Here is a 115,343-nt window from a genome sequence, read left to right as displayed (position 1 = left end):
AGCGATTCCCCTTTTGTTGCCCAATGCTTGTTTTAGCGCTTCTCCAAGAGCAAGTGCGGTATCTTCAATGGTATGATGATCATCGATATGCAGATCGCCGTCTACCGTAACTTTCATTTTGAAACCGCCGTGAGTAGCGATTTGATCCAACATATGATCAAAGAACCCCAAACCGGTTTTAATTTCGTTCATGCCTTGTTCGTCCAGCCAGACTTCCACCCGAATATCGGTTTCTTTAGTGGTGCGGGTTACGGCGGCATGGCGCGGCTTAAATCCCGGTTTGCGAATGCGTTTTGCCAAGATTTTTTCAACGATTAAATCCCAATTCAGATTTTCGGGGTGATATTGAAGCCCTGTAATACCTAAATTATCCGCTAATTGCATATCGGTAGAGCGATCACCGATCACATAGCTGTGTTTCGGATCAAAGAGTCCTTTATTGATATATTTTTTTAGCAAGCCTAGTTTCGGTTTACGACAACTACAATTATCTTCCGGACGGTGCGGACAAATTAAAACATCATCAAATTCAATCCCTTGTGAGCAGAACAGATCCATCATCGAATTATGCGGCAGATCAAAATCAGATTGCGGCAGGGAATCCGTACCCAAACCGTCTTGATTACTGACCATCACAAAACGAAAGCCTTTATCGCGTAATTTCAGCAGAGCGGGAATGACATTCGGCTCAAACTTCAGCTTTTCCAGCGTATCAATTTGAAAATCGGTTTTCGGCTCATCAATTAACGTGCCGTCACGGTCGATAAACAGAATTTTTTGCGGGGTCATCATCTATTCTCCATTTTTTTAATTGCGTCAATGACTTGACGGTTTTCATCGGCTGTGCCGATTGTAATCCGCACACAATTCGCCAAGCCCAAGGCCTTATTTTGATCTCTCAAGATAATACCCTGATCCCAGAGGGTTTTAAATACTTTTGCGCTGTTTGGGAATTTGACCAACAGATAGTTGGCTTCGCTATTGAAAATATGCTCCACTTGCGGGAGGGATTGCAATTGTTCGAGTAGCCAAGTGCGGTTTGTCAGTACATCGTCAACCCGCTGTTGCATTTGTCGTAGACCGGTCGGCGCAAGCGCTTGCGCCGCCAAATCGGAAACCGGTACGGGAATCGGATAAGGGGCGATAACTTTTTGCAAGACGCCGATCAGTTCAGGGTTGGCTAAGGTGAAGCCGCAACGCAATCCGGCTAAGGCAAAGGCTTTCGATAGAGTGCGGATAATCGCTAAGTGCGGGTAGTTAACCAGTTCGTTAACCATTGTGGCTTGCGGGCAAAATTCGATATAGGCTTCGTCGACCACCACAATCGCACGATTTTTTGTCATTTCCAATAATTGCATCAGATCCGCACGATTAAGCAGCGTGCCGGTCGGGTTGTTCGGGCTACAGACAAAAATGACTTTAACGTTTGCCAGATTCGCTTCAATTTCAGTCAGATTAAGTTGAAAATCCGTGGTTAACGGCACGGTTTTAATCGCAATATCGCACGTTTCGGCACTGACGGCATACATGCCGTAGGTCGGCGGGCAGTATAAAATCGCATCGTCGATTTCGCAAAAGGCACGGATTAACAACTCGATCCCTTCATCGCCGCCGCGAGTAACCAGCACATTATCGGCGTTGACACCGGCATATTTGGCATAGGCGTTAATTACATTTTCCGGTTGTGCTTCAGGATAACGGTTAAAAGTGCGGTTGATTAAATTCAAATCGGGCGAGGTTGCATATTCGTTGGCATTTAACCAAACATCGCCTTTGCCGCCCAAACGACGAGCCGATTGATAGGGCGTCAGCGCTTGAATATTTTTGCGTGAGAGTTGTGAAATGCTCATTTTATGTCCTTTAATATATTTTCCGGTGTTGTTTTAAACACGGCTGACATTTGAAGTTGTGTTAACCAAACGGTTTCCTGTTCAAACGAAACTTGTAAGGCAATATTGCCATCTTCACGGGTATAAATTTCAATTTGATTTTCCAGTCTCATCTTCTAAAAGCACAGCCGCACTTTCAGCATGATCCTAATTTCGCCAAGCGAATACTGACCGCTTGTTTATGGGCGTCCAGCTGTTCCGCACTTGCCATTAATTCCACGGTTTTTGCCAGATCTTTAAAGCCTTGCGGTGTCAGCTCCTGCACCGTCATTCGCTTACTGAAATCGGCTAAGCCTAAACTGGAATAAGTGCGGGTGTAGCCGTAAGTCGGCAGCACGTGGTTGGTGCCGCTGGCGTAATCGCCCATACTTTCAGGGGAATAAGCGCCCAAGAAAATTGAGCCGGCGTTATCCAAGTGCGGTAATAATTCACGGGCGTTTTCCACTTGCACCACCAAATGCTCAGGGGCATATTCATTGCTGATTGCTATACATTGCTGCAAATCTTGAGCAATAAAGGTGCGGCTGTGGGCAAGGGCTTTGCGTGCGGTTTCGGCGCGAGGTAAGGCGGTTAATTGACGCTCAATCGCAAGTGCGGTTTCCGCCGCCAGCTTTTCACTCGGCGTAACCAAAATCACTTGACTGTCGGCACCATGTTCCGCCTGTGAAAGTAAATCACTGGCGACAAAATCGGGATCGGCAAATTCATCTGCCAGCACCAGTACTTCGGAAGGTCCGGCGGGCATATCAATCGCCGCACCGTGAGTCAGTTGGCTGACTTGACGCTTGGCTTCGGTCACAAACGCATTGCCCGGCCCGAAAATTTTATCGACTTTGGTCACACTTTCTGTGCCGATCGCCATTGCCGCCACCGCTTGCGCACCGCCGACGGCATAGATGGTTTCTATCCCGCAGAGATTGGCGGTATAAAGGATTTCATCGGCAATCGGCGGCGGCGAACACAGTATCACTTTTTTACAACCGGCGATTTTCGCCGGAATTGCCAACATTAATACGGTTGAAAAGAGCGGGGCGCTGCCGCCCGGAATATATAAACCGACACGGTTAATCGGACGGGTCACAACCTGACAACGCACGCCGGTTTGCGTTTCTAAATCTACTGCTTGCGGTTTTTGTGCTTGGTGGAAAGCGGCGATGTTGCGTTTGGCGTTTTGGATTGCTTGTTTCAATTCTGCGGGAATGCGTGTTGTTGCTTGTTCGATTTGCTGTTTTGATACAGTCAGACTGTCGAGTTTGACGCGATCAAATTTTTCACTTAAGGCAAACAGTGCAGTATCGCCGTCGGTTGTAACCGAGTCTAAAATGGCTTCGACCGCACGTTTAATATCGCCGGAGGCAGAAACGGCAGGACGGGTCAGCGCTTGCTGTTTTTGTTCATCGCTCAAATTGTTCCAAATTAAGGTCTTCATTGTTATCCCTTTTGCTTGTCTGTCATTCACTATCAAGTGCGGTTTTAGCCCATCATTTTCTCAATCGGCAATACCAGAATCGAGCTGGCGCCGACTTCTTTCAGTTGTTCCATGGTTTCCCAGAACAAATTTTCCTGACTGACCACGTGCATGGCAACTTTGCTGTCATCATGCGCCAACGGCAGGATCGTCGGGTGCTCTACGCCGGGTAAAAGTGCGGTCACCTCTTCCAATTTATCTTTCGGGGCGTGCAGCATGATATATTTGCTTTCACTGGCTTGTTGAACGCCTTGGATACGCGTGAGAAGTTTATCCACTAACGCTTGTTTTTCCGAATCGAGTTCGGCGGCACGTTGAATCAGGCAAGCTTTGGATTGATAGATGATTTCGACTTCCCGCAAACCGTTGGCTTCCAGCGTGGCGCCGGAGGAAACCAAATCACAAATCGCACTTGCCAGTCCGGCGGTGGGGGCGACTTCAACCGAACCGGTCAGCAGACAGTTTTTGAACGGCACGCCCTCTTCCTGCATATAACGTTTTAACAGATTCGGGTAAGAGGTGGCGATGCGTGCGTCTTGCAGATCCTGCACGCTGCTGTAAGGCATATCGCGCGGCACGGCAAGGGAAAGACGGCAACCGCCGAATTCAAGGCGTTTCAGCATTTTGTACTGCACATCTTCGCCGGCAGACAAACGCCCTAATTCCTCTTCTTCCAACACGTTTTCGCCGATAATCCCCAAATCGACCACCCCGTCAAATACCAGTCCGGGAATATCGTCGTCACGCACCCGCAAAATGTCAATCGGCATATTTTCGGAATAGGCAATCAGGCGCTGTTCGTTCCAATTGATTTTCACTCCGCATTGTTTCAGCAATTGTTGTGATTCTTTGCTTAAACGACCTGATTTTTGCATGGCGATGCGTAAACGTTTTTTATTCAACATAGAAACACCTCATTATTTCAAATTTAAAACCGTATATAAAAATAAACCCCTCGAAAGTATCCTTCCGAGGGGTCGTCATTGTTTTACCGTACTTGACTCGGAAGAGGCCTATCTTCCAAGCAACACCAAACGCCTGAAAGAAGAATCAGGGATGATGGTGATGAGCGGTACGGATTATTTTCATTTTTTGTCAATTCCTATCAAGCAGATGTGGTTAACATACTGAATCTGTTTTTATTATGCAAGTATTATTTGCAAAAATTATCGTTTGTTTGCAGCGGTGTTGAAAAAGTGTAGGGTGAGTTGAATCACCCAGCCGATAGAAAATGCAAACAGTAACGTGGCGAGGCCGAGCGTGCCGCCGAGCAGAAAGCCGATAATCGCAACCGCACTTTCCATTGCCGTGCGCACCACGCCGACCTTTAATTTAAAACGTTGGCACAAGCCGACCATCAGTCCGTCGCGCGGGCCGGATCCCATATGACAGGTCAAATAAAAAGCGGATCCGACGCCCATCAGCAAAATTCCGATCAGTGCGTAAACAAAACGACCAAGTGCGGTTTCAGGCGTCTGCATGACGGCGGCACAAAGCCCGAGGGCGATGGCAATCAAAATAATATTTAACAGCGTACCCAAGCCGATTTTCAGCCGTAACGGCAGCCACGCCAACATCACTGCACAACTGACGATAAACGAGGCGACGCCCACGCTGACGCCGGTTTGGAGTGCGATGCCTTGCGATAAAATGGTCCAAGGCGCCGACCCAAGATTGGAAACCAGCAAAAATCCTTCCCCAAGTCCGACCAACAGTAATGACAGACACAACGGCACGAAGCTGTGGAATTTGACTTCCCACAGCCGACTGGCGCTCCATTCGGTTTTCGGCAAAACCGCATATTGTTTTTGCATGGTTTTTGTGGTTCTCGCTAATGCTGTCGTGTTGGCAAAATTGTATAGCAATATGAGGAAATCCGGAAAATAACTTTTTTGTCTTAATTATGCTTATTGTGTCGAAACGGAGACGGAAGGACGAAAAAAGTATTTTAGCGGGCTGTGTTGTCGTTTTCCGCTTCGTTATCTGCCTATCTAAAATACAAGGATAATTTCAAAAATAAAGGAGACGGCGTTATGTATAAAGTGCGGTTTATATTTTGATATAAACCGCATTTTGTGTATCGGATCACATCTTTTTATTTTTTCCACTCTGAATTTGTTATATCGCTCACAGAATGAATAACGGCTTATTTATTTTATGAAATTAAATTTGATAATCAAACAAAAGTTGGAAAATAAACAGGTGTTGGTTATGAGCCGAGAGCAACAAATTTTAGAATTGTTACGCAAAGATCCTTTAATTCCCCAACAACAGATTGCCGATATTTTAGGATTAAGCCGCTCCAGTGTGGCCGGTTATATTATGAATTTAATGCGGAAAGGGCAGATTCGAGGCAAAGGCTATATTTTATCTCCTCAACAACGTGTTGTGACGATCGGCGGAACTAATATGGATATTGCCGGTTATTCTTTGAATAATATCGTATTTTCCGATTCGAACTTGGGTAAAATAAAATGTACCCCCGGTGGGGTAGGGCGGAATATTGCGCAAAATATTGCGATGTTAGGCAAAGAATCGCATTTGATTTCCGTGGTAGGCGACGATCTTTATGGTGAAACCGTCTTGGAGCGAACCAAATTGGCCGGCACTTATGTTGATCGTTGTTATAAATTACATCATGAAGCAACATCGACTTACCTTTCATTACTGGATAATCATGGTGAAATGGTTGTTGCTATTAATGATATGGCGATTTTAAATCATCTAACACCGGCTTTGTTATCTTCACGCCTCGATTTTATTCAGCATTCGAATGTGATTGTATTGGATTGTAATTTAAGCGAGAAAACGTTGGCATGGATCTTGAGTAATAACAATGGTATTCCGATATTTGTTGATCCGGTATCGACCTTTAAGGCGATGAAAATTAAGCACTGGCTTTCACATATTCACACGCTAAAACCTAATCGTTTGGAAGCCGAAGCGCTGAGTGGGCTGGAAATTAAGACCGATGACGATGTGTTGAAGGCGGCGTCTTGGTTTCATGCACAGGGGCTCACCCGTTTAGTACTGAGCATGGGCGTGAAAGGCGTGTATTTTAGCGAGAAAAACGGGGTTTCAGGTTGGGCGGAACCCTTAAAAGTGAACATTATTAATGTCACCGGTGCCGGCGATGCGATGATGGCCGGTTTAGCGTGTTGTTGGCTGGAAAATATGACATTTGCCGACAGTATCCGTTACGCACAAGGCTGTTCCGCCATGGCGTTATCTTCTGAATTGACTAACAATCCCAACCTGTCTGACGATAGTGTTAAAAAACTTTTAGAGGTTCAATTATGAATAAATATCTTGATGTTTCGCCGGAAGTCGCACAAGCGTTAGCGAATAATATCCCTGTCGTGGCACTGGAATCGACCATTATTTCGCACGGTATGCCCTATCCGCAGAATGTTGAAACCGCATTGGAAGTTGAAAAAGTGATTCGTGACAATGGTTCGGTTCCGGCAACGATTGCCATTATACGGGGGAAATTAAAAGCGGGGCTGTCGCGAGAGGAAATTGAATTGCTTGGAAAAGAGGGGCATTCCGTGCAAAAAGTCAGCCGCAGAGATTTGCCGTTTGTCATTGCCGGCAAAAAAAATGGGGCGACAACGGTCGCGGCAACCATGATCATCGCGGCTATGGCAGGGATTAGGGTATTTGCAACGGGCGGTATCGGCGGCGTTCACCGAGGCGCGGAACATACCTTTGATATTTCGGCGGATTTACAAGAATTGGCGCATACGGACGTTGCGGTTGTTTGCGCCGGGGCAAAATCCATTTTGGATTTGGGGCTTACCACGGAATATTTAGAAACTTTTGGGATACCGTTAATCGGTTATCAAACCGATAGATTGCCGGCTTTTTATACGCAAAGCAGTGCTTTTGATGTCGGTATTCGGTTGGATTCGGCAGAATCTATTGCCGAAGCCATGACGGCAAAATGGGCGGTAGGCTTAAAGGGCGGTTTGGTGATTGCCAATCCTATTCCGGTGCAATTTGCCATGGCGGAAGAGAAAATTAATGCGGCGATTGAACAAGCCGTTGAGGAATCGGTGCGGCAAGGTATTGTTGGCAAAGAGAGTACGCCGTTTTTGTTGGCGCGTGTCGCAGAATTGACGGGAGGAGAAAGTCTCAATTCCAATATTAATCTGGTGTTTAATAATGCGAAATTAGCCGCAAAAATTGCCGTATATTACCATCAAATTTGTTGATGAGTCGGGAAGGTGTGAGGTAATGGCTTGAGCTGTCGTCAATAGCGTGTTCATCTGTTCAGTGAGGTTTCTATGAGTTCTTTTCTCAGTATTGTCGGTATTGTTGTTTTATTGTTGATTGCGTTTTTATTATCGAGTAACCGCCGTGCCATTCGTTACCGCACAGTCTTGGGCGCTTTGAGTATGCAAATCGGAATCGGTGCATTAATTCTTTATGTACCGGCAGGCAGAGACGCTTTATTGGCAATGTCGAACGGCGTGCAGCAGGTTATTGATTATGGAAATAATGGGATAGCATTTCTATTCGGCGGTTTGGTCAGTGATAAAATGTTCGAGGTTTTTGATGGCGGCGGTTTTATTTTTGTCTTGAGAGTATTGCCGGTCATTGTCTTTTTTGCCTCGCTTATCTCGGTGCTTTATTATATCGGTATCATGCAGTGGATCATTAAAATTATCGGCGGATTCTTACAGATTGCGTTAAAAACCTCCAAAACGGAATCGATGTCGGCGGCGGCCAATATTTTCGTCGGTCAAACGGAAGCCCCTTTGGTGGTTAAGCCCTATATTGCCAAGATGATACAGTCTGAATTATTTGCGATTATGTGCGGCGGTTTGGCTTCGATAGCCGGTTCTGCTTTAGCCGGCTATGCGGCAATGGGAGTGCCGGTTCCGTATTTGATTGCCGCCTCATTTATGGCTGCCCCCGGCGGGCTGTTATTTGCCAAAATGTTAGTGCCTCAGACTGAAAAGCCGAATGATGATATTGATCACAATACTGCCGAAGACAAACCGGTGAATATATTGGATGCCGCTGCGGCAGGGGCTTCATCCGGTATGCAGTTGGCAATGAATGTCGGGGCTATGTTGTTGGCTTTTGTTGCGCTGATTGCATTATTGAACGGATTAATCGGCGGAATTGGCGTTTGGTTCGGTCAACCGGAATTGAGTTTACAAATGATCTTAGGACGGGTGTTCCAGCCGTTGGCTTATCTGCTTGGCATTCCTTGGAGTGAGGCGCAAGTTGCCGGCGCCATGATTGGGCAGAAGTTAGTGATTAATGAGCAAGTTGCCGGCGCCATGATTGGGCAGAAGTTAGTGATTAATGAGTTTGTTGCCTATTTGGATTTCAGCCGTTATTTAGGTGAAAATCCACCGATGATATTGAGCGATAAGACCAAGGCGATCATTACTTTTGCACTGTGCGGTTTTGCCAATTTAGGTTCGATTGCGATCCTGATCGGCGGTATCGGCACGTTGGCGCCAAACCGTAGGGCGGATATCGCCCGCATGGGCATTAAGGCGGTAATTGCAGGATCACTCTCCAATTTAATGAGTGCGACCATCGCCGGTTTGTTTATCGGCTTGACGGGTGTCGCATTAGTCGGCTAGTTATAGTATTTTAGAACAGAATTTTTATGGATTGAACCAAGGAGCATGCATGTTGGCAACATTACAGGATATTTTGGATACGGTGAAAGCGGAAAATTTAACCTATCAACAAAAATTGATGACGTTGGGGAATATTGCCGAACGCTTGATTGATCCCAGAGAGCTGCTCGGCTACAGCGAAGAAGAGTGGGCTTATCTTGAGAATCAAATGATTTGCGATTTGAATGAAGGATATGCAATCTATCGGCCGCGTTATATTTTGCCGGACTATTCGGTATATCTCGCCAACGGATGTCGGTTTCTGGATTTGCCTGTGCCGACAACACTGGATGAGGTGTTGGACGGGCTGTTGATTATTTATTCCCATGTTCCTTCGATCACCACATTCCCGGTCTATATCGGGCGGTTGGACAGTCTGCTGGAACCGTTTATGACCAACGAGGCGGAGGATTACGTCAAAATCAAACGCTTCTTAAATCATATTGATAAAACCGTACCAGATTCATTTTGCCATGCCAATGTCGGCCCTTATGAAACCACCGCCGGCAAACTGATTTTACAGGCGGTGATTGAATTGGAAAACACCACGCCGAACATGACGATTCGCTATGACAAACAGAAAACATCACGCCGATTTGCCGAATTGGCGGCAAAAGCCTGTTTGCTGGTGTCGAAGCCGTCTTTTGCCAATGATGCTTATTATACCGCCGACTTAGGTGAAGAATACGGCATTGCAAGTTGCTACAATGCACTGCCGGAGTGCGGCGGCGCTTATACCTTGACCCGTTTACGGCTGGGGACGATTGCCAGAGCGTGTACGTCGGTGGACGAAATGGTTGAACATTTATTACCGAAAGTCGCCAAACTGGCGCTGTCGACCATGGATAAAAGGCATAAATTCATCGTAGAACAGAGCCACTTTTTCAAGTCCAGTTTTCTGGCACAGGAAGGCTTTATCAAACAAACCAATTTCAGCGGTATGTTTGCGATAGTCGGGTTGGCTGATGCAACTAATCACCTGTTGCAACAAGAGGGATTGACGGAAACCTTTGGGCAGAGTGCGCGCGGCGAAGAGATAGCTACGGCGATTATGGAAAAACTGCAAGCGATTAACAATGAACATCACGGCATATATGCACAGAGAACGAGCGGGCGTTATTTATTGCACGCTCAAGTCGGTGCGAGTAATCACGAGGAAGATAAGGGCAATACGCCGGCGCACCGTATCAAAGTCGGTCAGGAACCGACTTTGTTGGCACACTTAAAACAGTCGGCGCCGTATCACCAATATTTCCCGTCCGGAACCGGCGATTTGTTTGCATTTGATCAAACGTATACCGATCACTTGGATGCCGTTGTCGATATTATCGACGGTGCTTTTGCTTTGGGTTACCGCTATATCACGACTTATCTGAAAAATACCGATTTGATTCGGGTGACAGGCTATCTGGTCAAGAAAAGCGAGGTAGAGCGTTTTCGCAAAGGTGAAGCCGTACTGCGTGATACAACCTGGTTCGGCTCGGGAACAGACGAGTGCGCACAAGTGTTCGATCGCCAATTGCGCGATACGGACGATGTTAATGCCGCATAAGCATCTGTACAAAAATGAAAAGTGCGGTATTCAAACCGCACTTTGCAATCTGTTTGTGCCGTTGCACCGAATTATTCCGTTTTCCAATGTGGAAGGTGCGGGGAATCGCATCAGTCTCTTTTTGCAGGGCTGCAAGCTGAATTGCTTGTATTGCCATAATCCGGAAACCATTCCCCGTTATACCGCCGAAAGCAAAGCGGTCAGTTTGCAATATCTGTACGAACAGATACAGGCGTCAATGCCGTTTATTCGCGGGATTACCGTGTCGGGCGGGGAACCGACAATTCATCACCGTAAATTAGTACCGTTATTTCACGCCGTGCATGATTTAGGCTTGAGCTGTTATTTGGATTCGAGCGGTTTTTTTGAATTCGACGCCATGCGGAGTCTGATTGGCGTGACCGACAAATTTTTATTTGATCTGAAAGGCAGCGGATTGGGCTTACAGAGCTTGTGTTTTGATCGAAAAAACCAACAGGGTATCGTGCCGGATAACCTGCTCGGCGAACAGCGAATCAAGCCCGCCAACTTAGCGCGTAATATGGAGAATTTACGTCGTTTACTGCCGCTGGGTAAAATTGAAGAAGTCCGTCTGGTTGTGGTGAACGGATTTTTTGATGCTTATGAATTGGTGGAAAACGTAGCGGTATTGCTGAAGCCTTATCCGGACGTGGTGTTAAAGCTGATTCGGGTTCACAGCAAAGGCTGCCGTGATCCGCAAGGTATTGCAAGATTGACCCCGAAGGTCGAAGCGATGGCACATTTGGCAGAGCATGCGGCAAAGTGCGGTATAGAAAGGGTGGTTACGGTTTATTGAGCTTCAAACGAATATTTTTTGTTCATTCGAGCCGACGCATTTTCTAAAAAGTTGATTTTGATCGCATTATGAATAATCTTTTCAGCTTTTTTTGAAAAAAGAGGTATAGTGAGCAAAATCAAAAAACTATCAACATAAACATACGTTTTTATCGATAGTGAGTTTGATGTTTTGGTAGCAAAAATTTTAAAAATTATTTTATGTTTTCGAGGTTAATATGGACTCATTAATGAGTGTTTTGGGAATCATTGCGCTGTTGGCAATTGCATTTCTGTTATCGAATAATCGCAAAGCGATTAATTTGCGTACCGTATTGGGTGCGTTGGCCCTTCAGATTGGTATCGGCGCCCTGATTCTTTATGTCGAAGCCGGTCAAAAAGTCCTGTTGTCGGCTGCGGAAGGCGTGCAGCGGGTTATTGATTACGGCAAGGAAGGCACGGCTTTCCTGTTCGGCGGCTTGGTCAGCGATAAAATGTTCGAAGTCTTTGGCGGCGGCGGTTTTGTTTTTGCCTTGCACGTATTGCCGGCGATTGTTTTCTTTGCCTCTTTGATTTCGGTTCTGTATTACATCGGCGTGATGCAGTGGGTGATTAAAATTATCGGCGGCTTTTTGCAATTGGTATTGAAAACCTCGAAAACCGAATCGATGTCGGCGGCGGCCAATATTTTTGTCGGTCAAACCGAAGCGCCGTTGATTGTTAAGCCTTATATCGCCCGTATGACCGAGTCGGAGCTGTTTGCGATTATGTGCGGCGGCTTGGCGTCGGTTGCCGGTTCGGTTATGATTGGTTATGCGCAAATGGGCGTGCCGTTGCCGTATCTGATAGCCGCTTCTTTCATGGCTGCACCGGGCGGTTTATTGTTTGCTAAGATTTTGATTCCGCAAACCGAAAATCCGCATGACGATATCGACCGTGACGGTTTGGACGAAAAACCGGCCAATGTGTTGGATGCCGCAGCGGCAGGCGCCTCTTCCGGTTTGCAATTGGCGCTGAATGTCGGGGCGATGTTATTGGCATTCGTGGCATTGATTGCCTTACTGAACGGGATTATCGGCGGTATCGGCGGCTGGTTCGGCAATCCGGATCTGACGCTGCAAATGTTGCTCGGCTATGTATTCCAACCGTTGGCTTTCATTATCGGTGTACCGTGGAGTGAAGCGAATATTGCCGGTTCGATGATCGGGCAAAAACTGGTGATTAACGAATTTGTGGCCTATTTGGATTTCGTACAATATCTCGGGGCGGATTCACCGGTGGCATTAAGTGAAAAAACCAAAGCGATCATCACCTTTGCGCTGTGCGGCTTTGCCAATTTCAGTTCGATTGCCATCTTAATCGGCGGCTTGGGCACGATGGCGCCAAATCGCCGTTCCGACGTGTCTCGTTTGGGAATTAAAGCGGTTATTGCCGGTTCCTTGTCCAATTTGATGAGTGCTTGTATCGCAGGCTTGTTTATCGGCTTGACCGGGATCGCATTGGTCGGCTAATCATCAATAATAACATAACGCTAAACACCACGCTTGACGTGGTGTTTGTCATTATCGAATAGCATAAAAAACGGAGTAAATATGACAACATTCGATGACTTGAACAAGACTGCCGAACTGGCGCTTGGTTTAATGGATTTAACCAGTTTGAATGAAAATGATACCGATGAGGTGATTACCGCACTTTGCCGACAGGCGAAAACCGATTTTGGGGCGCCTGCGGCGGTTTGTGTGTATCCGCGCTTTATCCCGATTGCACGCAAGACCCTGAAAGCGTTAGGTTTGGAGCAAGTGAAAATTGCCACGGTCACCAATTTTCCGCACGGCAATGATGATATTGAGATTGCCGTTGCTGAAACCAGGGCGGCGATCGCTTACGGTGCCGATGAAGTGGATGTGGTGTTTCCGTACCGCACTTTGCTGAAAGGGAATGAAAAGTGCGGTTTCGATCTGGTCGGCGCCTGTAAAAAAGTCTGTGCGGAAAACGGCGTCTTACTGAAAGTGATTATTGAAAGCGGCGAGCTGCAAACGGCGGAGCTGATTCGCAAAGCTTCTGAAATTGCCATCAATGCCGGCGCAGATTTTATCAAAACGTCAACCGGCAAAGTCAGCGTTAATGCCACGCCGCAAGCGGCAAAAATCATGTTGCAGACCATTGCCGATCTGAATGTGCGGCAGCATGTCGGCTTTAAAGCGGCGGGCGGTGTGCGCACGGCGGCGGACGCACGCGATTATTTGCAGTTGGCGGCGGATATTTTAGGCGAACAGTGGATTAACCCGACACATTTCCGTTTCGGCGCTTCGGGATTATTAACCGATTTATTGGGAACTTTGGGGGCTGAAACCCAGTCTAATTCAGCAACTGTATATTAATAATAAGGACAAAAAACCATGAAACGTGCATTTATTTTAATGATGGATTCCTTTGGCATCGGCGCAGCGGCAGATGCCGATAAATTCGGTGATGTCGGATCCGATACTTTAGGGCATATTGCCGAACAGTGTGCGGCGGGCAAAGCGGACAATGAACACCGCAGCGGGGCGCTAAAACTGCCTAACCTGACCAAACTGGGGTTGGCAATGGCGGCGAAAGAATCGACGGGGCGTGTGCCGGCAGGCATGGACGCCGAAGCCGACATTATCGGCGGTTATGCTTTTGCCAAAGAGATTTCGTCCGGTAAAGACACCCCGTCGGGTCATTGGGAGATTGCCGGTGTGCCGGTATTGTTCGATTGGGGGTATTTTAAGGATCATCAGAATAGCTTTCCGCAAGCGTTGCTGGATCGTATCGTGGAAAAAAGCGGTATTCCGGGCTATTTAGGCAATTGCCACTCCTCCGGCACGGTCATTCTGGACGAATTGGGCGAAGAGCACATGAAAACCGGCAAACCGATTTTTTATACTTCTGCCGATTCGGTCTTTCAAATTGCCTGTCATGAAGAAACCTACGGGCTGGAAAAATTGTACGAGCTGTGCCATATCGTACGTGAAGAGCTGGAAGGCTATAATATCGGGCGTGTGATTGCGAGACCGTTTGTCGGCGAGAAAGCCGGTGAATTTAAACGCACCGGCAACCGTCATGATTATTCGATTGAGCCGCCTTCAGCCACGGTGTTGCAAAAACTGGTGGACGAAAAGCAAGGCGAGGTCGTTTCTATCGGCAAAATTGCCGATATTTATGCACACACCGGCATTACCGGCAAAGTGAAAGCGACCGGTTTGGAAGAGATTTACGACAAAACCATCGCCGAAATTCAAGCGGCGGGGGACAACACTATTGTATTCCCGAATTTTGTCAACTTTGATTCCGATTACGGCCATCGCCGAGATGTGGCGGGCTATGCCCAAGCGCTGGAATATTTTGATTCCCGCTTGCCGGAAGTGTTGAAGCTGGTGCAGGAAGGGGATTTGTTGATCATCACCGCCGATCACGGCTGCGATCCGACTTGGACAGGCACCGATCATACCCGTGAACATGTTCCGGTATTGTTGTACGGCAGTGATGTACCGAAAGGTTTCTTGGGCAAACGTGAAACCTTTGCCGATATCGGACAGACTCTTGCCAATTATTTCGGCGTGTCGGCGATGGATTACGGCACGACGATAATTGATTTTCAAAAAAACTAATTTCACACTAATTTATTGAAACGAGGATATTTATTATGGCCACACCACATATCAATGCCGCTGACGGCGCATTTGCCGATGTTGTTTTAATGCCGGGCGATCCGCTGCGTGCCAAATACATTGCGGAAACTTTTTTACAAGATGCACAAGAAGTAACCAATGTGCGTAATATGCTGGGTTATACCGGCACGTATAAAGGGCGTAAAATTTCGATTATGGGGCACGGCATGGGCATTCCGTCCTGCTCGATTTATGCTAAAGAACTGATCACCGAATACGGCGTGAAGAAAATCATTCGTGTCGGCTCTTGCGGCGCAGTACGTCACGATGTGAAAATCCGCGACGTGGTGATCGGCTTGGGGGCGTGTACTGATTCCAAAGTCAACCGTATCCGTTTTAAAGATAATGATTTTGCCGCCATTGCGGATTATTCCATGGTTGCCGCCGCAGTTGAAGCGGCGAAACAAAAAGGCGTAAACGTGCAGGTCGGCAACCTGTTCTCCGCCGATTTGTTCTACACGCCTGATGTGGAAATGTTTGATTATATGGAGAAATACGGCATTTTGGGCGTAGAAATGGAGGCCGCCGGTATTTACGGCGTTGCGGCGGAATTCGGTGCTAAAGCGCTGACGATCTGCACCGTTTCCGATCATATCCGCACTCACGAGCAAACCAGCGCCGAAGAACGTCAATTGACGTTTAACGAAATGATTGAAATTGCATTGGAATCGGTACTGATTGGCGACCAAGCCTAAAGTGCGGTTTGGAATTGCAGTAACTTATTGAAGCATTAGTTTATTTCAAAATAGGGGGCGGATTTGATATCCGCCCCTACTTTTGTTATTTATATTTCGTGATGTCGAGTTTATTCACAATCAGGCAGCCTTTGGGTTGCCTTTTGTTTTTATCTGCTGTCGGACAGGCAAAGTGCGGTTAACCGACGAGAGAAACATTTTCTAACCGCGCGTGAATCAGGTAGAATAACCGCACTTTGATTGGCTTTGGAAAGAAAAATGAACTTTATCGGAAAAATTATCGGTTTTATTCTCGGCTACCGTTTCGGTGGTTTTTGGGGCGCGATTTTCGGCACGGTGCTGGGGCATTTTGCCGATAAAAAAATCTACGAAATGGGCAGCGTAAGCTCCTCGTTTTTTAGTAGAAGCCTGACCAGACAGCAGCTTTTTCTGCAAACGACCTTTGCGGTGATGGGGCATTTAAGCAAAGCAAAAGGGCGGGTGACAGAAGAAGATATTCAACTGGCGCAGGGCTTTATGAGCCGTTTGAACTTAGACGCCAATGCTCGTCGTATGGCGCAAGAGGCATTTAATCGCGGCAAGCAGGCGGATTTTCCGATTCGTCAGGTGATTCGTGAATTTCGTTTCGGCTGTGGCCGCCGTCCTGATTTGCTGCGGATGTTTCTGGATATTCAAATCCAGACCGCGCTTGCCGATAACCATTTGGAGCAGAGTGAAAAGCAATTATTAGGTGTGATCGCACAAGAGCTGGGGCTGTCGCAAATGCAGTTTGAGCAGATGATGGCGATGATTTATGCCTCGCAGCAGTTTGCTGCCGGCGGGCAATATCAACAGGGCGATTATCAACAAGGCGGCTATCAGCAGCAAGATAACGGTTATCAAAGCGGGCGGTCTTACCGCACTTCTCATGGCGATAATCTGCAAGCGGCATATCAAGTGTTGGGCGTGAGCGCCACCGATGAACAGATTGTCGTGAAACGGGCATACCGCAAGCTGATGAACGAATATCATCCGGATAAACTGGTGGCGAAAGGCTTACCGCCGGAGATGATGGAAATGGCAAAAGAGAAAGCGCAAAAAATTCAGGCGGCATATGACATGATTTGCAAAAGTAAAGGCTGGAAATGATGTCGCAACGACAATGGTTCCCGCCTTTTTTGGCGTTATGCATTGCGGCGGTTGCGCTTTGGTCGGGTATCGAACCCTATTCCAGAGCGGTTTGGTATGCGGAAGTTACGCCTATTTTTATCGTATTTTTTGCGTTGATTTTCACTTATCGCCGCTTTCAATTCAGCCATTGGGCTTATATTTTAATGAGTTTGTGGCTGATTCTGCATTTAATCGGTGCGCATTATACGTTTGAATTGGTGCCGTTCGAATGGGCGAACCGCTGGCTTAGCGGCTGGTTGGGTGAAGAGCGCAACCATTTTGATCGGGCGGCGCATTTTATTATCGGTTTCTACAGCTTTCCGATGGCGGAGTGGCTGCTGCGCCGAAAATTGTGCGGGCCGGTGTTGGCGGGGTTTTTCTCCCTGTTTTTCATTATGAGCATTGCTGCCGGCTATGAGCTGATTGAGTGGCAATATGCGGTGATCGCCGGCGGTGATGACGGCATTGCCTTTTTGGGATCGCAGGGCGATGAATGGGACGCGCAAAAAGACATTCTGGCCGATACGCTCGGGGCGTTGACCGCACTTGCCTTGTTTTATCTGGTACGTACGGATAAAACGTTTTCATGACCCGTGTGATTCTCGCCCCTATGCAGGGCGTACTGGATCCGTTGCTGCGTCATTTACTGACGCAAGTGAATGATTACGATTTATGTATATCAGAATTCGTGCGGGTGGTGGATCAACTGTTGCCGAAAAAAGCGTTCTACCGCCTTTGTCCGGAGCTCAACCAACACGGTTATACCGCCGGCGGCACGCCGGTGCGGGTGCAGTTATTGGGGCAGTTTCCCGACTGGCTGGCGGAAAATGCACAAAGAGCGGTCGAGTTGGGATCGCACGGTGTTGATCTGAATTGTGGTTGCCCGTCAAAAACGGTAAACAACAGTCAAGGCGGCGCTTCATTACTAAAACAGCCGGAGCTGATTTATCAAGCGACCAAGGCGATTCGTGCCGCCGTTGATAAAAAACAGATTGTCAGTGTTAAAGTGCGGTTAGGTTGGGACAGTGATGCCGCAGCCTTCGAAATTGCCGATGCGGTGCAGCAAGGCGGTGCCGATGAAATCACTATTCACGGGCGTACCAAAACCGACGGTTATCGTGCCGAACGAATTAACTGGGCGAAAATCGGTGAAATTCGGCAACGGTTAACCATTCCGGTGATCGCCAACGGTGAAATCTGGAATTGGCAGGACGGGCAGGATTGCCTGTCGGTAACCGGCTGTAAGGCGGTGATGATCGCACGCGGCGCATTGAATATTCCCAATCTCAGCCGAGTGGTGAAATATAACGCACCCAAATTGGCATGGGCTGAGGCGTTGCAATTGCTGTATCAATATGTAAATCTGGAAAAACAGGACGACAGCGGCTTTTATCATGCAGCACGAATTAAACAGTGGCTGCGTTATTTAGAGAAAGAATATGTCGAGGCAAAACAACTGTTTGAGTTGATTAAAACCGAACATGGTTATGCCGGCTTGAAAGCTGAGGTCGAACGCCAAACCGCACTTTACCAAACACTAAAGGACTCATGTTGAAATACGATTGGATTTTTTTTGATGCCGACGAAACCCTGTTTTCGTTTGACGCATTCAGTGGTTTACGCCGAATGTTCGCTCAATACGGTGTGGATTTCGAACCACACCATTTTGAGCAATACCGCGCCCTGACCAAACCGTTGTGGGAGGCTTATCACCACGGCAAAATCAGTGCCGATGAGCTGCAAACCACCCGTTTTAATCAATGGGCGAAGCAATTGAGCCGTGATCCGCGCGAGCTCAACCATGCCTACTTGATCGCAATGGCGGATGTATGCCGGCCGCTGGACGGTGTAGAGCAGATGTTGGGCGAGCTGGCGGGGCAAGTGCGGTTTGGGATTATCACCAACGGTTTCACCGCATTACAGGATTTACGCTTGCAGCGCACCGGTTTGAAACCGCACTTTGAGTTTGTGGTGATTTCGGAAAATATCGGCTTGCCGAAACCGCATTCCGGCATTTTTGAACACGCCCTGAGCTTAGCGGGTGCGGAGAAAAGTGCAGTGCTGATGGTGGGCGATACGTTGGAAACCGATATTCTGGGCGGACAAAACAGCGGGCTGGATACCTGCTGGCTCAGCCACGGCAAGGAAAATACTACCGCTATCCAACCGACCTACCGGATTGCCTCTATGGACAAACTCGCGCCATTGGTGCGCGCATAGGCAGGCGACGATGACTCGAATTAATGTTGTGCCGCCGCAGGAATTGTGTGATCAGCATCTGCTGGCTGAACACCGCGAACTGACCCGAATTCCGAATGCGATCGTTAAGGGGAAATACAGCCTTGACGGCCAACCGCTTGATTATAAATTGGGTACGGGGCATGTGAAATTTTTCATGAATAAACTGACGTTTCTGCATGACCGTTATCAGGCATTACATCAAGAATGTTTGGCGCGCGGCTTTAAGGTCAACAACCGTTGGCCACAGAATTTACCGTCGGATTCGTCGTTATGGCTGGATTATCAGCCGACAGAAACCGCACTTTGGCTAAACCGTGAACGGATTGCCGAGCGAATGCCGCTGAAAGCCCGTTTTACTGCGGCAGCAATGGAGAAATACGAATGAAACAAGTGGTAATCGCATCGACTAACCCGGTCAAAATCAATGCCGTCAAGGCGGCCTTGGCGCAAATTTTCGCCGATGACGCGTTTGAATTTATCGGCGCAAAATCCGAATCGGGCGTTTCTGATCAGCCGATGAGCATGGCGGAAACAAAGTGCGGTGCGGTGAATCGTATCCGCTATTGCCGACAGCATTACCCTGCGGCGGATTTTTATGTTGCGATTGAGGCCGGAGTCGAACGCTTTGATTATGGGGCGGCAACTTGCGCCTATATCGTCATCAGCGATAACGTGCGGTTGTCAGTCGGACGCAGCGCAGAATTGCCGATTCCGTTGCATATTTTTGAACAGCTGAGTCCGAACATCGAGCTGGGGACGGTTTTGGATAAGCTGTTTCAAACCGAAAACATCAAACAGAAAGGCGGCGCAATGAGTTTGCTGACACATGGCAATGCCAGCCGACAAGGCGTTTATCAACAAGCGGTTATTCTGGCAATGGCGCCGTTTTTGCAGCCAGATCTGTTTTTATAATTCCCCGGATTGGCGGTTTAAACGATATATTGCGCTAATATGATAAATTATTAGCGATTTTAGGCAAAATATCTGTATAATGAAACCGCTTATACTCTTTGTCAGCGTGCGGCTATCAAAAATGATCTGTTCAAATTATCTGAAAACCATTTTTATCCCTATTACCCAAATTCAACACCCCGACGCAGATTATTTTTGCTAGTCGCAAATAAAGAGATAAGCTTATTTTTTATCACTTATTGAAAAGGAAAAACCTGTGACACCGATTGTTAAACAATTTAAATACGGTCAACATACCGTAACATTGGAAACCGGCGCGATGGCGCGTCAGGCGAGCGCCGCCGTGATGGCAAGCATGGACGACACCGCCGTTTTTGTGACCGTTGTAGCGAAAAAAGAGGTCAAAGAAGGGCAGGATTTCTTCCCGTTGACCGTGAACTATCAAGAACGGACTTATGCCGCCGGTCGTATTCCGGGCGGATTTTTCCGCCGTGAAGGCCGTCCGTCCGAAGGAGAAACACTAATCGCACGCTTAATCGACCGTCCGATTCGTCCGTTGTTCCCGGAAGGTTTCTATAATGAAATCCAAATCGTTGCTACGGTGGTTTCCGTTAATCCGCAAATCAGCCCGGATATCGTGGCGATGATCGGGGCGTCAGCCGCACTTTCCTTGTCCGGTGTGCCGTTTAACGGCCCAATCGGTTCGGCGCGGGTCGGCTTTATCAACGAGCAATTCGTATTGAATCCGACCATGGCGGAACAAAAACACAGCCGTTTGGATCTGGTGGTGGCCGGTACCGATAAAGCCGTATTGATGGTAGAATCGGAAGCGGACATTTTAACCGAAGAACAAATGTTGGCTGCGGTGGTGTTCGGTCATGAGCAGCAACAAGTTGTCGTTGAAAACATTAAGGAATTTGTCAAGGAAGCCGGTAAGCCGCGCTGGAACTGGCAGGCGCCGGCGGTCAATACCGCACTTGTCGATCAAGTAAAAGCGTTGGCGGAAAGCCGTTTGGGCGAAGCTTATCGCATTACTGAAAAACAAGCACGTTATGCGCAGGTTGACAGTATTAAAGCGGAAGTCATTGCTGCCTTATTGGCGGCAAATACCGATGAAAACGTGAATGAAAACACCCTTGCCGATATTTTGGGCGCACTGGAAAGCGATGTGGTGCGCAGCCGTATTCTGGCGGGCGAACCGCGTATTGACGGTCGTAGCGTTGATACCGTCCGTGCTTTGGACATTTGCACCGGCGTACTGCCGCGCACGCACGGTTCGGCGATTTTCACCCGTGGTGAAACTCAGGCGTTGGCGGTTGCCACGTTGGGTACGGAGCGTGATGCACAAATTATTGACGATATCACCGGTGAAAGAACCGACCACTTCCTGTTCCATTATAATTTCCCTCCGTATTCAGTCGGCGAAACCGGTATGATCGGTTCGCCGAAGCGCCGTGAAATCGGTCACGGCCGTTTGGCAAAACGCGGTGTGATGGCGGTGATGCCGACTATCGAAGAGTTCCCGTATGTAGTGCGCGTGGTGTCTGAAATTACCGAATCCAACGGCTCTTCTTCAATGGCTTCCGTTTGCGGTGCTTCTTTGGCACTGATGGACGCCGGTGTGCCGATTAAATCTGCGGTTGCCGGGATTGCGATGGGGTTGGTGAAATCCGATGAGAAATTCGTGGTGTTGTCCGATATTCTGGGTGATGAAGATCACTTGGGTGATATGGACTTTAAAGTTGCCGGTACCCGTGAAGGCGTAACCGCTCTGCAAATGGATATTAAAATCGAAGGCATTACCGCAGAGATTATGCAAATCGCCCTGAACCAAGCCAAAGGTGCCAGAATGCATATTTTGGGCGTTATGGAACAGGCAATTTCTGCCCCGCGCGGCGAGATTTCCGATTTTGCACCGCGTATCTATACCATGAAAATCGATCCGAAGAAAATTAAAGACGTGATCGGAAAAGGCGGCGCAGTGATTCGCTCTCTGACTGAAGAAACCGGTACTTCGATTGATATTGCCGACGACGGCACGGTGAAAATCGCAGCGACCGATAATTTGGCGGCAAAAGCGGTCATGGCACGTATCGAAGACATCGTCGCCGATGTGGAAGTGAATCGTGTTTATCAAGGTAAAGTGACGCGTATTGCCGACTTCGGTGCTTTTGTTGCGATTGTCGGTAACAAAGAAGGCTTGGTGCACATTTCTCAAATTGCGGAAGAGCGGGTGGAGAAAGTGACCGATTACTTGCAAGTCGGCCAAGAAGTGGCGGTGAAAGTGGTTGAAATCGATCGTCAAGGCCGTATTCGTTTAACCATGCGTGATATTGCAAACGGTCAAACCGTTGAAGAAATCACTGTCGAGCAAAACGACGAGCAATAAAATGTTTCGGCTGCCGTGCGATTAGCATCGGCAGTCCGAATTTTTATCCGGGGGCATAAAATGAAGATTGCCGAGAAATTCGTTGATTACACAAAATCGTTTTGTGTGCTGGCGTGTTTACTTGTTGCAGCCGGCTGTTCTATGCGTCCGACCATTCCGTTGATGTCCGATAATCATGTTGCGCTGGCCGAACAAAATCCGTTGCTTCATTTTGATCAGGAAGTGATGATTGCCCGTTTGGGGCAAGTGTTGTTGGTTGGTAATCTGGACAAAAACGAACGGGCCTCTTTACACTTTGAGCGTGGTGTATTGTATGACAGTTTAGGCTTATGGGGATTAGCCCGTTATGATTTTACCCAAGCCTTGATGCTTCAACCGAAATTAGCGCCGATTTATAACTATTTGGGACTTTATCTCTTGCTGGACGGTGATTACGACGGATCGTTAGATGCGTTTAATGCGGTTCTGCATTTGGATTCGAATTACGAATACGCTTATTTGAATCGGGGCTTGAATTTCTATTATGTCGGCCGTTATGGGTTGGCCGAGCGTGATTTTTTAACATTCTATCAGGCGGATCCGAGCGATCCGTACCGCACTTTGTGGCTGTATCTGAATGAATTGAAATATAAACCGCACGAAGCAAAACAAAATTTGGCGGAGCGTGCTAAAGGGTTGTCCAACGAGTTTTGGGGAACCAATATTGTTCACTACTATTTGGGCGAATTGTCATATGACGATTTGAAACAGAAAATCGATGATTTTTCCGTGCCGTATGCGCCCCAATATGCTGAAATTTTAACAGAAACCTATTTTTATCTAGCAAAACAACAACTCAATCTGGGGAAGGTTGACGAAGCAACCGCTTTGTTTAAGTTGGCTATGGCCAATCAAGTATTTAACTTTGTTGAGTATCGTTTTGCCCTGTTTGAACTCTCGCGTTTACGCTTGAATGAGAGTCAGACATTACCGGTTGTATTTGATACGAACTAAGTTGGTTATCGTCTTGATTGGGATTGCTTGATGACGGCTTGCAGGCTTGCAAACCGCACTTCATATATCACTTCGCGCAAGGCGCATTATTCTATCACGCAACAATTTATGATTTATCAGCGGCCTTATTTTGAGTCCGCCTTCTACTATTGAGTAAAAAATGACTGAAACAACTTTAACATTCAACGAGTTGGGATTGCCTGAATCCCTGATTTCCGCCGTTACCGCAATGGGATTTGTCACACCGTCGCCGATTCAGCAAATCTGTATTCCGCATTTGCTGAACGGCCGTGATGTCTTGGGCATGGCTCAGACCGGAAGCGGCAAAACCGCAGCATTCTCGTTGCCGTTACTGGCGAAAATCGATGCTGACGTGCGTACGCCGCAAATGCTGGTGATGGCGCCGACCCGTGAATTGGCGATTCAAGTTGCCGATGCTTGCGAGCAATTCAGCAAAAATATCAAAGGAATGCATATCGTCACCCTTTACGGCGGACAGCGTTATGACATTCAATTACGTGCATTGCGCCAAGGTTCGCAAGTGGTTGTGGGCACGCCGGGGCGTATTTTGGATCATATCCGCCGCGGAACCTTGAATTTATCCGAACTGCGTTTTATGGTGTTAGACGAAGCCGATGAAATGCTGCGCATGGGCTTCATCGATGATGTCGAAGAGGTAATGAGCAAATTGCCGGAACAGCATCAGACCGCACTTTTCTCCGCTACTATGCCTGAGCCGATTCGCCGTATTACACGCCGTTTTATGAAAGATCCGCAAGAGGTGAAAATTCAGGCGACCCAACAAAATTTGCCGGATATTACTCAGAGCTGTTGGTATGTTAACGGTGTGCGTAAAAACGAAGCATTGCTGCGTTTCCTCGAAGTGGAAGAGTTTGATGCGGCTATTATTTTTGTGCGTACCAAAACGGCAACGCTGGATTTGGCGGACTTACTGGAAAAACACGGTCATAGTGCTGCGGCATTAAACGGTGATATGACCCAGCAATTGCGTGAACAAACACTGGATCGCCTGCGTAACAACCGTTTGGATATTTTAATTGCCACTGATGTTGCCGCTCGTGGTCTGGATGTAGAACGTATCAGCTTGGTGATTAACTATGATATTCCGCTGGACGCCGAATCTTATGTGCACCGTATCGGACGTACCGGTCGTGCGGGACGTGCAGGTCGTGCGTTACTGTTTGTCGAATCTCGCGAGAGACGTTTGTTGCGTAACGTAGAACATTTGATCAAGAAACAGATTGATGAAGTGCAATTGCCGAACCACAAAACGCTGGAAACCAGCCGCCGCGAGAAATTTAAGCAAAAAATTTCGGCACAGTTGGAACATCATGATTTGGAAAAATACCGCAGTTTGCTGGAAGATATGTTTACCGCTGATCAGGATCATGAAGATCTGGCCGCCGCAATGATGATGTTGCTGCAAGGCAAACAAAAACTGATTTTACCGCCGGATCCGATCATTAAACCACGCCGTGAACGGGAACGTCAGGAGAATCCGCGTTCTGCCGATAGACGCGGCGGCCGTTTTGAACGTGAAGAGCGCTCTCGCTCGGGACGTGAGCAAATGCCGATGGATTTATATCGTATCGAAGTCGGACGTGCGGACGGCGTGGAAGTGAAACATATCGTCGGGGCAATCGCCAATGAAGGGGATATCGACAGTCGTTATATCGGACACATCAAGTTACATGATGATTATTCTACAATCGAATTGCCGAAGGAGATGCCGAAAGAGCTGTTGCAACATTTCGGGAAAACCCGTGTTCTGAACAAGCCGATGCAAATGCGTTTTGTGGAAGAAGTGAAAGGCGACAGCGGTTTTGGCGGACGTGGTGAGCGCAAAGGCGGCTTTGGTCGCAGTACGCGTAATACCCGTGAAGGCGGTCGTTCGGAATTCCGCCCGGCACGTTCCGATCGCAGCGGAAAACCAAGCTTTGAACGTAAACCGCGTCGTAGCGGACGTCGTGAAGGATAGTAATTTAAATAACAGTGTTTTGCTTTTTTTGATTTTATCCGGACAGGAAAAATATTGTCCGGATAAAAAATTAAAACCGGAAAGTTAAAAGTACTGCTATATTCATAACCTCATCAATTTTTTATCTGCACCCTAAAATCGGATCCATCATTCCGTTTATTAAGGTGCGGATTTTTTATTTTTAATGCCATTCAAATATTCTCTGCTTGTGCCTAAAATCATTCCTATAACATGTGAGGGATGGCGAGTTTTCCTAGTGTGAACCGCACTTTATTTTAATGCGATCTTTATGGAGATAAATGGGAAAAAGTTATTATTAATAAAGTTGATGATGTATAATTAAGGCATGAATTATTTCGAGTATATTTTAGTTATTATAATTGCTATATTTAATATCAACTTTGATGTTGTGTTAAGACAAAGTGTTTTTTAAAGTGACAAAATTAATTTTGAAAATATTAAAATTCATTTGAGTATTACCTGGAGAAATTAATATGCGCAAGCCTATTAAGTATTACGCCCACTCAGGAAAGCGTGAAGACCACTGTGACTGGCAAACCCTGCGCAGCCATGCCCGTAATGTGGGTGAGCTGGCGGCAGGGTTTGCCGTTTTTTTCGGTGCGCAAGAAATGGCGCGTTATACCGGGCAATTGCATGATGTGGGTAAATATGCGCCTGAGTTCAACGCCCGTCTGCATGGCGGTAAAAAGGTTGACCATGCCACAGCAGGGGCAAAAATTGCATTTGAAAAATACCCGTACATCGGCAAACTGATGGCATTTTGCATTGCCGGTCATCATGCAGGTTTGGCAAACGGCGATGGTGAAGGCGACAACCGCCGCACCTTAAAGCAGCGTTTGGATTTGCAATTTAATCAACACATTCCACAGCTTGATAAGGTTTGGCAACAAGAAATTATCTTGCCTGAAAATTTACCTGAACCCAATCTAAAAGCCGATCAACATCAACCGTTGTTCTCGTTTGCCTTCTTCACTCGTATGTTGTATTCCTGTTTGGTGGACGCTGATTTTCTTGATACCGAAGCCTTTTACGCAAAGCTTGAGAACAAGCCTGTTTTACGGGGTGATTCGCCTGATTTAAACGCTTTGCAACCACAGTTCAATCAGTTTATTACATCTTTCAGACGACGGATTGCCACAGCACCCAACAACACTCCGGAGCAACAACGCAATGCCGCGCTTAACCGCCTGCGCAGCGACATTCTCGACCATGCCGTTGCACAAGCCGAGCAGCCAAAAGGCTTGTTCACCCTTACCGTGCCGACAGGCGGCGGCAAAACGTTCACCTCAATGGCATTTGCTCTAGAGCATGCCAAACAGCACGGCATGCGGCGGGTGATTTATGTGATACCGTTTACCAGCATCATCGAGCAAAACGCTGCCGAGTTTCGCAAAGCCTTTGGCGATTTGGGCGAAAGTGCGGTGCTTGAACACCACAGCAGCTTTGATGATGCCAAACTGCAAGACGAACACAGCAAAGACAAGCTGCGGTTGGCTTCAGAGAATTGGGACAAGCCGATTGTGGTTACCACCGCGGTGCAGTTTTTCGAATCGCTGTTTGCCGACCGCTCATCACGTTGCCGTAAGTTACACAACATCACCGGCAGTGTGATTATCCTTGATGAAGCGCAAATGTTGCCGCTGCATTTGTTGTTGCCGATTATGCAGGCGATTAAAGAGCTGGCGCAGAATTATCATTGCTCCGTGGTGATGTGTACCGCCACCCAACCCGCGGTGCAGAGCGAACACGGCTTTTATCGCGGTTTTGACAACGTGCGCGAACTCGCCCCCAATCCGACCGCACTTTTTGCCCAATTACGCCGCACCACCGTGCAGCATATCGGCTTGCAAACCGATGTCGACCTGCAAGCCAAGCTCGCCGAACACCCGCAAATCCTCATTATCGTCAACAACCGCCGTCACGCCCGCAGCCTGTATGACAACGCCAAATCACTAGAAGGCGTGTTTCATCTCACCACCTTGATGTGTGCCAAACACCGCAGCCAAACGCTGGACGCAATCCGATGCCGTCTGAAAAGCGGCAAGCCTTGTCGTGTAATCGCCACTTCCTTAATTGAAGCAGGTGTGGACGTGGATTTTCCCTTGGTGATGCGTGCTGAAGCCGGGCTCGACAGCATTGCCCAAGCCGCAGGACGTTGCAATCGGGAGAGCAAGAGGCCGTCTGAAAGCAGTTTTGTTTGGGTATTCCAGCCTGAAGCAGAGTGGAAAGCCCCTGCCGAATTGGGCTTGCTCGCAGGGGCAATGCGCGGGGTGGTGCGCCAATACACCGATGATTTGCTCTCCACAGCAGCAATCAGTGCCTATTTCAAAGAAGTTTACACCCAAAAAGGCAGCGAGCTCGACCATAAAAAGATTTTAGCCGACCATCAAGATGCAGGGCAAAGCATGGATTTCCCCTTCCAAACCATCGCCCCAAAATTCCGCATGATCGAAGCCCATATGCAGCCGCTGATTATCCCGTTTGATAACGAAGCCGAAGCCCTGATTAACCGCCTGCACCACGCCGACCAAATCGGTGGCATCTTGCGCAAACTGCAACCTTACACCGTGCAAATTCCCGAAAATGCTTTGACAGCACTCTATAAAGCAGGGCAGATAGAAGCAGTGAATGAGCCGAAATTCGGCAAGCAGTTTTACAGCCTGATTGGGTTGGATTTGTATGATGAGGTGGCGGGGTTGAGTTGGGATAATCCTGATTTTATTGCCTCTGAACAATCTGTATTTTAAAAGAGATTTATTTTTACGGGCTATGCTTGTAATGTGGTGGATAGTATCTAAGGTTAAGTATTGTCCAACAGGAGGGTAATGTGCTTTATTAAATTTAATAGTTATTGTAAATATAGTTTACATAGGTTAAATAATTTAAGTTATTAATCGTGTTGAAACGTAAGCGTGATTGTATTGTTTAGCCCAGGCATCTCTAGGTTTCAGTATACAACTAATTCTTCCTTTCATACTAAATTGAAGTTAAAAAGTTGACCTTTGATTGGAAAGGGTATAGATTACTATTTAATTTAGTAAGTAAGGTAAATTGTTGGGAGTGAGTTATGTCAAAAAATCAACATGTTGTTCCCCATCCTGAAGGATGGGCAGTAAAAGGGGACGGGAATGCAAAAGCAACAGCGGTGTATTCAACGCAAGAAAAGGCGATTAGCCGTGCGGAAGAAATAGCACGAAATCAGAAATCTGATACGAAGGTGCATGGTCTGGATGGCAGAATTCGGGCGGGTAATAGTTATGGTAACGATCCGCATCCTCCAAAAGATAAAAAGTAGTTTGTTGAGAACATTATTACTAGCTTGATAGAGTCGGAGCAAAACAACTTACATATCCATAAAGTGTGTACTACGGCTTAGCTTAAGTTTGGTGTTAAGTCGTTAGTTTGGTGTTAAGTCGTTTGGCTGTCTATGCTGAAATAATGAATTGATTGAAGGTGTTTTTCCTTGTTGTATTCCCTCAGTTGCCTTGTGCGGCTGTGTGTTGAAATAATTTTGTATGGTTTGCAGTAAAAAGAACGTCCTTCTTGTGAGGACGTGTGTTAGTCATAAAGTATAAGTGGATAAACGTATAATAATGAAGGAGAATGCATGAATAAAGTGCGTCTACACATCTGGGGCGAACACGCCTGCTTTACCCGTCCTGAAATGAAGGTGGAGCGGGTGTCTTATGATGTGATTACGCCGTCCGCGGCGCGCGGGGTGTTGGCGGCGGTGCATTGGAAGCCGGCGATTCGTTGGGTGGTGGATAAGATTTATGTATTGAAGCCGATTCGGTTTGAGTCGGTGCGGCGTAATGAATTGGGCAGTAAGATTTCTGCCGGCAAAGTCAGCGGGGCGATGAGACGTAAAAGCGTGCAGGATTTGTACACCGTGATTGATGATGATCGCCAGCAACGGGCGGCGACGGTGTTGAAGGAGGTGGCGTATGTGATTGAAGCGCATATTGTGATGACACCGAAAGCGGGTGAGGGCGACAATATTACCAAGCATATCGAGATGTTTAAACGCCGCGCGGGTAAGGGACAGTGTTTTCAGCAGCCGTGTATGGGCGTGCGTGAATTTCCGGCGCATTTTGCCTTGCTTGACGATCACGATCCGCTGCCTGAATCTTGCCTGCCTGAAAGCGAGCTAAACCGTGATTTGGGCTGGATGTTGCACGATATTGATTTTGACGGGGATAATTTGCCCCGTTTTTTTCGTGCGCAAATGCAGGGTGGTGCGATTGACGTGCCGCCGTTTTATGCTGAAGAGGTGAAGGTATGATTTTAGCTTCTCTTGTCCGTTATTGCAGGCGTTTGGCGGAGCAGACTGATGAAATGGGCAACCCTAAAGTACCGCCCTATGGCTTTAGCGAGCAGAAAATCAGTTGGGTATTGGTGCTGAATTCAGACGGCATATTGGTCGATGTGGTGCCGAATTTTACTGCCGATAAAAAACCGCAACCTAAGCTGATGAACGTACCGCGTCCTGAAAAACGCACCTCCGGCGTGAAATCGAATTTTTTATGGGACAAAACCGCTTATGCCTTAGGTGTAGAAGCAAATAAAGACAAGGCAAGCGCCAAAGACCGGCCGATGATGCCGTCTGAAAAAACCTTTCTGGCGTTTCAGCAGTTTCATTTGGATATTTTAAAAGACAGCGAAGACACGGGACTTTTGGCGTTGCGTAAGTTTTTAGAACAGTGGCAACCTAAGCAATTTTCCGAGCACCCACGCTGCTTATCTGAAATGCTGGATGCCAATGTGGTATTTGCCCTTGATATGCCCTCTAACTTGATTCACAAACGACCGGCAGCCCAAAGCTTGTGGACAGGTCGTCTGAAAAACGATGAAGCTGAGCAGGGTTTGTGTTTGATTAGTGGTGAGGCAGCACCGATTGCCCGTTTGCACCCCGCGATTAAAGGCGTGGTTGGCGGGCAGAGTTCGGGCGGTTCGATTATTTCGTTTAATCAAAAATCGTTTGCTTCGTTTGGCAAAGAGCAGGGGGCGAATGCGCCGGTGTCGGAAGCGGCCGCCTTTGCCTACACCACCGCACTTAATTATCTGCTTCGGCGTGAAAACGGGCATTGCCTCAACATCGGTGATGCCAGCACGGTATTTTGGGCGGAAGCTGATGGTGCAAAAAATACGAAAAGTGCGGTAGCGGCAGAGGGCTTTTTTGCCGCCTTGCTCAAACCGCCAACAGACGAGCAGGAAAGTCGGAAGCTGTTCAACGTGCTGGAACAAATCGCCAAAGGGCGGCCCATGCAGGAAGTCGCCCCCGATTTGTCGCCCGATACCCGTTTTTATGTGTTGGGTTTATCGCCCAATGCGGCACGGATTTCAGTGCGATTTTGGCTGGATACCCGCTTTGGGCAGTTAGCGGAAAATATAGCGCAACACTGGCAGGATTTGGCATTAGAGCCTTGTGCATGGAGAACACCGCCGTCAATGTTCGGGCTTTTACTTGAAACAGCAATTAAGTTTAAAAATAATGAAGGTCGTTATGAAAAGCCAAAAGCAGAGACCATTTCTCCCATATTGGCGGGCGAAATGGCAAGAGCGGTTATCAGCGGCTCGCCGTATCCGCTCAGCCTGTTAACGCAACTGATTACCCGCATTCGGGCAGACGGTGATGTCAACGGTTTGCGAGTGGCGCTCATCAAAGCTGTTTTACAGCGACGTTATCGTAAGGGTTTGATTAAGGAGGAAGTTCCAATGGCATTAAATCAAGAAAGCCAACATACGGCTTATTTGCTTGGCAGGTTGTTTGCAGTGTTAGAACGCATTCAGTTGCAGGCATTGGGCGATGTTAACGCCGGCATTGGCGACCGTTATTACGGTTCGGCATCGGCGGTGCCGTTTTCGGTGTTTCCGCGTTTGCTGGCGGGGGCAAAACACCATTTATCACGACTGCGTAAAGACAAAGCAGGCATGGCGGTAAATTTGGAAAAAGACTTGGGCGAAATCATCGGCAAACTGCCTGAGACCTATCCCCGTCATTTTAATATTGACGAGCAAGGGCGGTTTTCGATTGGTTACTACCAGCAAAAACAGCATTACTTCACCAAAAAATCCGCAGAATCTCAAGGAGAATAAAAATGTCTATTCAAAACCGTTATGAATTTGTGTTCTTTTTTGATGTTACCAACGGCAACCCCAACGGCGACCCCGACGCAGGCAATATGCCCCGCCTCGATCCCGAATCGAGCAAAGGCTTGGTGACCGATGTCTGCTTAAAACGCAAAATCCGCAACTTTATCGAAATGAGCGAAGAAAACACCGCAGGCTATGAAATTTACGTCAAAGAAAAAAGCGTATTAAACCTGCAAAACAAACGGGCTTATGAAGCCTTGGGCGTTGAGTCCGTAGCCAAAAAATTACCCGGAGACGAAGCCAAAGCCCGTGAAATCACCGCCTGGATGTGCAAAAATTTCTTTGATGTGCGTACATTCGGTGCGGTGATGACCACCGAAGTCAACAGCGGCCAAGTGCGCGGCCCCGTGCAACTGGCGTTTGCCCAATCCATCGACCCGATTGTGCCGCTTGAAATTTCCATTACCCGCATGGCTGTTACCAACGAAAAAGACCTCGAAAAAGAGCGTACCATGGGGCGCAAATACATCGTACCTTATGCGCTTTATCGTGTGCACGGCTTTATCTCTGCCAAACTGGCTGAAAAAACCGGCTTTAGCGACGACGATTTGCAAAAACTGTGGCAGGCACTCACGCTGATGTTCGAACACGACCGCTCCGCCGCCCGTGGTGAAATGGCTGCGCGCAAACTCATTGTATTCAAACACGATACCGCACTTGGTAGCCAGCCTGCCCACAAGCTGTTTGAGGCGGTCAAAGTCGAACGCGTACACGGCGAGAGCGGCACACCTGCCGCGGCTTACAGCGATTATCAAATCAGCGTGGTTTCAGACGGCCTCAATGGCGTGAGTGTAGAAGAGTTATTGTAACCATGCGCCCAATCCCGCTTTCCGCTCTACAGCATTACGCCTTTTGTCCGCGCCAATGTGCGCTGATACACAATGAGCAGGCGTGGGCGGAGAATTTTTTGACCGCGCAGGGCAGGGTGTTGCATGAGCGGGTGGACGGCGGTGAGCCTGAAACCCGCAAAGGTGTGCGGTTTGAGCGTAGCGTGCATGCATCGGTGGAAAAGCTTGGCATCAGCGGCATTCTCGATATGGTTGAACATGAGCTGAATACAGGCCGTCTGAAACCGATTGAGTACAAACGCGGCAAACCTAAGGCGGATAATTGGGACAAAATCCAACTCTGCGCTCAAGCCCTGTGTTTGGAAGAAATGAGCGGGCAGGCGGTGAGTGAAGGAGCGTTGTGGTATGGGCAAACCCGCCACCGTGAAGCGGTGGTTTTTTCAGACGGCCTTAGAGCCGAAACGTTGGCGGTCATCTCCAAAGTGCGGTTACTGCTGGAAAGCGGCGCAACGCCGCCACCTGTTTATGGCAAGCATTGCAAGGCGTGTTCACTGCTGGAGATTTGCCAACCGCAGGTGATGGGGAAGGATCGATCGGTGGGGTATGTGAAGGGGTTGTTTGAATAAGCGTTAGCCATCACTGTTGTTGAATTAACCTATCAATATGGTTTGGCATTTTATGACAGTCGATAAAACAGCGATAAAAGTGCGGTTAAAATTAAGGGATTTTTACCATGCGCAAACTGCAAAACACGCTCTACATCACCACGCAAGGCAGTTATCTGCACAAAAAGCGTGAAACGTTGGTGATTGAGCAGGAGCGGAAAAAAGTAGCACAGCTTCCCGTGCACGCCATCGGGCATATTTTTTGTTTTGGCAATGTGCTGGTGTCGCCGTTTTTGATGGGGTTTTGCGGGGAGAATAACGTTAATCTGGCGTTTTTTACCGAAAACGGCCGTTATCTTGGGCGGCTGCAAGGGCGGCAGAGTGGCAATGTGTTGCTGCGGCGTGCGCAATACCGCACTTCTGAAAACCGGCCTGTAGCGATTGCGCGTCATATTATCGCCGCCAAAATCCAATCCGGTAAACGCGTGTTGCAGCGCCGGCAGCGCAATCATGGCGAACATCCTGAGGTTCAGACGGCCATTCGTGCGCTGAATTTTAGTGTGCAGCAATTGCAGCGGGCGGATTCGCTCGACTTGATTCGCGGCATTGAAGGCGATGCGGCGGCACGTTATTTCGGCGTGTTTCAGCATCTGCTGACGGAGAAGTGCGGTTTTGTGTTTGACGGCCGCAACCGCCGTCCACCACGCGACCCCGTGAATGCCCTGCTGTCATTTCTCTATAGTGTACTCGGCAAAGACATCAGCGGCGCCTTGCAAAGCGTGGGCTTGGATCCGCAAGTCGGCTTTTTGCACGCCGACCGTCCCGGGCGCGACAGCTTGGCACAGGATATTTTGGAAGAATTCCGCGCGTGGTGGGTGGATAGATTGGTGCTGAGCCTGATTAACCGCGGGCAAATCAAGCCGCAGGATTTTACGATTGAAGCCGGCGGCGCAGTCAATATCAAGCCCGACGCGCGTAAATTGTTGTTTCAAAGTTTGCAGGCGAAAAAGCAGGAAAAAATTATCCATCCATTCTTGCAAGAAGAGGTGGAAATCGGGCTGCTACCTTATATTCAGGCGATGCTGCTGGCACGGCATTTGCGCGGCGATTTGGCTGAATATCCGCCGTTTTTGATGAGGTGAACATGAGATCTTATACTGATGGCTCTGAATTAAATCTTGCTATTCAGGCGGCATTGCAGAAATATTTGAAGGAATTTGCCAATATTCCCGAAGCAATGAAAGATTATCGTGCAATAGAGGGTGACAAAACGCCGTCTGAACATTTGAGCTATCAATTAGGTTGGGTGAATTTGTTGTTACAATGGGAGCAAGGCGAACAAGCCGGTAATGTTGTGCATACGCCAATGCAAGGATATCAATGGAACAACTTGGGTGATTTATATCAGTATTTTTATGCAGCGTACGGCCAATATACATTGTTTGAACAGCAACAAATGTTGAAAAAATCGGTGGCTGAAATAGGGATTTGGGTGGTCGGTTTGAATAACGAAGAGTTATTTCAGCCGGAGCAGCGGCAATGGGCAAGTAATCGGGCAAAATGGCCATTATGGAAATGGGTACATATCAATACCGTTGCGCCGTTCACCAATTTCCGCGGCAAAATTCGCAAGTGGAAAAAAATAGCGCTGGCGGGGGGCTAACATCGTGTTAATGCTGATTACCTACGATATTTCACTCGAAGACAGCGAAGGACAAGCCCGCTTGCGAAAAGTCGCCAAACACTGCCTCGACTACGGCGTGCGCGTGCAATATTCGGTGTTTGAATGCGACGTTGCCCCCGACCAATGGGTGAAGCTGAAAGCCAAATTACTGGAAACTTACCAACCAGAAACCGACAGTTTGCGGTTTTATCACTTGGGCAGCAAGTGGCGGCGTAAAGTAGAACATCACGGCGCCAAAGCCGCTGTAGATATCTTTAAAGACACCTTGATTGTATAGCGCGCTAATCTGTAGTACTCATCAAAACACAGGAAGGTTAGCGATGTTTGATTTCTTTAACAATTTGAAATAAATCGTTGCTTGAATGTGCTATAGTAACGACGAAGTGCTTTCTGCCGGAACCGTTAGCGAAACAGGGGCAAATAGGCCTTGTGGACTAAGGGTTTGGGAGGAGGCACCAGCCGCCTGCGGGCGGCTGAGTGTTGAAACCGAGAGCTACCCCCCATTTTGACCGGTGGTAAAAAATGCCAGCCGCCTGCGGGCGGCTGAGTGTTGAAACCGTTGTTGCTCGTAAGCCATACGGGGCACAGCAACCAGCCGCCTGCGGGCGGCTGAGTGTTGAAACGTAGCGTTAAATCAGATCAAGGCGAGCGTCTCGCCCCAGCCGCCTGCGGGCGGCTGAGTGTTGAAACTAGGTTATCATCTTTTAGGTAAAAGCGAGCATTTACCAGCCGCCTGCGGGCGGCTGAGTGTTGAAACTACGATTTTCAACGAAATCGTCCCCGAAAAATCGCCCAGCCGCCTGCGGGCGGCTGAGTGTTGAAACGTTAATTCTGCTGCTTGAGTTGCATCAAAAGGTAACCAGCCGCCTGCGGGCGGCTGAGTGTTGAAACTTTTAACGTGTTGGAACTTTGCCGAAGAAGTGGAACCAGCCGCCTGCGGGCGGCTGAGTGTTGAAACTGATTAAGGAGCAATGAGATGGACTATCTGTTAGCCAGCCGCCTGCGGGCGGCTGAGTGTTGAAACGTAACGTCATCATAGGCGATACCATAGGTACTTGCCAGCCGCCTGCGGGCGGCTGAGTGTTGAAACTCGTTGCACCAACGCTCACGCTTAGGGTAGAAATTCCAGCCGCCTGCGGGCGGCTGAGTGTTGAAACCTGCATCACATTGCGCAGTCGCAACAGCTTACTGTCCAGCCGCCTGCGGGCGGCTGAGTGTTGAAACATGTCCGACAGTGCAACATACTTGGTTGGGTCTGGCCAGCCGCCTGCGGGCGGCTGAGTGTTGAAACAATTAATCGGAATAAAGCGTTTTTTGTTACCTCAACCAGCCGCCTGCGGGCGGCTGAGTGTTGAAACAATTAAATCATTGTAAACGAGCTTATATCATTGAGCCGATCCAAATGCGGGAGCGTGTGTTGAAATGGATTACGGAGCGAAACGTAAGAGAGGCTAGTATCCAGCCGCGTATGCGAATCTAAATATTAACTCACCGATACAAAAAATAAATCCCCGCCATTCCAATCAAATAAATCAATCCTGTCCAAGCGAGGTAGAGCAGCCACTGCGGTTTGTTGTCGTATTGCTTTGCCAGGCTGAAATTTAACCAAGCGAAAACAGGGGCGGAGAGGAAGGAGGCGGTCATGGCAAAAGGGATCATTTTGCCGATGGCATTGCTGAAAAACTGGATGACGATAAAGGCCGATAAGGTGGTGAACAGCATGGCGTAGCGCAGGGCTTTTTCCGAATGCAGTTCAACCGTACTTGGAGCCGTATCGGTTTGGCGTAGGAGTACGACTGTTTGTTGATTGCAGCGTGAATAACCGTCTACAGCGACAATGGTGGTGCCGTAGATGCAGATAAAGGCGACCAGCGCCATAAACCAGCGTGTCCACTCGCCGATACTGAGTGCGTACATGTCGACAAACTGGCGGATAAATTGCCCGCCGGCTAAGGTCGGAATCGGTTTACCGTATTGCACCAGTGCGCCGAGCGCCATGAACATTAAAGCCAGAATAATGGTTACGACATAACCACTGTTGAAATCCAACAGGCGGCGGTGGCGATAGTTGGGATCAAGCCGGTTTTTTTCCACCACCCATAACGAACCGGCAACGCTAAGTTCCATCGGCGCCGGCATCCAGCCCATCAGAGCGATGAGAAACGGAATCGCCGTCAATGTCCAAGCCGATGGCGGAATAAATTCGGCAGGGGGCGGCGTGCTCGGGCGAGTAAAAGCGATCAGCAGGGCGATAAAGGTGATCAGCGACAGCAGAAACATAATGCTTTTGGATACTTTGTCCAAACGGGCATACTGGCGTGAGAACAGAATAAACAGAAAGCTGAACAACACAATGATATTTAACAGATTCATCGGTATTTCAAACGGTATAAGCATTGCCAGCAGCACGGCCGACAGTAGCGTTCCGCCGGCAACGTTCACCATCGTGGCGAACAGATTGAAAATCAGAAACAGCCATAAATAGCCTTTTCCTTTTTCTGCATAGCCTTGCAGTACGCTTTTGTTATTGAGTGCGCTGTAATCAAAAGCGAAGCGAAAGAACGGATATTTCAGTAGGTTGACTGCCACGATCAGCAGCGCCAGTTGGTAGCCATAATAAGCGCCGGCTTGAGTGGAGGCGATAATGTGCGAGCCGCCGACACAGGACGATGCCATGATGATGCCCGGCCCGAATTGTTTGCTTAATGATTTCATTTAGTTTCTCTGTAATTGTTGGATAGTAGAAGACATATCGGCAGTTTGAGCAATAGCGGAAATGACTGCCACACCGTCGGCGCCGGCTTGACGGACGGAAAGTGCGGTTTCGGCAGTGATGCCGCCGATCGCCACTAGCGGTTTATTAATGCCTTGTTGGCGAATTTGACGGATTAAATCTAAGCCGACCACCGTTTTGGCATCGGCTTTCGATTGGGTGGCAAAAATCGGACCAATGCCGAAATAATCGACTGCGTGCAAAGTGCGGTTGGCGAGCGCCTGTTGCAGCGTGTTAATCGATAATCCCAGTAATAGCTTGCCTTGGCATTGGGCGATCACTTGCTCAATCGGGCGATCGTCTTGCCCGACGTGTAACCCGTCAGCCTGTATTTTCAATGCGAGATCTACATCATCATTAATAAAAAACGGCACGTGGTATCGGCGGCATAGATCACGGCATTGTATGGCTAATTGCGCTATTTGTTGCCGATTTTGCAGTGAAAAAGCACCTTTTTCCCGAAATTGGAAGCAGCTGATACCGCACTTTAACGCTTCTGCCAGTATGGTTAAAAGTGCGGTCTGCGGCGGCAAGTCCAAATGGCGGCAATCTTGTGTGCCGGCAATGAAATAGACGGATAACATGTTGCGAATGTCCGTCATATTAGCCTAACCCTTGTCGCGGAATAGAAGAGAACGCCCAATGATTCGTCGGGCCGTGGCCGTGGCCGATATTTAACGGACGGCTGATCGCAGCGGTGATAAATTGCTTTGCCAGCCGAATGGCAATATTCGGATTGTGTCCTTTGGCGAGTTCTGCCGTAATACAGGCGGAAAACGTGCAGCCGGTGCCGTGTGTGTGCGGTGTTTGATAGCGCGGGCTTTCCAGCATAAAAGTATCGCTTGGCGTGAATACCCGGTCACGGCAAACCGCACTTTGGGAATGTTGGCTGTGGCCTCCCTTGATAACCACGGTTTTGACGCCACGATCTTGTAAGTAGCGTGCTGCCTGTTCGGCACTTTTGTCGTCTATAATCCGAATGCCGGTCAGGGTTTCCGCTTCGGGCAAATTCGGGGTAATGATGTCGGCAAGCGGTAACAAATGTTGCTTGAGTGCTGAGACCGCACTTTGTTGCAACAATGGCGCCCCACCTTTGGCGATCATCACCGGATCCAACACCATCAGCCCGAATGTGTGCGCTTTCAGGGATTCGGCGACACATTCGATGATTTCCGCTGTTCCGAGCATACCCAATTTAAAGGCGGAAATCTGAAAATCTTCAGCAATTGCTTTCAGCTGTGCCTCAATAGTGGCAAGAGGAACGGCATGAATATCGTAAACGCCGAGTGTATTTTGGGCGGTGACGGCGGTAATCGCTGTTGTGCCGAAGACGCCGCGCATTTGAAAGGTTTTTAAATCGGCCTGAATGCCGGCACCGCCGCCGCTGTCGGAGCCGGCAATGGTTAAAGCCTGTGGAATATTATACATGGGAAATCCTCGCCAATCGGTGTATTTGGCTGCTGTCCAGTGCCGCCAAGTGATCTAAAAGTGCGGTATAAAACTGCCCGTGCTGCTGGGGGAGCAGCGGCTGTGCCGCCAGTTCACCGGCTATGGCATAGGCAGTGCAGGCTTCGAGTGCGGCATTGAAGCCGTCTTGCGGCGCAACGGCTAGAAAGGCGCCGCAAACCGCGCTCAGCAGGCAGCCCGAGCCGGTGATTTTCGGGAAAAGTGCGGTGCCGTTGCGGATATTTGCAAGCTGTCGGCCGTCGCTGACGACATCGACTTCGCCGCTGATAACCACTGTGCATTGATATTGTTGTGCAAGCGTATTGGCGATTTCATTTAAATCGGCCTCTCCTTTGCCGACGTCTACGCCTTTACTTTGCCAATCGGCATTGGCGAGACAGGCCATTTCAGCGGCGTTACCGCGAATGGCGCTGAAACTGATCTCTGCCAATAAGCGAGTCACGATCTGTCGGCGGAAAGTGGTGGCACCGACACCGACCGGATCGAGCACCACCGGAATATGGTGGCGGTTGGCGGCTTTCCCGGCGCTCAGCATGGCATTGACCTGTTCGGCGGTCAGTGTGCCGATATTGATCACCAGTGCGTTGCAAATCGCAGGCAGTTCTTCCATTTCCTCGATCGCACTTGACATAATCGGTGAGGCGCCGAGCGCCAATAAGCCGTTGGCGACATAATTGGCAACAACGATATTGGTGATATTGTGTATCAGCGGATTTTGTTGACGAATGCGGTTTAAGTAATTGGTTTTCAAGGTCATATTTTGTCCTCAGGGCAGTTGTACTGCGTAATCGGCCAAGTTCGGCACGTTGTCGATTAAGCCTTGCTGTTGCATGAATTGCGCCATTTTTTGATAGCGGCTGTTATCTAAGGCGCGTGGGCGCAGGCTCAGACGCGGCAGGGTGTCGCGCCATGCCAGACGGTTCAGTTCGTTATCCAGTTCATTCGGTTTGTAGCTGATAAAATCCTGCCATGCCTGTTCGGGGTGGTTAATCAGGTAGATTGTCGCTTCTTCAAGTGCGGTTAAAAAAGCACTGAGCTTTTTGTCCGACAGGCGGTTTTTATTGGCAACCAGAATCAGTTCGTCATAAGCCGGAACGCCGTGTTCTTCCGGATAAAACGCCAGACCGGGCTGTTTTTCCAATGCCATTTGATTGAGTTCAAAATTGCGGAAAGCGCCGATCACCGCATCGACTTGCCCGCTGATGAGCGAGGGCGAAAGTGACCAGTTGACGTTAATCATCTCGACATCGCTTGCGTTTAAGCCGTGTTTGGCGAGCATTGCTTGTAACAGGCTGGTTTCAAAGCCGCTGACCGAATAGCCGACTTTTTTGCCTTTTAAATCGGCAACCGATTTGATATTGCTGCGTTGTAACACCACTACACTGTTGAGCGGCGTGGAAACCAGTGTGCCGATTCGCACCAGCGGCAAGCCTTCGGCAACCTGCATTTGCAATTGCGGCTGATAATCGACCGCTAAATCCGCTTTGTCGGCGGCGACCAGTTTCGGCGGCATGGACGGATCGGCCGGTTCGATGATCTCGACCGTTAAGCCGTGGGCGTCAAAAAAGCCTTTTTGCTGTGCTACAATCAGTGCGGCATGGTCGGGATTGACGAACCAGTCCAGTAGTAACGTGACGTTTTCTTTAGCGGTCAGCGGTTGGCTTAACAGGCAAAGTGCGGTACAAAGGGTGAGGAGTTTCTTCATGTCGTTTTCCTTATTTTTAGTGGGGACGGTTTAACTTAAATCCAGCCCCATTTGCCAGAAGGCAATTTCCATGCGGGTGGCAGTGGTGAAAATTTGTTGTACTTTGGCGAGTTGTTTGGCGTTAAGATCCGCACATAGCGTGTCTAACAGTTCGCCGACTTGCGCCGCCGCTTGTTGAAAATCAGCCGCAGCATAGGTGTCGATCCACGCTTGATACGGGTTATCGACCGGGCTTAACCGTTGTTCGACAATCGAACGGGCGATCTCGGCATAGCCGAGTGCACAAGGGGCAATCGCCGCATACAGATCCGCCAAGCTGCCGTTGATGCCGCAATCCAACACATAACGGGTGTAGGCGACACAGGCGGAAGATTCCGGGGTTTGTTGTAGTGCCGTTGGTGAAATGCCCCACTGTTTGCAAAAATTAACGTGCAGTTGAATTTCTTGCAGCAGGGTGGCAATGGCTTGATTTGCCTGCGCCATTTGTGCGAAATTCTCCGCTTTGAACAGAGTGAGCGCCAGCGCACGGTTGTATTGAAACAGATAGAGATAATCCTGTTTTAAATAATGTTGAAACCGCACTTTGCTTAATTTACCGGTCGTCAGTTGCAACACGAATTCGTGTCGGGTATAAGCAGACCAGTACGGTTCGGCATTGGCGATAAGTCGCCGGCAGATAGACATGTTTTCTCCTTTGTCAGTGTAGGTGGGAGACCCACGGTATTATGCGGCGCAGCAGGCGATCCGCGACAAAATACAGCACCAGCGCCATCAAAATTAATAACAACAGTGCGGCAAACATTAAATCCACTTGCATACGTGCGTTGGCATGCAGCATTAAATAGCCCAACCCTTGTGACGAGCCGACCCATTCACCGACAACAGCGCCGATCGGCGCCACCGAAACGGCAATCCGCAAGCCGGACGCCAAGGCGGGCAGTGCCGCCGGCAAGCGTACTTTGAACAGCAAAGCAATACGCCCGATTTGCATGGTGCGAGCCAAATCCAGCCAAGCCTGCGGCGTGTTGCGCAGCCCGTCGTAACAAGCGGCGGTGACGGGAAAATAGATAATCAGTACTGTCATCACAATTTTTGATGCCATGCCGTAACCGAACCATAACACCAACAACGGCGCAACGGCGAATACCGGAATCGCCTGTGACATCACCAACAGCGGCATTAAAAATGCGGAAACCGGCGCAGAAAGCGAGAGCAACAACGCCGACCCCAAACCGAGCAAAAAGCCCAATAGCAGCCCGATAAGCATTTCAAGTGCGGTGATTTGCGCATGTTGCCACAGCAACAGCGGACGGTGTTGCAGCTGTTCCCAGACCGCACTTGGGGTCGGTAACATGTAGTGCGGCAATTGCCACAGGCTGACCGCACTTTGCCATAACAGCAGTAAAAGTACGGTCAGCAGCGCAGTTTTGCCGAGGGGTTTAAGCCAATTCATAGTCTTCTCCCGACAATAATTGCTTAAACAGCTGCTGTTGTAGCGGCAGTAGTGCGTGTTGGGTTAAATTGCGCGGCTTTTGCCCAGGCGGAAGCAAGGCGCGACTCAGCGGTTTCGGCGTGTTTTGCAAGGTGTAAATCCGATCGCCGAGACGGATCGCCTCTTGCGGATCATGGGTGATCAGCAGCACGGTTTTGCCCGCCAGCAGGCGACACGACAGCTCCTGCAACTGTAAACGGGTGGCGGCATCCAGTGCGGAAAACGGCTCGTCCATTAAAATCAGATCGGCATCTTGCATTAAAGTTCTGGCAAGGGCGACACGTTGTCGCTGTCCGCCCGATAATTGGTAACAGGGTTTATGCCGATGTGGCGTCATTTGTACCGCCGTCAGAAGATATTCGGCTTTGGCTTGCGTTTCGGCATTTTTAGTGCCGTTCAAATGTTGTTCCAACTGCACATTATCGACAATCGACAACCAAGGATAGAGCGAATTCTGCTGTGCCAGCCAAGCGAGTTTAAGCGGTTGCGGAAAGTGAATTTGCCCCTGTTGAACGGCGTGCTTTTCCAAACCGGCAATGGCACGCAACAGGGTGGATTTCCCCACGCCTGAACGCCCAAGCAGTACCGTCCATTCGCCCTTCGGCAAGGCGAAATTCAATTCGCCGAACAGTTGCTGCCCGTTAAAAGCAAGGGTTAAAGCATGAATTTCAACCGCATTCATTTTTCGTGCGTCCGATAATAATCAGTGTGACGAATGCAGAGCGACAGTAGCAGAAAAACAGGCGGAAAAAAGGCAAAGTGCGGTTTGGATAGAAGTCATCTTGATAGTTTCCTACGTCAGCATTATCTGGATCAGGTTCACGGGTTTAATCTCAGCCGCATTCGCTTTTGGCAGCAAGCGCAGCACCCCGACTAGTGAAAGGGTAATTTATAAAAATAGTTGAAGTTATACAAGGATTTTCTCAAAGAAATTTGAACTGGATCATATATTACTGTCAAATAGATAAAGCATAAATTATTTAGTGATAATATTAAATTTTGGTGAGTTATATGGGGAAAATTACAATGAGATATTTATACCGATTGAATAAATCAATATTCGTATTACCTATACTCTGTTTGGCGTTTAATGCAGCGGCTAATGCTAATACAACTAAAGTTGAAACTTTACAGCCACAAATCCATTACGAACAGCTTGTGACTCAGCGGCAAGTCGTCGATGAATTGCTGGAGCAGGCGGTTGTTTTCCAAAAATCCCCGGCAAGAGTATCTGACGCAGGCTTTACAGCCAAACTGCCTAGCAATATGGAGAGTATTGCTACACTTTTGTTGCAGGCTTATGAATTAGAACCTTATCGAGTTGACTTTCTGTTTGGCGCAGCAAATGCGAATATTTACAATGGTAATGTAGAGCAAGCGTTAGCGTTATATAAACGGGTGCTGGATGTTGCGCCTGATGATGTGAAAGCGCATATTTATTTGGCGGTATGGAATCACTTTGCAAAGAATGAAGTGGAAAGTAAAAAATATTTTTCACGCTTGGAAAGCTTATCCCCAGAAAAAGCAATAGCACTCACGAAAATATTTTCTACAATTGATCGTATCGCACAGCAACCAATTGTAGATAAATTAGATGAAACATTACCGCCGCGATCAGCTATTGTCACATTAGGCTATGTACTTTATCCGGACGGCAGCATGAATGATATTCTGATTCAGCGTTTAGAAAAAACCTTAGAATTGGCGAATCAAAATCCAAATACGTTAATTATTGTTACTGGCGGAGTTCCGAAGAATAATAAAACGGAAGCAAATTTAATGAAACAGTGGTTAATAGAACATGGTATTGATAATAATAGAATTTATGCGGATAATTACGCAACTTCTACTGTAGAAAACGCTTTATATTCTCGTTATGCGTTGGCAAAACATGGTATCAAACAAGCTGTTTTGGTTAGTTCGGGCAGTCATGTCCGTCGAGGCCAAACGCTGTTTGAAATCGCAACTTGGGAGTCAGGGCCGCAAGACATTAAATTTCAGTCAGTGGCGGCTTTGGATAAACCGTTAGCGGAATTACAGCAAATAGGCACAAAAGATTTAATGGGAATTTATCGTGATAGTTTAAGCGTGTTAGGCTTGCCGATGTTCAATAGCGGAATATTACAAGACTAGATGGAGGTAGATTGATGAAAGTAACCACAACAGCAATTCAGAACGGTCATTTTGAAGATAAATATGGTAAACGCGGCGAGCAGTTTAGTCCGAACGGAATGCCGACTTACTCAATTCCATTGGAGATCACGGATGCACCGGAAGGGACTAAGTCATTTGCCTTAGTGTTGGAAGATAAAGATGCGGTCGGGGCGGCGGGGTATGTGTGGGTGCACTGGCTGGTCGCTAATTTACACCGCACTTCGCTGCCGGAAAACGACAGTATTTCAGCCACTGATTATGTGCAAGGCAGAAACAGTTGGTCAGGTAAGCTAGGCGGTTTATCGGCAGAAGAAGCTTCGTTTTACGGCGGCATGGCGCCGCCGAATGCCGATCACCGCTATGAATTATATGTATATGCGTTGGATTGTGACTTGGATTTACAAGCGGGATTCGGCTTTAATGAGCTGCATTTTGCGATGCAGGGGCATATTCTGGAGCAAGCTTATTTGGTCGGTGTTTATAAACTCTAATCTGAAAAGTGCGGTCAGAAATCATTTTAGACCGCACTTTTGTATTTTCCCTGCGCAAATTCATGACCTTTCGTCCGAATTCAAGTATAATAGCCGCCATTTTCTATCTACAAAAAGAAGCCGATATGAGTTCAACATTTAACATTAAAACCTTTCAGGGAATGATCCTTGCCTTGCAAGACTATTGGGCAAAACAGGGCTGTACGGTGGTGCAGCCGTTTGATATGGAAGTGGGGGCGGGCACATCGCACCCGATGACTTGTCTGCGTGCGTTGGGGCCTGAGCCGATGGCGTTTGCTTATGTGCAGCCGTCGCGTCGGCCGACCGACGGGCGCTATGGCGAAAATCCGAACCGTTTACAGCATTATTACCAATTTCAAGTGGTGATTAAACCGTCACCGGACAATATTCAAGAATTGTATTTAGACAGCTTAAAAATGTTAGGTTTTGATCCGACGCAAAATGATATCCGTTTTGTGGAAGACAACTGGGAAAACCCGACTTTGGGCGCTTGGGGGCTGGGCTGGGAAGTGTGGCTGAACGGCATGGAAGTGACCCAGTTCACTTATTTCCAGCAAGTGGGCGGTTTGGAATGTAAACCGGTAACCGGCGAAATTACTTATGGTCTGGAGCGTTTGGCGATGTATATTCAGGGGGTGGACTCTGTTTATGATTTGGTCTGGTCGGACGGCTCGCTAGGTAAAACCACTTACGGCGATGTGTTCCATCAAAACGAAGTCGAACAATCGACTTATAACTTTGAATATGCCGACACCGAGTTTTTATTTTATTGTTTCGAGCAACACGAAAAAGAAGCGCAACAGCTGCTGGCATTGGAGAAACCATTGCCGTTGCCGGCTTATGAACGCATTTTAAAAGCGGCGCACAGTTTTAATATGCTCGATGCACGCAAAGCGATTTCGGTTACCGAACGCCAGCGTTATATTTTGCGAATCCGTGCGTTAACCAAAGGCGTGGCGGAAGCATACTATGCGAGCCGTGAAGCATTGGGTTTTCCGGGGTGTAAAAAATAAGGACGTTATTATGACCAAACCAGTTTTATTTTTTGCACAAACCTGTCCGGATACAGCTCCTTTTGTCGCAGAATTGCAGGCATTAAACGTGGAATATCAAGCGGTTGAAGTATTGGAAAATTTGGTCAATTTCAAACGTTTCCTCAAATTAAGAGATAACCACCCTGCATTCAATAATGCAAAAACAAACGGCTATATCGGTATTCCGGCGTTAGTGTTGGCTGATGACGGTGTGATTTTAGACATCTCGACATTGCAGACTGAATTTGGGAAGTCGTGAGTGCCATTCCTGTTGAGAAAATATTAAGAAGAGAAATTGAGTAATGAAAGAAAACTTCCTCGCCGAGATCGGCACTGAAGAGCTGCCGCCGAAGGCACTCAAGAAACTGGCAACGGCGTTTGCCGAGAATATCGAACAAGAACTAAACCAAGCCGGATTGGCGTTTGAAAACGTCGAATGGTTTGCGGCGCCGCGCCGTTTGGCGGTAAAAGTGTTGGGGTTGGCAACCCGTCAAACGAGCAAAGAGATTGAAAAACGCGGGCCGGCGGTATCGGCGGCGTTTGATGCGGAAGGCAAGCCGACCAAAGCCGCTGAAGGTTGGGCGCGTGGTTGCGGGATTTGTGTAGAACAAGCGGAACGCTTGCTGACCGATAAAGGCGAATGGCTGGTATATCGTGCGATCGTTGAGGGGCAAGCGACCAAAAACCTGTTGCAGGGAATGATCAGCAATGCGTTGGCAAAGCTGCCGATTCCGAAAACCATGCGTTGGGGCGATAAATCGGAACAATTCGTGCGTCCGGTGCATACTGTTACCTTACTATTAGGTGATGAATTAATTGAAGGTGAAATTTTAGGCGTGAAGAGCGGTACAACCATTCGTGGACACCGTTTCTTAGGTGAGCGTGAATTTCAAATTACACATGCGGATCAATATCCGGCACTGCTGAAAGAAAAAGGATCGGTGGTGGCGGATTTCAACGAGCGTAAAGCGTTAATTTTAGAAAAATCGCAGCAAAAAGCGACCGCACTTGGCGGCGTGGCGGATATTGAAGACGATTTATTAGATGAAGTTACCTCTTTAGTGGAATATCCGAATGTATTAACCGCTAAATTTGAAGAGCGTTTCTTGGCGGTGCCGGCGGAAGCATTGGTTTATACCATGAAAGGCGACCAAAAATACTTCCCGATCTATGATAAAAACGGCAATTTATTACCGCACTTTATCTTTGTCTCGAACATCAATCCCGATGATCCGACGGCGATTATCGAAGGGAATGAAAAAGTGGTGCGGCCACGTTTGACCGATGCCGAGTTTTTCTTTAAAACCGATTTGAAACAGCGTTTGCAAGATAATTTGCCTCGTTTAGAAACGGTCTTATTCCAACAGCAGTTAGGTACACTGCTCGATAAAACCAAGCGAATTGAAGCGCTGGCAGGTGAAATTGCGGCACAAATCGGCGCAGATAAAGCAAAAGCGGAACGTGCAGGTTTATTATCAAAATGTGATTTAATGACCAATATGGTGTTTGAGTTTACCGATACGCAAGGTGTAATGGGAATGCACTATGCCCGTCATGATGGTGAAGATGAAGAAGTTGCAGTGGCATTGAATGAACAATATATGCCACGTTTTGCCGGCGATGATTTGCCTCGCTCATTGGTGGCAAGTGCGGTTGCACTTGCGGATAAGCTGGATACCCTGACCGGAATTTTCGGCATCGGGCAACAACCGAAGGGCAGTGCCGATCCGTTTGCGCTACGTCGTGCGGCATTGGGGACGTTACGGATTATCGTGGAGAAACATTTGCCGCTTGATTTAACCGATCTGGTGCAAAGATCGGCGGCATTGTTCGGCGACAAACTGACTAATGCAAATGTTGTTGAAGAAGTGGTGGATTTTATGCTCGCCCGCTTCCGTGCTTGGTATCAAGACGAAGGTTTCGGCGTTGATGTCATTCAAGCGGTGTTGGCGCGCCGTCCGACCAAACCGGCGGATTTTGATGCCCGTGTGAAAGCGGTATCTTATTTCCGCCGGCTGGATTCCGCTGAGGCTCTGGCGGCTGCCAATAAACGGGTTTTCAATATTTTGGCGAAAGTGGAAGGGCAATTGCCGACACAGGTCGACCGCACTTTATGTCAGGATCCGGCAGAGATTGCCTTGGCTGCGCAAGTGGCGGAATTGCAACAAAAATTACAGCCGCTGTTTGCGGACGGAGATTATCAAACCGCACTTGAACAATTGGCGGCTCTGCGTCAGCCGGTGGATAAATTCTTCGATAACGTGATGGTGAATGCTGAAGATCCGGCATTACGCCAAAATCGTTTAGCATTGCTGTATAATTTGCGGGAATTATTCCTGCAAGTGGCGGATATTTCGTTGCTGCAAGCGTAATATTGAGTGGTGTGAAAAAGGGCTGACATTGATGTCGGCCCTTTTTTATCGGATTACTCAGACAATATGGTTGAATTTGCTTATTTTAATAATCCGGCGGTTTTCAAGGCGGCACTGACGGTCGGTTGCGCTTCTTCGCTTAACACGGTCAGCGGCAGGCGCAGAAACGGTTCACTGATCAACCCGATTTTGTAGCACGCCCATTTGACCGGAATCGGGTTGGATTCGATAAACAGATCTTTATGCAGCGGCATGAGACGGTTGTTGATTTCATCAGCTTGGGCGAAATCGCCTTTCAGGGCGAAATGGCACATTTTCGCCATATCGGCGGCGGCGACATTGTTGGTCACCGAGATCACGCCTTCACCACCGGCTTTAATGGCTTCCAATCCGGTGGCATCGTCGCCGCTCAGAATAATGAAATCTTGCCCTGCCAGTTCCTTGATTTTGCCGACACGGCTGACATCGCCGGTGGCTTCTTTAATGCCGACAATATTTGGAATTTTCGCCAGACGGGCAACGGTTTCCGGTTTCAGATCGCTGCCGGTACGCCCCGGTACGTTATACAGGATTTGCGGCAAGTCGGTGCTTTCGGCAATCGCTTTGAAGTGTTGGTACATGCCTTCCTGAGTCGGTTTATTGTAGTAAGGCACAACCGACAGGCAGCCCGCAACTCCACTGCCGTGCAGTAATTTGGTCATAGTGATTGCTTCGCTGGTGGCGTTGGCGCCGGTGCCGGCGATAATTGGAATGCGGCCGGCAGCGTATTCGACGGTCTTCAGAATTACCTTAACATTTTCATCAATACTGAGCGTGGCGGATTCGCCGGTAGTGCCGACAGAAACAATCGCATCCGTGCCCGCTTCAATATGAAAGTTCACCAACGCTTCCAATTCGGTATAGTTCACTTCGCCGGAACTGTCCATCGGAGTGATAAGCGCAACGATACTGCCTGAAAATAAAGGGTTACTGGCCGACATAAAACTTCTCCTGTACGTTTCTTGTTGTTTTATTGATGAAATAACTGATTATTCTAGATTGCCAAATTTGTCGCAGTTTGCAAGTTGTTTTTTTATTTTCTTCCACATAAATCAAAAAAAGTGAAAAAGGTCTGATTTAATGGTAGCTTAAGTGCGGTATCAGTCCTTAATTTTGGAGAAAATAATGTTATCGATATTAAAAAAAGGTGCGTCGGCACCGACATTCAGTTTATTGGATCAAGATGAAAACCGTATCGCGTTAAGTGATTTCAAAGGGAAAAAAGTATTGGTTTATTTTTATCCGAAAGCGCTGACCCCGGGCTGTACTACGCAAGCTTGCGATTTGCGTGATGCCAAAACCGAATTAGACGCATTGGGTGTGGTGATTTTGGGTATCAGTCCTGATTTACCGGCAAAATTACGCAGTTTTGAGCAAAAGAAAGCGTTGAATTTCACCCTGCTGTCCGATCCGGATCATCAAGTGGCGGAGCAGTTTGGCGTATGGGGCGAGAAAAAATTTATGGGGCGGACGTTTGACGGAATCCATCGTATCAGTTTTTTGATTGATGAAAACGGCGTGATTGAACAGGTGTTCGACAAGTTTAAAACCAAAGATCATGCACAAGTGGTGTTGGATTATTTAAACGGGTAAAGTGCGGTTCGGGCGGCAGGCTATACGGCACGCCGCCTTAAACGGCGTGCCGTGAGCGGCGGTATTATTTCTGAGTTAAATCTTGCGGTTTATGGTAAAGCTCCCCGCCTTTTTGTTTAAATTGTTGCGACATTTTGGCTAAGCCGGCCTGTTGTTCTGGCGTGAGGTTGGCGGCATAGTCCCGCACTTCCTGCGAAATTTTCATTGAGCAGAATTTCGGCCCGCACATCGAACAGAAATGCGCCACCTTGCCGGATTCCTGCGGCAGTGTTTGATCGTGATAAGCGCGTGCGGTTTCGGGATCGAGCGATAAATTAAACTGATCCTGCCAGCGGAATTCAAATCTTGCTTTCGACATGGCGTTATCCCGAATTTGAGCCGCAGGGTGACCTTTGGCGAGATCGGCGGCGTGGGCGGCGATTTTATACGTGATCAAGCCTTGCTTGACGTCTTCTTTATCCGGCAGCCCCAAATGTTCTTTCGGTGTCACATAACACAGCATGGCGCAGCCGAACCAACCGATCATCGCTGCGCCGATGCCGGATGTGAAATGATCGTAACCCGGCGCAATATCGGTGGTCAGCGGCCCTAGCGTATAAAACGGCGCTTGGTGGCAATGTTCCAGCTCCTCGTTCATATTGCGCCGGATCATATGCATCGGAATATGCCCCGGCCCTTCGATCATCACCTGCACATCATATTCCCAAGCGATTTTGGTCAGTTCGCCTAACGTATACAGTTCGGCAAACTGTGCTTCGTCGTTGGCATCCTGAATCGAACCCGGTCGTAAGCCGTCACCCAGCGAAAGTGCGACATCATAAGCGGCGCAAATGTCACAAATTTCCCGAAAACGGGTATAAAGAAAATTTTCCTGATGGTGCGACAAACACCATTTCGCCATAATCGAGCCGCCGCGCGAGACGATTCCCGTCAGCCGTTTGGCGGTCATCGGGATATAACGTAATAAGGTTCCGGCATGAATGGTGAAATAATCTACGCCCTGTTCCGCCTGCTCGATTAAGGTATCTCTAAACACCGTCCAATTTAGATTTTCGGCAATGCCGTTGACTTTTTCCAATGCCTGATACAGCGGCACGGTGCCGATTGGAACGGGGCTGTTGCGCAGAATCCATTCGCGCGTTTCGTGAATGTTGCGGCCGGTGGAGAGATCCATCACGGTATCGGCGCCCCAGCGGATCGCCCAAACCAGTTTCTCCACTTCCTCTTCGATCGAGGAGGTGACGGCGGAATTGCCGATATTGGCATTCACTTTCACCAGAAAATTGCGCCCGATAATCATCGGTTCGGATTCGGGGTGGTTGATATTGCACGGGATAATCGCCCGTCCTGCCGCCACTTCTTGGCGCACAAATTCCGGCGTGATTTCAGCCGGCAGGTTTGCGCCGAAGGCTTGCCCCGGATGTTGTTGCAGCAATACCGCACTTTTAATGCGCGTTCGCCCCAAATTTTCCCGAATAGCGATAAATTCCATTTCAGGCGTAATGATGCCTTGACGGGCGTAGTGTAATTGGGTAACGGTTTTGCCTTTACGGGCACGTAACGTTGCCCTTTGCCGTTGAAAACGCAATTCATCAAGGGTGTTGTCTTGTAGGCGTGATTGGGTATATTGCGAGCTGACCGCACTTAACGCTTCGCTATCTTGTCGTTCGGCAATCCATTGTCGGCGAAGTGCGCTGATCCCTTGCTTAACATTGATGGTTTGGCTCTCATCGCCATAAACGCCTGAGGTGTCGTACACCGGAACGGCTTCGTTCGGCTCGAATTGCGGATGGGTTTTATCACCGCCAATCAATGTCGGGCTAAGTTCAATTTCCCGCATCGGTACTTGAATATCAGGCCGCGAGCCCGGCAGATAAATCCGTTTTGAAGCGGGATAGGGCGTGCCTTTTAAATTGCTGATGAATTGTTGTGCCGATTCACGTTTGTGACGGCGGCTGGTTTTGGTCACATAAATGCTGGTGTCAGACATGGCAAATTCCTTTATAGTCAAAATAATAAACAGGAGTGCTTGTCCGGAGCGGAAAAGAGGTGGTGGAAGAAAATAAACGGACTTTATACGGTTTGCAGTAACCGAAGTGCGGTCTGTTTATCTTGGTAAATCATCAGGTTGAAACGTAAGATGATTGACTTGTTCCCTTCGCAGGTCTTAACCCGAGCAGGTTCCACGGATCCCGGTTTACGGTCTCAGCCAATAGATCATTGGCACTCCGACAAGAGAGAGTAGTATAAGGAAGCCGCTGTCGGCGGACAAGGCGTAATGCGGCAAAATGTGATTTCGGTGCGGTTTTAGGCTGAAATGCGGAAATCAAGCTAAAGTGCGGTTTGTACCGCACTTGATGGCGATTTAAGCGGGTTCGGCATCGTCATTCGACGGCCAAGCGTTTACGACCGCTTTGACCAGTGTTGCCAGCGGAATGGCAAAGAAGACGCCCCAGAATCCCCATAATCCGCCGAAAATCAGGACAGCCAAAATAATAATCAGCGGGTGTAGGTTCACCGCTTCGGAAAATAAGACCGGCACCAACAGATTACCGTCCAGAATTTGGATAATCAGGTAACCCAGCATTAAATACCAGAAGGTCGGGGTAACGCCGAACTGAACCAGCGCAACCAACGCAATCGGAATGGTGATTAACACCGCACCGACATAAGGCACCAGAACGGATAAGCCCACGCCGACCGATAGCAGTAACGGATAACGCAGACCGAAGAACAGGAATAAAATATAAGTGATTGCGCCGATAATCACGATTTCCAGAAATTTGCCGCGGATATAGTTGGAAATCTGGCTTTGCATTTCTGTCCACACTTGTGAAGCCAAAGTGCGGTTGCGCGGCATAAAGCGCATTACGCCTTGAATCAGCTCTTGTTTGTCCTTCACTAGAAAAAAGACCATTAACGGCACCAGAAATGCGTAAATGCCGATAGTCACCAGACTGAGCAGTGAGGACAGCGAATAGCGCAGCGCCGATTCACCGAAGGTCAGCAATTTAGTGCGGGCGTTGCTGAAGAGGGCGTCGAGCATCGGATAGTCTATGAGATCGGGATAATGTTCTGGCAGGGTCAACAGCCATTCATGCAATTGATTGATCATGTTCGGCAAGTCTTGTACCAGCGAGATAGTCTGTGTCCATAAGCGCGGCACGACCACGATCATAATGAAAATAATCAAAGTCGCAGACAGCAGTAGCGTAATAGCAGCGGCCGCTATTCGCGGCAGTTTCAACTTTTGCGACAGGAAAGTGATCGGTGTTTCCAGTAAGTAGGCGAAAACGAGTGCAATCAGTAACGGGGCGATAATATCACTGAAGAAATAGATCGCCACAAAGAGGAAAAATAAAATGGCAAACAGCCCGAGGGCTTGTGGATCAGTAAAGCGGCGTTTATACCATTTTTGAAACATTTCCCACATCAGTATTTTCCTATGGTCAAATAAATCAGACTTTTTGATTATAACAAGTTATTGACTTAATGAAAGATTAAAACCATGATGAAGCCGATAAAATTAACAAGGAGTAAGTAATGACAGGCAAGGTAAAAATTTTGCATAACCCGACATGTTCGAAAAGTCGTGAAACGCTGCAATTATTGGAGAGCCGTGGGATTGCACCTGAGGTGGAAGTCTATTTGCAGAAAGCCTATTCGGTGGCGGAGCTGCAAACGCTTTGCCGCCGTTTGGGGATTGACGATGTACGCCGAATGATGAGAGTGAATGATGAGCTGTACCGCACTTTGGGCTTAGACAATCCGGCATTGACGCAGCAACAGCTTTTGGCGGCGCTGGCACAGCATTCGGCATTGCTTGAACGTCCGATTGTGATTAACGGCGAGCAGGCAAGAATCGGGCGTCCGCCGCAAGCGGTGCTGGAAATTTTATAAATTCAGGCAGTGTTTGACAAAAGGAATGGTTAATTTGCGCTGAGCCTGTAACGAAGCCTGATCGAGCTGTTGCAAGGTGTCGAAAAGGCTCTGGGTATCACGTTCCAGCCGTTTGAGTAAAAACAATCCCACTTCGTCCGGCAATTCCAAGCCGCGCAAACGGGCGCGCTGTTGCAGCGCTTTCAGTTTCTGTATTTCGTCGAGCGGCTGTAGTTTGTGTACTTCGCCCCAACTGAGACGGGAGCGTAAATCATTGAGTGAAACGGGAAGATGGCGGGGGGAAACGTCGGCACTGAGAATCAGGATAGCGCGTTTTTGTTCTTTGATACGATTGTATAAATCGAAAAGTGCGGTTTCCCATTTTCGTTGTCCGGCAATCCGTTGCAGATCGTCGATGCAGACCAGATCCTGATTTTCCAGATTGTCCAAGACATCGGGCGAAAAATGCACGGCTTGCTTGAGCGGAATAAAACTGGCGTTACCGCCGCGATCAAACAGATAGTCGCAGCAGGCTTTCAATAAATGGCTTTTGCCGCAGCCGGATTCGCCGTACAGATAAAAGAACTGTTGCTGTTGTTGCAGTAGATGGCGGCGCAATGCATCCAACAGCAACAGATTATTTTCGGCATAGAAATTCTGTAGCGTCAAATCGTCTATCTGTTGGATTGGCAATGTCAGTTGTACTGCGGTTGTCAAACGTTCACCTGCTTTTGGAATTATATAACGGGTTCTTGTTCACCCTTCGGCAGAATCAAATTCATGATCACCGCCACGATGGCGCACAGGCTGATGCCTTTTAGCGATACTTCGCCGACATTTAACATCATGCCGCCGATACCGAATGTCATGACCACGGAAATAATACACAGGTTACGCGGTTCGGATACATTCACTTGCGCCTTAATCAGGGTACTCATGCCGACAACGGCAATTGAGCCGAATACCAACATCATAATGCCGCCCATAACAATTGTCGGAATAGTGGATAAAAATGCGCCGACTTTGCCGCAGAATGAAATGGCGATAGCCCAACAGGCCGCCCAAGTCATGATTGTCGGATTGAAATTTCGGGTCAACATCACTGCGCCGGTGACTTCGGCATAGGTTGTGTTCGGCGGACCGCCTAAAAACGAGGCGGCGGAGGTGGCAATCCCGTCACCGAGCAAAGTGCGGTGCAGCCCCGGTTTTTTTAGGAAGTCTTTACCGGTGACCGAGCTGATCGCCATGATACCGCCGACATGTTCAATGGCGGGGGCAATAGCAATCGGCAGTAGATAGAGAATCGCTTCCAATTTAAATTCCGGTGTGGTGAGTGTCGGCATACTGAACCAAGCGGCATTGCCGATAGCGGTAAAATCAACTAAGCCGAGAGTCAGCGCCAAAACATAACCGACGGCAATGCCGAACATAATCGGAATCAGCCTCATCAAGCCTTTGGTAAAAACGGCAACCGCCAAGGTGGTGATCAAGGTCGCCATCGACACTAAAACGGCTTGTTCGTAGGGATAAAGTTGTGCGCCGTCCCCGCCTTTGCCGATCGCCATATTGACCGCCAACGGCGCCAAGCCCATGCCGATAATGATGATAATCGGGCCGACGACGACCGGTGGGAATACCCGTTGCAGAATTGCCGCGCCTTTCAGTTTCACCAAGACACTCAGCGCGATATAAACCAAACCGGCGCCCATTAATCCCCCCATCGTCACCGCTAATCCCCAAGTGGCGATACCGTATTGCATCGGGGCGATAAAAGCGAAAGAAGAGGCGAGAAAAATCGGGACTTGGCGACGAGTACAGAGTTGAAACAGCAGCGTGCCGACACCGGCGGTCAAAAGTGCGGTATTGCTGTCAAGCCCGACAATCAACGGCACGAGAACCAAGGCGCCGAATGCCACAAACAGCATTTGCAGCCCGACGAACGCCTGTTTGACCAAACTTTGTGTCGGTAGATCGTCATGTGCCGGAATGGAATTTTGCATGGTGGATTTCCCGTTGCTGAAAAAATAGGTTATTTAGTGCCGAAAATTTTATCACCGGCATCGCCCAGACCCGGAATGATATAACCCTGCTCATTCAAGTGATCATCGATGGACGCAGTATACAATTCTACATCGGGGTGGGCTTTTTCCAATACCGCAATCCCTTCCGGCGCAGCAACCAACACCAAGACTTTGATCTGTTTGCAGCCTTTGGCTTTCAGCAAGTCAATGGTGGCAACCATTGAGCCGCCGGTTGCCAGCATCGGATCAACCACGATTGCCAACCGCTCTTCTAAATCGCCCGCCAGCTTCTGAAAATACGGCACCGGCTCCAGAGTCTCTTCGTTGCGGTACATGCCGACCACACTGATGCGGGCGCTGGGAATATGTTCCAGCACGCCGTCCATCATGCCCAGACCGGCACGCAGAATCGGAACAACCGTCACTTTTTTGCCTTTGATGCGTTCCACTTCTACCGGACCGTTCCAACCGTCGATAATCACGGTTTCGGTCTCCAGATCCGCCGTGGCTTCATAAGTCAGCAGGCTGCCGACTTCGGTTGCCAGTTCACGAAAGTTTTTGGTATTGATTTCTGCGGCACGCATCAGGCCGAGTTTGTGTTTGATCAGCGGGTGTTTGACTTGAACCAGTTTCATTTTCAGCTCCTTGAAGATTTATCCGCTAAATTTTAATGGATAGGTCAAAGAATTAATAGCTTTTTATGTTAAGCGAAGAGAATTTCACACAATAAAACCGAAAACATGAAAGCACAACGATTCCTGAATTTAGCTATCGCCAATAATCGACAGGGCATGTTACAATCGTTACCGTTTGAATAATGAGCAGTAACGCTCGTAGGAACCATGGCTTTTGCTAAACAACAGAAACAGGAACTTATCGTGGAAAAGAAAGCATTGAGTTATAAAGATGCCGGCGTGGATATTACCGCCGGCAATGACTTGGTTGACAGAATCAAAGAAGACGTCAGACGGACTCGCCGTCCGGAAGTGATGGGCGGATTGGGTGGTTTTGGTGCGCTATGTTCCATTCCGGCAAAATATAAAGAACCGGTGCTGGTTTCCGGCACCGACGGTGTCGGCACGAAGTTGCGTTTAGCGATAGATTTGCACAAACACGATACCATCGGAATTGATTTGGTGGCAATGTGCGTCAATGATCTGGTGGTGCAAGGCGCCGAACCGCTGTTTTTCTTGGATTATTATGCAACCGGCAAACTGGAAGTTGATGTTGCGGCGGATGTGATTAAGGGCATTGCCGACGGTTGCGAACAGGCGGGCTGCGCCTTGGTCGGCGGCGAAACGGCGGAAATGCCGGGTATGTATCATCGTGGTGATTACGATTTGGCCGGTTTTTGTGTCGGCGTAGTGGAAAAAAGCGAAATTATCGATGCCAGCAAAGTGAAAGTGGGCGATACGCTGATTGCATTAGGTTCCAGCGGGCCGCATTCCAACGGTTATTCGTTAATCCGCAAAGTCTTGGAAGTCAGCGGCGTTGAGGCGGCAACGGAATTGCTGAACGGCAAACCGCTGGCGGCGCATTTACTGGCGCCGACTAAAATTTATGTCAAATCCGTCTTACAATTGATCAAGCATGTTGATGTACACGCAATTTCCCACTTGACCGGCGGCGGTTTCTGGGAAAATATACCGCGCGTGCTGCCTGCGCACGTCAAAGCGGTGATCAATGAAAACAGCTGGCAGTGGCCGGCAGTGTTTGATTGGTTGCAGCAACAGGGCAATATCGATCGTCATGAGATGTACCGCACTTTCAACTGCGGAGTCGGTATGGTGATTGCGCTGCCGCAAAAAGATGTGGAAACCGCACTTGCCCTACTGCAACAAGCCGGAGAAAAGGCCTGGGTGATCGGGCATATTGATGCGTTAGGTCATGATGAAACCCAACAAGTGGTGATGCCGGCCGTATGATCAACATCGCAGTATTGGTTTCCGGCGAGGGCAGTAATTTGCAGGCATTGATTGATGCCTGCCGAAACGGCAGCATTAACGGGAAAATCGTCACGGTGGTCAGTAATCAAAGTGATGCTTACGCCTTGCAGCGGGCGCACGATGTCGGGATTGAAAACCGCACTTTTTTGCGTTCAAATTACGCAAATAATCGGTTGATGGATTGTGCTGTCGCCGATTACTTGGAACAACGGCAAGTTGACCTGATCGTGCTGGCCGGTTATATGAAAATTTTGACCGAAGGCTTCGTTCAGCGTTTTGCAGGTAAGATTTTGAATATTCATCCGTCGTTGTTGCCGAAATATCCCGGCTTGGACACCTATCGTCGGGCAATGGAAGCCGGTGATCGCGAACACGGCACCACGGTGCATTTCGTCAATGAAACCGTCGACGGCGGTGCGATCGTGTTACAGGCAAAAGTGCCGATTTTCAGCGATGATCAACAAACCGATGTCGTCGATCGGGTCAAAGCCCAAGAGCGGCAAATTTATCCGTTGGTGGTTGCTTGGTTTTGTGACGGAAGATTATGCCTGCATAGCGACAAAGCCTATCTGGATAATCAGCCGTTAGCGGCGGACGGCTATGCGGCTGAGTAGGCTGCTAATCGTGATATTCGGTTAAAAATTGTTGAACAATTAGGCAACTGTTGTGAATTATCAACATAAATTGGAATTTTTTGGTAAAAATAGGTTCTAAGCAAAGTAGCTTTTTAATCATGAGAATTGGAAAAACAATGAAATTGAACAAGATCAAAGCAAAATTTATTGGTAGTCTGGCGTTACTGTTTGCTTTTTATTTACCTGTGCAGGCGGTGGCCGCCGAAAAAGTGGTGGCAACGGTTAACGGCAGCCCTATTCTGGCGAGTCAGGTGAAAAAAGAGCTGGGTAAAAAGGCGGATAATGCCGCCAACCGCCAGAAGGCGCTGGACGGATTGATTGATGATCTTTTGGTACAGCAGGCCATTCGGGAATCCGGTGTACGTATCAGCAGCGGGCAGGTTGATCAAGTATTTCAAAGCATTGCCGACAGTAACGGCCTGACTTGGGGACAACTACTGGACGTGTTGGATTATCAGGGCGTGAATTATCACCAATACCGCAACCAGATTGCCCATCAATTGTTGATGAACGAAGTCCGTCAACAAAATATCGGCAAAAGTATCAGTGTAACCCGTGAGGAAGTGGACGCACTGGGTAACAGCCTGCAACAGCAGGCTGAAAAGAGCGGTAAGCTGAAAAAACAACTGGCGCCGGAATATCGTGTCCGCCATATTCTCTTGAAAACCAACCCGATTTTGACCGATCAAAAAGCCAAAGCGGAATTAAGTAAAATCCGAGCCGATATTTTGGCGAAAAAAACGACGTTTGAAGCGGCGGCAAAAGCCAATTCGAAAGATTATTTGTCCGGTGATAAAGGCGGGGATTTAGGTTTTGCTTTCCCTGAGATCTATGTGCCTGAATTTGCCAAAGTCGTACGCAGCAGTAAGCAAGGCACGATTTCACAGCCGTTTAAGACCGAACACGGCTGGCATATTTTGCAAGTTACCGAGACGCGAAAAGGCGACAGAACCGATGATTTCTATCGTCAAAAAGCTTATGAGCAGATCGTCAACAAGCAGGCGCAGGAAGAAGCGCGCAACTGGGTCAGCGGTTTGCGTAAACGGGCGGAAATCAAGATTCTGGATTAATCCGACCGCACTTGAACAACAAAATCCCGCACTTGTCGGGATTTTGTTTTATACTTAGCACCAATTTTATTCGAGCGGACAGACGACTCATGAATTCAAAAAAACATCTAGGGCACACCGCCCGTAAGCGTTTCGGGCAGAATTTTTTGCACGATCAACAGGTTATTCAAGATATTGTGGCGGCGATTCACCCGCAAAACGATCACTGTCTGGTGGAAATCGGACCGGGATTGGGGGCGCTGACCGAACCGGTTGCCGAGCAGATTGAGCGTTTGACCGTAATTGAACTGGATAGGGATTTGGCGGAACGCCTGCGCCATCATCCGTTTTTACATCAAAAATTGATCGTGATCGAGCAAGATGCGATGACGGTCGATTTTCGTCGCTTGTCTGAGCAAGTCGGGCAGAAAGTACGGGTGTTCGGCAATTTGCCGTACAATATTTCTACACCGTTGATGTTCCATCTGTTTGAGTATTACGACTGCATTCAAGATATGCATTTTATGCTGCAAAAAGAGGTGGTGAAGCGTTTGTGCGCCGCCCCGAACAGTAAAGCCTACGGGCGTTTGACGGTGATGGCGCAATATTTTTGTCAGATTATGCCGGTGTTGGACGTGCCGCCGAGCGCTTTCAAACCGGCGCCGAAAGTCGATTCGGCGGTGGTGCGCCTGATTCCGCACCGCACTTTGCCGCATCCGGTCAAGGATTTGTATTGGTTGAACCGAGTTTGCAGCCAAGCATTCAATCAGCGGCGCAAGACATTGCGTAATGCGCTTTCCACGTTGCTCAGTGCGGAACAGTTGACCGCACTTGAGGTTGATCAAAATGCGCGTGCCGAAAATCTGTCGGTTGCCGATTATGCCCGTCTGGCAAACTGGTTGAGCGATAATCCGCCGCAAGCCGAACGTGAACAGCCGGCGGACGGCGAATAGGCGGAACGCGATGGCGACCTATATTGTCGGGGATTTACAAGGCTGTTTTGACGAACTGCGGCTGCTATTGGATAAGGTGGGGTTTGATCCGCAGCAGGACGAGCTTTGGCTAGTCGGCGATTTAGTTGCCAGAGGCGACAAATCGTTGGAATGTCTACGCTTTGTTAAGGGGCTGGGCAATGCGGCAAAAACCGTGTTAGGCAATCACGATCTGCATTTGATTGCGACCGCACTTGGCTTGAAATCGATCAAGAAAAAAGATCGGGTTGATACGATTTTTGCCGCCGATGATTTTCAGGAACTGATCGACTGGTTGCGTCATCAGCCGTTATTGCGCCAACATCCGCAGCACGGTTTTTTAATGTGCCATGCCGGCATCAGTCCGGATTGGAGTTTGCGCCGTGCCAAAAAATGCGCTGCCGAAGTGGAAGCGGTGTTACGGCACGGAGACTACCGCACTTTGATTAAAAATATGTACGGTGATCAACCTGCCCGTTGGAACAGACAGCTGCAAGGGCAAGCACGGCTACGCTATATTTTGAATGCGTTTACCCGAATGCGTTTTTGTTATGCCGATCATCGGTTGGATTTCGACTCTAAAGCCACATTGGCGGACGCACCGCCCGATCTGTTTCCGTGGTATGAGCTGGATAACCCGACCTATCAGCAGCAACCGATTCTGTTCGGACATTGGGCAAGCCTGGTGGGCGAATCCACCCCGAAAGGCATTTATGCACTGGATTCGGGCTGTGTTTGGGGCAATTATATGACCATGCTGCGTTGGGACGATCAGCAGTTTTTCTACCAAAGTGCGGTAAAAAATTATCTATCGTTTGATAAATAATGCGCAAAGCGATTTGCTTTTTGGTTATTTTCCCTTATCCTTAGTTATGCTTATTTGGGCTGATACCATAAGCATAGGGTTATATAACAAGTTTTGTTTATATCAATACAGGATTCTGCCAATGAAAAAATTAATGCTGGCCACTGCACTGGCTTGTGCCGTCGGCAGTGCTAATGCGGCTGTTCTACAAAACAGCGTCAATACCGATTCCCACACTTTTGAACTCACCAAAACATTCGACATTGTTGCGCCGAAAGGCTCAAGCGGTGAAACCCGACTTTGGGTTCCGATTCCGTTTAACAATGATTACCAAGATGTGAAATTCATTCAATATGAAGGCAATTATCAACAAGCTTACATCACGGAAAATAATGTTTACGGGGCAAAAACGTTGTATGCCACATGGGCTGACAATGCCGAAAAACGGGATTTAAAAATCACGCTGGTTATTCAAACCAAAGATCGCGAACAGCGCAAAAGCGGTACTTTAGATAATTATCAACCGCCTGAAAAAATTCATTATTCCGTTGATGTTTTGCCATATTTAAAACCGACCCAACACATCAAAATCGATGGCATTGTGAAAGAATATGCCGATAAAATTGTCGGTGCCGAAACCAATCCGCTGAAAAAAGCGGCATTAATTCATCACTGGATTGTGAATAATATGGAACGTGATAATTCGGTGCTGGGTTGTGGTGACGGTGATGTAGAGAAAATTTTAACAACCGGCGTGCTGCGTGGAAAATGTACCGATATTAACTCGGTGTTTGTGGCGTTGGCGCGTGCAGTGGATATTCCGGCAAGGGAAGTCTTTGGTGTGCGGTTAGGTGCCGCACCGAAAATGGAAAAATATTCAAAAACCGCATTCGGCAGTGCTGATGAGAATCACATTGCCAACGTCAGCGGCGGACAACATTGCCGTGCCGAGTTCTATTTAGCCGGTTTCGGTTGGGTTCCGGTGGACTCGGCAGATGTGACAAAAATGCGTTTGGCAGAGAAAAAAGCGGCTGATGATGCGGATGTTAATGCGGTAGCCGATTATTTATTCGGCAACTGGGAGATGAACTGGGTGGGGTATAATCACGGGCGTGATTTTGACTTGTACCCTATGCCGGAGCTGACGCCGTTGAATAATTTCGGCTATCCGTATGCCGAAATCGGCGGTGATCCATTAAATTTCTTTGATCCGAAAGAATTCAAATATGAATTTATTTCCAAAAAATTATAATCACCGCTTTATTGCCGCCGGCATGGCGGCACTGGCAACAGCGGTAACCTCGACGTTATGTTGTATTGCGCCGTTGGTTTATCTGCTGTTTGGCATATCTTCCCCGTTTTTAATCGGACTCAATCAGTTGGCGTTTTTACAAATTCCGATGCTGATTTTGTCATTGGCACTTTTTGGCTATGGTTTTTGGTTATTGATGTTTTCAAATAAGGTGATTTGCACCCGATATTTATCTCATCGCAGCTTGATGGTATTGTATTGTCTCGTGTTCGTGCTGATCCTGTTTTTTCTGTCATACCCGATATTGTTGCCTTGGTTTTTGGAATAAAGGATAAAAAAGAGATTTTTATGCTGAAAAAAATATTATCTTTCATGGTGTTATATAGCTTGCTGAGCGGTTTTTCATTTGCCGCGGCGAATGCGACGATTGAAACCGATGAAAAGCAGCTTATGTTGCAGGTCAATGAAATGAATTGCCAGTTATGTGCTTATTTAGTGAACAAAGAATTGCGCAATCTGGAGGGGGTAGTTTCAACCAAAGCCAACATAAAAACCCAGTTGGTGAACGTTATCGTTAAAAAAGATTTTGATCACCAACGGCTGATTCAGGCAATGGACGGTTTGCATTACACGGCGGCGGTAGTTTCCGCAGACTAACGGACTGCATATTCGACAACCCCGATTCAGCAGCCCGTTGTATTGCGCCAGACGATGGGCTGTCGGCTCGTTTTCTCCTCAATAAATCCTGTTATTCTAAGCCATTCTAGGCTATGCTATATCCCATTTTATATTTAGCCGCAAAGTTGCGGTTTTTTGTATTGATTAAAAGGTAATTTCGCTATGCAAGAACAATATCGTCCGGATCAGATTGAACCGAAAGTGCAGAATTATTGGCTGGATAACAAAGTATTTGCCGCCAAAATTGACCTCAGCAAACAAAAATACTACTGCCTCTCCATGTTTCCGTATCCGTCCGGCCGATTGCATATGGGACATGTGCGTAATTATACCATCGGTGATGTGGTCGCCCGCTACCAACGCATGAACGGTAAAAACGTATTGCAGCCGATCGGTTGGGACGCATTCGGTATGCCGGCGGAAAATGCAGCGATTAAAAATAAAACCTCGCCCGCACCTTGGACTTATGAAAATATCGCCTACATGAAGCAGCAGCTGAAAATACTGGGTTTTGGTTACGATTGGGATCGTGAATTGACCACCTGCAAACCGGATTACTATAAATGGGAGCAATGGTTTTTCACGGAACTATATAAAAAAGGGCTGGTGTATAAGAAAACATCGGTGGTGAACTGGTGTCCGAATGATGAAACCGTGCTGGCAAACGAACAGGTCGATGAAGGCCGCTGTTGGCGCTGTGATACGCCGGTGGTACAAAAAGAGATTCCGCAGTGGTTTGTGAAAATCACCGAGTATGCCGAACAATTGCTGCAAGGATTGGACAACTTGCCGCAATGGCCGGATCAGGTTAAAAGTATGCAGCGCAACTGGATCGGTCGTTCCGAAGGGGTGGAAATCAGCTTCCAGATAGCCGACAGTGATGAAAAACTGGCGGTTTACACCACCCGTCCGGATACGTTCTTCGGCGTGTCTTATGTGGCGGTGGCCGCCGCGCACCCGTTGGCTGCGCAAGCCGCACAGCATAATCCCGAATTGGCAAAATTTATTACCGAGAGCAAGAATGCCAAAGTAGCGGAAGCCGATTTGGCCACGATGGAAAAGAAAGGCATGGCGACCGGACTGGATGTTATTCATCCGCTCACCGGTGAAAAAGTACCGGTTTGGGTGGCGAATTTCGTTTTGATGCACTACGGAACCGGTGCCGTGATGGCTGTGCCGGCACATGATCAGCGTGATTATGAATTTGCACGGAAGTATCATCTGCCGATTAATGCCGTGATTCGTCCGCTAGACGAAACCGCACTTGATATCAGCCGAGCGGCATTTGTCGAACCCGGTGTGCTGTTTAATTCGGGCAAATTTGACGGACTGGATTTTGAACAGGCGTTCAATGCGATTGCCGACGAACTGGAAAACATCGGTGCGGGCAAGCGTCAGGTCAATTACCGCCTGCGTGATTGGGGCGTTTCCCGCCAGCGTTATTGGGGCGCACCGATTCCAATGTTAACACTGGAAAACGGTGATGTGGTGCCGGTACCGATGGAAGATTTGCCGGTTATTTTGCCGGAAAATGTGGTGATGGACGGCGTGCAAAGCCCGATTAAAGCGGATCCGAACTGGGCGAAAACCCACTATAACGGACAGCCTGCTTTGCGTGAAACCGACACGTTTGATACGTTTATGGAATCCTCTTGGTATTACGCCCGTTATACCTGTCCGAAATATCAAGACGGCATGCTGGATTCGGCCGAAGCCAATTACTGGTTGCCGGTCGATCAATATATCGGCGGCATTGAACACGCCACCATGCATTTATTGTATTTCCGTTTTTATCACAAACTGTTGCGTGATGCCGGGCTGGTGCAAGCCGATGAGCCGGTGACGAAATTACTGTGTCAGGGCATGGTGCTGGCGGACGCCTATTACTATATTTCCGACAGTAACGAACGTATTTGGGTTTCGCCGACCGATGTCAGCGTAGAGCGCGACGAAAAAGGGCGGATTATCAAAGCGTTGGATAAAGACGGGCGTGAACTGGTACACGCCGGCATGACCAAAATGTCGAAATCGAAAAACAACGGTATCGATCCGCAGGAAATGGTGGAGAAATACGGTGCCGACACTGTGCGTTTGTTCATGATGTTCGCCTCGCCTGCCGAGATGACGCTGGAGTGGCAGGAAGCCAGTGTTGAAGGGGCAAACCGCTTCCTGCGTCGTTTGTGGAATTTAGTGTTTGAATATAACCGCAATCCGGCAACCGTAGCGTTAGATATTAATGCGCTATCTGCCGCACAAAAATCGTTACGCCGTGATCTACACAAAACCATTGCGAAAGTCAGTGATGATATCGGTCGTCGCCAAACGTTCAATACCGCAATTGCCGCAATTATGGAGTTGATGAATAAACTGACCCGCGCCTCACTGGAGAGTGAGCAGGATCGAGCGGTGATGGCGGAAGCGTTAAGTGCGGTCGTGAGAATGCTGTATCCGATCACACCGCATATCTGCTTCACTTTATGGCATGAACTGGGCAATCAGGATACCATTGATTTTGCGCCGTGGGTGCAAGCCGATGAAGCGGCAATGGTTGACGAAGAGAAATTGATCGTGGTTCAGGTCAACGGTAAAGTACGCGGCAAATTGACGGTTGCTGCCGATGCGGCGGAAGAGGCGATTAAGCAAACCGCACTTGCCGATGAAAACGTTGCGCGCCATCTGGACGGTTTGACTATCGTGAAGACCATTTATGTCGCAGGCAAGTTATTCAGTTTTGTGGCAAAATAAGCCATAATCGCAGAGGCGGATTATCTGTCCGCCATTATCTGTCGCTTTATAAAGTGCGGTTTTAACCTCAACAGAAGGATACAAAGTGTGTCGAAAAAAAGTTATTTGTTTCTGATTTGCGGCATGGTTGCGTTGTTAAGCGCCTGTGGTTTTCAGTTTGCCAATCAGGGCGGAATCGAGAAAGAATTTCAAACGCTAAAACTGCAAAGTGCGGATCCGTATGATTATTTGAGTCGTGAAGTCCGCAGTCAGTTGCGGCTGCATCAGGTGAATATTGTAGAAAGCGGTGATGTGCCGGAATTGCGGATTAAAGGACAATCGATTTCGTCCAACGTGGTTTCTGTTTTTAAGCAGGGGCGCGAAGCGGAAAAATTGTTGACCCTCAATCTGAATGCGACAATGTATATTCCCGGGCGGGGAGAGTTTCCGTTGACGGTGCGTAACAGCCGGACATTTTTTGACGATTCCCGTGCGGCACTGGCGAAATCGGCGGAAGAAGATGTGATTCATAACGATATGCGGGCGCAGGCGGCGCGGCAGTTGATTATCAAAATAATCAGCCTGCAAAAACAGCTGTCTATAACCCCTTAAATTCGATTTGCCGTTGTGAAACGTATTCAAGCCGTCCAGTTGGATCCCCTGTTGCAACAAGGGCTTGCACCCGGTTATTTACTGGCGGGGCAAGATCCGCTGTTGTTGGACGAATCGCGTCAGGCGTTGATTCAATATGCCGGACAGCAGCAGTTTGATGAGGTTTTGCAGCGAGCGGTCGATAATGCCGCCGATTGGGACGATCTGTATCAACGTTGTCATTCCCGAGGCTTGTTTTATCAAAAATCGGTTTTGCTGCTGACGTTGCCGGATACCCTGAACCAGTCGCTACAGAAGAAATTATCGGCATTGATCGGGCTGCTGCACGCTGATATTTTGCTGGTTCTGCAATTTTCGCGCTTTAATCTGCAAACGGAAAAACAGGGCTGGTTTAGCGCATTGGAACAGTATTCGGCTAATCGAAGCGTCTTAGTCAATTGCCAAACGCCGACGCCGGAACAGCTGCCGCAATGGATTCAACAGCGTGCCAAAGCGTTGCAATTGACGTTGGACAGCGAAGCGCTGCAATTGCTGGCGTATAGCTATGAAAGCAATTTGCTGGCGCTCAAGCAACTGTTGAATCTGCTCAAGCTGGTTTATCCTGAGGGTAAGATAAATTACCTGAAAGCCAAAGCCTGTGTGGAGCAGTCTTCGGTGTTCACGCCTTACCAGTGGCTTGATGCGATGCTGGAAGGGAAAACCAAAAGAGCGGTGCGGATTTTGTATTCGCTCAAAAATGAGGACGTGCAGCCGTTGATTTTGCTGCGCAGTGCTCAAAAAGAGCTGAATACGATTTTACAGCTCGCCGGTGCAGAGCGTGTCGTCAACACGGCTGCGCCACTGCCGTTGCACAACTTGCGGCAACATTTCGACCGACTGCGGGTTTGGCAAAATCGCAGACCATTTTTTACCAAAGCCATGCAGCGAATGCGGTATGCCGACTTATTCCGTTTGCTGCAAAAATTGGCGCAAATCGAACGGCAGCTCAAACGGGATTTTGATGCTGATGTTTGGCCGATGTTTGAAGATTTTACCCTGCTGTTTTCGCACCACGCAATCTCTTCAGATCGGATAGGAAAAAGTGAAAACGGCTAGAAGCGTATCAAATCGACACGATTTATTTTGATAATTGAAAAGGAGAACAACATGAAAAAATTATTCGTTCCAACACTATTCGTTCTTGGCGTTGCCGCATCAAGTGCGGTACAGGCGGCTCCGGCGGGGCAAACGTTTGTCGGCCCCTCTGTCGGCTTGAATTTGGCGACCAATAAAGGCACCGGCAGTGAGGTGTCATTCAAACGTTTTACCTCGTTGAACTTGATTGGTGATTACGGTTTCGATTACGGGCATGATTTTGTCGGTCTGCCTTATGCCTCGATTAAACTGTTCGGTGACAAATTGGGGCGTTCCGACACGCTCAATATCAGTAATTCCTCCGGCACGGAGATCAAACAGCGTGATCATTACACATTGGGTTATGCGCAAGGCTATCGGATTACCCCGAATTTACTTGCTTTCGGCAAATTGAATTACAACTATTCCGAGATTAAATTTGAGAATTTAAATAACGATAAACGTAATTTTAAAGGTTTTGGCTATGGTGCCGGCGTGCGTTATGCGTTGGATTCCGATATTGAATTGGGGGTGGAATATATCCGCTCCAATCTGAAACACGGCGATGATAAGCTGAAACTGAACACTTTCGATTTCTCCGTATCTTACCGTTTTTAGTCGCCATTGCTGTATCGGCAAAAAGAGAGAACCTCGCTTAACGCGAGGTTTTTTGTTAACCGGATCACAAAAATAAAATCGGACTAAAACGATTTAGTTAAAATGATAGCCTAACTAAAACGTTTTAGTTAAAATTGTGCAGATTATAGTCAGCCTCGAATAAACAGGAGAAAAATGATGGATTTTCCAAAAATTGCCCGGCAGGTCATTGAAAAACTCGGCGGGAAAGAAAATATCAGCGCCCTGGCGCACTGTGCGACCCGTTTGCGGATTGTCTTGAAAGACGAAGCGCAAGTCGATAAAGAAGCAATCGAAAATATTGACGGCGTGAAAGGTCAGTTTTCGGTTGCCGGTCAGTATCAAATTATTTTTGGTTCGGGCACGGTCAATAAAGTCCATGCGGAAATGAGCGCCATGTTGGGCATGGGCGATATGACCAAAAATGATGTGGCGGCAGCCGGCGCACAGAATCAGAATCTCTTGCAGCGGCTGGTGAAAGGCTTGGCGGATATTTTCGTTCCGATTATTCCGGCAATCGTTGCCGGCGGTTTGTTAATGGGGCTTGCCAATGTTTTCATGGCAAAAGACCTGTTTGTCGAAGGCATGTCGTTAATTGACACTCACCCGGAATTGGCGGATTTGGCGGCAATGATTAACACTTTTGCCAATGCACCGTTTGTCTTTTTGCCGATTTTGATCGCTTTTTCCGCAACACGGAAATTCGGCGGTAATCCGTTTTTAGGGGCGGCATTGGGGATGTTGCTGGTTCATCCGGATTTAGTCAACGGCTGGAACTACACCAGTGTAGTGGCGGAAGGCAAACTCGCCTATTGGAATATCTTTGGTTTTGACATTGAACGTGTCGGCTATCAAGGTTCCGTTTTGCCGGTTTTAGTAGCTTCTTGGATTTTGGCTACGTTGGAAAAAGCATTGCGCAAAGTGGTGCCGTCGGTATTAGATAATCTGCTGACACCGCTATTGGCATTGTTTATTGCCGGCTTACTGACTTTCAGTTTTGTCGGGCCGATCACCCGTGAAGCCGGTTTTTTACTCGGTGCGGGCTTAACCTGGTTGTATGATACGGCGGGCTTTATCGGCGGAGCACTGTTTGGTGCGTTGTATGCACCGATTGTCATCACCGGTATGCACCAGACCTTTATTGCGATTGAAACGCAATTGTTGGCGGATTTTGCCACGACCGGCGGTACGTTTATCTTCCCGATTGCGGCGATGTCCAATATTGCGCAGGGCGCGGCCTGTCTGGCGGTTTTTGTGATTATGAAAGACGTGAAAACCCGAGGTATCGCCTTGCCGTCCGGCATCAGTGCGCTGTTGGGTATTACCGAACCGGCAATGTTCGGGGTGAACTTGCGTTACCGCTATCCGTTTATCGGGGCGATGGTCGGAGCCGGTTGTGCCAGTGCGTTTGTGGCATTATTTAATGTCAAAGCACAAGCGTTGGGTGCGGCGGGCTTGCCGGGTATCATTTCGATTAAACCGAACGATATCAGCATGTATGTTATCGGTATGCTGATTGCATTTGTGGTGGCTTTCTCGGTCACGGTCGTTTTAGGCAAAAGAGCGCAGAACAAAGTGAAGTGATATATAGCGTATCGCCTTGAACAACAACCAACCAAACGGAAAGTGCGGTTGGTTTTTTTGTTTGGTTGAACCGCAAACGGCTGGCGAAGCCTTATAAAATATGCTAGTTTGAGAATGCTTATTTTAATAAACCAGAGTGATAATATAAAAGATTATGAGTGACGAACAGACGACGAACGACAATCAGGAACAAAGTACGAAAAAAGGGTTTTTCCATTCGCTGCTGGGCGGGCTGTTTCAGGGCGAGCTGAAAAACAGGGAAGCACTGGTTGAAGTCATTCGGGACTCCGAACAGAATGACTTGATCGATCAGGATACCCGAGAAATGATTGAAGGCGTGATGGAAATTTCGGAGTTGCGGGTGCGTGATATTATGATTCCGCGTGCGCAGATTGTGTTTATTAATAAAGATCAGTCGTTGGATTCCTGTTTAGACGTGATCATTGAATCCGCACATTCCCGTTTTCCGGTGGTCAGTGATGAACGGGATAATGTTGAAGGGTTACTGCTCGCCAAAGATTTGTTGCCGTTTTCACGCACCAATGCGGAAGAGTTTGATATGTCGTCCATTTTGCGCCCCGCCGTGATTGTGCCGGAAAGCAAGCGTGTCGATCGCATGTTGAAAGAATTCCGTTCCGAGCGTTTCCACATGGCGGTTGTGGTCGACGAATTCGGCGCTGTTTCCGGATTAGTGACGATTGAGGATATTTTGGAACAGATTGTCGGCGATATTGAAGATGAATTTGACGAGGAAGAAGCGGCGGATATCCGCCAACTTTCACGCCATACCTATTCCATACTGGCGTTGACCGACATTGAGGATTTCAACGAAAAATTCGGTACGCATTTTGATTCGGAAGAAGTCGATACCATCGGCGGCGTGATTATGCAGGCTTTCGGTTATCTACCGAACCGTGATGAAGAAATTGAATTGGAAGGATTGCAGTTTAAAGTGGTTTCGGCGGACAGTCGGAAAATTATCCAGCTGTGGGTCAGAGTGCCGGATGAAATCGAGGTGGAACCGGAACAGACGGAAAGTAACCAGTGATGTCGTTCTTCTCTCACCCGATAAGCAGAATTCTGCTGAGTATGATGTTAGGGGCAAGCGGCGTGCTTGCTTTTTCCCCCTTTGATTTTTGGGGCATGGCGTATTTCAGTCTGGGCGGACTGATTTTTCTGGCAACGCAACGCGAACGCAAAACCGCACTTTATAGCGCTTATTTCTGGGCTCTCGGCTTTTTTACATTCGGCATTAACTGGATACACGTCAGCATTAACCTGTTTGGCGGCGTGCCGCTGCTGTTGAGCTATTTGGCGGTGTTGTTATTGGCCGCTTACTTATCGCTTTACCCGCTACTGTTCGCTTACCTTGTGCAGCGTTTTCAAATTCAAAGTGCGGTATTGTTTGCGATTTTATGGACATTCACCGAATTTTTGCGCGGCTGGGTATTGACCGGTTTTCCTTGGCTGCAATTCGGTTATTCGCAAATCGACAGCCCGTTTTTTGGTCTTGCGCCGCTGTTCGGCGTACAAGGCGTGACATTTTTTGTGGTTTGGATGTCGGCACTGTCGGTTGCTTTAATCAAATATTGGTTGATTCCGACAGTCAATCGCACTGCCTTGAGTGTAAGTGCTGTCGTGATGTTACTGTTGGTCGGCGGAGCGGCATTTTATCTCGGGCAGAAAGCGGATTATCGAACAAAAAATCAGCATAATAACTCAGCAGAACTGACGATCACGCTGGTGCAGGGCAATATCGAACAAAATCTGAAATGGGATCCGGATCATTTCAGTCATACCATTAATATTTATCAAAAGTTGATTGCACCGTACTTGGGCAAAAGTGATTTGATTATTCTGCCGGAAGCGGCAATTCCGACTTTGGAAAATCGGGTTCCCGCCCTGTTGCAACGTTGGCAAACTGCGGCGGCGGAGCACGGCAGTGAGTTGATTGTCGGCACGGTATATCACAATCCGCTGTCGGATAGGTTTCATAACTCGGTGATTGTTCTCGGCAACCCGCAGCAGCCTTATACATTAGAAACCGAAAACCGCTATAACAAACACCATCTTGTGCCGTTTGGCGAATATGTGCCGCTGGAAAGTATTTTGCGCCCATTAGGCAGTATGTTCAATTTGCCGATGTCCAACTTTAAACAAGGCGACTATCTGCAAGCCCCGCTCAAGGCAAAAGGGCTGGAATTAACGGCGGCTATCTGCTATGAAATTGTTCTGGGCAGCCAATTACAGCAAAATTTGGCGCAAAATAAACAGAGTGATTTTATCCTGACGGTCTCTAACGATGCTTGGTTCGGTGATTCTATCGGCCCGTGGCAGCATTTCCAAATGGCAAGAATGCGGGCGTTAGAAAACGGCAAAGCGGTGATTCGCGCCACCAATACCGGCATTACCGCTTTTATCGGTGCCGACGGCAAGGTTATCGAGCAAGCGCCGCAATTTATCGCAACGACACTGACGACAACATTAAAAACGGAGAGCCGAACCACGCCTTATACGACATTCGGCGACAAACCGTTATATCTCTTATCGTTAGTCTTACTGTTATTGCATATTTTCACCGCACTTTTCCGCCGCAAACTGCTACAGCAAGCTTGCGTAAAATAAAAGGGGTTGTCTAAGATAAAGGCGCTGGCTAATCCGAAGTGATGGTCAGCGCTTTTTTAGCGAAAAGAAATTGAGAATTAACGACTGCGGAAAATAATGCGTCCTTTGCTCAAATCATAAGGGGTCAGCTCAACAGTCACTTTATCCCCGGTCAAAATACGGATATAGTTTTTACGCATTTTGCCTGAAATGTGCGCCGTTACCACATGTCCATTTTCCAGTTCAACCCGAAACATGGTATTCGGCAAGGTTTCCAAAATCGTCCCTTGCATCTCAATGCTGTCTTCTTTAGCCATTCATTCCTCTGAAATTTTTCATCTTGAATACATTTATTTACCAGAAAATTCGAACCGCACTTCAACGCAGTTCAGTAAATTCATTTCTGCTACAAGGCGCAGATTATACCCGTATCAGGCGGATTCGGGAAGTTTTTTGTTGTGATAAGCCGTTTTGTCTCGCACAGTAATGAGAGACATTATTATTTATCGGCAGCGTTTCACGGTATCAATATAAATAAATTGTGGTTATTTTAAAATTCTTCTAGAATAGTTCGAATTTATTCGTGGATAAAGCATGGTTAAATATAAATTATTATCGGTGTTTTACTGCATATTTTTACTTTGATTGGGGAATTTGATGAACATTTTGGTTACCGGCGGCGCTGGTTTTATCGGATCGGCAGTTGTTCGCCACATAATTAATCACACGGATGATAGTGTTATTAATTTGGATAAATTGACTTATGCCGGCAATCTGGAATCATTGGAATCCATCGAGAATAATCCTCGCTATACATTTGAGCAGGCTGATATTTGCGATAAAACCGCACTTGAACGTATTTTTCAGCAATATCAACCGGACGTTATTATGCATTTGGCGGCAGAAAGTCATGTCGACCGTTCTATTGACGGGCCGGCAGCCTTTATTGAAACCAATATTGTCGGCACATACACCTTATTAGAAGCCGCCAGAGGATATTGGAACAGACTGGATAGCGAGAAAAAACAGGCATTTCGTTTTCATCATATCTCAACTGATGAAGTGTACGGTGATCTGGAAGGGACGGATGAACTGTTCACTGAAAGCACGCCGTATGCGCCAAGCAGCCCATATTCTGCGTCAAAAGCATCGAGCGATCATCTGGTCAGAGCCTGGCTTCGTACGTATGGCTTGCCGACTATTGTCACCAACTGTTCCAATAATTACGGCCCGTTCCATTTTCCGGAAAAATTGATTCCGTTGATGATTTTAAATGCGTTGGACGGTAAGCCTCTGCCGGTATATGGCGATGGAATGCAGATTCGTGATTGGCTGTTTGTCGAAGATCATGCCGGAGCATTGTATAAAGTGGCGACTGAGGGGAAAATCGGCGAAACCTATAATATCGGCGGTCACAATGAAAAGGCGAATATCGAGGTGGTAAAAACCATTTGTGCATTATTGGAAGAGTTGGTACCGAACAAACCGCAAGGTGTGGAAAACTATCAGGATTTGATTACTTATGTGACCGATCGACCGGGGCACGATGTACGTTATGCGATTGATGCCGGCAAAATCGGCAGAGAGCTGGGTTGGAAGCCGGAAGAAACGTTTGAATCGGGCATTCGCAAAACCGTGGAATGGTATCTAAACAATAAAAAATGGTGGCGTCGTGTATTGGACGGTTCCTATAGTTTAGAGCGTTTGGGCGCACAGAAATAGCAAGGACAATATGATGAAAGGCATTATTCTCGCCGGTGGTTCCGGTACTCGGCTATACCCAATCACCCGTGGCGTCTCTAAACAGTTACTGCCGGTTTATGATAAACCGATGATCTACTATCCGTTATCAGTTTTAATGTTGGCTGGGATTCGTGACATTTTGATTATTACCACGCCGGAAGATAACGATAGTTTTAAACGGTTGCTGGGTGACGGCAGTAATTTTGGGATTACGTTGAGTTATGCAATTCAAGCCAGTCCGGACGGATTAGCACAAGCATTTTTGATTGGAGAAGATTTTATTGGCGATGACGGTTGTTGCTTAGTATTGGGCGATAATATTTTCTTCGGACAATCCTTTACGCCGCTATTGCAAAGTGCGGTTGGAAGAGAAAACGGGGCAACCGTTTTTGCTTATCAAGTGAAAGATCCTGAACGCTTCGGCGTCGTTGAATTTAATCAAGACTATAAAGCGTTATCAATTGAAGAAAAACCTTCTGAACCAAAATCTGATTGGGCGGTAACCGGCTTGTATTTTTACGATAATCGTGTCGTTGAATTTGCCAAACAAGTGAAACCGTCTGATCGTGGCGAGTTGGAGATTACCTCAATCAATCAAATGTATCTGGAAGACGGTTCCCTGAATGTTCAATTGTTAGGCCGTGGCTTTGCCTGGCTGGATACCGGAACCCATGAAAGCCTGCATGAAGCGGCTTCATTTGTACGTACGATCGAAAATGTGCAAGGTATGCAGGTGGCAAGCTTAGAGGAAATTGCTTGGAGAAACGGTTGGTTGTCTACTGAGCAGGTTTTAAGCTTGGCTAAAATGATGAGCAAGAATGAATACGGGCAGTATTTGCTGCGTATTATAAAAGAAAAATAGATTATATTACTTGATAAAAAATGATGAGATTTGGAATCCCAGTGGAGTTTTTATGATTAAAAAATGTTTATTTCCGGCTGCCGGTTATGGCACGCGTTTTTTACCGGCAACTAAATCTATGCCGAAAGAGATGATGCCGGTTGTGAATAAACCATTGATTGAATATGGTGTAGATGAAGCTATTCAAGCCGGAATGAAAGATATGTGCATAGTCACAGGGCGCGGTAAGTACGCCTTGATGGATCATTTTGATAAAAACTATGAATTGGAACATCAAATTAAAGGTACTAATAAAGAATCTTTATTAGATGATATTCGAAAAATTATGAATTCGGCTACATTTACTTTTACGCGTCAAGGGGAAATGCTAGGCTTGGGGCATGCGATTTTAGTCGGAAGAGAGCTTGTAGGGGATGAACCGTTTGCCGTTGTGCTTGCTGATGATCTTTGCATTAATGAGGGTGATGGTGTATTAAAACAAATGGTGCGGTTATATAACCAATTCCGTTGCACTATTGTTGCGGTTGAAGAAGTACCTGAAAATGAAACAAATAAATACGGAATTATTGAGGGAACTCAGTTAAGTGACGATCTTTTTAGAGTGGAAAATATGGTTGAGAAGCCAGAATTAGGTACGGCACCAAGTAATTTAGCAATCATCGGACGTTATATTTTAACACCGGATATTTTTGAGTTAATCGAAAATACACCGGCAGGTAAAAATGGTGAAATTCAGATAACGGATGCGTTATTACAGCAAGCTAAGAATGGCTGTGTTATAGCTTATAAGTTTAAAGGAAAACGATTTGACTGTGGTAGTGTTGAAGGCTATATGGAAGCAACAAATTATTGTTACAACAATATCTATTTGAAAAAAACGGATGTAACGCTTGCAAAGCAAGATACGCATAAAATTGAAAAATAAAGGTAATAAAAATGAGTAATTTTAAAGATGTGCTTTCGGATGTGCGAGTAGCATTCAAAGAGTACTATTTGTGGACTACTCTTGGTTGGTATGATGTATTAGCCAGATATCGCCGCTCTACACTTGGGCCTTTTTGGATTACATTGAGTATGGCGATTACATTGAGCGCAATGGGGCCTTTATATGGCTCTCTATTTGGTAATACCCTGACTGATTTTATTCCTCATCTTGCTTTGGGTATGATCTTTTGGGCTTTAATTGCAACTTCTATTAATGAGTTTGCTGTTGCATATGCGGAATCAGCACATTATTTAAAGCAAATTAAAATATCGCCGGTCGTTTTCATTTTACGGGTTCTATACAGACAGTTTATTGTATTTCTCCATAATATTTTACTTTATCCGATAATCATGCTTATTTTTTGGAAACCGATTTCTTTAGATGCATTCTTGGTTATCCCGGCTTTTTTTATTGTACTGCTTAATTTATTCTGGGTTGGTATTATCATCTCTATTTTTTGTACACGTTATCGTGATATGGGGCCTGTTGTGAGTAGTATTACGACATTACTATTTTTTGTTACCCCTATAATTTGGAGTATGGAACAATTACCTGAAGACAGACGTTTTTTAGCATATTGGAATCCGCTCAGTATTTTATTGGATCTGGTAAGAAAACCTTTGTTAGGCGGAGTACCGGAGTTCAATCATTGGATTGTTGGAATTATGATGGCTATAGTAGGAATTATGATGGCACTGTTGGTTTTAATGAGAACTCGGCATAGAATTACATACTGGTTATAGGTACTGATATATGCATATTAAATTAGAAAATGTCTCTGTTCGCTTTCCAATCTATGATGCGAAACAGCGTTCATTTAAGCAAACAATGTTAAATGCGGCAACCGGTGGAAAAATTGTCCGAAATATTGGTAAGTTCACCGAAATTGAAGCGTTAAAAGATATTAATCTAGACATTAAAGAGGGGGAGCGGGTTGCCCTGATTGGACATAACGGCTCAGGCAAAACAACCTTGCTTCGAGTATTGTCCGGTGTTTATGCTCCGGTAGAAGGTGAAATTGATGTTAAAGGTAAAGTTACCAGCTTACTTGACTCTATGTTGGGAATGGATGGTGAGGCCACGGGTGTTGAGAATATCAAATTAAGGGGACTTTTTCTTGGACTACGGCCAAAACAAACATCAGTATTAATCGATGAGATTGTTGACTTCAGCGAGTTGGGAGATTTCATCAATATGCCGGTCAGAACTTATTCTAGTGGTATGGTTTTAAGATTGGCATTTGCAATTTCAACCTGCGTTCATCCTGAGATTTTATTAATGGACGAGTGGATGAGTGTAGGCGATGAGAGTTTTCGGGATAAAGCCGCTAAAAGATTGGAAACATTCGTTGATAAGGCCGGTATTTTAGTAATGGCAACTCATGATCATGAATTGGCAAAACGAGTGTGTAATATACATGTTCATTTAGAGCATGGGGGCATAATTTAATATCTCGATTGAGATTAATATCTTTTATTAAAGATATCGTTATTAATTATAATCAAGCTTATTTAGGAAATTCTTATGGATAATCTAATTTCTTTATACAGTGTTTATCATAAACCGTCTCATATTATTCGGAATAATTATATAAAACCTATTCAAGTTGGTAATCAGAGTGATATTCCAGGTATCTGTTTTCGAGATAATCGTGGGGATAATATTTCAGATAGAAATGCAACATTTTGTGAGCTTACGGCTCAGTATTGGGCATGGAAAAATGATTTAGTGTCTGATTATATTGGTATTATGCATTATCGACGATATTTTGATTTTAATTCGCAGGAAGATAGGGATCTTAATATTTATGGACTTTTAGAAGAGAATGAATTTACGCTTGATTTTGTAAAAAAATATGGGTTATCTGAATCAAACATAAGAATGCAGGTAGAACCATTTGATATTATTCTTCCATTTGAATGGGATGTTAAGGCTGCCGGATGGAAAAATATTAAACATAATTATATTACATCAGAATTTCATCATGAAAGAGATCTCGATGCAGTAAGAAGAGTGATACAGGATCTCTACCCGGAATATATTCCTTATTTTGATAAAGTAATGAATCAGAATATGGGAGTTACAACTAATATGTTCATTATGAAAAGAAGACTTCATGATGAATACTCGGATTGGCTATTTGATATTTTATTCGAGTTGGAGAAAAGGATCGATATTTCTAGTTATGATATGCAAGAGAAGCGTGTATTTGGATATCTTTCAGAAAGATTATTAAATATTTGGTTATATAAGAAAGTAATCGATGAAAAGAATTTGAAGATAAATTACTTAAGAAGAGTATTTGTGCATGATACAACTGCTAAAAAATGGTGCACAAATCTACCCAATACAAGTAAGAAAATTGTAAGTATTGTTATTGCGTCAGATAATAATTATGTGGCTCATTTAGGTTCGCTTATTTCTTCAATCCAAAGTAATATTTCTAAAGCGTTTTTTCTTGATTTAATCATACTAGATGGAGGAATTTCAGAGCATAATAGATTCCTATTGTCTAAAATGCTTGTTAAAGACGCTGAAATACAGTTTCTAGATTTGAAATCAGAATTTTCTAGTCAATCAGTACACATGCATTTTTCAAAAGCTACTTTTTATAGGTTAATCTTAGAGCGCCTAATTCAGGATAGAGAAAAAGTATTATATATTGATTGTGATACTATTGTATTAGGTGATTTAAGCGAATTATTTTTTACAGATTTAGAAGATAAAGCGATTGGTGCTGTATTTGATTATATCATGCATCATTTTTGCCAAACTGGTGTGCCTTCTATCAGCACAATAGGAAGCATTAAGTCAAAAGAATATTTACAACATTATGTCGGCTTAAAGGATAATTGGGATAAATATTTCCAAGCAGGTGTGATTTTATTTGATTTAGATAAACTTAGAAAATTAGATTTATCAGAAGTAATGATGAAATCTCTTATGGACAAAAAATATTGGTTTTTAGATCAGGATATTTTGAATAAATATTTCTTAGGAAATGTTAAATATTTAGAACCAAAATGGAATGTGGTTAATTGTGGTGATGAAGTTAGAAACGGATTATCTGATAGGCAATTGAAAGAACTAGATGGGGCAATATTAAATCCCAAAATAATTCATTATGCCGGTTATGAGACAAAACCATGGAATAATATTAATGCTAAATTTAATGAGTTTTATTTTTATTACCTAAGAACTACATTTTGGTATGAATCTGTTATGTTTTCACAGAAGAGTAACTCACAAGAAAATAATATTATGATTAATGTGCCATCTAAATCATTGAAATGGAAAGTTTCTAGAAAAATATGGAAAAAAATGCCATCATTTATGAAAGTCAGATTAAATAAATTGAAAGAGTATTTAAAAAATAAGTTGTAACATTTAGAGAGAGCTGGATTTAATATGAGAAAATTTTTATGTGTTGGTGCCGGTTTCTCTAATGCAGTTATTGCAAGAGAATTAGCAGAAGCCGGGTATCAAGTTACAGTAATTGATAAACGTTCACATGTAGCTGGAAACTGCCATTCTGAGCGTGATAGTGAAACGAATGTAATGGTGCATGTTTATGGGCCTCATATTTTTCACACCGATAATGAAAGAGTGTGGAATTATATTAATCGTTTTGGTGAGATAATGCCGTTTGTGAATCGTGTAAAAGCGATTAGTCAAGGCGCAGTTTATTCATTACCGATTAACCTGCATACTATCAATCAATTTTTCGGGAAAATATGTTCGCCCAAAGAAGCTAGAGTGCTTATTGAAAGTCAGGCAGATATGTCGATCATGGATCCGCAGACATTTGAAGAGCAGGCGATGCGGTTTGTTGGAAAGGATTTGTATAAAGCCTTTTTCTATGGTTATACCAAAAAACAATGGGGTGTTGAGCCTAAAGAGCTTCCTGCCAGTATTTTAAAGCGCTTGCCTGTTCGCTTTAATTATGATGATAATTACTTTGTGCATAAATTTCAGGGAATGCCAAAAGACGGTTATACGATAATTGTGGAAAATATTTTGAAGCATGAAAATATTATTGTGAAACTGAATACTGAATTTACAGACACGATGAAAACAAAATTTGATCATATTTTCTGGTCTGGTCCTCTGGACGCTTGGTTTAATTTTGATCTTGGGCGTTTGGGTTACCGCACTTTGGATTTTGAGGCTTTCCGTGATGAAGGAGATTATCAAGGCAATGCAGTTATCAACTATGGTGATGAAGAAGTACCTTATACCCGTATTTCAGAACATAAGCATTTCGCCCCTTGGGAATCACATGAGAAAACAATTTGCTATCGTGAATATAGTCGTTTGTGTGGTGAAAATGATGTTCCATATTATCCAATTCGATTAGTGAAAGATAAAGCATTATTAGAACAGTATGTTGCGAAAGCATTAAAAGAATCTAATGTTACGTTTGTTGGGCGTTTAGGTACATATCGTTATTTGGATATGGATGTGACGATTAAAGAGGCATTAGAAACTGTAGATGAAATAAAGAATGAAATTTTCCAACTAAAAACCTTAAAATCTTTCTATGTTGATATGGATACTTGATCTTTTATTTGAAAATACCGTGATAAATGAAAATAATTATTGCAACACATAAATCATATGAAATACCAGGAGATGAAATGTATTTTCCGATACAAGTTGGTGCATTAACATCATCTGTAAAATTGAATATGTTGAGAGATGATTTAGGCGATAATATTTCTTCGAAAAATAGTTATTTTTGTGAGCTGACAGGGTTATATTGGGCATGGAAAAATGGCTTTTTTAAAGATGTTTCCTATTTTGGTTTGGTGCATTATAGACGCTATTTTTTTGGGAAAGATATAAAGCTAAAAAATAGAAGGATAGCTTCTCAAGCAGAATTATCATCTATTTTAGAGAGTTATGATTGTATCGTGCCTAAAAAAAGGAACTATTTTATAGAAACGGTATATAGCCATTATAAACATGCGCATTATGAGCGAGATTTGGATAAAACTAGATATATTATTATTCAGTTTTATCCTGACTATTTAGATTCTTTTGATAGCGTGATGAATGGTAAAACAATTCATCTTTATAATATGTTTGTTATGCGTGTTGACCTATTGGATAGCTATTGTTCATGGCTATTTGATATTTTGTTCAAGCTAGAGAAAGAGATTGATTTATCCAATTATGATCAATATCAAAAGCGAGTATTTGGTTTTCTTGCAGAACGGTTATTTAATGTTTGGCTCCTTAAAAATAATATCAATTCTAAGGAGCTAAAGGTTGTTAATATCGAAGGAAATAATATTGTCCCTAAGATATTAAATTTTTTAAAAAGAAAGTTTGTATAATCGAGTTTACTTCCTTTGAGTTGGCGATAAAAATGATAAACAATCCTAAAATAGCGCCCAAAATTAACAAGCTTGTTTTGATAAGCTGTGATTTTTTCGCCTATTTTTTTGCGATTTCACTGGCTTATTATTTATCACCGTTAGATGATTTTTCAATGGAACAGTTAGATTTTGACGGCTCGTTTACTCGCTTGGGGGCTTTTAGTCTGATGGCGTTTATTACTATCGGTTGGATTTGGATTGTTCATCGGCATTATGCCTATCGAAAACCATTTTGGGATGAGTTGAAAGATATTTATTCGACTCTGTTTATTGTATTGCTGATTAATTTAGCGTTGTTGGTATTTATTGAGACTTCGCCATCATTAGATACTTGGCTATATATTGCCGCAATTCTTTTTGTTTGTTTTCCGCTTTTTCGTTTTATGTGCAAGAAACTGCTTCGTTGTTTGGGGACGTGGGATATGGCATGTGTGATTATCGGAAATTCGGAAAATGCGCGTGGTGCTTATCGGGCAATCAGCAGTGAGAAAAATCTGGGTTATAAGGTGGGGGCTTTTGTTGATCCTTTGGGAAAAATACCCGTAATAGCTGAAAAAACAGGCTATATTACCGAAGATTATCTGTTTTCTCATTTGGCTGAATATCAAAAAGTATTTATTGCCTTGGAAAAAAGCCAAAGCGAGTTAATGGAATGCTGGATCAGAAAATTCACCAAGTGCGGTTTCAGAAACGTATCTATTATTCCGCCTTTGCACGGTATTCCTTTATATGGCGCGGAGATTTCGCATTTTTTCAGTTATGAATCAATTATATTACGAATTCATAATAATTTGGCTAAGCGTTCTTCACGCTTAATTAAGCGCACTTTTGACATTATTGTTTCTGCAGTTTTACTGTTGGTAAGCAGTCCGCTGTTTCTTTACCTGTTTTTTAAAATTCGTCAGGAAGGCGGAAGCGCAACTTATAGCCAAACCCGAATTGGCCGTAACGGCAAAGCATTCCATTGTTATAAATTTAGAACGATGGTGATGAATTCAGGGGAAATATTACGAAACTTATTAGCTACAGATGAAAAAATACGGGAAGAATGGTATCGGGATTATAAGCTGAAAAATGATCCGCGCATAACGGGCATCGGCCATTTTTTACGGAGAACCAGCTTGGATGAATTACCGCAATTATGGAATGTTTTTAAAGGGGATATGAGCTTGGTCGGCCCTCGACCGGTGATTCGTCAAGAATTAAAATTTTATGGTGATGATGTCGCCTATTATTATATGGTGCGCCCTGGGTTATCAGGTTTATGGCAAGTGAGCGGGCGTAGTGATACGGATTATCGGACTCGGGTCTATTTGGATACTTGGTATGTGAAGAACTGGTCATTGTGGAATGATATTGCGATTTTGGCTAAAACTGCAAATGTGGTTATTAGGGGGCGGGGGGCTTACTAACGCCAAATTATAAGGTAATAAAAAAGCACTCAATAGAGTGCTTTTACCGATTTAAATAACTTATTTGCTTTGGCAACCGCAGTCTGCCAATTTTTTCTCAAAACGAGTGCCGGCTTCGTCCCAATTAACCACGTCCCAGAACGTTTTGATGTAGTCCGGGCGGCGGTTTTGGAATTTCAGGTAGTAGGCGTGTTCCCAAACGTCTAAGCCTAGGATCGGGTAGCCTTCGGCGCCGGCGATTTCTTTCCCCATTAACGGCGAGTCTTGATTGGCGGTGGAAACAACGGACAGTTTGCCGTCATTTAACACTAACCATGCCCAGCCTGAGCCGAAGCGGGTTGTTGCCGCTTTTTCAAATTCCGTTTGGAATGCTTCTACAGAGCCGAAATCACGCACGATGGCATCTTTCAATGCGCCTTGCAGGGTAGTGCCGACTTTTAATCCTTTCCAGAACAGAGAGTGGTTTGCATGGCCGCCGGCATTGTTGCGAAGTGCGGTGCGTTTATCTGCTGGAATTTTGTCCAAATTGGAAATCAGTTCACCAGGGCATTTATCTTGCCATTCCGGCAAGGTTTCCAAAACGGCATTGGCATTGTTGACATATGCCTGATGGTGCTTGGCGTGGTGAATTTCCATGGTTTCTTTGTCGAAGTGCGGTTCCAGTGCATCGTATGCATAAGGTAATTCAGGTAGAGTATAAGCCATTTTCATTTCCTCATCAGTTGAATAAAAAATGCTGTCAAAAGGGACTTTTCGTTAGGAAAAGCGGATTGAATTGTCGAGATCAGTATAGCAAATAAATTGATCAAGATCATTAAATGTTTATTTTTTGTTAATTAACACACGACAAGAGCAGATCATACGATCCGCTCTTTGTTGAAGACCGCACTTTACTCGGCACGGCTTTTCGCTGCGTTCACCGCCGCTACGGCGACCATATTGATAATTCGGCGCACCGATGAAACCGACGTTAAAATATGGGCGGCTTTATTGGTGCCCATTAAAATCGGACCGATTGTGATCGGTGTTGCAGTGCCTTGCAACAAGTTCAGGCTGATGCGGGCTGATTCCATATTCGGCATAATCAATAAATTTGCCGCACCTTTGATCGGGCTGTCAGGCATAATGTCTTTGCGCAGGCTTTCGGTCAAGGCCACGTTACAGTGCATTTCACCGTCAATAATCAAATCCGGCGCTTTTTCTTTTACCAGTTGCAATACCCGCCGCATTTTTACCGCACTTGGATCGTCGAATGTACCGTAATTTGAATGGGAAACCAAGGCAACTTGCGGCTCCATTCCGAAACGGCGCACTTCGTCGGCGGACATGATGGTGATATTCGCCAATTCTTCAGCGGTCGGGTTCTGATTGACAAAGGTATCGGCAATAAACAAGTTGCCGGTCGGTAATACCAGACCGTTGACCGTTGCCGGAATGAGATCCGCTTTAACGCCAATCACATCTTTGATACTGCCTAAATGCGAGGCATAGGGGCCGACCAGTCCGCACAGCATCGCATCGCCTTTGCCCAACTCCAGCAACATGGCGCCAAGTGCGGTCGGATTATGCATCATTTTGCGTTTTGCACCCGCCAACGTCATCCCTTGGCGTTTTAGTTTTTGGTAATATGCGCTGTAGCATTCTTCATAGTATGGATTGTTTTCAATGTCGACAATCTCGAAATCACGTCCTTGTTCAATATGCAGTCCGAGTTTTTTAATCGTCTGTTCAATCACATTGGTGCGTCCCAGTAAAATCGGGGCGGCAATGCCGAGTGTGGCGATTTCTTGTACTGCGTGTAAGACGCGAGTCTCTTCCCCGTCGGTTAAGATCACCCGTTTTTTATCCTGTTTGGCTTGGGCAAAAACCGGCTTCATAAATAAGTTTGTTTTATAGACGAATTGGGTGAGTTTCTCGATATAGGCATCAAAATCGTCGATCGGGCGTGTCGCCACGCCGCTGTCCATTGCCGCTTTTGCCACCGCCGGTGCGATTTTCACGATTAAACGCGGATCAAACGGTTTCGGGATTAAATAATCAGGCCCAAAAGATAGTTCGGCGGCATCGCCGTAGGCGGAAGTGACCACTTCGCTTTGTTCGGCCAGCGCCAGATCGGCAATCGCATAGACTGCGGCCAGCTTCATTTCTTCATTGATGGTAGTTGCACTCACATCCAGCGCACCGCGGAAGATAAACGGGAAGCACAACACATTATTGACCTGATTCGGATAGTCGGAACGGCCGGTGCAAACAATAGCATCAGGGCGAACCGCTTTGGCAAGCGGCGGCAGAATTTCAGGTTCAGGGTTGGCAAGCGCCAAGATTAACGGATTTGGCCCCATGGTTTTTACCATATCCTGCGTCAATGCGCCGGCGGCGGAACAGCCCAAGAAAATATCCGAATTCGGCACGGCATCGGCGAGCGAGCGTTGTCCGTTATCGTCAATGGCGTACAGCTTTTTGGTTTCGTCCATGTGTTCATCACGGTTTTTGTAAATCACGCCTTTGGAATCGCACACCGTGATATTCTCACGTTTCATACCCAGTGAAACCAATAAATTCAAACAAGCGATCGAGGCAGCTCCGGCACCGGACGCCACCAAACGCACATCTTCGATTTTTTTGTTCACAATGCGTAAGCCGTTAATCACGGCGGCGGCGGAGATAATCGCCGTACCGTGTTGATCGTCATGAAAGACCGGAATTTTCATGCGTTCACGTAGTTTTTGCTCAATGTAGAAACATTCCGGCGCTTTAATGTCTTCCAAGTTAATACCGCCGAAAGTCGGCTCAAGCGCTGCAATAATCTCAACCAGCTTATCGGGATCCCTTTCGTCCACTTCAATGTCGAATACATCGACACCGGCGAATTTTTTGAATAAAACGCCTTTACCTTCCATCACCGGCTTGCCTGCCAATGCCCCGATATTGCCCAGCCCAAGCACCGCGGTACCGTTGGAAATCACCGCCACCAGATTGCCGCGTGCGGTATAGCGATAAGCGGCGGAAGGATCGGCCTGAATTTCCAGACAAGGGACGGCAACGCCCGGCGAATAGGCCAATGCCAAATCGCGTTGGGTGGCGAGGGATTTGGTCGGGGTCACTTCAATTTTTCCCGGCACCGGGAATTCATGAAAATCAAGTGCGGCTTGGTTTAACTGCTTGTCCATTATGGCTGTCCTTATTAAATGAAAACAAAAATTAACAGATGTTAAATCGGTGAAAAATATATGCGGAATTATACGCTTTATTTTTACAAATTTAAAAACCCATCAAGGAGTATGTGATACGGCACACAGATTTTTTTCCGATGAAATTTAATCTCGTCTGTATATTTGCATTTAAACAGGTACAATAACCTGTTTTCAGAAGAAAGGTTTTGAGTAAAGTGCGGTTAGATAAATTTTTAGCGGAACAAAGCGGTTTGAGCCGTTCGCAGGTCACCAAAGTTTTACGTAGCGGTGCGGTGGAAATTAACGGAGAGGTGATCAAATCCGGGGCGACAAAAGTAGCCGCCGAGGACGAAATCGTATTTGAAGGCGAGCGTCTGGCGTGGATCGAAGACGGGCAATATTTTATGCTGTATAAGCCGCAAGGCTATATTTGCTCGCACGATGACGGCGAATACCCGACGGTATATCAATTGTTTGATTACCCCTTGCGCACCAAATTGCATTCGGTCGGGCGATTGGACGTGGACACCACCGGTTTGGTGTTATTGACCGATGACGGGCAGTGGTCGCACCGTATTACGTCACCGAAATTTCACTGTGAAAAAACCTATTTGGTCACGCTTGTCGATCCGATTGAAGCGGATTATCAAAGTGCGGTCGAGCAAGGGATTTTACTGCGTGGTGAAAAAACGCCGACTAAACCCGGCAAGCTGGAAATGCTCGATGATTACAATCTGAATCTGACTATCAGCGAAGGGCGTTATCACCAAGTGAAACGTATGTTTGCCGCATTGGGCAACAAAGTGATCGGGCTGCATCGCTGGCGTATCGGCGAGATTGTGCTGGATGATAACCTGCAAGAAGGGGAATATCGCACGTTAAGCCAAAATGAAATAATGTGTTTTAAATAATCACCGTGAGAAAATGGATAACTCAATGTTACAAAAGGAAACTATCAGACGGGTGAAAAAAAGCCCTGTCTTTGTATTAATTTTAGGGATTCTGGCGATGTTGCCGCCGTTGGCGATCGATATGTATTTGCCTTCTTTTCTCGATATTGCCCGCGATCTGAAGGTGAATTCCGAGCGCGTGCAAAATACGCTGGCGCTGTTTACCTTGGGGTTTGCGCTCGGGCAATTGTTGTGGGGGCCGGTAGCGGACAGTTTCGGACGGAAAATGCCGATTGCAATCGGCACGTTGGTCTTTGCCGGTACCGCACTTTTCCTGACGCAGGTGGACAATATCCAAGATTTCCTGCTGTTGCGCTTTATTCAAGGCTTTTTCGGCGCAGCACCTGCGGTGGTACTGGGCGCATTGCTGCGTGATTTGTTTTCCAAAAACTATTTTTCCAAAATGATGTCGATGATTATGTTGGTTTCGATGATTGCGCCGCTGTTGGCACCGTTTATCGGTGGTTATCTGGCGAAATTTTTCCATTGGCATTCGATTTTCTACGTCTTGGCGTTCTTCGGCATTTTGAGCTGTCTGCTAGTATTCTGGAAAATTCCCGAATCGCATCCGCAGGAAAAGCGGATTCCGTTCAGTTTGAAAACCGTATTGCGCAATTTCGCCTCTTTGATTCGGGTAAAAGCGGTGGTGGGATATGTTTTGGCAGGCGCATTTTCTTTTGCCGGCATGTTCTCTTTCCTGACCTCCGGTTCAATCGTCTATATTGATATTTATCACGTCGCCGCAGAAAATTTTGGCTACTTCTTTATTATGAATATGACGGTGATGATTTTATTTACCTCAATTAATGGGCGCATGGTGGTGAAAGTCGGTGCAGAAAAAATGCTGCGTTTCGGTTTAACATTACAGTTTCTGGCCGGCTGTTGGTTATTGTCCGTGGCGATTTTTGATCTGGGCTTTTGGCCGATGGCACTGGGAATTTCCGCATTCGTCGGTATGCTTTCCACTATCGGCTCAAATGCCATGGCTTCAATTCTCGATCGTTTTCCGCAAGTGGCGGGCACGGCAAATTCTCTTGCCGGCACGATCCGTTTCGGCACCGGCGCCATAGTCGGTTTCTTGATTTCACTGGTGCCGATTACCAGCGCTGTACCAATGTTGCTGTCAATGTTTCTCTGCACATTCGTTTCGGTGTTGAGTTATTATTTTTTGACTTATCGCAGCTTGAAACGTTAATTGTAAAACAGCGACCCTATGTGAAAAAGCCGAACAGCGAGTCTGTTCGGTTTTTTATTTATGACTATTTTCGTTTTTTGAAATAATTTTTTAGATTAAAAAATGATCAAAAGTTGAGTCTTATTAATAAAAAGAAGTGATAAAAAAACGAATTTAGGAATATGGTTCACAAAAAAAATATTTATTTTCTGGCTTATTTCTAATTGTAAATTAACATATCTCCATATGACTAACTTTGATTTGATATGGAGTAAATTTACTTATGAATACTATACGGTCACATGTGGATTTGACGGCAAAGCAGCTGAATCGTTTAATTGGAGGGGTTACGGTAAACAGTTTATTTTCCGGCTATGGCTTTTATCAAGCTGGTCATATGTTCGGTATTATGCAAAACAGTATTTTTTATCTGCGCGCGGAAGACGAGTTGGCACGATTGTTGGAAAGGCATGGTGCATTGCCTTGTCCGTACAGCCGAAGTAACCTTGCTCTGTCGTTATCACGTTATTACCATTTACCGGCAAAGTTGACGGAAGATGATGCTCTGTATAAGAGCCTGATATTACAATCCATTGAGCAGGTTAAACAGCAGAAAATTGATTTTCAGCTGGCAAAGAAAACCCGAATTAAAGAGTTATGTAATCTAAGCATTAAGCACGAACGGTTATTGGTCAAAATTAATATTCATGATGTGATTCAGCTGCAAAAAATTGGTGCGGAAATGGCATATATTCGTGCCAAAAAGCAGGGCTTTTCCGTTACGCTGGATTTTTATTGGAATTTGGTGGCAGCGCTGAAAAACCTACCTATTTCTTTGTTGCCGGCGGAGAAAAAAGCGGAAGCTTTAGCTAAGTTGAATGATTATTTGCGTAAAGAGGGAATGCGTTCCGAAAAGGGGTAATCGGATCCGGGCTTTTCCCTATTTCGATAAAAAAGATAGCCGGGTTTATACAGCCGGATTGGTTGTATAAACCTGAAAACGGTTGAAGTTTTTAGGAAAAAGTGCTGTTCTTTATGATCTCGCTCACAAGTTAATATATTCATAATATTAAATATTTCGCTATTCTTGACATTTAGGATATCTCTATTTACGGTTGTTGTAGTTTGTTTTTTGAGCAGGAGTATGTTTTATGTAACATGATTTTCCAACCATTCTACGAGGAGATAGCCATGTCGATTGTCGATTTAAAAACGTTTGTAAACGATTTAGAAACTATTGTGAATATCGAATCCTATAGCTGCGATCCGAAAGGAAAAGCAGATGTTGTGGAATTCCTTCGTGAAAAATTTCAAGCGCTGAACTGGCATATTGAGGTGTTTCCGCTTGACGATTCAGTCGGCTCCGCATTGGTTTGTATGAATCGAAAAGCAGATCGGTTTGACGTTTTGTTGTCAGGGCATATGGATACTGTTTTTAAACCGGGTACCACCAACGAGCGGCCGTTCAGTAAAGATCAACATCGTGCTTACGGGCCGGGTGTCTGTGATATGAAACAAGGGTTGATTCAAGCTTACCATGTTTGTAAAAAACTGACTGAAAATAATGAAATCGGCGATGGAAATATTTGTGTGATTTTTAATCCCGATGAAGAAATTAGTTCCGTTTATTCTCGTCCCTTATTGGAAAAATTTGCCGCTAAAGCACGTTATGCCATTGTTTTGGAAGCAGCTAGGGCAAATGGGGATTTGGTTAATGCACGCCGAGGCGTTGCCAGGTATGTTATCGAATTTTTTGGTAAGGAAGCGCATGCGGCGGTAAATCCGGAAGCCGGCGCAAATGCGGTTAATGCTTGTATTTATACCTGTCAAACACTACTCAATCAAGTTGCCCCTGAAAAAGGGACAACGTTGAATATCGGGACTATCGAGGGAGGAACTACACCGAACACTGTCCCGGCCTATGTCAAAATTCAGGTGGATTGCCGTTTTATCTTGCCGGAAGAAGCCGAAAGGTTGAATTCGTTCATTCAGGCGTTAGATGACAAAATAACGGAAGAAAACGTTCGTATCAGCGTCCAAGGGGGAGTCACTCGGCCGCCGTGGGCGAAAACAGAAGACGGGCTGATATTCTGTCAGGCGGTCGATCAAATCAAACGGCGGCTTGAGATTAAAGCGGATTGGGTTTCGACAGGTGGCGGATCCGACGGAAATTTCTTTGCAGCGTTGGGAATACCGACAATTGATGGCATGGGGCTTGTCGGCGGAAAATACCATAGTCCGGAAGAGTATTTGGAACTGGATTCCATTATTCCGCGTACGGCGTTGTTGTATGAAACCGTAAAATTCTGCTTATCTCACCATGAGGAGACGTAATTATGTTAGGTTTGATTATTGCAGTTATCGTCACAATTGCCGTCGGTTATTTGATCGTTAAGAAATATAAGGCGCAGGTCGTTTTGATATGTGCGGGAATTATTTTGATGTGCTTTGCCGTCCTGTTCGGACTAGGCGAAATTTTGCCGCCGGATAAATCAACGGGCTGGGTCGGCTTTGATATTTTTGAATTTATCAAAAATGTGTTTAGTTCGAGGGTTGCCGATCTCGGGTTGATGATTATGGCGGTTGGCGGATTTGCCCGCTATATGGATCATATCGGGGCAAGTAAAACGTTGGTTAAATATGCCATTAAGCCGTTGAAAAATATTAAAGCGCCTTATTTAATGTTAGGATTTGCTTATATTATCGGGCAATTGCTGAATATTTTTATTCCGAGTGCCTCAGGCTTGGGGCTCTTATTAATGATAACCCTATTTCCGGTTCTGGTCAGTTTGGGCGTAAGTCGGGAAGGGGCGACGGCGGTTATCGGCACGACGGCTTGCTTAGATTTAGGACCGGCATCAGGCAATGCCGTGTTGGCTTCGAAAACAGCAGAAATTGATATTGCCGTCTATTTTGTGAGTTACCAGCTGCCGGTAGCAATCGTGACTATGTTGGTTGTTGCGATTTCGCATGTCTTGGTGCAAAAGTGGTTTGATAAACGGCAATTGGCAACTGAAACCGACATTGAAATTCAGGCGCAACAGAAAACCGGCACGATGTCTAACGATGCGCCGCCACTTGTCTATATCCTGCTGCCTTTGCTGCCGCTCTTTTTAATTTTGATTTTCAGTAAACTGGTGTTTGCAAGTATCAAAATGAATGTGGTGACGGCAATGCTGATCAGCTTGTTTACTGCTATGATGTTTGAGTTAATCCGAAAACGGGATATGAAAAGCGTATTTGCCGATATTCAGGTTTTTTTTGACGGCATGGGCAAACAGTTTGCGGTTGTCATTACACTGATTGTTGCCGGGGAAACCTTTGCCAAAGGATTAACGGCAATTGGTGCAATTGATATGATTATTTCGGGCGCACAAACATCCGGGCTGGGCGCATTTACTATGACAAGCGTGATGGTCGGCATTATCGCCCTTTCTGCAATTGTGATGGGGTCGGGCAATGCGCCGTTTTTTGCTTTTGCTGCACTGGCGCCGAAAGTGGCAACGTCGATCGGTGTGCCGAGTGTGCTTATGTTGTTGCCGATGCAGCTGGTGGCCGGGATCGCACGCAGCGTGTCGCCGATTACCGCTGTAATCGTGGCTGTGTCGGGCGTTGCTAACGTTTCACCATTTGAGGTTATCAAGCGAACGGCCATTCCTATGGCGTTGGCGCTCATCACCGTTTTGCTGGCAACGTTTGTTTTGTTCCATTAATCCGTGGCCGTAAGCACACCGTTGCTTACGGCTGTTTTTAGCGGATTCCTTTAAGATAATGCGGCAGTTGCACTACCGAATCCAGAACGGCTTCCGCCAGTTTTTCCCCTTCAGACGTGACGGTTTTACCGCTGCGAACCAGAATATTGTGCGCCACCCCGGCGGCTTTACCCGCCATGATGTCCTCGATTTTATCACCGACCATAAAAGAGCGGTTGAGATCGATGTTCAGCTCTTTGGCGGCCTGTAACAGCATACCGGGCTGCGGTTTACGGCAATCGCAATTCCGGCGGTATTCGCCTTGTCCGTCCGGTAAATGAGGGCAATAATAGATGCCGTCAAAATCAACGCCGCGATCGGCTAGCGACCAGTCGAACCATTCCGTCAGTTGCAAAAATTGCGCCTCGCTGAAATACCCTCTGGCAATGCCGGACTGGTTGGTGACCAGCACCAGTAAATAGCCCATTTGTTTCAGTTCGAGCAGCGCTTCGATACTGCCGTCAATAAATTCGAATTGATCAATTTCATGCACGTAGCCGTGGTCAATATTCAGGGTTCCGTCCCGATCCAAAAAAATGGCTTTGTTCATTTTTGCCTCGCTGAGTAAACTGTTTGTATTATCAGACGGATTATAATGCAAAATAAGGCATAAAACGGATCATACCGCACTTTTATGGCAGAAAAAGAGATAAAAAATCTGGCTTATAACTCGTTGCTATAAAAAAGCATGAACTACCGGTTGACATGGCAATCTGGACGTCTAAAATAGCAAAATAATTTTAATGATCCCGATAATAAAGGGCTTACATGATTAAGCTAAAAAATATTAATAAAATTTTCGAGGCAAATGGTAAAAAACTGACCGCACTTGATAATGTTAATCTGGAGATTGCGAAAGGACAGATTTGCGGCGTAATCGGTGCGTCCGGTGCGGGAAAAAGTACCTTGATCCGTTGTGCCAATTTACTGGAGCAGCCGACCAGCGGGCAAGTGTTTGTCGACGGGCAGGAGTTGACGGCGATGAATTCGGCGGAGTTGGTTAATGCACGTCGCCATATCGGTATGATTTTCCAGCATTTTAATCTTCTCAGCAGCCGTACGGTATTCGGCAATGTGGCGTTACCGTTGGAGTTAATCGGCGTTGATAAAACGGCAATCGGTAAACGTGTCGATGAGTTGTTGGCGTTAGTCGGGTTAAGCGATAAGAAAAATGTCTATCCGAGCAATCTTTCCGGCGGACAAAAACAGCGGGTGGCGATTGCGCGGGCATTGGCATCGGAGCCGAAAGTGTTGTTATGTGATGAAGCAACCAGTGCGTTGGATCCGGCGACCACACAATCCATTTTGTTATTACTGCAAGAGATTAACCAAAAACTCGGCTTGACAATTTTGCTGATCACCCATGAAATGGAGGTCGTGAAGCAGATTTGCCATCAAGTGGTGGTGATCGATAAAGGGCAATTGGTGGAGTCCGGCAGTGTCAGCGAAGTGTTTTCCAATCCGAAAACCGAACTGGCGAAACGGTTTATCCAATCGACTTTCCGGATCAATTTGCCGAAACAGTATATGGATCAGCTTTCACCGTCGCCGAAAGGGCCGAATTCCTATCCGATTATCAAATTTGAATTTACCGGGCGCTCGGTTGATGCGCCGTTATTATCGCAAACCTCGAAAAAATATGGGGTTGATTTGAGTATTTTAGTCTCGCAAATCGATTATATCGGCGGCGTTAAATTCGGTTTTACGATTGCCGAAGTCGAAGGGGCTGAAGATGCCATTACCGAAGCAAAAATCTATTTAATGGAACATAATGTACGAGTCGAGGTGTTAGGTTATGTTTGATCGCTTAACGCCACAGGTGTGGCAGATGATTCTGGATGCAACCGGCGAGACGGTATATATGGTTTTCGCTTCCGGTTTTTTGGCGGCGTTGTTTGCCATTCCACTCGGGGTTCTGCTGTTTGTGACTCGTCCGGGTGAGATTAAGGCAAATCCGAAGTTCTATCGCATATTAAGCATGGCGGTCAATATCGGGCGTGCGATTCCGTTTGTCATCTTGTTATTCTGGATTATTCCGTTCACCCGGATAATTGTCGGGGCTTCGATCGGGACAACAGCGGCGATTGTGCCGTTGACCGTGTCGGCGATTCCGTTTATCGCCCGTTTGGTGGAAGGGGCATTAATCGAAATTCCAAGCGGTTTGACCGAAGCGGCGCGGGCAATGGGCGCAGGCAATTTCCAGATTGTCACCAAGTTTCTGTTGGCGGAAGCATTGCCGGGATTAATCAACGGTATCACCATTACCTTGGTTGCACTGGTCAATTATTCGGCGATGGCGGGCATCGTCGGCGGCGGCGGTTTGGGGGATGTCGCGATTCGTTACGGTTACCAAACCAACGTACCTGAGATTCTGACCGTTGTGGTCGTGATTCTGGTAGCGTTGGTGCAGTTAATCCAATTTACAGGGGACTCATTGGTCCGCTATGTCGATCACCGTTAAACTTTATTTATCTTTAAGGAAAATACCATGAAATTAAAAAACATTTTTACGTTGACTGCGTTGGCGACAACGGTTGCATTTTCCACTTCGGCTTTGGCAAAAGACGGAAAAATTAAAGTCGGGATTCAAACCGGCCCTGAATTTTCGGTGGCTGAAGTCGCAAAACAAGTCGCGAAAGATCAATTCGGTCTGGAGGTTGAATTAGTACCGTTTACCGATTATGTGACCCCGAATGTGGCATTGGAAGAAAAATCAATCGATGCGAACGCATTTCAGCACAAGCCGTATTTGGATGCCCAAGTGGAGGCGCGCGGTTTGAAAGGTTTAGTGATTGTCGGTAATACGTTTGTTTATCCGATTGCGGCGTATTCGAAAAAACATAGCGCGGTTGATCAACTGCCGGACGGTGCCGTGGTTGCCATTCCGAACGATCCGACCAATGGCGGCCGTGCGCTGCTATTATTGCAATCTCAAGGATTGTTGAAACTGAAAGAAGGCACCGGCTTGACACCGACCGCACTTGATGTGGTGGAAAATCCGAAAAAACTGAAAATTCGTGAATTGGAAGCGCCGTTAATTCCGAAAGTATTGGAAGAGGTCGATTTGGCGATTATCAATAACACCTTTGCCGGACAAGCGGGATTATATCCAAGCACCGATGCGATTTTCGTAGAAGACAAAGATTCGCCTTACGTTAATATCATTGTTGCCCGTGAAGACAATAAAGCGGATCCGGATGTGGTGAATTTTGTTAAAGCCTATAATTCTGATGCGGTTTATGATAAAGCCAAGCAAGAGTTTAAAGATTCCGTGGTTAAAGGCTGGTAATTGAAACCGCACTTTGCCGCGAGTAAATTTATAAATCCCGACCGGGGCGTTGTCTCGGTCGCTTTTTATTTTGTGTAAAAGTATAAAACCGATATGACAGAACCGTTAGCGACTCCTTATTATTTGATCGATAAAAGCAAACTGCTGGAAAATATGCAGAAAATTGCGTATTTGCGCGAACGCTCGGGCGCCAAGGCATTATTGGCGTTAAAATGTTTTGCTGCTTGGGGCGTGTTTGATTTTATGCGCGACTATATGGACGGCACGACGTCCTCTTCGCTGTATGAAGTGAAATTGGGGCAAACCAAATTCGGCGGCGAAACCCATGCCTACAGTGTTGCCTACAGCGATACGGAAATCGATGAGGTGATTGCAAATGCCGACAAAATTATTTTTAATTCTATCAGCCAGCTGACACGCTTTGCCGATAAAGCACGGCAGATTCAGCGGGGGTTGCGTGTCAATCCGCGCGTCAGCACTTCGGATTTTACGTTGGCGGATCCGGCAAGGCCGCATAGCCGTTTGGGCGAATGGGATATTGCCAAAATTCGTGATGTCATGCCGCTGATTAACGGGCTGATGTTTCATAATAATTGTGAAAATGGGGATTTTGATCGCTTCGATGAGATGTTGCGGCATATCGAGCAGGCATTCGGTGAGTTATTGTATCAAGTAGACTGGGTCAGTCTTGGCGGCGGCATTCATTTTACCGGCGCTGATTATCCGTTGGATCAATTTGCCGATCGTTTGAAGCGGTTTGCGCAGCAATACGGCGTACAGGTTTATTTGGAACCCGGCGAAGCGGCGATTACGCTCAGCACCAGTCTGGAAGTGACGGTATTGGATACCCTGTATAACGGCAAAGATCTGGCGATTGTAGATAGTTCGATTGAAGCGCATATGTTGGATTTATTGATTTATCGTCAAACCGCTAAACTACAGCCGAATCAAGGTAACTATCCTTATATGGTTTGCGGCAAGTCTTGTCTGGCAGGCGACATTTTCGGCGAGTATGCATTTGAAAAACCATTGAAAATCGGTGATCGCCTGTCATTTTGTGACGCTGCCGGTTATACGATGGTGAAAAAGAATTGGTTCAATGGCGTTAATATGCCGTCTATTGCCATGAAAGAATTGAATGGCGAGATTAAATTAATCAAGCAATTCAATTTTGACGATTACGTTGACAGCCTGTCTTGACGGACGGTGTCAACGAATCAATCAGGTTTTATCCGCAACGGGATAAAATATTACACTCATGCCAATTATGACCGCACTTTTAAGCCAAGTGCGGTGATGATTTGACATTAAGGAGGATTATGCAAACATGAAAAAAAACATTTTGATTATTGGTGCCGGCGGCGTGGCGCAAGTTGTCGCCCATAAATGTGCCCAACATAACGATATTCTCGGTTCTATCTCTATTGCTTCCCGCAGCATCGAAAAGTGTCAAGCCATCGCACAAAGCGTGATTGACAAAAAAGCGTTCAAAGTAGCGGCTGAAATCGCCTGCTATCAACTGGATGCTCTCAATATCGACGCAACCAAAAAAATTATCCAAGATACCCAATCACAAATTGTCATCAATGTCGGTTCATCATTTTTGAATATGTCCGTGTTACAGGCGTGTATTGAAACCGGTGTTGCTTATTTGGATACGGCAATTCACGAAGAACCACATAAAATTTGTGAAACGCCGCCTTGGTACAATAATTACGAATGGAAACGCCGTGAAGCCTGCCGACAGAACCACGTTACCGCCATTTTGGGCGTAGGCTTTGATCCGGGCGTGGTGAACGCCTATGCCGCCGTTGCGGTCAATGACTGTTTGGATCAAACCGATAGCTTGGATATTATTGATATTAACGCGGGCAGCCACGGCCGTTATTTTGCAACCAACTTTGATCCTGAAATCAATTTCCGTGAATTTACCGGACAGGTTTGGAGCTGGCAGAACAGTCAATGGACCAGTAATCAAATGTTTGAAGTCAAACGTACCGACGATTTGCCGGTGGTCGGTCTGCAAACCTCATATATGACCGGGCATGATGAAATTCATTCTCTGTCGCAAAACCTGAATGTCCCGAACATCCGTTTTTGGATGGGTTTTGGTGATCATTATATTAATGTTTTTACGATCTTGAAAAATTTGGGATTACTGTCCGAACAGCCGGTAACAACCGCAGAAGGGCTGGAAGTCGTGCCGCTGAAAGTCGTAAAAGCCGTCTTACCCGATCCGTCCTCGCTGGCGCCGGACTACTGTGGGAAAACCTGTATCGGCACACTCGCTAAAGGTCGTAAAGACGGCAAAGAGCAAGATGTTTTTATTTATAACGTTGCCGATCATAAAGAAGCTTATCAAGAAGTCGGCAGTCAGGGGATCTCTTATACGGCAGGTGTCCCGCCGGTAGCTGCCGCGATTTTGGTCGCACAGGGTATTTGGGATGTAGAAAAAATGGTGAACGTGGAAGAACTGGATCCTAAACCGTTCCTTAATTTACTCAACCGCATGGGGCTGCCGAATCGGATTCGAGATGAAAACGGCGACAGAGCCTTAGTGTTTTAAGCAGGCTAACCGCACTTTCAAGTGCGGTTTTTTATATTTACAGCACTTTTCGGCGTAACGACAGCACTACCGACAAGATCAGAACCAGAAAGACAAAACTCATCGACAGGGTTATCGGTAAATGGACGCCGCCCATGACCAGCAGCATTTTGATGCCGATAAACATCAGAATAACCGCCAAACCGTATTTCAAATAAATAAATCGATCGGCAATATCCGCCAGCACAAAATACATGGCTCGCAAACCGAGAATGGCAAAAATATTCGAAGTCAGCACGATAAACGGATCGGTTGTCACGGCAAATACTGCCGGGATACTGTCTACCGCAAACACGACATCGCTCAATTCTACCATAATCAATACCAAGACTAGCGGCGTGAACAGTTTTTTGCCGTTTTCTACGGTAATGAATTTTTCACCGTCGAATTGCCGGCTCAGACGTAAATGGCGGCGCAGCCAGCCTAATAAGACATTTTTCGAGAGATCTTCACCGTCGCCACCATGTTTGGCGGTGAATATTTTTACGCCGCTGTAGATTAGAAATGCGCCGAAGATATAGAGCACCCATTCATATTCGCGAATCAATATAGCGCCAATCGCAATCATCACAGTACGCATAATAATGGCGCCGAGTACGCCGTATAGCAATACTTTATGCTGGTACATCGGCGGTACTTTGAAATAGCTGAAAATCATCAGAAACACAAATAAGTTATCAACGGAAAGGGATTTTTCCAACACATAGCCTGTCAGAAATTCCATCACTTTCTCGATAGCGATTTTTTTACCGAAAAGCGGATTTGATGCCAATTCGAAATACAACCACAGTGCAAACAGGCATGATGTCGTCACCCACACCACGCTCCATACCATGGCTTCTTTGACACTGACTTTATGCGTACCGCTCTTTTTCAGACTGAACAAATCAATTGCGAGCATAATCGTCACGATGATAAAAAAGACGGTATAAAACATCGGGCTACCGATGTCGGGTAATGACGATTTCGTCATATAAAAGCTCCATAAATTATTGATAAGATCAAAAAAGCCGCCTTTAAGGCAGCTTTGGCTATTATGGCGTATTTGAGTTTTAATACAAGCGGCAAGCTGTTGTCAGTGTAAAAATTATTCGTCAAGTAAAATAGGCTGTTAAACAACAAATCGCCGACTTTCGCTAACGACAAACAAAACTTTCAGCCTTGTTTTCATCACCGCCCGTATAAACGGCTGTTTTCGGGTAGGCGCAAAGCGGCTGGCTTTTGCCGGGAAACGCTTTGCCTTGCGCGATTATGCGGTCGGGGGCGATGCCGTTGTCGGTCCAGTTTTCCAGCGCGGTGAGCGGGTCGAAATCATCCAGCGCGGGGCCGGTGCCGCAGTGCGCCATGCCGGGCACCATAAACAGGCGGGTTGAGTCGGGCGTATTGGGGGTATCGGCTTGCAGCTGCCGATACCAGTCGCGCAAATCGTGGGTGGAAAACACCGGGTCGGATACGCCCTGCACCAGCAGCATTTTGCCGCCGCGGCGGTTGAAGGTGGTTAAGTTGGTCGAATCGGCGTTGAAAATGCCGGCCATCTGCCGCACTTTGGCCGTATCGCGGTCGAAATCGAATTTCATGGTGTCGAAATTCGGGCTGTAGGGCGTGATAAACAGGCCGGCAAGCGAATCGGCGCCGAGCACGATATTGCGGGCGTCGGGCTGTGCGGTTTGCGAACTGCCGAGTTTCCATTGGCGCCAGCCTTCGCTGTTGATGCCTGCATCATAAGGCCATGATGCGTAAATTTGTTCGCCGCGGCTGTTTTTGGCGCCGCCGAAAAGGGTGTTGAGCAGCTTCACTTTGTGGGCGCCGAGTTGTTTTTGCAGCATTTCCGGTTTGAAATCACAGCTTTCCCAGGCATTTACCAGCCCGTCTTTGAGGCCGTCTTTGGCATCGCAGCGGTTTAAAACGGCTTGTGATACGGCATCTAAATCCGCTTTGCTAAGCGCATTGGCGAAAATTTTCTCGCCGCGGGCATTTTGGGGGGCTGCCGCCATAATGTGTTGGTTGTCCCAAGCTTCGCCGACCGCCGCATATGCCAGTCGGAAACCGGGGTTGCCCGCCACCACGCCGTCAAATTCAAGCGGATAGCGTTGTGCCGCCATCATGGCTTCACGCCCGCCGTTGGAGCAGCCCATAAAATAGCTTTTTTGCGGCTCGCTGCGGTAGAGCCTGCCGATCAGCTGTTTGGCGGCGGTGGTGACTTTGCCGGTGGCGGCATAAGCCAAATCCAGCCGTGCCTGTTGGTCGGCGGCAAAAGCGGCATCCCGCCCGCGGTGGCCGCCGTCCATGCTCACCACGGCATAGCCGCGCATCAGGGCGGGAAGTGCGGTGGCGCCCCGAAACGGTATCGAGCCGACCGCCGGTGCTAAAAAGCCATCCATACCGCCGCCGCCTTGAAACAGGAATTTGCGGTTCCATTCGGCGGGCAGGCGCAGTTGAAACGTGGTGGCGTAATCTTTGCCGTCGGCGCCTTTGCGCGGCTCGATGCTGCCCTCAAGCAGGCAGTGCGGCGGCATTGGCAGTTTGCGTGCGGCGGCGCCGGTCATGGCCGACATCCGGTCGGACGGCATGTCGCCGCCGCCGACCCATTCGGCGCGGGTGATGTCGGTGCGGTAAAGGCTGCTGTCGCCTTTCAGCGCCAGGCATTGCCGCTGGAAATCGGCATCAGCGGCGAATGCAGACGCCGATAAAGCGGATACCGCCGCCAGCCATAAACGGTTAAAATTCATCATCATGTGGCTCCTTGATAAAGGTGATGGGCAAGATGATTTCAGTTTAAATAAAGCGGCTTATGGATACAACATTTTGTTTGTGATATTAAAAAGGCCGTCTGAAATGCGTTGGTGAAAAGTGCATTTCAGACGGCCTCATGCCTGCTTGGCGGTTTATTTCAAATGATCGCGGAAAAACGCGGTCGGCCTGTCATACGGGATTTTGCCGGAACGGTTGTCATACAAATCCACATGGGTGGCATCGGGCACAATCAGCAATTCTTTATTCGGATTATTGCCCGCCGCTTTGAAAGCATCTTCGCTCATATAGCGCGAATGGGCTTTTTCGCCGGTAATAATCAGCATCGGCCGCGGTGAAATTTCGCTGATGTAGCTCATCATCGGAATATTCACATAAGAGAGCGGCATGGTCGCCAGCCAAGTGGTGTTGGAATTGATGCTGCGCGGGTGGTAGCCGCGGCCGGTGCGGTAAAAATCGAAAAACTGCGCCAATATCGGGTGTGGATTGGCCGGCAGGGTTTCCGGCAAAATGCGTTGGGCGCTGGTGACATTGCCCTCGGCATCCACATTCAATTCGTGCAGACCGATATTTCGGCGGCCGCTTTCCGCATCTGCCCAACGCAGATTATTCAGATATTCTTTCACCGCCTGCCGCTGTTCAGGGGTATAGCCGTTTTGCTGATCGCCCACGCCCCAGCCGATAGAGCGGCTCATGTCGTACATCACCGACGTGGCCACGGCTTTCGCACGGGTGTCCATCGCAGCGGCATTGAGCGCCTGCCCGCCGAAGCCGCAGATGCCGAGAATGCCCAAACGGTTGCGGTCGACTTCAGGCAGCATGCCCAAAGCATCGAGGGCGGCGCTGAAATCTTCGGTGTTGACATCGGGTGAAGCCATGCCGCGCGGCTCGCCGCCGCTCTCGCCGGTGTAAGACGGATCAAACGCCAAAGTGACAAAACCTTGCTCGGCCAGCGTTTGCGCATACAGCCCAGAGGTCTGCTCCTTCACCGCACCGAACGGGCCGCTCACGGCAATGGCGGGCAATTTGCCGCGACGGTTTTTCGGCAGATACAAATCCCCCGCCAGCGTGATGCCGAAGCGGTTGATAAAAGTGATTTTGCGGTGGTCGACACGGCTGCTTTGCGGGAATACTTTGTCCCAGGTTTGGCTGAGTGTTTCTGGCATAGTTTGTTTTCCTTCAGTTAGTGCAGCAGAAGAAGCCTGTGCAAGAAATGGTGTGGCAGTGGTTGCTAGGGCTATACTTGCAACCGCACTTGATTGCATAAATTGACGGCGTGAAATTGCTTTACTCATATCGGTTTCCTTTTTTATTGATTACGATGGAAACATTATAAGCGGCTTTAGTTTCTAGTAAATTTATCAATTGTGATTTCATAATTTCTAAAATAGAAATTGTGAGGAGCGTCCCGTGGCAACATTACCGATTAATTGCGGAGCGATTTTTGGTTGAGAAAAAACGCAGCGGCTTTAATTGGTTACCTTGCATATCAAAATTAGATTCTGACAAGTAGTGTTCGAATCCGCTTTTGATTAGCGGCCATTCTTCACTGATGATTGAAAACCAAGCGGTATCCCGGTTACGATTTTTATAAACGACTGCATTTCTGAATGTACCCTCATAGGTGAAACCCAAACGCTCGGCGGCTTTGTACGAAGGCGTATTCAGGGCATCACATTTCCATTCGTAACGACGGTATTGCAGCGTTTCGAATACATAACGCATCATTAAAAACTGCGCTTCAGTTGCTATTTTGCTGCGTTTCAGGAGATTGGAATAGATAACCCAGCCGATTTCGATACTTCGATTGAGGGGATCGGCACGCATTAAACAAAATGTACCGAGCACACGCTGATTTGATTTATCGATAATTGTGAAACAATAGAGATCGTCAGCATCAATAAATTGCCGTATTATCGTACGGACTTGCTGTTTTTCGGTAAGTGGTTGGTTGGGGAGATAGGTCCAGTCCTGAACAGTCATGTGATTAAGGTAACAGTCATAAATCCGTTCATGATGTTTGTCATAGTCCAGGCGTTCGAGTACACAGAGTTTGCCGTCAAATCTATCTTGTTCCGGAAGTGAGCCGACAGTATATCCGTCTATTTCTTTTCCGATAGGCTGATCGAATTTGTTATATCGCATATCTATCTCCTAAAAATCGTGGTTAAGCCAATATTATTATAATCAGTCATAAAAAAACCGCACTTGCTATCAAAACAAGTGCGGTCTGTTTTTTTATAAAAAGCCGAATTTGGCTGATTATAGATTATAAACTTTCAGTGAAAGTACGGGCGATAACATCGCGTTGTTGTTCCGGAGTCAATGAGTTGAAACGAACGGCATAACCGGATACGCGGATAGTTAATTGCGGGTATTTTTCAGGATTGTTTACCGCATCTTCCAATGTTTCGCGGCGCAATACGTTGACGTTCAGATGTTGTCCGCCTTCAACTTTCACTGTCGGGGCAACATCAACCGGCAATTCGCGATACTCGATTTGCCCTAATTCGTTGACGGCAACCACTTGATCTTCGACAAAACCGCCTTTTGCACATAAACAACGGGCTTCACCGTTATCGCTGTCCAGTAACCAGAAAGAGTTTAATAAATCATCGTTAGCGGCTTGTGTAATTTGAATACCTTTAATCATAATAGAACTCCAATATAGTGGGTGGATTAATTTAATTGCTCAGAATTTTATCACTTTGGTTGAAAGTTTCAAATAAATTTAGGAAAAATTAGCCTAGATCAAGTCATTATTTTCGTTTCAAATTGATTTATTTGACCCACATCAAAAAATAAGAAAATAAAAGCCGTCTAAATTAACGTTTAATTTATTTTTTGTTTACGTTTAAATAACATTTGGTTCGATTTGATGATAGAAAACCGCCGATAAAACAACACTAGGATTTTGCATGGTCTTTGCCTATAATTTTATCGCATGGCGGATTACGCGACAGGAAAAAGAAAATGAATACATGGCATGAGGCTATCGGGCAAGAAAAACAACAAGCCTATTTTTTACGGATTATCGAACAGGTGGAAGAAGCCAAAAAGTGCGGTAAAACGGTTTATCCGCCGCATGATGAGGTGTTTACCGCATTTCGGTTGACCGAATTTTCGCAGGTAAAGGTCGTGATTTTAGGGCAGGATCCTTATCATGGGCCGAATCAGGCACACGGCTTGGCGTTTTCAGTGAAGCCGGGGATTGCGCCGCCGCCCTCCTTGGTGAACATGTATAAAGAGCTGGCGAGCGATATTGACGGTTTTGAGATTCCGCAGCACGGCTATTTGAGCCACTGGGCGCAGCAGGGCGTGCTGCTGTTAAACACGGTGCTGACGGTCGAACGCGGTCAGGCGCATTCTCATGCCAATTTTGGTTGGGAAACCTTTACCGATCAAGTGATTGCCCAACTGAATCAACATCGCGACAATCTGGTTTTTTTATTATGGGGCAGTCACGCACAGCGCAAGGGGCAGTTTATTGATCGCCGGCGCCATTGTGTGCTGACGGCGCCGCATCCGTCACCGCTGTCGGCATATCGCGGCTTTTTCGGCTGCCGCCATTTTTCTAAAGCGAATACCTATTTACAACAACAGCGGCAATCACCGATTGACTGGCGTTTGCCGCCGGTTGTTGCGTAAATTGTTGAAGAAAGTGCGGTTGAAGATTAGAGAAACGGTGCGAATCTTGCTATAATCGCACCCTGTTTATTTTATTCACGGAAGCTTTATGCTAGCAATTATATCCCCGGCGAAAACGCTGGATTTTCAGTCCGATGTTCCTCAATTTGATTTTACCAAACCGGAATTAACCGAATACAGTCAAGCGCTTATTGATGTTTGCCGTGAGTTGACGCCGGCAAAAATCGGATCATTGATGCATATCAGCGACAAACTTGCCGGACTTAATGCCGCCCGTTTTGCCGAGTGGCAAAAAGATCATAACCAACAAAACGCCAAAGCGGCGATTTATGCTTTCAAAGGCGATGTTTATACCGGATTGGGCGCCGAAAGTTTAAGCCGCGAGGAAATTCTCTATGCACAGCAGCATTTGCGTATACTGTCCGGCTTATACGGCTTGTTGAAACCGTTGGATCTGATGCAGCCGTACCGTTTGGAGATGGGAACGAAACTGGATAATCCGAAAGGCAAAAATTTGTATGAATTTTGGGGGAGCGTGATTACCCGACAGCTACAGACCGCACTTGAGCAACAAAATGACGATCTCTTGATTAATTTGGCGTCTGATGAATATTATAAAGCCGTGCAGGCGAAAAATTTAAAGGCGCGTATCATTAAGCCGATTTTTCTGGATTATAAAAACGGCCGTTATAAAGTGATTAGTTTTTACGCCAAAAAAGCACGCGGTTTGATGTGCCGTTACCTTATTCAAAACCGCACTTCAACGCCGGAAGGGCTTAAAACTTTTGATTTGGACGGCTATTATTTTGATGAAAGCGATTCAAACCAACATGAATTGGTGTTTAAACGGGATTCGCAGGATTAACGGGACGGTGTGATGACAAGGTTTTTCATATTAGTGCTGTCGCTGTTGTCGGTCGGTTGCAGTGTCAAGCAAACCCCATCTTTTCAGGCAACCGAACAGATTGCTTTTAACGGCAAGACGTTTGCCCTAGCGAAAACCGCCGATTTGACGGAAATGGTCAGATATATCTATAACCCGAACGGCGATAGCGCCTCAAGGGAAAAAGTGACGCTGTTTTTTGACCGAAACAGGCACAATCTCAGTTTGTCGCAACGCTTATCACTGCGCCAACGTAGCTACCGGCAGAGTGCCGATACACTGGCCGAATTAACGATTGACGATAAAACTTTATATTCCACCGTGATTTACCGCCCAAGCCGACAGTTTGCTTATTGGGGGGTGGAAGTAACCAAGGGAAAAAATATTGCGGATTGCGGCTTTCTGGAATTCCAATACAGTTATGGCGTGAACGGCAAAAAACAGTCGCCCAATGCGGAAACGGCATTTCTTGCCAAAATAATCTATCCTGCCGCCCGTCAGTATCGCCAACACCTGCAACAACAGCCGTGGTTGTGGCAATGCAGCTAATCAGGTAGCACATCATGTATGAAAAATATGGTCGACTGGTGCGGCGTGCATCAATATTGGCAGTCTGTACCGCACTTTTATTGATTGTGATAAAAGGAATTGCGTGGTGGCAGACCGGTTCGGTGGCGATGCTTGCCTCGATTACCGATTCGCTGCTCGATCTGCTCGCTTCATTTACCAGCATGATTATTTTGCGTTTTTCCTTAATGCCGGCGGACGATAACCACTCTTTCGGGCATGGCAAAGCGGAATCGTTGGCGACCCTGATTCAGGGCGCTTTTATTTCCGGATCGGCGATTTTTCTGCTGTTGCACGGCATCGAGCGGCTCATCAATCCGCAACCGATTCAATCCGCCTCAATCGGCATTACGGTGACACTGATAACCCTACTGTTGACCTTTATGTTGATCCGCTATCAACATTATGTCATCGGCAAAACACAAAGCCCTGCCATTCGCGCCGACAAACTGCATTATGAAACCGATTTACTGATGAATGTTGCGGTTTTGGCTTCGTTAGGCTTAAGCGCATTCGGCTATGTCTATGCCGACGGTATCTTCGCCTTATTGATTTCACTGTATATTTTAAGCAGTGCCCTGAAAATGCTGTTCGATGCGATACAACTCCTGCTTGACCGCACTTTGCCGGAGGACGAGATAGAAACCATCTGGCAAATCGTCTCCGGCCAGCAGGACATTATCGGTATTCATGATTTGCGCACCCGCCGATCGGGGGCGATTCGTTTTATCCAACTGCATTTGGAATTGGACGATAATTTACCGCTGTGGAAAGCGCATCAGATTACCGATAACTTGGAAAACCGCCTGTTGCTGGCTTTTCCGATGTCGGATATTATTATCCATCAGGAGCCGACCTCGGTGGTGCAGCAAGAGCTTGGATTGCAGCAACAATAAAGTGTTTTGAGTTTGTCATAAAATCGAAACATAAAATAGGTAAAATGTTAAAAGACGAGAAAAATATAACGAAAAAAACATTTTTCTATAGAGACTGAATAAGGGATCGTGTACCCTACACACAAATTTATTTTTCAATCAAAATTAAATGGAAGGTAACTCAGCATGGTAAAAAAAGTTGCGGTATTAACGAGTGGCGGCGATGCGCCGGGCATGAATGCAGCCATTCGCGGTGTTGTTCGGGCGGCACTGTTTGAAGGCATGGAAGTCTACGGCGTATATGACGGTTATTTAGGATTATATAATAATAATATCAAGAGATTAGAACGTTTTTCTGTCTCCGATGTGATCAGCCGCGGCGGCACGTTTCTCGGTTCAGCCCGCTTTCCTGAATTTAAAGATCCGGCGGTGCGCGCCAAAGCGGTGGAAAATCTGCGCCAACACGAAATTGATTCGCTGGTGGTTATCGGCGGCGACGGCTCGTATATGGGCGCTAAATTAATCACCGAAGAATACGGCTTCCCGTGTATCGGCATTCCGGGAACGATTGATAATGATGTCGCCGGAACCGATTATACCATCGGTTATCAGACCGCACTTGAAACCGCATTGGAAGCGATCGACCGTTTGCGTGACACCTCAAGTTCGCACCAACGGGTTTCGATTGTCGAAATCATGGGGCGCCACTGCGGCGATTTGACATTGGGCGCAGCGATTGCAGGCGGTTGTGAATTTATCGTGGTGCCGGAGCGCCCGTTTGAACGTGAAGCTCTGATTAAAAAAGTGGAATACGGTTTTCAGAAAGGGAAGCGCCATTCTATTATTGCGATTACCGAATATATCTGTGATGTGAATGAACTGGCGAAAGAAATCGAAGATCGGGTTAAACTGGAAACGCGTGCGACGGTACTCGGTCATGTTCAACGCGGCGGCGCGCCTTGTGCCTTCGACCGTATTCTGGCTTCCCGTATGGGAGTTTATGCGATCGAATTGTTGAAACAAGGTATCGGCGGACGTTGTATCGGCATTCAAAACGAAAAATTGGTACACCATGACATTATTGATGCCATTACCAATATGAAGCGTCCGTTCAAAGCCGATTGGTTTGAAACGTCACGTAAATTGTATTAATTTCAGGCAGATCAAATCGTGAACCCACCGCAAGGTGGGTTTTTTGTCGGTTATTTTTTCAACCGTGCTTTGTAATGTCGGCGGCAAACGGAAAGATAGCTGTCGTTGCCGCCGATTTGGATCTGCTCACCGGCCTGAACCGCCTCGCCGTCCGCATTCAGGCGTAATACAAAATTGGCTTTGCGGCCGCAATAACAAATTGTTTTCAGCTCTTCCAGTTGATCCGCCCATGCCAATAGGTATTGACTGCCTTCAAACAATTCGCCCTGAAAATCGGTGCGCAGCCCGTAGCAAAGTACCGGAATGTGTAGTTTATCGACTACATCACTAAGCTGGTAGACTTGTGCTTTGGTTAAAAATTGGGCTTCGTCAACTAAAATACAGTGTAGCGGCTGCTGTTGAATCTGGTGTTTGATTTGCCGATACAAATCCGTCTCAGCAGTGAACACCAATGCCTCTTGGCTGATGCCGATACGCGATGTGACTTTGGCAGTGCCGAAACGATCATCGATAGCGGCGGTATAAACCAGCGTGTTCATTTGCCGTTCCCGATAGTTATAGGACGATTGCAGCAAAGTGGTGGATTTTCCGGCATTCATCGATGAATAATAAAAATAGAGTTTTGCCATTTTTTATCCGTTTTTGAGCCGGTAATAAATCCAGTAACATAATGTACTGACGAAGACCGGCAAACAAGCCGGTGCGAAAATACCGACGGTAGTGCCGGCATTGAGCCATGCACCAAGTGCGGTCAGATAATCCATTATCTGCTCGGTCGGTAATGCGAACAAGAAAACGGCAATCACCGTCACAAAGCAGCCGATGCCGTCGATACGCATCCTCTGTAATTTTTTCAGATAGTCCATCATGACTTCCATACGAAGAAAACTCTCGCAAATGCTATCACAATCGGCTTTTTTCTTAAACCCCGACAATCCGTTTAGACATTCCGCAGGCTTCGCTCTATAATGCCGATATGCTTAGAATTTAAGGATAGTAAAATGCAATTTTCAAAAATGCACGGCTTGGGAAACGATTTTATGGTGGTGGACGGCATCACGCAAAACGTTTATTTCCCGGAGGGAACCATTCGCCGTTTAGCCGATCGCCATCGCGGTGTCGGCTTTGATCAGCTGTTACTGGTTGAGCCGCCTTATGATCCGGAGATGGATTTTCATTACCGTATTTTTAATGCCGATGGCAGCGAAGTGGCGCAATGCGGCAACGGCGCACGCTGTTTCGCCCGTTTTGTACAGCTGAAAGGACTGACCAATAAAAAAGAGATTAAGGTCAGTACCGCCAAAGGCAAAATGGTGTTGAGCATTAAAGACGACGAGCAAATTCGGGTGAATATGGGCGAACCGGTTTGGGAGCCGGCGAAAGTGCCGTTTAGCGCCAATAAATTTGAAAAAAATTATATTTTGCGCACCGATCTGGAAACGGTGCTGTGCGGCGTGGTTTCGATGGGCAATCCGCATTGCGTCTTGACCGTTGATGACGTGGCGACGGCACCGGTGCAACGGCTGGGCGCATTATTGGAAAGTCACGAACGCTTCCCGGAACGTGCCAATATCGGTTTTATGCAGATCATCAGCCGTCAATACATTAAATTGCGCGTGTTTGAACGCGGCGCCGGCGAAACCCAAGCCTGCGGCAGCGGCGCCTGTGCTGCGGTGGCGGTCGGTATTATGCAGGGCACGTTGGACAATCGTGTCGAGGTTGAATTGCCCGGCGGTAAATTATTCATCGAATGGCAGGGGGAGGGGCGGCCACTATTTATGACCGGTGACGCCACCCATCTGTTCGACGGTTATATTCGTTTATAGGAGAATTTGATGAGTGAAGCGGTAACGGCAAGTGCGGTTGCGGAATATTTGCAGCAGCACCCCGATTTTTTTCAGCACCACCCGCATTTATTGGACGAGCTGCAAGTCACCCATTCGGAGAAAGGTATTTTGTCGCTGGTTGAAGCCAAATTGCAGCGACAACGAGATCAACTACGGCGCCAGCAGCTTGAGCTGGATAAAATCCATAAAATGGCCGAACATAATGAACGCATGTTTTTCAGTTTGTTGCCGTTACAGCAGCAGTTTACTCAAGCGAAACAGTTTAGTGACGGCCTAAATGTGTTGCAAGAGTGGACAACCGCACTTGGGCTGCAAAAAGGAACGGTATTGCTGTTCCGCGACAGTTGGCTGGAAAGTGCCGAAATTCCGGCGGCACATTGGTTGGATCGAACCGCTTTTGAGATTATTCGTCTGGAACGTTTTGGATTACAGCGGCACTATTTGGGCATACTCACTCACCGTGAAAAAACTTTGATGTTCTTACCGCAGGATTTTCCGTTGGGATCCGTGGCGTTCTGTCTGCTCGGCAAACGGAAATCGCGCCATCCTTACACCGCAGTGCTGGTTTTTGCCGCCAAAGACGAACGCCATTTTCATCGCAATCAGGAAACGTCGTTTTTACATCAATTGGCCGAAATGGTAGAACAGCATTTGGATCACTGGCTGATCGAGAAACTGTAATAAATGGAGATGACAGCAGAAACCGCACTTTCGCAGCCGCTACAGGGATATTGGAATTTTCTGCGGATTGAGCGGCGCTTAAGCGAGCATACGCTCACGAACTATCGGCATCAATTAGCGCAAATCATTATGATCCTGCAAGCGCAGGAAATCGAGAACTGGCGCCAAGTCGATGCCAGTGTGGTGCGCTATATTCTGGCTGTCAGTCGGCAACAGGGATTAAATGCCAAAAGTCTGGCTCTGCGTTTGTCCGGCTTGCGTGGGTTTTTAAATTATTTGTTGGGGCAAGGTGTTATTGACGTTAATCCGGCAACGGCGGTGTCGGCGCCTAAGCAGGCTAAGCGACTGCCAAAAAATATCGAAGCGGAACAGGTCGGACAGTTGCTCGACAGTCAAAGCAAAGAACCGATCGATCTGCGAGATTTGGCGATGATGGAATTAATGTACAGCGCCGGTTTGCGCTTGAACGAGTTACAGCAATTGAATGTGCAGGATTTACAAAGCCGCACCCGTGAACTGCGCGTCATCGGCAAAGGCAACAAAGAACGGATCTTGCCTTACGGGCGATTTGCCGCACAGGCGGTGCAAAAGTGGCTGTCGGTGCGGATTTTATTTAATCCAGAAGACGATGCGTTATTCGTCAGCCAGCGGGGAAAGCGCATCAGCCACCGTGCGATCCAAAAACGCATGGAGGTTTGGGGGCAACGGCAAGGGCTGCCGACCCATTTGAACCCGCACAAGTTACGCCATTCTTTCGCCACCCATATGTTGGAATCCAGTTCTGATTTAAGAGCGGTACAAGAGCTGTTGGGGCATTCCAATTTATCCACCACCCAAATTTATACTCACCTTGACTTCAAACATTTGGCGGATGTGTATGATGCAGCCCATCCTCGGGCAAAACGGAAGTAGACACGGTTCAGGCAATGGCGGCAATGCCCGTTTGTTGCACTAAGATGAGAAGTTTAAGTGCGGTTCTACTAGGCTTTTTTGCACCTCGCTTCCAATCAGAAACGATGTTTTTGCTGACATTTAAATAGGGGGCAAATACAGTTTGAGCAATATTTTCTTTCCGCCTACTTTCTAACGTCGGACTTTTTTTGCGATCAAGACCGTAAAATTAAAACCGAGTTATCCCGCTACCAGCAGTGTTTTACACAAGCGGCAGTGATACCGCACTTTGTTTTTCACGATATTATTGTGCCGACGCAAGCTGAGTTGGTGAGTTTGGCAGTCACAGCGGTAGGCGACGGTATTGCCTTGCACATTTTGAATGTCGAATTGGTGGCAAGTATCGGCAGGCAGACGGAATAATTGCGCCATCACGAACCGCCACTCTTTGCCGTGCGGTTTCACTCGGCCGTAGATCTGATAAACCAGCAAATGCGCCAATTCGTGCGGCACAACTTGTTGCAAGAAGGCGTCACTGTTTTCCAGCAGTAAAGTGCGGTTCAGGCGAATTTCATTTTGTTGCAGGTAGGCGACGCCGGCTTTTAGACCACGCAGCCTAAAATTAAAGTCCGGCACGATAAAAGTGCGGTTAAAATGCCGTTCGGCAAGATCCAGACAGCTGCGCAGGCGGCGTGCGATCTGAATGGTCAGATGGCGCAGCCGTTGCTGATCGTCAAGGGAAAGGGCAGGCATAAGTGCGGTTTACAGCGCTTGACGAGCCATGTCCAGCCCTTCGATTTCGCTCGGATAATAGGGATTATTCGGAGTGCGGCGCAATAAAATTTCCCCGTCCTGAAACAAGGTTAATTCGTTGACCGCCAGTTGATGCCAATTCTCGTTATCGGTTAAGGGGAGGGTTGCTATCACCGCCACCCGATCGTTCGGCGTGGTCACCGAAGCAAAATCAATCCGTACATCATCATCGACCAGTTTTGCCTCGCCGAAAGGCGCTTTGCGCACAATGTAATGCAGCAAAGAACCGGTGTGCGCAATCAGCCATTCTCCGTTTGACAACAGAAAATTGAGCAGACCGTATCGGCGTAATTCCTGTGCAATATGATCCACTTCGGCAAAAATTTGTGTAATGTTCGGCGCATGATCAAATTTTTGACGTAAGGTTTCCATCAGGTAACAAAAGGCGGTTTCCGAATCGGTATTACCGACCGGACGGTAGTATTGCCCTTTCGCCGGATTGAAGTTTTTCAAATTGCCGTTATGGGCAAACAGCCAGTATTGCCCCCACATTTCACGCATGAACGGATGCGTGTTGGCAAGCAAAATCCGCCCTTGCGTTGCCTTGCGGATATGGGCGATCACATTTTTTGACTGAATCGGATAGTTACGCACTAAATCTGCGACCGGCGACGTAGCACTGGCTTTATCGTCATGAAACAGGCGCACGCCCTTGTCTTCAAAAAAACCGATCCCGAAGCCGTCTGCGTGCGAATCGGTCAAGCCGCCGCGACAACGAAATCCCTCAAACGAGAAAACAATATCGGTCGGCGTGTTGCAATTCATTCCGAGTAGTTGGCACATGAATGTGCTCCTATGTCCAATGTGATGATGTATAGCGTTATACTACAAATTTTTGAGAAAAAGTAAAATAATCAGATGATATAAATTAGACGTTATTGTGCGGGGAAATATCCCGGTTCCGTTATGTCAACCGGGATTAGAATGTTATAGCCCCGGCGCTTTCCAGAGTGATGTGGTGAGGTTGGAATCGACAAGCCGCAACTGTTGGTGGTAAATTTCAATCCATTTCTTTTTATGTTCCTGATAAAGGGCATGGTTTGCAGCATCCGGCCGGTGTTGCCGTTCAAATTTAACCAATTTTTTACCGGCCTCAGCCAATGAAGAGTAGACGCCGGCGCCAACGCCGGCGGCGATGGCGCAGCCCAGTGCGGTTGCTTCTTTGACAACCGGAATGTTGACGGTCAATCCGGTAACATCCGATAAAATTTGGCTCCAAAGGCGGCCTTTTGAGCCGCCGCCGGCAAAGACGATCGAATTCAGTTTTACCGCAGAAAATTGTTCTACCTGATCCAGATTGCAGGAGGAAACAATGGCGGCGTTTTCTTCCAATGCCCTGAACAGGGCAGCTTTGTTGCATTTATCGGGATTAATCGATAAATTGATAAACGACGGTGAGGCGTGGTACCAAGATTTAAAATGCATGGCATCGGAGAAAATAGGGACGATATCGTTTGAACCGACCGGAACCCGAGCCGCCATTTGTTCCAGCAGGGTATAAGTGTCGATGCCCAGCTGTGCGGCAAGGTTTTTTTCCGCTTCACAAAAAGCATCTCTGAACCAGCGCATAGTCAATCCGGTGAAGAAGCTGATCGATTCGGCCTGTACCAGCGGCGGTATAACGTGGGGATTGACACGGATATTCATGTCCGGATCCGTTGTCGCATACGGTAAATTAACGATTTGCTGCCAGAAAGTGCCGCCGATAATTGCAGCCTGTGAGGCTTCCGTAATGCCTAGCCCGAGACAACCCAGCTGTACGTCTCCGCCGCCGACAACGACAGTCGTTGCCGTTGACAAACCGGTCAATGCCGCAACTTCATGCGTTACTTTGCCCAATACCGTGCCGGTTTCTTTTATTTTCGGTAAAATAGCGGGGTTTAGGCCTGCCGTTTCCAACAAGTCGGGTTGCCAGTTTCGGGTGCTTAAATTCAGTATTCCCGTTGTTCCGGAATTGGACGGTTCGGTCGCCAGTTCGCCGCTCAGCATGAAGGCGAGCCAGTCACTGATCATGCTGATTGAACACACTCGACTGTAAAGTGCGGGTCGGTGTTTGGCAAGCCATAAAAGACGGGGAATGGCACTCAGTGCTAAAGTTTGCCCTGATATCTCATACACCTGTTTTTCAAAAGTGCGGTTGTTGATCGCTTTAAGATACCGCACTTCTTCTACGGCACGGGCATCGACGTTACCGCATGCCCAAACGGGCTGTTTTTTATCGTCATAAAGTACGATACCTTCGCGCATTGAACAGGTTGATATTGCAATGATTTGCTTTTCGTCCAGTTGTGCGTTTCGAATCGATGATTTAATACATTCGCAGGCTAATCGCCAGTTGGTTTGCAAATCAAAATCCATCGCACCGGGTATTTGAGGATCAGCTAAATGGGTCCACTCTTTTTGTGCAGAGCAGATCTGATTTCCGTCCAAATCGAAAATAACGGCTCTTATACTTCCGGTACCTGCATCGAGTGCCATCAGATATGCGGGTTTATTTTCCATTTAACTTCTCCTGTGATTGTGATTGGTCACTACACTATTTTTGCGAGTATCATTCTTGCCGTTATTTCTTCCGTTACCAGTGAATTGATATATTTTCCTTTTAGTGCACTTAAAATCGCATCGACTTTATTTTCCCCACCGGCAATGCCGATAACCGTTGGAATCTTCACCAGTTTTTCCAATGGAACGCTGATTAATTCGTCGTGCAGCGGAATATCCGCTTGAATAGATCCGTCTTGGCGCATGAAGTAACCTAAAATATCGCCTATCGCACCTTTATTACGTAAATCCTGTTGGCTGTCTTCATTGATATAGCCGGAACGGAGCAGGGTTGCTTGGCCTTTTTGTTGCGTTGAGCCGATCCCGACGATTGCAAGGTCGGCGGCTTCGGCCGCCAGCATAATATCCCTGACACAGGCTTCCCGTTTGAATAATTTGGCGGCTTCGATCGAGGACGCTCTTAACGGCGCCGGAATAATGCTGATGCTGCAAGAGCCGTCCAACTCGCCGATCCCTTTCATATATGGGCCGACACCACCGGAAAGCGTGATTAATTTTAATTGGTTATGGGTGATAAATTCATTGCTGTACTTGATGGTTTGCATAATGGTTTCACCAAAGCCAATCGCAAGCAGTTGATTGGGGCGCATCAGAGACATCAGCATTTGTGAAGCGCCGATTCCTAATCTTGTGTTGATTTCATGTTGCTCAAGTGCCGGGAGTACCCGAATGTGCTTTAAACCGAAAAATTGTTGCAGCGCCTCTTCCAGTTCCAAACATCCTTTAAAACGAGAATTGATTTGTACTTTTATTAATCCGATTTGACGGCCTTTTTCCAGTAAGCGTGACACTTTTAAGCGGGGAATATCCAGCCGCTTGCCGATTTCACTTTGGGTCAGATTATCGTGATAGTAAAACCACGCAATTCTTGCCAGCATCTCCTCTTCGCTCATGCTGTGCGGGTTAAGTATGTTTTCCTTGATGTGATTCATGTTGCGGCATCCTTGATAGCGGTTGAGTTGTATTATTCATATGATTTTTTAATTTATCAATTGTTCGTTTTATCTTTTTTGCATAAGCGTGA

General features: G+C 46.9%; 110 protein-coding genes, 1 CRISPR repeat array, 2 riboswitches and 1 other annotated feature (1 of these 114 running past the window's edge). Of the genes, 76 read left to right on the top strand and 34 right to left on the bottom strand.

Translation table 11 applies throughout. The features are described 5' to 3' along the window. From hisB to yczE, 5 genes are all read right to left on the bottom strand, one after another. On the bottom strand, window positions 1-789 hold the 5' portion of the coding sequence (gene hisB, locus OA57_RS01185; protein WP_034612521.1) for a bifunctional histidinol-phosphatase/imidazoleglycerol-phosphate dehydratase HisB. The gene continues 306 nt to the left of window position 1, outside the view; 789 of the gene's 1,095 nt are visible here — the first part of the coding sequence; it begins with the start codon at window positions 787-789; the stop codon falls past the left edge of the window. Then, window positions 789-1,850: a histidinol-phosphate transaminase gene (gene hisC / locus OA57_RS01180; protein WP_034612352.1), complete on the bottom strand. Its 1,062-nt coding sequence runs from the start codon at window positions 1,848-1,850 to the stop codon at window positions 789-791. Before hisC ends, hisB begins: the two co-directional genes overlap by 1 nt. A gap of 175 nt (window positions 1,851-2,025) precedes the next feature. After that, on the bottom strand, window positions 2,026-3,318 hold the full coding sequence (gene hisD, locus OA57_RS01175; protein ID WP_034612348.1) for a histidinol dehydrogenase: 1,293 nt from the start codon (window positions 3,316-3,318) through the stop codon (window positions 2,026-2,028). 44 nt (window positions 3,319-3,362) lie between these two features. Next, complete coding sequence (gene hisG, locus OA57_RS01170) at window positions 3,363-4,262, bottom strand: ATP phosphoribosyltransferase (RefSeq protein WP_034612345.1); 900 nt, start codon at window positions 4,260-4,262, stop codon at window positions 3,363-3,365. 38 nt (window positions 4,263-4,300) lie between these two features. Beyond that, window positions 4,301-4,426, bottom strand: a sequence feature (His leader region). A gap of 97 nt (window positions 4,427-4,523) precedes the next feature. Beyond that, complete coding sequence (yczE, locus tag OA57_RS01165) at window positions 4,524-5,171, bottom strand: membrane protein YczE (RefSeq protein ID WP_034612343.1); 648 nt, start codon at window positions 5,169-5,171, stop codon at window positions 4,524-4,526. Between the two features lie 397 nt (window positions 5,172-5,568). Between yczE and OA57_RS01160 the strand changes: the two genes are divergently transcribed. The 27 genes from OA57_RS01160 (at window position 5,569) to cas2 (ending at window position 34,950) form a co-directional block, all read left to right on the top strand. Next, window positions 5,569-6,657 carry a PfkB family carbohydrate kinase gene (locus tag OA57_RS01160; protein ID WP_034612520.1) on the top strand — a complete coding sequence of 363 codons (1,089 nt, stop codon included), beginning with the start codon at window positions 5,569-5,571 and terminating at the stop codon, window positions 6,655-6,657. Then, a complete protein-coding gene (locus OA57_RS01155) occupies window positions 6,654-7,571 on the top strand; it encodes a pseudouridine-5'-phosphate glycosidase (protein WP_034612340.1) in 918 nt (305 codons plus the stop codon). The genes OA57_RS01160 and OA57_RS01155 overlap by 4 nt, the downstream gene beginning before the upstream one ends. 72 nt (window positions 7,572-7,643) lie before the next feature. Further along, window positions 7,644-8,960, top strand: a complete 1,317-nt coding sequence (locus OA57_RS01150; RefSeq protein ID WP_034612338.1) for a NupC/NupG family nucleoside CNT transporter — start codon at window positions 7,644-7,646, stop codon at window positions 8,958-8,960. Window positions 8,961-9,009: 49 nt separating this feature from the next. Beyond that, the gene (locus tag OA57_RS01145) at window positions 9,010-10,551 is read left to right on the top strand and encodes a YjjI family glycine radical enzyme (protein ID WP_034612336.1); all 1,542 of its coding nucleotides are present in this window, start codon (window positions 9,010-9,012) and stop codon (window positions 10,549-10,551) included. After that, window positions 10,541-11,368 (top strand): 4Fe-4S cluster-binding domain-containing protein, encoded by an 828-nt coding sequence (locus tag OA57_RS01140; RefSeq protein WP_052122317.1) that lies wholly within the window; start codon window positions 10,541-10,543, stop codon window positions 11,366-11,368. Before OA57_RS01145 ends, OA57_RS01140 begins: the two co-directional genes overlap by 11 nt. A gap of 217 nt (window positions 11,369-11,585) precedes the next feature. After that, window positions 11,586-12,857, top strand: a complete 1,272-nt coding sequence (locus tag OA57_RS01135; protein ID WP_034612333.1) for a NupC/NupG family nucleoside CNT transporter — start codon at window positions 11,586-11,588, stop codon at window positions 12,855-12,857. 81 nt (window positions 12,858-12,938) lie between these two features. After that, a complete protein-coding gene (gene deoC / locus OA57_RS01130; RefSeq protein ID WP_034612331.1) occupies window positions 12,939-13,730 on the top strand; it encodes a deoxyribose-phosphate aldolase in 792 nt (263 codons plus the stop codon). 18 nt (window positions 13,731-13,748) lie between these two features. Next, on the top strand, window positions 13,749-14,984 hold the full coding sequence (deoB, locus tag OA57_RS01125; RefSeq protein WP_034612329.1) for a phosphopentomutase: 1,236 nt from the start codon (window positions 13,749-13,751) through the stop codon (window positions 14,982-14,984). A gap of 35 nt (window positions 14,985-15,019) precedes the next feature. Next, window positions 15,020-15,739, top strand: coding sequence for a purine-nucleoside phosphorylase (deoD, locus tag OA57_RS01120; RefSeq protein ID WP_034612326.1), 720 nt, complete (start codon window positions 15,020-15,022; stop codon window positions 15,737-15,739). 258 nt (window positions 15,740-15,997) lie between these two features. Continuing rightward, window positions 15,998-16,867, top strand: coding sequence for a co-chaperone DjlA (gene djlA / locus OA57_RS01115; RefSeq protein WP_034612324.1), 870 nt, complete (start codon window positions 15,998-16,000; stop codon window positions 16,865-16,867). Next, the gene (locus OA57_RS01110) at window positions 16,864-17,478 is read left to right on the top strand and encodes a DUF2238 domain-containing protein (RefSeq protein WP_200883579.1); all 615 of its coding nucleotides are present in this window, start codon (window positions 16,864-16,866) and stop codon (window positions 17,476-17,478) included. Before djlA ends, OA57_RS01110 begins: the two co-directional genes overlap by 4 nt. Then, the gene (dusC, locus tag OA57_RS01105) at window positions 17,475-18,443 is read left to right on the top strand and encodes a tRNA dihydrouridine(16) synthase DusC (protein ID WP_034612318.1); all 969 of its coding nucleotides are present in this window, start codon (window positions 17,475-17,477) and stop codon (window positions 18,441-18,443) included. The genes OA57_RS01110 and dusC overlap by 4 nt, the downstream gene beginning before the upstream one ends. Beyond that, the gene (yjjG, locus tag OA57_RS01100) at window positions 18,440-19,108 is read left to right on the top strand and encodes a pyrimidine 5'-nucleotidase (protein WP_034612514.1); all 669 of its coding nucleotides are present in this window, start codon (window positions 18,440-18,442) and stop codon (window positions 19,106-19,108) included. Before dusC ends, yjjG begins: the two co-directional genes overlap by 4 nt. A gap of 10 nt (window positions 19,109-19,118) precedes the next feature. After that, window positions 19,119-19,514, top strand: coding sequence for a pyrimidine dimer DNA glycosylase/endonuclease V (locus tag OA57_RS01095; protein WP_034612316.1), 396 nt, complete (start codon window positions 19,119-19,121; stop codon window positions 19,512-19,514). Further along, entirely contained in the window at window positions 19,511-20,041 is a 531-nt protein-coding gene (gene yjjX / locus OA57_RS01090; RefSeq protein WP_034612314.1) for an inosine/xanthosine triphosphatase, read from the top strand. The genes OA57_RS01095 and yjjX overlap by 4 nt, the downstream gene beginning before the upstream one ends. A 256-nt stretch (window positions 20,042-20,297) precedes the next feature. Next, complete coding sequence (gene pnp / locus OA57_RS01085; protein WP_034612312.1) at window positions 20,298-22,430, top strand: polyribonucleotide nucleotidyltransferase; 2,133 nt, start codon at window positions 20,298-20,300, stop codon at window positions 22,428-22,430. A 60-nt stretch (window positions 22,431-22,490) separates the two neighbouring features. Next, entirely contained in the window at window positions 22,491-23,423 is a 933-nt protein-coding gene (gene nlpI, locus OA57_RS01080; RefSeq protein ID WP_084589838.1) for a lipoprotein NlpI, read from the top strand. A gap of 160 nt (window positions 23,424-23,583) precedes the next feature. Further along, a complete protein-coding gene (locus OA57_RS01075) occupies window positions 23,584-25,422 on the top strand; it encodes a DEAD/DEAH box helicase (protein WP_034612311.1) in 1,839 nt (612 codons plus the stop codon). 494 nt (window positions 25,423-25,916) lie between these two features. Then, window positions 25,917-28,190, top strand: a complete 2,274-nt coding sequence (locus OA57_RS01070) for a CRISPR-associated helicase/endonuclease Cas3 (protein ID WP_034612308.1) — start codon at window positions 25,917-25,919, stop codon at window positions 28,188-28,190. A 320-nt stretch (window positions 28,191-28,510) separates the two neighbouring features. After that, the gene (locus OA57_RS01065) at window positions 28,511-28,738 is read left to right on the top strand and encodes a DUF2188 domain-containing protein (RefSeq protein WP_034612306.1); all 228 of its coding nucleotides are present in this window, start codon (window positions 28,511-28,513) and stop codon (window positions 28,736-28,738) included. Window positions 28,739-29,050: 312 nt separating this feature from the next. Beyond that, window positions 29,051-29,725, top strand: coding sequence for a type I-C CRISPR-associated protein Cas5c (cas5c, locus tag OA57_RS01060; protein ID WP_034612304.1), 675 nt, complete (start codon window positions 29,051-29,053; stop codon window positions 29,723-29,725). Next, on the top strand, window positions 29,722-31,539 hold the full coding sequence (cas8c, locus tag OA57_RS01055; protein WP_034612302.1) for a type I-C CRISPR-associated protein Cas8c/Csd1: 1,818 nt from the start codon (window positions 29,722-29,724) through the stop codon (window positions 31,537-31,539). Before cas5c ends, cas8c begins: the two co-directional genes overlap by 4 nt. 2 nt (window positions 31,540-31,541) lie before the next feature. Continuing rightward, the gene (gene cas7c, locus OA57_RS01050; RefSeq protein WP_034612299.1) at window positions 31,542-32,405 is read left to right on the top strand and encodes a type I-C CRISPR-associated protein Cas7/Csd2; all 864 of its coding nucleotides are present in this window, start codon (window positions 31,542-31,544) and stop codon (window positions 32,403-32,405) included. A 2-nt stretch (window positions 32,406-32,407) separates the two neighbouring features. After that, window positions 32,408-33,010, top strand: coding sequence for a CRISPR-associated protein Cas4 (gene cas4, locus OA57_RS01045; RefSeq protein WP_052122316.1), 603 nt, complete (start codon window positions 32,408-32,410; stop codon window positions 33,008-33,010). 107 nt (window positions 33,011-33,117) lie between these two features. After that, window positions 33,118-34,131, top strand: a complete 1,014-nt coding sequence (gene cas1c / locus OA57_RS01040) for a type I-C CRISPR-associated endonuclease Cas1c (protein WP_034612294.1) — start codon at window positions 33,118-33,120, stop codon at window positions 34,129-34,131. Window positions 34,132-34,133: 2 nt separating this feature from the next. Then, a complete protein-coding gene (locus OA57_RS01035) occupies window positions 34,134-34,652 on the top strand; it encodes a ClbS/DfsB family four-helix bundle protein (RefSeq protein ID WP_034612291.1) in 519 nt (172 codons plus the stop codon). Between the two features lie 4 nt (window positions 34,653-34,656). After that, on the top strand, window positions 34,657-34,950 hold the full coding sequence (cas2, locus tag OA57_RS01030; protein ID WP_034612290.1) for a CRISPR-associated endonuclease Cas2: 294 nt from the start codon (window positions 34,657-34,659) through the stop codon (window positions 34,948-34,950). 178 nt (window positions 34,951-35,128) lie between these two features. Further along, window positions 35,129-36,031: direct repeats of the CRISPR family, unit length 32 nt; unit sequence CCAGCCGCCTGCGGGCGGCTGAGTGTTGAAAC. A gap of 130 nt (window positions 36,032-36,161) precedes the next feature. On the opposite strand, the gene OA57_RS01025 is transcribed toward cas2, so the two are convergent. The 8 genes from OA57_RS01025 to OA57_RS00990 are packed head-to-tail and all read right to left on the bottom strand — an operon-like array spanning window position 36,162 to window position 42,792. After that, entirely contained in the window at window positions 36,162-37,388 is a 1,227-nt protein-coding gene (locus OA57_RS01025) for an NRAMP family divalent metal transporter (protein WP_034612288.1), read from the bottom strand. Continuing rightward, entirely contained in the window at window positions 37,389-38,048 is a 660-nt protein-coding gene (thiE, locus tag OA57_RS01020; protein ID WP_034612285.1) for a thiamine phosphate synthase, read from the bottom strand. A gap of 1 nt (window position 38,049) precedes the next feature. Continuing rightward, window positions 38,050-38,874 carry a bifunctional hydroxymethylpyrimidine kinase/phosphomethylpyrimidine kinase gene (gene thiD, locus OA57_RS01015; RefSeq protein WP_034612283.1) on the bottom strand — a complete coding sequence of 275 codons (825 nt, stop codon included), beginning with the start codon at window positions 38,872-38,874 and terminating at the stop codon, window positions 38,050-38,052. Continuing rightward, window positions 38,867-39,664 (bottom strand): hydroxyethylthiazole kinase, encoded by a 798-nt coding sequence (gene thiM, locus OA57_RS01010; RefSeq protein WP_034612509.1) that lies wholly within the window; start codon window positions 39,662-39,664, stop codon window positions 38,867-38,869. Before thiM ends, thiD begins: the two co-directional genes overlap by 8 nt. Window positions 39,665-39,679: 15 nt before the next feature. Further along, on the bottom strand, window positions 39,680-40,618 hold the full coding sequence (locus OA57_RS01005) for an ABC transporter substrate-binding protein (RefSeq protein ID WP_034612280.1): 939 nt from the start codon (window positions 40,616-40,618) through the stop codon (window positions 39,680-39,682). 30 nt (window positions 40,619-40,648) lie between these two features. Continuing rightward, a complete protein-coding gene (gene tenA / locus OA57_RS01000) occupies window positions 40,649-41,302 on the bottom strand; it encodes a thiaminase II (protein WP_034612277.1) in 654 nt (217 codons plus the stop codon). A gap of 13 nt (window positions 41,303-41,315) precedes the next feature. Continuing rightward, window positions 41,316-42,071, bottom strand: coding sequence for an ABC transporter permease (locus tag OA57_RS00995; RefSeq protein ID WP_034612274.1), 756 nt, complete (start codon window positions 42,069-42,071; stop codon window positions 41,316-41,318). Next, window positions 42,058-42,792, bottom strand: coding sequence for an ABC transporter ATP-binding protein (locus OA57_RS00990; protein ID WP_034612273.1), 735 nt, complete (start codon window positions 42,790-42,792; stop codon window positions 42,058-42,060). The genes OA57_RS00995 and OA57_RS00990 overlap by 14 nt, the downstream gene beginning before the upstream one ends. Window positions 42,793-42,883: 91 nt before the next feature. Beyond that, window positions 42,884-42,992: riboswitch (TPP riboswitch) on the bottom strand. Between the two features lie 129 nt (window positions 42,993-43,121). Here OA57_RS00990 and OA57_RS00985 point away from each other — a divergent pair. From OA57_RS00985 to glyS, 5 genes are all read left to right on the top strand, one after another. After that, complete coding sequence (locus OA57_RS00985; protein ID WP_034612271.1) at window positions 43,122-44,243, top strand: YdcF family protein; 1,122 nt, start codon at window positions 43,122-43,124, stop codon at window positions 44,241-44,243. A 14-nt stretch (window positions 44,244-44,257) separates the two neighbouring features. Continuing rightward, a complete protein-coding gene (locus tag OA57_RS00980; RefSeq protein ID WP_034612269.1) occupies window positions 44,258-44,755 on the top strand; it encodes a YbhB/YbcL family Raf kinase inhibitor-like protein in 498 nt (165 codons plus the stop codon). Between the two features lie 125 nt (window positions 44,756-44,880). After that, window positions 44,881-45,789: a glycine--tRNA ligase subunit alpha gene (glyQ, locus tag OA57_RS00975; protein WP_034612266.1), complete on the top strand. Its 909-nt coding sequence runs from the start codon at window positions 44,881-44,883 to the stop codon at window positions 45,787-45,789. A 10-nt stretch (window positions 45,790-45,799) separates the two neighbouring features. Further along, complete coding sequence (locus OA57_RS00970) at window positions 45,800-46,069, top strand: hypothetical protein (protein WP_034612263.1); 270 nt, start codon at window positions 45,800-45,802, stop codon at window positions 46,067-46,069. A 43-nt stretch (window positions 46,070-46,112) separates the two neighbouring features. Next, a complete protein-coding gene (glyS, locus tag OA57_RS00965; protein WP_034612260.1) occupies window positions 46,113-48,182 on the top strand; it encodes a glycine--tRNA ligase subunit beta in 2,070 nt (689 codons plus the stop codon). 80 nt (window positions 48,183-48,262) lie between these two features. Here the strand turns inward: glyS and dapA are convergent, their stop codons facing one another. Continuing rightward, window positions 48,263-49,162 carry a 4-hydroxy-tetrahydrodipicolinate synthase gene (gene dapA, locus OA57_RS00960; RefSeq protein ID WP_034612257.1) on the bottom strand — a complete coding sequence of 300 codons (900 nt, stop codon included), beginning with the start codon at window positions 49,160-49,162 and terminating at the stop codon, window positions 48,263-48,265. A gap of 184 nt (window positions 49,163-49,346) precedes the next feature. Between dapA and bcp the strand changes: the two genes are divergently transcribed. Further along, window positions 49,347-49,814, top strand: coding sequence for a thioredoxin-dependent thiol peroxidase (bcp, locus tag OA57_RS00955; RefSeq protein WP_034612254.1), 468 nt, complete (start codon window positions 49,347-49,349; stop codon window positions 49,812-49,814). A gap of 64 nt (window positions 49,815-49,878) precedes the next feature. Here the strand turns inward: bcp and thiC are convergent, their stop codons facing one another. Next, window positions 49,879-51,804 (bottom strand): phosphomethylpyrimidine synthase ThiC, encoded by a 1,926-nt coding sequence (gene thiC / locus OA57_RS00950; RefSeq protein ID WP_034612251.1) that lies wholly within the window; start codon window positions 51,802-51,804, stop codon window positions 49,879-49,881. A 146-nt stretch (window positions 51,805-51,950) separates the two neighbouring features. After that, a riboswitch (TPP riboswitch) is annotated at window positions 51,951-52,055 on the bottom strand. A gap of 124 nt (window positions 52,056-52,179) precedes the next feature. Next, complete coding sequence (locus OA57_RS00945; protein ID WP_034612248.1) at window positions 52,180-53,247, bottom strand: AI-2E family transporter; 1,068 nt, start codon at window positions 53,245-53,247, stop codon at window positions 52,180-52,182. Between the two features lie 110 nt (window positions 53,248-53,357). Here OA57_RS00945 and arsC point away from each other — a divergent pair, with 110 nt between their 5' ends. Beyond that, window positions 53,358-53,714, top strand: a complete 357-nt coding sequence (arsC, locus tag OA57_RS00940; protein ID WP_034612246.1) for an arsenate reductase (glutaredoxin) — start codon at window positions 53,358-53,360, stop codon at window positions 53,712-53,714. Here arsC and hda read toward each other — a convergent pair. From hda to upp, 3 genes are read right to left on the bottom strand one after another with little or no spacing between them, the layout of a single operon-like run. After that, window positions 53,709-54,410, bottom strand: coding sequence for a DnaA inactivator Hda (gene hda, locus OA57_RS00935; RefSeq protein WP_034612243.1), 702 nt, complete (start codon window positions 54,408-54,410; stop codon window positions 53,709-53,711). The two genes, arsC and hda, sit on opposite strands and share 6 nt — an antisense overlap. Window positions 54,411-54,430: 20 nt before the next feature. Then, complete coding sequence (locus OA57_RS00930) at window positions 54,431-55,693, bottom strand: uracil-xanthine permease family protein (RefSeq protein WP_034612241.1); 1,263 nt, start codon at window positions 55,691-55,693, stop codon at window positions 54,431-54,433. 29 nt (window positions 55,694-55,722) lie between these two features. Continuing rightward, window positions 55,723-56,349 carry a uracil phosphoribosyltransferase gene (upp, locus tag OA57_RS00925; RefSeq protein WP_034612238.1) on the bottom strand — a complete coding sequence of 209 codons (627 nt, stop codon included), beginning with the start codon at window positions 56,347-56,349 and terminating at the stop codon, window positions 55,723-55,725. Between the two features lie 243 nt (window positions 56,350-56,592). Here upp and purM point away from each other — a divergent pair, with 243 nt between their 5' ends. The 15 genes from purM (at window position 56,593) to lnt (ending at window position 72,344) form a co-directional block, all read left to right on the top strand. Further along, window positions 56,593-57,639: a phosphoribosylformylglycinamidine cyclo-ligase gene (gene purM / locus OA57_RS00920; protein WP_034612505.1), complete on the top strand. Its 1,047-nt coding sequence runs from the start codon at window positions 56,593-56,595 to the stop codon at window positions 57,637-57,639. Then, window positions 57,636-58,274 carry a phosphoribosylglycinamide formyltransferase gene (gene purN, locus OA57_RS00915; RefSeq protein ID WP_034612235.1) on the top strand — a complete coding sequence of 213 codons (639 nt, stop codon included), beginning with the start codon at window positions 57,636-57,638 and terminating at the stop codon, window positions 58,272-58,274. The genes purM and purN overlap by 4 nt, the downstream gene beginning before the upstream one ends. 137 nt (window positions 58,275-58,411) lie before the next feature. Continuing rightward, window positions 58,412-59,365 (top strand): peptidylprolyl isomerase, encoded by a 954-nt coding sequence (locus OA57_RS00910; RefSeq protein ID WP_034612233.1) that lies wholly within the window; start codon window positions 58,412-58,414, stop codon window positions 59,363-59,365. A gap of 89 nt (window positions 59,366-59,454) precedes the next feature. Next, a complete protein-coding gene (rsmA, locus tag OA57_RS00905; RefSeq protein WP_034612229.1) occupies window positions 59,455-60,297 on the top strand; it encodes a 16S rRNA (adenine(1518)-N(6)/adenine(1519)-N(6))-dimethyltransferase RsmA in 843 nt (280 codons plus the stop codon). 10 nt (window positions 60,298-60,307) lie between these two features. Then, window positions 60,308-61,141, top strand: coding sequence for a bis(5'-nucleosyl)-tetraphosphatase (symmetrical) ApaH (gene apaH, locus OA57_RS00900; protein ID WP_034612228.1), 834 nt, complete (start codon window positions 60,308-60,310; stop codon window positions 61,139-61,141). A 121-nt stretch (window positions 61,142-61,262) separates the two neighbouring features. Next, on the top strand, window positions 61,263-62,372 hold the full coding sequence (locus OA57_RS00895) for a transglutaminase-like domain-containing protein (RefSeq protein ID WP_034612225.1): 1,110 nt from the start codon (window positions 61,263-61,265) through the stop codon (window positions 62,370-62,372). Next, window positions 62,347-62,700, top strand: coding sequence for a membrane protein (locus OA57_RS00890; RefSeq protein ID WP_034612223.1), 354 nt, complete (start codon window positions 62,347-62,349; stop codon window positions 62,698-62,700). Before OA57_RS00895 ends, OA57_RS00890 begins: the two co-directional genes overlap by 26 nt. Before the next feature lie 23 nt (window positions 62,701-62,723). Continuing rightward, complete coding sequence (locus tag OA57_RS00885) at window positions 62,724-63,029, top strand: heavy-metal-associated domain-containing protein (protein WP_034612502.1); 306 nt, start codon at window positions 62,724-62,726, stop codon at window positions 63,027-63,029. Between the two features lie 183 nt (window positions 63,030-63,212). After that, a complete protein-coding gene (gene leuS, locus OA57_RS00880; protein ID WP_034612220.1) occupies window positions 63,213-65,795 on the top strand; it encodes a leucine--tRNA ligase in 2,583 nt (860 codons plus the stop codon). A 123-nt stretch (window positions 65,796-65,918) separates the two neighbouring features. Then, window positions 65,919-66,386 carry an LPS assembly lipoprotein LptE gene (gene lptE / locus OA57_RS00875; RefSeq protein WP_052122320.1) on the top strand — a complete coding sequence of 156 codons (468 nt, stop codon included), beginning with the start codon at window positions 65,919-65,921 and terminating at the stop codon, window positions 66,384-66,386. A gap of 15 nt (window positions 66,387-66,401) precedes the next feature. Further along, window positions 66,402-67,481: a DNA polymerase III subunit delta gene (gene holA, locus OA57_RS00870; RefSeq protein WP_084589836.1), complete on the top strand. Its 1,080-nt coding sequence runs from the start codon at window positions 66,402-66,404 to the stop codon at window positions 67,479-67,481. Between the two features lie 51 nt (window positions 67,482-67,532). Continuing rightward, window positions 67,533-68,117: a porin family protein gene (locus OA57_RS00865; RefSeq protein WP_034612217.1), complete on the top strand. Its 585-nt coding sequence runs from the start codon at window positions 67,533-67,535 to the stop codon at window positions 68,115-68,117. Between the two features lie 177 nt (window positions 68,118-68,294). After that, entirely contained in the window at window positions 68,295-69,719 is a 1,425-nt protein-coding gene (locus OA57_RS00860; RefSeq protein WP_034612214.1) for a sucrose-specific PTS transporter subunit IIBC, read from the top strand. Between the two features lie 154 nt (window positions 69,720-69,873). Further along, the gene (corC, locus tag OA57_RS00855) at window positions 69,874-70,767 is read left to right on the top strand and encodes a CNNM family magnesium/cobalt transport protein CorC (RefSeq protein WP_034612212.1); all 894 of its coding nucleotides are present in this window, start codon (window positions 69,874-69,876) and stop codon (window positions 70,765-70,767) included. Further along, window positions 70,767-72,344 (top strand): apolipoprotein N-acyltransferase, encoded by a 1,578-nt coding sequence (gene lnt / locus OA57_RS00850; RefSeq protein WP_034612208.1) that lies wholly within the window; start codon window positions 70,767-70,769, stop codon window positions 72,342-72,344. Before corC ends, lnt begins: the two co-directional genes overlap by 1 nt. Window positions 72,345-72,421: 77 nt before the next feature. Here the strand turns inward: lnt and infA are convergent, their stop codons facing one another. Next, complete coding sequence (gene infA, locus OA57_RS00845) at window positions 72,422-72,640, bottom strand: translation initiation factor IF-1 (protein WP_034612205.1); 219 nt, start codon at window positions 72,638-72,640, stop codon at window positions 72,422-72,424. A 340-nt stretch (window positions 72,641-72,980) separates the two neighbouring features. On the opposite strand from infA, the gene rfbB reads away from it, so the two are divergent. The 9 genes from rfbB to wbaP all read left to right on the top strand — a co-directional run bounded on the left by rfbB (window position 72,981) and on the right by wbaP (window position 82,706). Then, the gene (rfbB, locus tag OA57_RS00840) at window positions 72,981-74,045 is read left to right on the top strand and encodes a dTDP-glucose 4,6-dehydratase (RefSeq protein ID WP_034612202.1); all 1,065 of its coding nucleotides are present in this window, start codon (window positions 72,981-72,983) and stop codon (window positions 74,043-74,045) included. Window positions 74,046-74,058: 13 nt separating this feature from the next. Continuing rightward, a complete protein-coding gene (gene rfbA, locus OA57_RS00835; RefSeq protein ID WP_034612199.1) occupies window positions 74,059-74,928 on the top strand; it encodes a glucose-1-phosphate thymidylyltransferase RfbA in 870 nt (289 codons plus the stop codon). A gap of 52 nt (window positions 74,929-74,980) precedes the next feature. After that, window positions 74,981-75,853: a UTP--glucose-1-phosphate uridylyltransferase GalU gene (galU, locus tag OA57_RS00830; RefSeq protein ID WP_034612197.1), complete on the top strand. Its 873-nt coding sequence runs from the start codon at window positions 74,981-74,983 to the stop codon at window positions 75,851-75,853. Between the two features lie 11 nt (window positions 75,854-75,864). After that, entirely contained in the window at window positions 75,865-76,656 is a 792-nt protein-coding gene (locus tag OA57_RS00825; RefSeq protein ID WP_034612196.1) for an ABC transporter permease, read from the top strand. A gap of 10 nt (window positions 76,657-76,666) precedes the next feature. Continuing rightward, window positions 76,667-77,362: an ABC transporter ATP-binding protein gene (locus OA57_RS00820; RefSeq protein WP_034612193.1), complete on the top strand. Its 696-nt coding sequence runs from the start codon at window positions 76,667-76,669 to the stop codon at window positions 77,360-77,362. Window positions 77,363-77,437: 75 nt separating this feature from the next. Then, window positions 77,438-79,297, top strand: a complete 1,860-nt coding sequence (locus tag OA57_RS00815) for a DUF4422 domain-containing protein (protein WP_034612190.1) — start codon at window positions 77,438-77,440, stop codon at window positions 79,295-79,297. A 24-nt stretch (window positions 79,298-79,321) separates the two neighbouring features. Then, entirely contained in the window at window positions 79,322-80,473 is a 1,152-nt protein-coding gene (gene glf / locus OA57_RS00810; RefSeq protein ID WP_034612188.1) for a UDP-galactopyranose mutase, read from the top strand. Window positions 80,474-80,499: 26 nt separating this feature from the next. Continuing rightward, a complete protein-coding gene (locus OA57_RS00805; RefSeq protein WP_034612186.1) occupies window positions 80,500-81,252 on the top strand; it encodes a DUF4422 domain-containing protein in 753 nt (250 codons plus the stop codon). Between the two features lie 32 nt (window positions 81,253-81,284). Further along, entirely contained in the window at window positions 81,285-82,706 is a 1,422-nt protein-coding gene (wbaP, locus tag OA57_RS00800) for an undecaprenyl-phosphate galactose phosphotransferase WbaP (RefSeq protein ID WP_034612183.1), read from the top strand. Window positions 82,707-82,766: 60 nt separating this feature from the next. Here the strand turns inward: wbaP and sodA are convergent, their stop codons facing one another. Further along, window positions 82,767-83,411, bottom strand: a complete 645-nt coding sequence (sodA, locus tag OA57_RS00795; RefSeq protein ID WP_034612181.1) for a superoxide dismutase [Mn] — start codon at window positions 83,409-83,411, stop codon at window positions 82,767-82,769. 185 nt (window positions 83,412-83,596) lie between these two features. Further along, window positions 83,597-85,876 (bottom strand): NADP-dependent malic enzyme, encoded by a 2,280-nt coding sequence (locus OA57_RS00790; RefSeq protein ID WP_034612178.1) that lies wholly within the window; start codon window positions 85,874-85,876, stop codon window positions 83,597-83,599. A 218-nt stretch (window positions 85,877-86,094) separates the two neighbouring features. Here OA57_RS00790 and rsuA point away from each other — a divergent pair, with 218 nt between their 5' ends. The 5 genes from rsuA to dcuC all read left to right on the top strand — a co-directional run bounded on the left by rsuA (window position 86,095) and on the right by dcuC (window position 91,716). Continuing rightward, window positions 86,095-86,790: a 16S rRNA pseudouridine(516) synthase RsuA gene (gene rsuA / locus OA57_RS00785; RefSeq protein WP_034612496.1), complete on the top strand. Its 696-nt coding sequence runs from the start codon at window positions 86,095-86,097 to the stop codon at window positions 86,788-86,790. A 25-nt stretch (window positions 86,791-86,815) separates the two neighbouring features. Then, entirely contained in the window at window positions 86,816-88,024 is a 1,209-nt protein-coding gene (locus tag OA57_RS00780) for a Bcr/CflA family multidrug efflux MFS transporter (RefSeq protein ID WP_034612176.1), read from the top strand. A gap of 262 nt (window positions 88,025-88,286) precedes the next feature. Next, window positions 88,287-88,925, top strand: a complete 639-nt coding sequence (locus OA57_RS00775; RefSeq protein WP_034612174.1) for a TfoX/Sxy family DNA transformation protein — start codon at window positions 88,287-88,289, stop codon at window positions 88,923-88,925. A 269-nt stretch (window positions 88,926-89,194) separates the two neighbouring features. Next, window positions 89,195-90,337, top strand: a complete 1,143-nt coding sequence (locus tag OA57_RS00770) for a M20 family metallopeptidase (protein WP_034612171.1) — start codon at window positions 89,195-89,197, stop codon at window positions 90,335-90,337. Between the two features lie 2 nt (window positions 90,338-90,339). Further along, window positions 90,340-91,716 carry a C4-dicarboxylate transporter DcuC gene (gene dcuC, locus OA57_RS00765; protein WP_034612169.1) on the top strand — a complete coding sequence of 459 codons (1,377 nt, stop codon included), beginning with the start codon at window positions 90,340-90,342 and terminating at the stop codon, window positions 91,714-91,716. Between the two features lie 37 nt (window positions 91,717-91,753). On the opposite strand, the gene gmhB is transcribed toward dcuC, so the two are convergent. Beyond that, window positions 91,754-92,305, bottom strand: coding sequence for a D-glycero-beta-D-manno-heptose 1,7-bisphosphate 7-phosphatase (gene gmhB, locus OA57_RS00760; RefSeq protein WP_034612167.1), 552 nt, complete (start codon window positions 92,303-92,305; stop codon window positions 91,754-91,756). Between the two features lie 218 nt (window positions 92,306-92,523). Here gmhB and metN point away from each other — a divergent pair, with 218 nt between their 5' ends. The 5 genes from metN to OA57_RS00735 all read left to right on the top strand — a co-directional run bounded on the left by metN (window position 92,524) and on the right by OA57_RS00735 (window position 97,610). After that, window positions 92,524-93,558 carry a methionine ABC transporter ATP-binding protein MetN gene (gene metN / locus OA57_RS00755; RefSeq protein ID WP_034612166.1) on the top strand — a complete coding sequence of 345 codons (1,035 nt, stop codon included), beginning with the start codon at window positions 92,524-92,526 and terminating at the stop codon, window positions 93,556-93,558. Further along, entirely contained in the window at window positions 93,551-94,216 is a 666-nt protein-coding gene (locus OA57_RS00750; protein ID WP_034612164.1) for a methionine ABC transporter permease, read from the top strand. Before metN ends, OA57_RS00750 begins: the two co-directional genes overlap by 8 nt. 27 nt (window positions 94,217-94,243) lie before the next feature. Beyond that, a complete protein-coding gene (locus OA57_RS00745) occupies window positions 94,244-95,044 on the top strand; it encodes a MetQ/NlpA family lipoprotein (protein WP_034612161.1) in 801 nt (266 codons plus the stop codon). A gap of 93 nt (window positions 95,045-95,137) precedes the next feature. Then, the gene (locus OA57_RS00740) at window positions 95,138-96,244 is read left to right on the top strand and encodes a carboxynorspermidine decarboxylase (protein WP_034612158.1); all 1,107 of its coding nucleotides are present in this window, start codon (window positions 95,138-95,140) and stop codon (window positions 96,242-96,244) included. Between the two features lie 127 nt (window positions 96,245-96,371). Next, window positions 96,372-97,610 (top strand): saccharopine dehydrogenase family protein, encoded by a 1,239-nt coding sequence (locus OA57_RS00735; RefSeq protein WP_034612155.1) that lies wholly within the window; start codon window positions 96,372-96,374, stop codon window positions 97,608-97,610. 37 nt (window positions 97,611-97,647) lie between these two features. On the opposite strand, the gene OA57_RS00730 is transcribed toward OA57_RS00735, so the two are convergent. The 5 genes from OA57_RS00730 to grcA all read right to left on the bottom strand — a co-directional run bounded on the left by OA57_RS00730 (window position 97,648) and on the right by grcA (window position 103,053). Further along, a complete protein-coding gene (locus OA57_RS00730) occupies window positions 97,648-98,622 on the bottom strand; it encodes a TerC family protein (protein ID WP_034612151.1) in 975 nt (324 codons plus the stop codon). Between the two features lie 163 nt (window positions 98,623-98,785). After that, a complete protein-coding gene (locus OA57_RS00725; protein WP_235424616.1) occupies window positions 98,786-100,384 on the bottom strand; it encodes a tannase/feruloyl esterase family alpha/beta hydrolase in 1,599 nt (532 codons plus the stop codon). Between the two features lie 150 nt (window positions 100,385-100,534). Next, entirely contained in the window at window positions 100,535-101,695 is a 1,161-nt protein-coding gene (locus tag OA57_RS00720; RefSeq protein WP_152596692.1) for an alpha/beta hydrolase, read from the bottom strand. Between the two features lie 124 nt (window positions 101,696-101,819). Then, the gene (locus OA57_RS00715) at window positions 101,820-102,545 is read right to left on the bottom strand and encodes a GNAT family N-acetyltransferase (protein WP_034612146.1); all 726 of its coding nucleotides are present in this window, start codon (window positions 102,543-102,545) and stop codon (window positions 101,820-101,822) included. 124 nt (window positions 102,546-102,669) lie between these two features. Next, window positions 102,670-103,053, bottom strand: coding sequence for an autonomous glycyl radical cofactor GrcA (gene grcA, locus OA57_RS00710; protein WP_034612144.1), 384 nt, complete (start codon window positions 103,051-103,053; stop codon window positions 102,670-102,672). A gap of 320 nt (window positions 103,054-103,373) precedes the next feature. Between grcA and ung the strand changes: the two genes are divergently transcribed. The 5 genes from ung to pfkA all read left to right on the top strand — a co-directional run bounded on the left by ung (window position 103,374) and on the right by pfkA (window position 107,525). After that, window positions 103,374-104,048 (top strand): uracil-DNA glycosylase, encoded by a 675-nt coding sequence (ung, locus tag OA57_RS00705; RefSeq protein ID WP_034612142.1) that lies wholly within the window; start codon window positions 103,374-103,376, stop codon window positions 104,046-104,048. Between the two features lie 88 nt (window positions 104,049-104,136). Then, on the top strand, window positions 104,137-104,913 hold the full coding sequence (yaaA, locus tag OA57_RS00700; protein WP_034612139.1) for a peroxide stress protein YaaA: 777 nt from the start codon (window positions 104,137-104,139) through the stop codon (window positions 104,911-104,913). A 12-nt stretch (window positions 104,914-104,925) separates the two neighbouring features. Continuing rightward, window positions 104,926-105,480, top strand: coding sequence for a hypothetical protein (locus tag OA57_RS00695; protein ID WP_152596691.1), 555 nt, complete (start codon window positions 104,926-104,928; stop codon window positions 105,478-105,480). A 14-nt stretch (window positions 105,481-105,494) separates the two neighbouring features. Continuing rightward, a complete protein-coding gene (locus tag OA57_RS00690) occupies window positions 105,495-106,394 on the top strand; it encodes a cation diffusion facilitator family transporter (RefSeq protein WP_034612137.1) in 900 nt (299 codons plus the stop codon). Between the two features lie 165 nt (window positions 106,395-106,559). Then, window positions 106,560-107,525, top strand: coding sequence for a 6-phosphofructokinase (pfkA, locus tag OA57_RS00685; protein ID WP_034612136.1), 966 nt, complete (start codon window positions 106,560-106,562; stop codon window positions 107,523-107,525). 50 nt (window positions 107,526-107,575) lie between these two features. Here the strand turns inward: pfkA and OA57_RS00680 are convergent, their stop codons facing one another. Further along, window positions 107,576-108,154, bottom strand: a complete 579-nt coding sequence (locus OA57_RS00680) for a thymidine kinase (RefSeq protein ID WP_034612134.1) — start codon at window positions 108,152-108,154, stop codon at window positions 107,576-107,578. 3 nt (window positions 108,155-108,157) lie between these two features. Beyond that, window positions 108,158-108,394 carry a hypothetical protein gene (locus OA57_RS00675; RefSeq protein ID WP_235424615.1) on the bottom strand — a complete coding sequence of 79 codons (237 nt, stop codon included), beginning with the start codon at window positions 108,392-108,394 and terminating at the stop codon, window positions 108,158-108,160. Between the two features lie 132 nt (window positions 108,395-108,526). On the opposite strand from OA57_RS00675, the gene dapF reads away from it, so the two are divergent. The 3 genes from dapF to xerC are packed head-to-tail and all read left to right on the top strand — an operon-like array spanning window position 108,527 to window position 110,965. After that, complete coding sequence (gene dapF / locus OA57_RS00670; protein ID WP_034612132.1) at window positions 108,527-109,351, top strand: diaminopimelate epimerase; 825 nt, start codon at window positions 108,527-108,529, stop codon at window positions 109,349-109,351. Window positions 109,352-109,360: 9 nt separating this feature from the next. Next, window positions 109,361-110,053, top strand: coding sequence for a DUF484 family protein (locus OA57_RS00665; RefSeq protein WP_034612130.1), 693 nt, complete (start codon window positions 109,361-109,363; stop codon window positions 110,051-110,053). A gap of 9 nt (window positions 110,054-110,062) precedes the next feature. Beyond that, window positions 110,063-110,965, top strand: coding sequence for a tyrosine recombinase XerC (xerC, locus tag OA57_RS00660; RefSeq protein WP_034612128.1), 903 nt, complete (start codon window positions 110,063-110,065; stop codon window positions 110,963-110,965). A 219-nt stretch (window positions 110,966-111,184) separates the two neighbouring features. On the opposite strand, the gene OA57_RS00655 is transcribed toward xerC, so the two are convergent. The 4 genes from OA57_RS00655 to lsrR all read right to left on the bottom strand — a co-directional run bounded on the left by OA57_RS00655 (window position 111,185) and on the right by lsrR (window position 115,251). Continuing rightward, the gene (locus OA57_RS00655) at window positions 111,185-111,697 is read right to left on the bottom strand and encodes a SprT family zinc-dependent metalloprotease (RefSeq protein ID WP_034612126.1); all 513 of its coding nucleotides are present in this window, start codon (window positions 111,695-111,697) and stop codon (window positions 111,185-111,187) included. Between the two features lie 9 nt (window positions 111,698-111,706). Continuing rightward, complete coding sequence (locus tag OA57_RS00650; protein WP_034612123.1) at window positions 111,707-112,540, bottom strand: class II glutamine amidotransferase; 834 nt, start codon at window positions 112,538-112,540, stop codon at window positions 111,707-111,709. Between the two features lie 144 nt (window positions 112,541-112,684). Continuing rightward, window positions 112,685-114,259, bottom strand: a complete 1,575-nt coding sequence (gene lsrK, locus OA57_RS00645; protein WP_034612121.1) for an autoinducer-2 kinase — start codon at window positions 114,257-114,259, stop codon at window positions 112,685-112,687. A gap of 29 nt (window positions 114,260-114,288) precedes the next feature. Next, window positions 114,289-115,251, bottom strand: a complete 963-nt coding sequence (lsrR, locus tag OA57_RS00640) for a transcriptional regulator LsrR (RefSeq protein ID WP_034612118.1) — start codon at window positions 115,249-115,251, stop codon at window positions 114,289-114,291. Window positions 115,252-115,343: the final 92 nt, after the last annotated feature.

The organism is Chelonobacter oris (assembly GCF_000772535.1).
Taxonomy (GTDB): domain Bacteria; phylum Pseudomonadota; class Gammaproteobacteria; order Enterobacterales; family Pasteurellaceae; genus Chelonobacter; species Chelonobacter oris.
The sequence above is the reverse complement of the archived record's forward strand: the minus strand, read 5'-3'. Positions and strand labels throughout refer to the sequence as shown.

Excerpts from the sequence above, each read along its gene's own strand:
- thiD (WP_034612283.1), bottom strand. The coding sequence starts at position 38,874 with ATGTATAATATTCCACAGGCTTTAACCATTGCCGGCTCCGACAGCGGC.
- OA57_RS00725 (WP_235424616.1), bottom strand. The coding sequence starts at position 100,384 with ATGATGATGAATTTTAACCGTTTATGGCTGGCGGCGGTATCCGCTTTA.
- OA57_RS01065 (WP_034612306.1), top strand. The coding sequence starts at position 28,511 with ATGTCAAAAAATCAACATGTTGTTCCCCATCCTGAAGGATGGGCAGTA.
- OA57_RS00805 (WP_034612186.1), top strand. The coding sequence starts at position 80,500 with ATGAAAATAATTATTGCAACACATAAATCATATGAAATACCAGGAGAT.
- dusC (WP_034612318.1), top strand. The coding sequence starts at position 17,475 with ATGACCCGTGTGATTCTCGCCCCTATGCAGGGCGTACTGGATCCGTTG.
- OA57_RS00750 (WP_034612164.1), top strand. The coding sequence starts at position 93,551 with ATGTTTGATCGCTTAACGCCACAGGTGTGGCAGATGATTCTGGATGCA.
- OA57_RS00895 (WP_034612225.1), top strand. The coding sequence starts at position 61,263 with ATGAAAAAATTAATGCTGGCCACTGCACTGGCTTGTGCCGTCGGCAGT.
- cas1c (WP_034612294.1), top strand. The coding sequence starts at position 33,118 with ATGCGCAAACTGCAAAACACGCTCTACATCACCACGCAAGGCAGTTAT.
- OA57_RS00655 (WP_034612126.1), bottom strand. The coding sequence starts at position 111,697 with ATGCCTGCCCTTTCCCTTGACGATCAGCAACGGCTGCGCCATCTGACC.
- purN (WP_034612235.1), top strand. The coding sequence starts at position 57,636 with ATGATCAACATCGCAGTATTGGTTTCCGGCGAGGGCAGTAATTTGCAG.
- OA57_RS00820 (WP_034612193.1), top strand. The coding sequence starts at position 76,667 with ATGCATATTAAATTAGAAAATGTCTCTGTTCGCTTTCCAATCTATGAT.
- OA57_RS00970 (WP_034612263.1), top strand. The coding sequence starts at position 45,800 with ATGACCAAACCAGTTTTATTTTTTGCACAAACCTGTCCGGATACAGCT.
- OA57_RS00825 (WP_034612196.1), top strand. The coding sequence starts at position 75,865 with ATGAGTAATTTTAAAGATGTGCTTTCGGATGTGCGAGTAGCATTCAAA.
- galU (WP_034612197.1), top strand. The coding sequence starts at position 74,981 with ATGATTAAAAAATGTTTATTTCCGGCTGCCGGTTATGGCACGCGTTTT.
- sodA (WP_034612181.1), bottom strand. The coding sequence starts at position 83,411 with ATGGCTTATACTCTACCTGAATTACCTTATGCATACGATGCACTGGAA.
- lsrR (WP_034612118.1), bottom strand. The coding sequence starts at position 115,251 with ATGAATCACATCAAGGAAAACATACTTAACCCGCACAGCATGAGCGAA.
- OA57_RS01145 (WP_034612336.1), top strand. The coding sequence starts at position 9,010 with ATGTTGGCAACATTACAGGATATTTTGGATACGGTGAAAGCGGAAAAT.
- OA57_RS01135 (WP_034612333.1), top strand. The coding sequence starts at position 11,586 with ATGGACTCATTAATGAGTGTTTTGGGAATCATTGCGCTGTTGGCAATT.
- OA57_RS00980 (WP_034612269.1), top strand. The coding sequence starts at position 44,258 with ATGAAAGTAACCACAACAGCAATTCAGAACGGTCATTTTGAAGATAAA.
- dcuC (WP_034612169.1), top strand. The coding sequence starts at position 90,340 with ATGTTAGGTTTGATTATTGCAGTTATCGTCACAATTGCCGTCGGTTAT.
- OA57_RS01005 (WP_034612280.1), bottom strand. The coding sequence starts at position 40,618 with ATGAAGAAACTCCTCACCCTTTGTACCGCACTTTGCCTGTTAAGCCAA.
- pfkA (WP_034612136.1), top strand. The coding sequence starts at position 106,560 with ATGGTAAAAAAAGTTGCGGTATTAACGAGTGGCGGCGATGCGCCGGGC.
- OA57_RS01075 (WP_034612311.1), top strand. The coding sequence starts at position 23,584 with ATGACTGAAACAACTTTAACATTCAACGAGTTGGGATTGCCTGAATCC.
- glf (WP_034612188.1), top strand. The coding sequence starts at position 79,322 with ATGAGAAAATTTTTATGTGTTGGTGCCGGTTTCTCTAATGCAGTTATT.
- OA57_RS00690 (WP_034612137.1), top strand. The coding sequence starts at position 105,495 with ATGTATGAAAAATATGGTCGACTGGTGCGGCGTGCATCAATATTGGCA.
- OA57_RS00930 (WP_034612241.1), bottom strand. The coding sequence starts at position 55,693 with ATGCAAAATTCCATTCCGGCACATGACGATCTACCGACACAAAGTTTG.
- OA57_RS00740 (WP_034612158.1), top strand. The coding sequence starts at position 95,138 with ATGACAGAACCGTTAGCGACTCCTTATTATTTGATCGATAAAAGCAAA.
- metN (WP_034612166.1), top strand. The coding sequence starts at position 92,524 with ATGATTAAGCTAAAAAATATTAATAAAATTTTCGAGGCAAATGGTAAA.
- OA57_RS00780 (WP_034612176.1), top strand. The coding sequence starts at position 86,816 with ATGTTACAAAAGGAAACTATCAGACGGGTGAAAAAAAGCCCTGTCTTT.
- gmhB (WP_034612167.1), bottom strand. The coding sequence starts at position 92,305 with ATGAACAAAGCCATTTTTTTGGATCGGGACGGAACCCTGAATATTGAC.
- arsC (WP_034612246.1), top strand. The coding sequence starts at position 53,358 with ATGACAGGCAAGGTAAAAATTTTGCATAACCCGACATGTTCGAAAAGT.
- apaH (WP_034612228.1), top strand. The coding sequence starts at position 60,308 with ATGGCGACCTATATTGTCGGGGATTTACAAGGCTGTTTTGACGAACTG.
- cas4 (WP_052122316.1), top strand. The coding sequence starts at position 32,408 with ATGCGCCCAATCCCGCTTTCCGCTCTACAGCATTACGCCTTTTGTCCG.
- OA57_RS01150 (WP_034612338.1), top strand. The coding sequence starts at position 7,644 with ATGAGTTCTTTTCTCAGTATTGTCGGTATTGTTGTTTTATTGTTGATT.
- lnt (WP_034612208.1), top strand. The coding sequence starts at position 70,767 with ATGTCGTTCTTCTCTCACCCGATAAGCAGAATTCTGCTGAGTATGATG.
- cas8c (WP_034612302.1), top strand. The coding sequence starts at position 29,722 with ATGATTTTAGCTTCTCTTGTCCGTTATTGCAGGCGTTTGGCGGAGCAG.
- lptE (WP_052122320.1), top strand. The coding sequence starts at position 65,919 with ATGGTTGCGTTGTTAAGCGCCTGTGGTTTTCAGTTTGCCAATCAGGGC.
- OA57_RS00730 (WP_034612151.1), bottom strand. The coding sequence starts at position 98,622 with ATGACGAAATCGTCATTACCCGACATCGGTAGCCCGATGTTTTATACC.
- OA57_RS00860 (WP_034612214.1), top strand. The coding sequence starts at position 68,295 with ATGGATTTTCCAAAAATTGCCCGGCAGGTCATTGAAAAACTCGGCGGG.
- OA57_RS01070 (WP_034612308.1), top strand. The coding sequence starts at position 25,917 with ATGCGCAAGCCTATTAAGTATTACGCCCACTCAGGAAAGCGTGAAGAC.
- djlA (WP_034612324.1), top strand. The coding sequence starts at position 15,998 with ATGAACTTTATCGGAAAAATTATCGGTTTTATTCTCGGCTACCGTTTC.
- OA57_RS01025 (WP_034612288.1), bottom strand. The coding sequence starts at position 37,388 with ATGAAATCATTAAGCAAACAATTCGGGCCGGGCATCATCATGGCATCG.
- deoD (WP_034612326.1), top strand. The coding sequence starts at position 15,020 with ATGGCCACACCACATATCAATGCCGCTGACGGCGCATTTGCCGATGTT.
- OA57_RS01140 (WP_052122317.1), top strand. The coding sequence starts at position 10,541 with ATGCCGCATAAGCATCTGTACAAAAATGAAAAGTGCGGTATTCAAACC.
- OA57_RS00890 (WP_034612223.1), top strand. The coding sequence starts at position 62,347 with ATGAATTTATTTCCAAAAAATTATAATCACCGCTTTATTGCCGCCGGC.
- thiC (WP_034612251.1), bottom strand. The coding sequence starts at position 51,804 with ATGTCTGACACCAGCATTTATGTGACCAAAACCAGCCGCCGTCACAAA.
- OA57_RS00720 (WP_152596692.1), bottom strand. The coding sequence starts at position 101,695 with ATGAGTAAAGCAATTTCACGCCGTCAATTTATGCAATCAAGTGCGGTT.
- OA57_RS00745 (WP_034612161.1), top strand. The coding sequence starts at position 94,244 with ATGAAATTAAAAAACATTTTTACGTTGACTGCGTTGGCGACAACGGTT.
- cas5c (WP_034612304.1), top strand. The coding sequence starts at position 29,051 with ATGAATAAAGTGCGTCTACACATCTGGGGCGAACACGCCTGCTTTACC.
- nlpI (WP_084589838.1), top strand. The coding sequence starts at position 22,491 with ATGAAGATTGCCGAGAAATTCGTTGATTACACAAAATCGTTTTGTGTG.
- rfbB (WP_034612202.1), top strand. The coding sequence starts at position 72,981 with ATGAACATTTTGGTTACCGGCGGCGCTGGTTTTATCGGATCGGCAGTT.
- deoC (WP_034612331.1), top strand. The coding sequence starts at position 12,939 with ATGACAACATTCGATGACTTGAACAAGACTGCCGAACTGGCGCTTGGT.
- OA57_RS00735 (WP_034612155.1), top strand. The coding sequence starts at position 96,372 with ATGAAAAAAAACATTTTGATTATTGGTGCCGGCGGCGTGGCGCAAGTT.
- hisG (WP_034612345.1), bottom strand. The coding sequence starts at position 4,262 with ATGTTGAATAAAAAACGTTTACGCATCGCCATGCAAAAATCAGGTCGT.
- corC (WP_034612212.1), top strand. The coding sequence starts at position 69,874 with ATGAGTGACGAACAGACGACGAACGACAATCAGGAACAAAGTACGAAA.
- OA57_RS00650 (WP_034612123.1), bottom strand. The coding sequence starts at position 112,540 with ATGTGCCAACTACTCGGAATGAATTGCAACACGCCGACCGATATTGTT.
- upp (WP_034612238.1), bottom strand. The coding sequence starts at position 56,349 with ATGAAACTGGTTCAAGTCAAACACCCGCTGATCAAACACAAACTCGGC.
- OA57_RS00985 (WP_034612271.1), top strand. The coding sequence starts at position 43,122 with ATGGGGAAAATTACAATGAGATATTTATACCGATTGAATAAATCAATA.
- thiE (WP_034612285.1), bottom strand. The coding sequence starts at position 38,048 with ATGACGGACATTCGCAACATGTTATCCGTCTATTTCATTGCCGGCACA.
- OA57_RS00665 (WP_034612130.1), top strand. The coding sequence starts at position 109,361 with ATGAGTGAAGCGGTAACGGCAAGTGCGGTTGCGGAATATTTGCAGCAG.
- hisD (WP_034612348.1), bottom strand. The coding sequence starts at position 3,318 with ATGAAGACCTTAATTTGGAACAATTTGAGCGATGAACAAAAACAGCAA.
- hisC (WP_034612352.1), bottom strand. The coding sequence starts at position 1,850 with ATGAGCATTTCACAACTCTCACGCAAAAATATTCAAGCGCTGACGCCC.
- glyS (WP_034612260.1), top strand. The coding sequence starts at position 46,113 with ATGAAAGAAAACTTCCTCGCCGAGATCGGCACTGAAGAGCTGCCGCCG.
- yaaA (WP_034612139.1), top strand. The coding sequence starts at position 104,137 with ATGCTAGCAATTATATCCCCGGCGAAAACGCTGGATTTTCAGTCCGAT.
- OA57_RS01035 (WP_034612291.1), top strand. The coding sequence starts at position 34,134 with ATGAGATCTTATACTGATGGCTCTGAATTAAATCTTGCTATTCAGGCG.
- OA57_RS00770 (WP_034612171.1), top strand. The coding sequence starts at position 89,195 with ATGTCGATTGTCGATTTAAAAACGTTTGTAAACGATTTAGAAACTATT.
- leuS (WP_034612220.1), top strand. The coding sequence starts at position 63,213 with ATGCAAGAACAATATCGTCCGGATCAGATTGAACCGAAAGTGCAGAAT.
- lsrK (WP_034612121.1), bottom strand. The coding sequence starts at position 114,259 with ATGGAAAATAAACCCGCATATCTGATGGCACTCGATGCAGGTACCGGA.
- bcp (WP_034612254.1), top strand. The coding sequence starts at position 49,347 with ATGTTATCGATATTAAAAAAAGGTGCGTCGGCACCGACATTCAGTTTA.
- OA57_RS00995 (WP_034612274.1), bottom strand. The coding sequence starts at position 42,071 with ATGAATTGGCTTAAACCCCTCGGCAAAACTGCGCTGCTGACCGTACTT.
- OA57_RS00990 (WP_034612273.1), bottom strand. The coding sequence starts at position 42,792 with ATGAATGCGGTTGAAATTCATGCTTTAACCCTTGCTTTTAACGGGCAG.
- tenA (WP_034612277.1), bottom strand. The coding sequence starts at position 41,302 with ATGTCTATCTGCCGGCGACTTATCGCCAATGCCGAACCGTACTGGTCT.
- OA57_RS01110 (WP_200883579.1), top strand. The coding sequence starts at position 16,864 with ATGATGTCGCAACGACAATGGTTCCCGCCTTTTTTGGCGTTATGCATT.
- wbaP (WP_034612183.1), top strand. The coding sequence starts at position 81,285 with ATGATAAACAATCCTAAAATAGCGCCCAAAATTAACAAGCTTGTTTTG.
- OA57_RS01160 (WP_034612520.1), top strand. The coding sequence starts at position 5,569 with ATGAGCCGAGAGCAACAAATTTTAGAATTGTTACGCAAAGATCCTTTA.
- grcA (WP_034612144.1), bottom strand. The coding sequence starts at position 103,053 with ATGATTAAAGGTATTCAAATTACACAAGCCGCTAACGATGATTTATTA.
- ung (WP_034612142.1), top strand. The coding sequence starts at position 103,374 with ATGAATACATGGCATGAGGCTATCGGGCAAGAAAAACAACAAGCCTAT.
- OA57_RS00715 (WP_034612146.1), bottom strand. The coding sequence starts at position 102,545 with ATGCGATATAACAAATTCGATCAGCCTATCGGAAAAGAAATAGACGGA.
- OA57_RS00815 (WP_034612190.1), top strand. The coding sequence starts at position 77,438 with ATGGATAATCTAATTTCTTTATACAGTGTTTATCATAAACCGTCTCAT.
- rfbA (WP_034612199.1), top strand. The coding sequence starts at position 74,059 with ATGAAAGGCATTATTCTCGCCGGTGGTTCCGGTACTCGGCTATACCCA.
- OA57_RS00865 (WP_034612217.1), top strand. The coding sequence starts at position 67,533 with ATGAAAAAATTATTCGTTCCAACACTATTCGTTCTTGGCGTTGCCGCA.
- OA57_RS00910 (WP_034612233.1), top strand. The coding sequence starts at position 58,412 with ATGAAATTGAACAAGATCAAAGCAAAATTTATTGGTAGTCTGGCGTTA.
- infA (WP_034612205.1), bottom strand. The coding sequence starts at position 72,640 with ATGGCTAAAGAAGACAGCATTGAGATGCAAGGGACGATTTTGGAAACC.
- OA57_RS00675 (WP_235424615.1), bottom strand. The coding sequence starts at position 108,394 with ATGATGGACTATCTGAAAAAATTACAGAGGATGCGTATCGACGGCATC.
- deoB (WP_034612329.1), top strand. The coding sequence starts at position 13,749 with ATGAAACGTGCATTTATTTTAATGATGGATTCCTTTGGCATCGGCGCA.
- glyQ (WP_034612266.1), top strand. The coding sequence starts at position 44,881 with ATGAGTTCAACATTTAACATTAAAACCTTTCAGGGAATGATCCTTGCC.
- cas7c (WP_034612299.1), top strand. The coding sequence starts at position 31,542 with ATGTCTATTCAAAACCGTTATGAATTTGTGTTCTTTTTTGATGTTACC.
- dapF (WP_034612132.1), top strand. The coding sequence starts at position 108,527 with ATGCAATTTTCAAAAATGCACGGCTTGGGAAACGATTTTATGGTGGTG.
- xerC (WP_034612128.1), top strand. The coding sequence starts at position 110,063 with ATGACAGCAGAAACCGCACTTTCGCAGCCGCTACAGGGATATTGGAAT.
- yjjX (WP_034612314.1), top strand. The coding sequence starts at position 19,511 with ATGAAACAAGTGGTAATCGCATCGACTAACCCGGTCAAAATCAATGCC.
- OA57_RS00945 (WP_034612248.1), bottom strand. The coding sequence starts at position 53,247 with ATGTGGGAAATGTTTCAAAAATGGTATAAACGCCGCTTTACTGATCCA.
- OA57_RS00680 (WP_034612134.1), bottom strand. The coding sequence starts at position 108,154 with ATGGCAAAACTCTATTTTTATTATTCATCGATGAATGCCGGAAAATCC.
- yczE (WP_034612343.1), bottom strand. The coding sequence starts at position 5,171 with ATGCAAAAACAATATGCGGTTTTGCCGAAAACCGAATGGAGCGCCAGT.
- OA57_RS00790 (WP_034612178.1), bottom strand. The coding sequence starts at position 85,876 with ATGGACAAGCAGTTAAACCAAGCCGCACTTGATTTTCATGAATTCCCG.
- rsmA (WP_034612229.1), top strand. The coding sequence starts at position 59,455 with ATGAATTCAAAAAAACATCTAGGGCACACCGCCCGTAAGCGTTTCGGG.
- dapA (WP_034612257.1), bottom strand. The coding sequence starts at position 49,162 with ATGTCGGCCAGTAACCCTTTATTTTCAGGCAGTATCGTTGCGCTTATC.
- OA57_RS00695 (WP_152596691.1), top strand. The coding sequence starts at position 104,926 with ATGACAAGGTTTTTCATATTAGTGCTGTCGCTGTTGTCGGTCGGTTGC.
- OA57_RS01095 (WP_034612316.1), top strand. The coding sequence starts at position 19,119 with ATGACTCGAATTAATGTTGTGCCGCCGCAGGAATTGTGTGATCAGCAT.
- OA57_RS00775 (WP_034612174.1), top strand. The coding sequence starts at position 88,287 with ATGAATACTATACGGTCACATGTGGATTTGACGGCAAAGCAGCTGAAT.
- OA57_RS01155 (WP_034612340.1), top strand. The coding sequence starts at position 6,654 with ATGAATAAATATCTTGATGTTTCGCCGGAAGTCGCACAAGCGTTAGCG.